We start from the raw sequence: 82,273 nt of genomic DNA, 5'->3' as shown, positions 1-82,273 counted from the left end.
CCGGATCGATGCCGGGAACGTCTCTGGTTTCGGTCATCGCGGCCTCCGTATGGTCCATCGCCCAAGTTTAGCAGCTAAGCGTGTTTTTTGCGACCGCAGAAACGGAATTGTCGCGAACTGTTGCGGGCGCCGGTCGAAGGCCCTTGTGGTCGGGGCGGACGCGCCGGCATCTTGATCGTCGACTGCGATCGGCTGGCCGTGAATGCAGGCAGTCGTCTATTCGCTAGGATCGTCGCTGGCCGAGGCGGGCGTGGTCTGACCGGTATATCGGGGCTGCCGCGCGGTGCTGGGCCGATCCGGCGGCGGCGCGCTTTTGTCCCGTTCGGACGGCCGGGTCGTCTGGTCCTTGTCTTCGGGCATGAAAGCCTCCTGCTTTCTACAGGGAACGTCGCCCGCAGGCGCAATGTTCCCGGCCGCGCAGGCGGGGGCCGTGTGCAGCCGTCGGCCCGGCGGTTTGCCCAGCGGCTGTCGATCTGGTCCTGCAGCGTGACCATGTCGTTCTTGACCGTGGTCCCGATATCGGATGCGTCCAGCGGATGCGGGGCCGAACAGAATAATCCGAAGCGTGCTGCGACATATGCAGCGTGGCGTTTTCAGTAGCCTGTGACCTGAGATGGGAGAGGCAGGCGATCACGCTCAGAGGCCGTCCGGCGTGCGCCCTCGATGACCAGCGAGACATCATTCGGTCCGACGACGAAACGGTATCCAAGCGCCCACAGATCGCTCCAGTTGCGCCCCGCCCCTATGATCGTGGCCAATGGCTTGCCGGCCTCGGCTACTATCGCTTCAATTCGCTTGATCAGCATTTGTGGGGCGGGTTCCAGCAACCGTTCCAGGTGATCGATGGAGCCAGCCAGATCATTCGGCCCGATGAACACCATATCCACCCCCTGCACCGAGGCGATCTCCGCAAGGTTTTCGACAGCTTCGATATGCTCGCATTGCAGGATCAACAGGAGTTCATCCGAGGCCTCCTGCCGTGCATATCCCTCCCGAGTGCCCCAACCAGAAGCACGGATAATCGGGGCGCAATAGCCGCGATTTCCGAGGCCCGGATAGCGCGCGGCGGCGGCAATTGATCGCGCCTGCGCGGCCGTGTTCACAAATGGCACAATCAACGAGCGGAAGCCGCGGTCGAGCACCTGCTTGAGGATCGTGTCCGATCCATCCGGGACGCGCAGCACCACCTCGCCGCCCGCGGCCTCGACGGCGCGCGCGATGGCGACCCATTCCTCGATGCCGCCACGGCCATGTTCGCCGTCGATAACCAGCACCTTCCAACCATGATGAACCATGATCTCGGCAATGTCGGGGCTGCCCAGTTGGACCCAGGCGGCGGCGATCTGCTCTCCCGCAAGGATGCGCTTCTTCAGGGGGTTCATGTTCTTTCCTTCAGATCGATAAATGTGCCGAGATCCGGGGGCTCTTGCTTGCTGAACCCTGTCTTGTGGGGTGCGTTTGCGCAAACTCTTGGCCTGCCGGGGTGGTTGGCCGTTGGATGTTTGCCAGCCCTGCGCAAGTGAGACGATACGCGTTTGTGCTCAATGCAACGGGTGTAGAGGCTGAATGAAGATCTGAAACCAACATCCGGATGCCGCAGGAAGACACGACAACGTTCCGATATTCTCGCTTTGAACATCACCCAAAGGACGATCAGGCCAGCATCTGCGTGTCGCCGCAAACCGATATTGCTTGCCCCGAAACCGAACTGCCCCTTCGACTGGCCAGATAGACAATCTGGTCTGCAATCTGACCGGGTTCGACATAATGACGGATCGAGGTGAACGAAAACGCCTGAGCCTCTACCTCAGCGACGCTCCGGCCCTGAGACTGCGCCTTGGCCTCCAGCACGCGGCGCTGGCGGTCTCCGGCGACAAGTCCCGGCAGGATGGCGTTGACGCGGATGTCGTCGGGGCCAAGCTCTATCGCAAGCGACTTGGTCAGGCCGATCACCCCCCATTTCGCGGCGGCATAGGGGGTGCGCAGGCGGAACCCCACGCGGCCCGCCACCGATGACAGGTTGATGATCGAGGCATTCGCGCTGTCGCGAAGCGCGTCCGTGCAGGCCGCGCAGGCGATGAACTGGCTGGTCAGGCAGATGTCGATGCATTGGTGCCAGGCGGTCAGGTCGATGTCTTCGACACGGGCCGTAGGCCCGGCGATGCCCGCATTGTTGACCAGGCAGTCAAGCCCGCCCAGATGCGCCATCGCCATGTCCAGAAAGCCGCGCAGCGCCGTGCTGTCGCCGACATCGACCTTTTGGCGGAACACGCCCTCCGGCAGGGTGGCCAGCGCGGCATCGTCGATGTCGCAGGTCGCGACGATCGCGCCTTCGTCCAGAAAGGCCTGGACGATGGCCCGGCCGATGCCACTGGCCCCTGCGGTGACGATGACCCGGTGTCCGCTCAAATCAAGATCCATGCATTCCCTCGCAGTTCGGTGTCAGTCGCGCAGTACGTCACGCGACAGGATGAATTCGGCGGCGGACCTTATGTCTGCCTCAAGCGCATGGGCCGCCGCGTCCGGTTCGCGCGCCACGATCGCCCGCACCAGATCGGCATGGTTGCTGACCGAGGCCGCGTTGCGCGACCGGCGCGACGCCTCGCCCAGGTCAAGGGTGATGACCGGCCCGGCCTTCAGCCACATCCCGGCAATCACGTCGCGCAGCACGGGCGAACCCGCGCTTTCATAGATGTGGAAATGCAGCGTCTTGTTGGCGCGCACGGCATCGCGGCTGTCGGGGCCTTCCAGCGACATGCAGAACGCGATCTCCAGCTGGCGCAACTGGTCAAGCTGGGGAACAGACATGCGCAGCGTGGCAAGGCGGACGGCCAGCATCTCGTTATGGATGCGGATCTCGGTCAGGTCGCGAAAGCCCGCGCGCGTCATCAGCGGAACCGCGACCGCGCGGTTGGGCCGGCTTTCCAGCGCCCCGGCGGCGACCAGCCGGCTGACCGCGTCGCGCACCGGCATGACCGAGACGCCAAGCTGGTCGGCCAGATCCCGCATCGACATGCGATCCGCCGGGCGCAACTGACCCGAAAGCAGCATTTCGGACAGGATGTCATGGACCTGACGGGCCAGCGAATCGGGCCGTTCGGGCAATGCGGAAATCGGGGGACCAGCAGGCATATGGCAGAACCTTTCTCCATCATGCTGCCAACTGTGATCTCAGTTTGCAAGTGGATGGCCCATTAAAAAATTGACAAATACTTTTCTGGCTTCAACTGTGATCTCAGATCGCAGTGATGGGGAGATCGCCTGCGACTGCCACCGAACAAAGGGAGGAGTGTTCGATGAGCCTATCTGGAATTGATCGCCGCAGATTTCTGCTGACCAGCGGCGCCCTTGCGGCTGGGGCGCTTGGCGCACCGTCGATCCTGCGGGCCCAGGACGGCCCCATTGTCCTGGGGCACCTGACGCCACGCACCGGCTTTCTGGGGCCCTTGGGGGAATATGCCGTCATGGCCGTCGATCTGGCGGTCGAGGAAATCAACGCGGCCGGCGGCATCGACGGACGCCAGTTGCAGATCCTCAAGGAAGATTCCGTCAACCCGCAGACCGCCTCGACCAAGGCGGAGCGCATGATCGAACGCGACAATGTCATGGCCATCGTGGGCGAGATCTCGTCCGCCTCAGCCCTGACCATCGCCCAGACCGCCGAGCGCGCGAAGCGGTTGTTCATCAATACCGGCGCCAATTCGGACACCCTGCGCGGCAGCGACTGCAAGCGTCACATGTTCCACGTCGAAACCCAGAACGTCATGTATGTGAACGCCGAAGGCCAGCACCTGCTGCAGAACGGGCTGGTCGAGGGCAAGCGCTGGTACCTGTTGAGCGCCGATTATGCCTTTGGCCATGACCTGTCCAAGGGCGCGCATGCCTTCCTTGGCCGTCACGGCGGCGAATTGGCGGGCGAAGACCTGATCCCGACGGATGCGACCGATTTCTCGTCCTTCATGCTGAAGATCCGGGACGCCAAGCCGGATCTTGTCGCATTGAACCTTGCCGGGACGCAGATCACCAGTTTCCTGAAGCAATACGGGGAATTCGGGCTGGAGTTTCCGCTGGGCGGCTTCGGCTTCGACACGGCTTCCGCCTGGGCCGCCGGGGCCGAGAATTTCCGAGGCACCTGGCCCTGCGTCTGGAACCACCAGATCCAGACCGAGAAATCCCGGGCCTTCGTCAAGGCATTCACCGCGAAATACGGCAAGCCGCCGGAAAACCAAGCCTGGGGCGATTACATGGCGATCCAGATCCTGGCCCAGGCGATCCGGGACACCAAGGGAACCGACCCGGCCGCGATCATCGACTATTTCGAGGATCCGGCTACCAAGTTCGACATGATGAAAACACGGGATGGCTATTTCCACCCCGAGAGCCACCAGCTTCTGCAAGAGATCTACGCGATCACCGCGCTGCCTTCGGGCGAGGCGGCGAACCAGTGGGACATCTTCACCACCTCGGGTCCGCTGCCCCAGCCGGACCAGCCGCTGGAAACGCTGATCGCTGATGCGGTGGGCGGCACCTGCAGCTTCTCCTCGTAACCATCAGGACGGGATGCGTGCGCCGGTTTGCGCGCGCGTCCCGCGACCAACCAAGGGGGGGAAACCGCATGAACATGTTCCTGTTCCTGTCGCAACTTCTGAACGGGCTGCTGGATGGCTTTTATTACCTGCTCATCGCCATCGGCCTGTCGCTGATCTTTTCGCTGGGGGGGATCGTCAACCTGGCGCATGGGGCGTTCTTTGCCATCGGCGCCTATCTTGCCATCGCGATCACGCCCTATACCGGCTTTTTCGGCGCGGTCATCATCGTGCCGCTGCTGGTGGCGGCACTGGGCGTCGTGACCGAGCGGCTGCTGTTCACCCGCTTCTACCGCGTCGATCCGCTTTATTCCCTGCTTCTGACCTTTGGTCTGGCGATGGTGATCGAACAGGCGCTTCGCTGGCATTTCGGCTCGGCCCCGCTGGCCTATAACATCCCCGGCGCGCTGCGCGGGCAGGTATTCCTGGGCGATTTCATCTATTCCCGCTATCGCATCTTCCTAATCGTCGTCGCCGTGCTGGCGGTGGGCGGGCTGTGGTTGTTGCTGAACCGCACGGCCTTTGGCCGGATCGTTCGCGCGGGCATCCAGAACCCCGATATTCTGGCGGCGATGGGTATCTCGCTGCGGCCTTACCTGTCGACGGTCGCGGGGATCGCGATCGGGCTGGCCGGGCTGGCGGGCGTCCTGATGGCGCCGATCGTCCCCGTCCATCCCGCCATGGGGGGCGAGGTCCTGACCGCGGCCTTTGTCGTCGTCGTCATCGGCGGGCTTGGCTCTTTCTGGGGCGTGGTGCTGGCGGCGCTGCTGGTCGGGCTGGTCAAGGGGCTGGTCATCGCGATTGGCCTGCCATCCTGGTCGCTGGCCGCGATCTACCTGCTGATGTTCGTCGTCCTGCTGCTGCGCCCGCGCGGCCTGATGGGAGAGCGCATTCTGCGCTTCGAGTGATTTCCTGATGTCCAGAAACACATTTCTTCACCCGCTTGCTGTCGCTGGCGTCGCGGCCGTCCTGTTGCCCTGGCTGATGAACTCCATCGGGCTGACCACGACCTCGGCGGCCGAACTTGTCATCTTCGCCATGGCCTGCATGGGGTTGAACCTGCTGGCGGGCTATACCGGCCTTGTCTCGTTCGGTCATGGCGCTTGGTTCGGCCTGGGCGCCTATGTCGCGGCGCTGGTCGCGCTGGCGATGCCCGGCCATGCCATCGTCCTGCCGCTGGTCGCCGCCGTGGTGCTGAGCGCGATCATCGCCGCGGGCTTCGGCTGGCTGCTGCTACGCCGTCGCGGGGTCTATTTCTCGCTGATGACGCTGGCGCTGTCGGCGCTGGGGTTCACCGTCGCCTTTCGCTGGACCAGCGTCACCGGCGGCGAGAACGGCCTTGGCGGGATCGAGCGTCCTGTCATCGCCGGGTTCGACCTGAACGACAGCATGAACTTCTATATCGTCACCGCCGTCCTGGCGCTTGGCGTCGCGGCGCTGATGTGGCGTTTCGTCAATTCGCCCCTTGGCCATGTGCTGGAGGCGATCCGCGAAAACGAAACCCGCGCCACCGCCCTTGGTTATCGCACCCGACGCTACAAGCTGGCGGCCTTTGTCGCCTCGGCCAGCGTCACGGCGCTGGCGGGGGCATTGCTGCTTTACAAGAACCGCATGACCTCGGCCGAGCCGATGTCGATCATCTTCTCGGGCGAGTTGCTGGCGATGACGGTGATCGGGGGGATGCGCGGCTTTCTGGGGCCGGCACTTGGCGCGGTTTTCTATGTCCTGTTCCGCGAATACCTGTCGATCTATACCGAGAACTGGCTGTTCTGGTTCGGGCTGGTGTTCATGGGCTTCGTCCTGTTCGCCCGCGACGGCCTGATCGGCATGGGCCGTCAGGTCATCCGGCGGCTGTTCCCGGGCCCCGATCTGGCCGCCGCCATGGCCGAGCGTCGGGTCGAGGCACTGCCCTTGCCCGAAATGCTGCGCGCGACCGGCCAGCCCGCCGGATCTGTGCTGAAGGCGCAGCAGATCACGAAAAGCTTCGGTGCCTTCAAGGCGGTGGACGGCGTCAGCATCGATGTGCGCGACCGCAGCCTTCACGCCCTGATCGGCCCGAACGGCGCGGGCAAGACCACGGCCTTCAACCTGCTCAGCGGCATCCTTGCCCCCAGCAGTGGCGAGGTGACATTGGCCGGCCAGCAGGTCGCGGGACTGTCGGCCGACCGGATCGCGCAAATGGGCATGGGCCGGTCCTTCCAGATCACCAGCCTGTTTCCCGACCTGACGGTTCAGGAAAACGTCCGGCTTGCGATCCAGGCGGGTGATCCCCTGCGCATGAACCCGTGGATCCCGGCCAAGGGCATCGCGCGCATCAATGACCAGGCACGAGAGATTCTGGCTTGGGTCGGCCTTGCCGGGATGGAGGGGGCCAAGGCGGGCTCGCTGTCCTATGGCGGGCAGCGGTTGCTGGACCTTGGCCTTGCGTTGGCCAATCATCCGCGGGTGCTGCTGGCCGACGAGCCGCTGGCGGGCCTGTCGGTGGCCGAGCGCGAGCGGGTCGGCAACCTGATCAAGCAAGTCTCGGCCGACATTCCGGTGCTGCTGGTCGAACATGACATCGACCGGGTCTTCAACCTGGCCGACCACGTCACGGTGATGAACGAAGGCAAGGTGCTGCTGGACGGCACCGTCGACGATGCCCGCACCTCGGACAAGGTGCGCGAGATCTATATCGGTTCGGGCACCGCCGAGGTCGCCGCCAGCGCCCATCAGGGCAAGGTCGGCGAAACCATCTGCGTCCTGGACAAGGTCAACGTCCATTACGGCAAAAGCCACATCCTGCACGACGTCGGCTTCGACATCCGCAAGGGCGAGATCCTGGCCCTGCTGGGACGGAACGGCGCCGGGAAATCGACGCTGCTGAAGTCGATGATCGGCATCGCCACGCCCAGTTCCGGGTCGATCCGGCTGGACGGCCAGCAACTGGCGGGCCTTGATCCCGCCACCATCGCGCGGGCGGGCATCGGCTATGTTCCCCAGGGCCGGGGTCTTTTCGCCGGAATGACTGTGCGCGAAAACCTGGAGCTGGGCCGCCTGAAACGTCGGACCGGCGCGGGCAGCCATTGGAGCGATGAGCAGATCCTTGAATTCTTCCCTCGTCTTGGCGAGCGGATGGAGACCGAGGCCGACCGCCTGTCGGGCGGCGAACAGCAGATGGCCGCCGTCGCCCGCGCGCTGTCCGGCGATACCCGCATCCTGCTGCTGGACGAACCCTTCGAGGGGCTGGCCCCCGCGGTGGTCGAGCAGCTTTTCCACAGTTTCGACAAGCTGCGGGACCAGCTGTCCATCGTGATCGTCGACCACAACCTTGATCTTGCGCTGGCCCTGTCCGACCGGACCGTGGCGCTGGAAATGGGCCGGGTGTTCCATGACGGACCGTCCCGCGCGCTGGCCGAGGATCTGGATCTGCGCCGCCAGGTGCTTTGGTTGTGAAGGGAGAATGCATGACCACAATCGCTATCATCGGTGCTGGCCTGATCGGCCGGTCATGGGCGCTGGTCTTTGCCCGTGCGGGCCTGCCCGTCCAGGTCTGGGACGCGAACCCGACCGTGCTCGACCGGCTGGCCGACGACATCGGCGCCATGATCCGCGACGCGGGCGGTGATGCGGGCATCGCGGCGCTGGTCACGCCTTGCGCCACGCTGGCCAAGGCGCTGGACGGCGCGGATTGGGTGCAGGAAAACGGCCCCGAGGATGCGGCGATCAAGCGCGCGCTGTTCGCCGATCTGGACCGGCTGGCCGCGCCGGGCACCATTCTTGCGTCATCCAGCTCGGCGCTGATGCCCTCGGTCTGGTCCGAGGGGCTGGCGGGCGCCGCGCGCTGCCTTGTCGCCCATCCCGTCAACCCGCCGCATCTGGTGCCCATCGTCGAACTTTGCCCCTCGGCCCAAACCGCGCCCGAGGTCATGGACCGGGCCGAGGCGCTGTTCCGGCAGGTCGGACAGGTTCCCGCCCGCCTGACGCGCGAAATCGACGGCTTTGTCCTGAACCGCTTGCAGGCGGTGCTGCTGGCGGAATCTCTAAGCCTGGTCGAACGCGGCGTGATCGATGTGCAGGGGCTGGACGACACCATCCGCCACGGGCTGGGCCGCCGCTGGGCCTTCATGGGGCCGCTGGAAACGATCCTGCTGAACGCGCCCGGCGGCGTGCCCGATTACGTCCGCCGTTATGGCCCGATGTTGGCGCGCCTGACCGACGATGCGGCGCGCGGCGAAGCCTTTACCGAAGCCGCGGGCCAGGTCGTCGCCGACGCCTTCCCCGACACCGAAATCCGCGCACGCCAGGATTGGCGCGACCGGGAACTGGCGGCACTGGATCGCCATCTGCGCAGCCGCAGCGAAAGGAAAGACTAATGGCCAAGCCTCGCAAGACGATCATCACCTGCGCCGTCACCGGCGCGATCCACACGCCCTCGATGTCGGAATACCTGCCGGTGACGGCGGCCGAGATCGCCGAGGCGGCCATCGGCGCAGCCGAGGCGGGCGCGGCCATCGTCCATCTTCACGCACGCGATCCCAAGGACGGGCGGCCCGACCAGACACCCGAGGCGTTCGAGCCCTTCCTGCGCGTCATCAAGCAGCGCAGCGACTGCGTCGTCAACATCACGACCGGCGGCGCGCCCACGATGACCATTCAGGAACGTATCCGCCCCGCCGCCACCTGGAAGCCCGAGGTCGCGTCCCTGAACATGGGCACCATGAATTTCGGCCTGTTCCCGATGCTGAACCGCTTTGACGCCAAACTTAAGCACCAATGGGAAAAGGACTATCTGGGCAACCGCGACATCGTCTTTCGCAATACCTTCGGCGATATCGAGCATATCCTGACCACGTTGGGTGCGAATGGCACCCGCTTCGAATTCGAATGCTATGACAGCGCCCATCTTTACAACCTGAAGCATTTCTTCGACGCGGGCATCGTCAAGGGTCCGCTGTTCATCCAGACGGTCTTTGGCCTGATGGGCGGGATTGGCGCTCACCCCGAGGATGTCATGCACATGAAGCGCACGGCGGACCGCCTGTTCGGCGACAATTACCGCTGGTCGGTGCTGGGCGCGGGCAAGAACCAGATGGCCATCGCCGCCATGGCCGCCGCGATGGGCGGGCATGTCCGCGTGGGCCTCGAGGATTCGCTGTGGAACGGCCCCGGCCGCCTGGCGCAGAGCAATGCCGAGCAGGTCGCCCGCGCGCGCCAGATCATCGAAGGACTGGGTCTGGAAATAGCCACGGCTGACGAGGCACGTGAGATTCTGGCGCTGAAAGGCCCGGAAACCGTTGCTTTCTGATAGGGGCAGATACGACCTCCGGTCCTGTCCGTTACCCACGGGCAGGGCATTTTTCGCGAGCGGTGCTTCAGTGTCTGCCTATCAAGACTTGCGACGCAATGACTGCTTTAGCGGCTCGCAGCGTGCAGGAGGATCAAGCGGCATGTATTTCGGCTTTAGCTCGCGCCTTCCGTTCTTAAACAGCCGAATTTGGCGTGTCCCCTTGGCGGGACCACGGGATCCTGAAAGCTGGTACCCTGATCGGGCCCTTGCTTGGAGAAGGCTCAGGACATCACGAGGTCCCTATCCCTATCGCACGGCCTGAGGAAGGAGTTGTTCGCGGGAGCGTCTCGAAAGGCGTTCCGCGCTCGGCTTCTAGCCTTGGCCTGGTTGCTCCAACGTGCTGACTTCGCGCGCGCAGCCTGACTCGACGAGTGCGTGCGCCATATGCTGAAGCAGTGGTACCGCCTCCTCTCCGGTCAACATCTGCGAGCTGACGAAAGCGCCGTTGACAAGCACGGCGAGCTGTCCGCCCAGCTCTTCCGGCTCCGTTGCTCCCAGGCGTTCGGCTAGAACAGTCAAGCGGCGGCGCAGTTCCGCTTTGTGATCGTGTGCGACCTTGCGCGCCGGATGATCGCTTTCCGGAAATTCAGCTGCGACATTGATCTGGGGGCAGCCGCGGTAATTGGGGCGGCCGACACGTTCGCCGATCCAGAAAAGATGTGCGTCCAGCTCGGCTGCTGGGTCCGAGGTGTGCATCTGCGCGACCTCGTCCCAAATATTCCAGAAATCCTTATCCTCGCGACTGAGGAAGGCGGCTACGAGATCATCCTTGGTGCGGAAATGGCGGTAGAGGCTGGTCTTGGCCACTCCGGCCTTGGCCACGACAAGATCGACACCGACCGCGCGCACGCTGCGTTCATAAAAAAGTTTCGAAGCTATCTCCAACACCCGTTCGCGCAAATCCGCGCCATTTTCTGCCATGTTTTTCATCGTGCTGACTGTCGTCTTTACCATCTGGTCACTTCCATTGAGCGCACTTTAACACGATCGCGCTTGACACGCTACAGACCTGTACGTAGCGTAATGATACAAACAGGTCTGTAGCGATGAGGGAAGAGATGAGCGGGCGCTTGGAGACCCAGACGGGGGATGTAATGAATGGTGGCGCGGCAAAGGCCGTGGCAATCTTTGGAGCAGGCGGTCATACGGGTCGTTTCGTGGTGGCGGAATTGAAGCGGCGAGGCATTACGCCTGTGGCCGTCGTTCGCAACAAAGCGAAGCTGGCGCAGGAGCGCGTCTTCGGTCCGGAGATTGATCTGCGCGAAGCCGCGATCGACGATGCCGCGTCGCTCAACATCGCCTTTGCCAATATGGCGGCGGTCATCAACTGCGCCGGCCCTTTCCTGGACACGGCCGCACCGGTTGCAGAAGCAGCCATTCGCGCTGGTGCCCATTATCTGGATGTGACCGCCGAGCAGCCGAGCGCGATGGCGACATTCGAGGCCTTCGATGAGGCTGCGGGCGCGGCAGGCGTTCTCGTTCTTCCGGCGATGGGGTTCTATGGCGGTCTCGGCGATCTTATGGTCTCTGCCGCCATGGACGACTGGGTGGATGTCGATGACATCCGCATCGGTATCGCCCTCGATAGCTGGCATCCGACCAGGGGCACAAGGATCACCGGGGCGCGCAACACGGCGCAGCGGCTGGTGGTGTCAAACGGCAGGCTGGCGCCGCTAGTGCCCGCTGCTGACGACTTGACGCTGAACTTTCCAGAACCATTTGGTCGCCAAGCCGTCGTCGCGTTGCCCTTTTCCGAAATCCCCGTCATCACACGTCATCTTCGGCCGAAGGAACTGCATTCATTCCTAAACCGAACGGCACTCAGCGATGTCCGCGCTGTAGATACGCCTACGCCGAAGGCTGCCGACGAGTCAGGCCGCTCGCCTCAGCGATTTGCGATCAACGCCGTGATCCGAAAGGGTCGCGAAACCCGCCGGATCACAGCAACGGGCCGGGACATTTATGCCTTTTCCGCGCCGCTTATCTGCGAGGCGGTCGTGCGGCTGCTGGACGGGAGAAGCCGGGGCAGTGGTGCGCAGGCGCCGGGCGCGGTTTTCGATGCAGGCGACTTCCTGAATGCCTTGAACGTGCGGATTCCAGACTTCCAAATGACCCGAAACTGAGAATCCAAGGACACCCCGTCCTTGAAAATACAGCAGGAGAATGCCGCGCGCTTTCTTGACCTCGACGTCGTTGGCCTCAATTTCGAGGGCCGCATCGTCCGGGAAAACGGTCCTCCGGACTGTTTTCTGATCCTGCCTCACCTTCAACAGCAAGCACCGGTCGGAATGCCTGAACGCGCATTGGCTCATGAGAGCGAAGTGTCAGCCGAAACGCGCCGCCCCGAGGGCCGCGACCACAGGCAGGGGCTGACCGGTCATCGCGCTGACAAGGATCCGGGCAGAGGCAGGACCGGCGGTAAAGCCCTGATGGCCGTGACCGAAGTGGAACCACAGGCCGGGGTGGCGCGGCGCCTCGCCGATCACCGGCAGCATGTCCGGCAGGCAGGGGCGATGCCCGAACCAGGGTTCGGCCTCGACCGGGTCGCCGAAATCGAACAATTCGCGGGCCGACGCCTCTGAGCGGCGGATCTGGCGCCAGTCGATTTCTGCGTCCAACCGGGTGAACTCGGCGCCGGTGCAAAGCCGCAATCCTTGGGTCATCGGTGCCATGAAGGTCGCGCGCTCGGCGTCATAAAGCGGATGCGTGGGGCCGCCTGCGGCGTCGAAATGCCGGTGGTAGCCGCGCTTTCGAAACAGCGGGATGCGGTAGCCAAGCCGCCCTGTCACTTGGGTCGACCAACTCCCCAGCGCCAGCACCACCCGTTCGGCGTCAACCCTGCCGACCTCGGTCGTCAGCCGCCAGCCGCTGCGGGTCTGCTCCAGCGATTGCGCGTCGCCATAAACGAAGTTGCCGCCACGGGCCTGAAACAGGCGGCCATAGGCTGCGGACAATCCGCCGGGACTGCGGCAGGTCCAGACATCGTGGAAATGGACCGCGCCCGGCAGGCTTTGTTTCAGCTCTGGCTCCAGCGCAGTCAGCTCTGCGCCGTCCAGACGCCGCGAGGCCACCCCCCATTGTCCGTTGAGGCGGCGGGCGTCCTTCCATGCTGCGTCCAGCCCCTTATCGGTCCGGAAGATGACATGATAGCCCCGCCGTTCGACAAGTTCCTCGGCCTTGGCGGCCGCGATCAGCGGGGCATGGTAAAGATCGGATTGCCCCACGATAGCGTGATAGTGCTGGCTTAGGCGCGCGTGGCTTTGCGGGCGCGAATTCCACCAATAGGACAGCAAGGGTCGAAGGTGCTCGGGCATCGCGCCAAAGTGCCAATTGACCTCGCCGCCGCGCCCGAGGGCGATGCCAAGCAGGCGGCGCGGTTCTCGGGGAAAGGCATAGGGCTCGACCGCCTCGGTCTGGATCGCGCCAGCATTGCCAAAGCTGGTCTCGCGGCCAATCCCCTTGCGATCCACCAGAACCACCGTGTCGCCGATGGCCTGCAAGGCAAGCGCCGTGGACACGCCCACCATGCCCGCACCCAATACGATTGTCGTTGTCATCCCTGATCCCGCCACCCTTGGAGAGAGTGCCTGCAAAGCCCCGGGCGCCGCGAAGTCCCCTTCGCGGCTGCCCCTTTCAACCGGCGCCCGACTGACCGGCTATTCGAGGTCAACCTTGTCGAAACGATGTGCGCCCAGCGGGTCCATCACATAGTTTTTCACCTTGGTGGACATCGGCAGGACGACACGGGAATTGGCCAGCGGCAGCACGGGTGCCTCGTCATGCACGATCTGCTGGATGCGTTCATACATCTCGGCGCGCTTGTCCTGTTGGGTCTCGGCGCGCGCGGATTTCAGCAGGTCCTGCACCTCGGCGTTACACCAATACGCGGTATTCCCAGAGCTTGAGGGGCAGTTCAGGAAAAAGCCCAGCAGGTTGTCGGGATCGGCACTGTCGCTTGATCCGCCCGACATCGCGAAGCCGTCACGATCCAGCGCGCGCACGCGTTTCAGATATTCGCCCCATTCATAGCTGACGATCTCGCCGGTGATGCCCACTTGCGCCAGATCGGCCTGGATCATCTCGGCCGCGCGCCGCCCGTTGGGCATGTAGGAGCGGCTGACCGGGATCGCCCAGATGTTCAGCTTCGCGTCCTTCACGCCCGCTGCTTCCAGCGCGGCCTTGGCAGCGGCCGGATCGTAGGGATAGGGCGCAAGCTGGTCGTTATATCCCCAGATCGTTGGCGGCAGCGGCGTTTCCGCAACCTGTCCCATGCCCTGATAGACCGCATCGACAAGAGCGGGGCGGTTGATCGCCATCGCCACCGCGCGCCGGACCTCGGGCCTGTCCCAGGGCGCAACCTGGGTGTTGAACGCCATGAAGGCGATGTTCAGCCCTGGCGCCTCCATGACATTAAGCGATTTGTCCGCCTTGAGCGCCGGAACCTCGGCGGGGGCGGGATAGGCAGCCATGAGGCATTCGCCGGCCTTGAGCCTGGTGATCCGCACGGTTGGGTCCTGGGTGATCGCAAAAACCAGATTGTCGATCGGCGGTTTGCCGTCCCACCAGTCGGCATTGGCCCGATAACGGATCGCCGCATCCTGCTGATAGGCGACAAAGGCAAAGGGCCCGGTGCCGACCGGCTTCTGATTCAGTTCGACCTGTTTCCCCGAGGCGCTCAGAGCGTCGGCATATTCCTTTGACAGGACCGCGCCAAAATTCAGCGCCATCGCCGCCAGGAACGAGGCATCCGGTGCGTTCAGCACGAATTTGACCGTCTGATCGTCGATCTTGACGATCTCCTTGATCGCGTCGGGCATCCCCATCGCGTCGAACATCTGCCAGCCAGAGGCCCCCGCATATTCCGCCCAGGGGCCGTCCTTGGACATCTGGCGCTCAAAGCTGAAGATCACGTCATCGGCGTTGAAATCGCGGGTCGGCGTGAAGTCCGGAGTGGTGTGGAACTTGACTCCCTTGCGCAGATGGAAGGTGTATTCACGGTTGTCGGCGGACACATCCCAACTTTCCGCCAGCGCCGGCTCAATGTCCGAGGTGCCGCGCTTGTAGCGGGTCAGCCCGTCATAGACCGTCTGCGCCGAGGCATCCCAGGTCGAGTTGGTCGAGTAAAGCGCGGGGTCGAAGCCTTCGGGCGCGCCTTCCGAGCAATAAATGAAATCCTTGGCCATGGCGCCCCCCGCGCCAAGCGCTATGGCGCAGGTCAAAGCAAACAAAGGCAGTTTCAGGCGCAGTGTCACGGTCATCTCCCTGATGTTCTTGCTGGTTGGTCAGGCCTGGTCCCGGCCCATCGTGCTGCGTTGACCACGCCCCGGCGCCCAGACCTGATCGGGAGGGGTCCATGCGGCCGAGTCGCGGATCAGCTGGGCGACCGCATGGGCCTGCGCGGTCAGGATGGCCGCGCCCTTCGCCGCCGTGGCGGGGCGTGGATCGCCCATGGTCCCCGTCACCGGACGCCGTTCCGAGAAGGAATAGAAACGGCTCGCGCCGCGCGGCAGATGCCAGTCGTCCTTCTGGTTGCCCAAGGCCGCGGCAAAGTTTTCGGGGCGCACGGCGTCCGGCATGATCTCAAGCATCAGAGAGGCCTCACCCTCGCAGGCGTGCCCCGCGCCCGGCGCCGTTTCCATGATGGATGCGACCTCATCGGGGGCCATGTCCCACGGCAGGCAGGCCACGATCGGCATGTCGTATTCCACCGCCAGCTCACGCACCGCGACCGCCAGCGGGTCGATATTGCCGCCATGGCCATTCACGATCAGAAGCCGCCCGAAGCCGCCCGAAACCAGCGAGCGCACAATGCAGCCAAGGACGGCGCGCAGGGTCGCATAATCCAGCGTGATGGTGCCACCGAAGGGCAGATGATGCTCGCTCATGCCCAGCCACAGGCCGGGCAGGACGACCACCGGCACCTCATCGGCGACAAGCCGCGCCGCCGCGATCGCCGCCGCTGAGGCGCTGGCGGTGTCGGTGATCACCGGCAGATGCGGGCCATGCTGTTCCAACGAGCCGATGGGCAGGATTGCCAGCGCCCCCGGCCTGGCCGCAATGGCGCGAATTTCCGGCGCGCGCAGCTTTTGCCATTCCACCTCAACAAGCATCGTGATTGCCTTTCCTTCGCATCGGCGGCTCTGCGCCAAAGTTGGTTTGATAGTTTTATTGCAAGTGTTAGTATGCGGAATATTTCTGTCAAGAACCGATGGCGTCTGCCTTCGCGCGGGCCGGCCGGAAGGATGGGGAAAAGGGGAAGGCGGGATGACCCGCAAGCAACGGCATCGGGGCGATCCGGAAACCAAGAATCCAGCCGCCCCCCAAGGTCCGGTCGAAAGCCGCATCCTTGCGGCGCTAAAGCGGGCAACGCCCACCGAATCCCTTATCGGCAAGCATATGCAGGCCAATCTTGGAACGCTTTCCTATGAAACGGCGGCGTCTCTGGCGAAGAAGCTGGGCGTCGGCGAAGCCTCGGTGGGGCGTTTTTGCCGGGTGCTAGGCTATCGGCATTTTCGCGAGCTCAAGGCCGCGCTGCGCGACGAGCTGGACCGCAAGACCCAAGACCGAGCCTTTCTTCTTGGAGACCGGCTGAAGGCTCTTCATCAGCAGATGCAATCCGGCCCCGCCGCGCGCAACATCGGCATGGAGCGCGAGATCGCGGCGGTGATGCGCAATTACGAGATCGCGCGCAGTCCCGAATTCGCCCGCGTCGCCCACCGCCTGTCCCATTGCGCCGAGGTTTTCATCACCGGCTTTCAGCCCGAGGAAGGTCACGCGGTCTACATGGCCAGACTGCTGCAATATCTGCGCCCGAGGGTCCGGCTGGTCGACAGCCGGTCCGGGCATTTCTCCGACGTGCTGCTTGATGCCCCGGACAATTCCTGCATCCTGATCATGGATATGCGGCGCTATTCGCGACTGACCAGGGAACTCGCTGAACGGGCGCGCGCGGCAGGACTGTCCGTGATCCTGCTGACCGACCAGCATTGCGACTGGGGGCGCGACAGTGTCGATGACGTGCTGGAGGTCGCCACCGACCTCAATCAGTTCATGGATTCCAGTTCCGGTTTCGTCAGCCTCAGCAGCCTGCTGATCAACGAAGTGTTCAACCTGCTCGGCCCGCAGGTCGTGGACCGGATGAAGCAGATGTCAGAGATCTATGCCGAAACTATCGGTCATATTCACCCCGATCATGACGAAATTGGTGAGCGACGCCGCTGAGGGGAAAATCGCAGGCGAGGTCGGTGAAATTCGACAAGAGCCTTAATGATGTGCCCGCCCCCGATGAGTTGCTACGCGGCGCACGAATGTCCGCTTCCTCAGCCTCGCCGCCAATGCCGTGCAGCATCGCCGTCATGCCCCTTTTCGCCCTCCGGGTGCTCGACAGGTGGTGGCCTGAATAGATGTGCGGCACCCGCAAATGGGCAGCTTCGTCTACCATGACGACGAGGGTTTCCACTGCATTGCAGTTCGAACGGCTGTTTCGAAAAAGCCGTGGTCCGGCATCTCAGAGGGGCGAGCGGCAGCAAAGGGCCGGCCTCGCTCGCTTCGGGGACCGCGCCATACCATCCGGTCAATGGCCGGTTGCTGGTTTGCAGCATGTTGCGCGGAGCCCATAGCCGTCAGTCGGCACCCGCTTCTGGACAGTGCGCATGTGTATAATATAGTGTATTTATAGCGAGTTTGCCCGCGGTGCTGCTGAACTGTATGGCAAGACCGAGCCCATTTGTTTCCGGAAAGCGCGCGTCTATGTTGGAGATCCGTATAGCACCAGCATTCCATGTTACGACCTGAAGCTCAGGCTTGCCTAATTAAACTTGACGGTCAAAAACCAGTTGGGCGAACTCATCAAGATTTCCTGGGACTGTGCGAGAGACACTGGCGACTTTATCGCCGCAAACGTGAACACCTATATCTTGATTATTAACGTGCCAAGAGGAAGGTAGTTCTGGCGAAAGCGGAACAAGCTCCCAACCTTGGGGAGCGGCCTGTCGCTTGGCTTCATCAAGTGAACTGCCCAACCGGAAGCCGCCCGGTAGGTCGGACCCCTGCGCTGATGCTTGGGCGCTACCAATACAAATCACAGTTGCAGCGATGGAGGCAAGCCGTCGCAAAGGCGGAAATGTCGGCATTCTTAAACAGATTCCTTCCTGTGATTATCGACTTAGCTCTACCAATCGGGCCCCTGCTCAACAGCAGCCTCGTCCGCATCGCACGGCCCGAGACGGCCGCACCCGTCTCTCAGAGCCCATTGGGCCAGTCGTGCGCCATGCGGGACATTGCGGTCATTGATGAGCACTCGCGTTCCGGTTTGGGTGTCGAGAAAATTCTTGAAGACTCAAATCTAGGAGCCGCCGTGCGCGCCGTTTTGTTGATGCTTTTTGCCTCTGCTGCACTCCCGACATTTGCAAACGACCAAGCTCCTTCACTTATGGGCTGTCTACCGTCGGATGGGGGCGCCTCCTATCGGTCCAGCAACTGCAGCCTCGACTATCAGCCGCCGCCCACCCTCAAACAGGATGTGAAAGTTTCTGCCTGCTCATTCCCGGGCGGGGAGAAGTCCGCGAGGGCGCATAATTTTGGCCTGATCGAATGCACTGTGAACAACGGTTCCAAAGAACCTATTGAGTCTGTGAAATATGGTATTCGCTACTTCATCGAAGGCGAGCAGACTGCATTGATCGAGGCGGGATTCGATGGTGCCCGCACCTTTAGCACTGCGAACATCTCCGGTAACCTAAGTCCGAACGAAACCCGCACTCTGACGTTTGTGGGACCAAAACTGCCTTCTGAAACGGGCAGCGCCCGCATTGTCCCGACAATCGAAGTGCTCGGCGCTCGCACTCCTGGCAGCTTTGCATTTCGATGACAAGGATCGTCAGCTGAGGGCTCTCAGAGATGGCCGCGGCCGTCTTGGGCCGCGCGACGCGGACAAAGCCACAGTTCGCACATCGTCGTCTTGCGGCTGCTCAAGGATCTGTGGAGGTTGCGGCGTGGAAGCTCTGTTGAGTGCACTCGGTGAATGCATCGCGAGGTGGTGAAGAACAGGAGCCTTCGCTATATGCTTATAACCTTAGTTTCGATTGTGGCCTTTGGCTGGGCCTACATCGAATGGGTTACCCGCTTTGGCAGATAGCGGTTCAACGTCATATGGCATTGTCACGCCGGGCTTATGCTGGCTCGCGGACCAGGCGGTCACTTAGCTGCTGTTGGTAAAATACGCCTGTTGTGGGGTCAGAAAGCGCTGATACGCTTGTGCTCAACGGCCACTTACTTGCGCGTCGATGCGGTCGTATCTGATCCCCGGCACCCCTTTAACGACAAACAACGAATTTCCGGGAAGCACATCCACACATTGTATCTCACCGTCCAAAAGGACATTTAGGTTAATTTTGCGGAGATCGCGGCGTTTAATGAGAGGCACGCAAGCCGCGTTCTCCTTTGGAATGGCGATCACGCTGTTTTCTTGCGCTTCTTCGCATTGCTCCGACCTTATTCCATGCAAGTCATATCCTACCAAGCAAATCTGCGTGTATTCTCTGAACCGCCGGTCGCTCAGAGGAATTCGGTTGCCATTGATGAGATCCTCCAATATGGAACCGTCGTTTTTAAATTCGGCGTGTGCCGAAGTTCCGTGCCAGATGGCAGCCGTACTCAAGAACATCAGAATCGGTTTGCGCATAAGCTCTCCTTCTATAGGCCTACAGCTCACCCCACCATGTATGAATAGCTAATGTCTGCAATGAGCTCCGAGCAACATGCTGCGGCAGAGCAACCGTCATGTTGGCGGCCTCTACAGTGCCACTGGCCACGACAGGTTTGGCCGGCCCTTTGCCGACGGTCGCATCCTGATAATGCCGCACGACAGCATTCCCCGAAGCAGCCGCTCGACACGTCCCGTAGCATTTTTGGCTGAGGAGCGTCTGCGATGCGGGCGAAGCGGTCATTGCCCCCGAAGTATGTTTCGCTACAGTTTGCACCATCGGCTCATTCCGACGGTGTGAACATGAAGGTTCTTGGCGGCATCGTGCTCACGTTCATTTCCGCCGGCGCACTTACTGCAGAGCCGGGTAGCGATCAATCACAGGATGTCGTTCGATGGTTTGATGCCTGTGCTGGGAACACGGCACAGAGCAGTGTGCTGGCCGCGGCGATGGATTCTGATTGCGCAGGCCTTGCTATCCGCTACTGCGAAATAGCGACTAAAGAAAATTCCGAGGATGAGTGTTTCGTAATGTTGAGGAGACGGCTTCAGCAAGAGGTCGAAGCCATATTGCCTAACCTCGCCGTCCTTGATCCGGGTGATCCGTTTGACAAAGCGCACCTTCGGATGCGTGTTGAGCGATTGAAAAATGACGAACCCCAATCATGTCCGAAAGATCTCTCCGCCGATGAATGTGCCGCCGTCTACGCGGCCGCCAACTGGATGTACGCTCGCGATCTCGACCGGAAGGACCGCTAAGGGTTCGAAATGACGGGCGACGCGAAGCGGACAAACCGGAGGCTCGCGGAGCTACGGCGACCGCCACGGAGCCGCAGTCTTGTCGGCAGCGAAGCGGTCATTCCCTACACCTGCTTGTTGCGTTATTTAGTAAAGAACTCAAAGGTGATGGCCCGGAGATCGAGGCGAGGCATGACATCCAGGCTCGTTGGATTGGTTGGGATGGTCTCCATGGTTATGCAAACGGCATGCACTTGGTATGACGACCAGCTTCGCTTCACTCAGACCTCAACGGATGGGAAAATAGCAGGTTATCTGTTGTGTTCTCCAGCGTCACTGACAGATCCCTTTATCTGCCACAGACGTGCGGCAGCGGCCTGCGCCGCGCTGGGTCAAGAGCTGCGGGATTTCCGAGGGGTCAAGTCTGGTGGTCCGACACAGCTTTACGACCAAGAGCTAGAAATGAACCTCTCCTATCGTATAACTCATATCGTCGAATGCGCACCAAACGTTGGGTAAGGGCTCAGTGCGTCGAGCGGCCGCACGACCCGCGGTGCTGGACCAAGTCAGCCTTCACAGATGTGCGGACAAATCTGCCGTTCGCCGCACCGCAGGCTAAGTCCCAACCCACAGCGGAATCGCCCCGAGGGGCGGAAAGCCGACCGCCGGTGGTACGGCATAGCAACCGCAGGAGAAGTGTGAGACCGGTCGCTAAGGCGGCGTGCGGCGGAAGTGGGAAGCTGTCTGTGGGTGGCGGCGTTGCGGCCGCAGCATTGGCCAAAGCAGCCACTCGACCCTGAGCGCGGCATTCTCGACATGACTGAGACAGATCAGGGCAAGCCAATGGCGCTTTCGGTATCCTTAACTGAGGCGCCAACGTGGATAGGTAACATCCAAGTCCACACCGATCAGTATGCTCTTCTCAGACCGTCCTCCACATGAGCGTGTCGCAGGACTAAGCATAAATTCACGAATACTTTCTGAGGCTTTGTAGCAAGTATATGCGTGGAGTATTCTTAGCTACTGTGAGACCCAGAATGACCGATCTGACCTTTCGAATGGCCCGCCAAGAGGATGCCGATCGCTGCTTTCAGATCGAGGTCGCGTCCTACGAAGGGGATGAGGCCGCGACCCTTGCAAAAATCAGATTGCGCATTTCCCAACATCCTGAAGGGTTTCTGATCCTCGAGGCCGATGGCGAAATTGCGGGTTTTATCAACAGCGGCTGCGCGTTTGATGTCGTCATGTCGGATGAGGCGTTCAAGGAGTTGGTCGGCCACGATGCGGAAGCGCCCAATGTCGTCATCATGTCGGTGGTCGTCGATCCGCAGTATCAAGGCAGGGGTTATGCCAAGATACTCATGCAGGAATTCACTGCCCGGATGCGTGCAATGGGCAAGCAGACGATCCATCTGATGTGCAAGGATCAGCATGTCGGGCTGTATGAGAAGTTGGGATATACCTATGTCCAACCGTCGGCCAGCGACCATGGTGGCATGGCTTGGCATGAAATGGTCGCGGATCTATAGGACCCCGCCAGACGATCCGGGCGGTTGAAATTCCGCCCGGAAATTTATGTTTTCGTTTAGAAAATCGTGACCTGCGTGCCGACCTGCGCCACCGCGTAAAGCTGCGCGATATGTTCGTTGTAAAGCCCATAGCAACCGCTGGAGGATTTGCGGCCGATCTTGCGCGTGTCATGGGTGCCATGGATCAGATAGGCGGGCCAGGACAGGTACAGCGCATAGACCCCCAGCGGATTGTCCGGGCTGCCGCCTGCGACGCTTTGCGGGAGGGTCGGGTCGCGCTGGCGCATGCTGGGGGTCGGCGTCCAGGAGGGGTGTTGCGCCTTGCGGACGATCTCGGTCCGTCCGCGCTTGGTCAATTCCTCGGAAACGGGGATCGAACAGGGGAAAAGCAGATAGGTGCTTTCATCCCCGGACCAGAAATGCAGCGCGCGCGAGGTGACATCGGCCAGGATCACGCCCTTGCCAAGGCTGGGATAGAACTCGCTCCAATGCCGGGTCCGGAAGGACGAAAGGTTGCGCCGCGTGTCCTGCGTCGGGTCGATCTGATAGACACCCACATCGGGTGCCTGCCCGGCGCTGGCCGTGCCGTGGACGAGCTGCCCGGTCGTCGGATCGACGGTCTGCGCCGATGCAAGGCGCGGCAGGGCAAATCCCGCCATCAGCATCCCGCCCAGAAAGGCGCGTCTGCTTGCGCCGGTGTCGGGGCGATTGTCATTGCGGGATCGGCGCGGGCCGTGCTGGACATGCTGGTCCATTGTGAATTGCTCCAGTCGTTCGGGGCGAAATGCCTTGGCGGCCCAGATGTCCGACGCGGCTTAAGCCCAGCTTAAGGCGCGGGGTCCAATCGTCCCCCCGGACGACCAAAAGGAGCAGACATGGCATCCCGCAGCACCGAAACACATGATCGTCGGAACTTCCTGCGGATCGGGCTGGCCACCGGCATCGTCGCGATGGCCGGATTGCCCGCGACCGCGCAAGACAATGAAATGCCCGCGCCGCTACGGCGGGCTTTGGAGCAGGAGCAACTGGGCGCCGTGCTGGGCAACCCGACGGGCGATATCACCCTGACCGAGTTCTTCGATTATAACTGCCCACATTGCCGCAGCATGGTTGGCGACCTGCACCGGGTGATCGCGGATGACCCGAACCTTCGCGTCGTGCTGCGGGAATGGCCGGTCTTCGGGGCAGGATCGCTTTACTGCGCGCGTGCGTCACTGGCGTCGTTGCGACAGGACCGGTTCTGGCAGTTCCACACCGCGCTTCTGGGCATCAAGGGCGATGCGGATGACAAAAGCGCGATCCGCATCGCCGCCCAGGTCGGTCTGGATATTCCGCGATTGCGCGCCGACATGGAGGATATCGCGATCGCCCGGCAGGTAGAACATTCCTGGCTGCTGGCCGAGCAGATGGGCCTTGTCGGTACCCCCAGCCTGATCGTCGGCAATCTTGGCGGGTTCGGCAGGCAGTCGCGCAACGAGATGCGCGACATGATCGCCGAGGCCCGCCGGGGCCGCAGCTAGCGCAGATCCTCGATCCCCGACAGCAGGCGGGCGCGGGAAATCTCTCCCATATGTCCCGCGCGCAGCTTGCCGTCGCGGTCTATGAACAGCGTCGCGGGCAGACCCATCGTCTGGAAATGCGCCATCATCTGCATCCCCGGATCCTGAAGCGCCGAGATCGCGATGCCTTCCTGTGCCAGATAGCGGCGGATTGCCCCGGGTCCTTCGCCCTGATTGACGAACAGGATCGGCACTTGGGTTTCCTGCTGCGCCACTTCGGCCATCATCGGCATCTCGCGGCGGCAAGGCGCACACCAGCTGGCCCAAAGGTTGATGACAATCGGCTTGCCCTGCCAGTCGGAGGCGGGAACCGCGCTTCCGTCCAACCGCGTCAGCGCCATTGCGGCGGGCAGGCCCATATCCCCACCCCGTGCCAGTTGATGCACGGTGTTCCACGTTATTGCGGCGTAGGCGAGCGTGGCCAATGCGGGCAGCCAAAGCCGCTGGCTGCGCCGCAGATGCCAAAGGGTGGCCAGCGCCCCGCCTGCCGCCGCGCCGAAGCCGTCGAACCCGCCCTGCCAGAAGGCAAGGATTGTCCATGGCGCGCCGGCAAAGCCGGGCCAGTTCGACGCGACAAAGACGATCCTGCCCAGCAGCGCCGCCGCGACCAGTGCAGACAAAAGCCAGGTGTTCAGCGCCGCCCCCACTCGGCGCGCCAGCAATCCGGCGACCAGCATCGCGACAAGGATTGCCGCAAGCACCGGCGCGCGTTCTGCGGAAAAGACCAGCGGCCCCACTGACAGCCCACCCATCAGCCGCCGACCTTGGCGCGGTTCGCCGCATGGACCAGTTGGGCGGCGTTGACACTGCCGACCAACCGGCTCCCCTCGGGCTCGCGGCCATTGGCGTCCAGAAAGATCATCGTCGGCGGACCCGCCGCGCCCAGTTTGCGCATCAGCGCCTGCCGTTGATCGTCCCCGTCCGATACATCGGCCTTGAGCAGCCGCATCCCTTGCAGCGCCTTGGCCACGCCTGGGTCTGGCAGGACGCTCCGCTCGATCCCCTTGCAGGCCACGCACCAGTCGGCGGTGACATAGATCAGGCTGGGCTGGTCTGCGCCGCCAAGCTTTCGTTGCAGCTGGTCCGCGTCAAGGATCGCGTCAAAGGCGAGGGCAGGGGCGTCGGCCCTTGCGCTGGTTGCGACCAGCGGCGACAGGGGGCGCAGCGGCTCGGTCGCGCCAAGGGCGGCGCCGATGCCCATGACCGCACCGCCCATCAAGGCGACCACGCCCGCGGCGCGGCCCAGTTGCCGCGCATTCGTGGCTGGGGGCGCGCGGTCCAGCGCACCCAGAAACACGCCGCAACCAACCAGCAGCACCGCCCAAAGCAGCAGAACCAGCGGCCCCGGCAGCAGCCGTCCTGCCAGCCAGATCGCCATGGCCAGAAAGACCACTCCGAAGAACTGCCGCGCGTGCTGCATCCACGCGCCGGCACGCGGCAGGATGCGCGCGCCAAAGGTTCCCGCCACGAACAGCGGTGCGCCTTGCCCCAGACCCAATGCGATCAGCGCGACTGCACCCAAGGCCGCGTCTCCGGTCTGGGCGATATAAAGCAGTGCCCCGGCCAGCGGCGCGGTCACGCAAGGCCCGACGATCAGCGCCGAGGTAAATCCCAGCGTTGCCGCGCCTGCAACCGACCCGCGTCGGCCCGTTCCGCCCGACAGGCGGGCGGTCATCGCGGCGGGCAGCTGCATCTGGAACAGACCAAAGCTGGACAGGGCCAGCACCACGAACAGCAAGGCGACGGCACCGATGGCCCAGGCCGATTGCAGCACCATCTGCAGGTTCTGGCCCGACCAGCCCGCCACCGCGCCCATCGCGCCAAAGGCCGCGGCCATCGCCAGCACATAGGTGCCCGACAGCAGCGCGCCGCGCGCCGGCGTCAGCGCTTCACCCTGCCGGGCCAGCATCGCGGCAAGAATGGGGATCATCGGGAACACGCAGGGTGTCAGCGCAAGTGCCAGCCCGAAGCCGAAGAACGCCAGCAGCACCAGCGCCGTGCCGCCCCGCTGCGCCAGCCCTGAAACCAGCCCGTCCTGCGCCGAAAGCTGCAAGGGTTCGGCGATATCTGGCGGGGGTTGCGTCAGCACAGGCAGATCCAGATCGCTGGTGACGGGGGCATAGCAGATGCCGTCCTCCTGACAGCCCTGCCATGTCACCTGCACCCTGCCGCCCGCCTGTGGCAGGACCGCCGAGGCCGCATCGTAATAGACCTCGACCGTGCCGAAATTCGGATCTTCCTTGATCACGCCCGCAGGCGTTTCAACTGTCAGCGCGCGCCCGTCGGCATCGCTTGCCGCGATCTGGTCGCGATAAAGGTAATAGCCCGGCGCGATCTGCCAGTCGATTTCGGCGCGCCCGTCCCTGACCAGGCGCAGTTCGATCCTGAAGGCGTCGCGCGGGTCCATCGGGCGGCTGCCCCGGTCCGAAAAGCTGAATTCCTGCGCGCTGGCCAGCCCAAGCGGACCAACCAGCGCAAAATGAATTGCCAGAAATGCGATGCGAAAAAACAGTTTGGTCATCTCAAATTCCCGAAAGCCCTCAGCTTTCGGCCAGCGTGGCGCGTCCGCGCGACACCAGCCCGCGCAATTGCGACAGAGACTGCTTGCCGAACAGCCCCTCGTCGCCCGCGATAAAGGTGGGGGTGCCGGTCAGGCCCATGTGGTCGGCCAGCAGCATCGACTGGTCGATATGCGACAGCACCTCGGACGATTCCATGTCGGCATGCAGCCGTTCCATGTCCAGCCCGACCTGCTTGGCGACCGCCGTGGCCGAGGCCTGATCCGCCTTGCCGTCGATCGCCATCAATGCGGTATGGAACTGCCAGTATTTCCCCTGCTTCAGCGCCGCGAGCGAGGCCTTGCTGGAAAAGACCGAGCCCTCGCCGAAGACCGGCCATTCGTGGAAAACCACCCGCAGCGTTTTGTCCTGCGCGATCAATGCGTGCACGTCCTTGACCGAAGTCCGGCAATACGGGCAGTTGTAATCAAAGAACTCGGTCAAGGTGATATCGCCCTTCGGGTTGCCAAGGACAGGAGTGTTCGGTGCGTGCTCCAGCGCCTTGCGCAAGTCCTCGGGCATGGGATTGTCGCGGGCAATAGCGGGCAGCGCGCCCGTGGCAAAGGCCCCCGCCACCAGCAGCCCACCCCTGATAAGATTGCGTCTTCCGATCGGCTGCATGTCCGGATCCTTCCATTTGTCGCCAAGAGCGCACCGGAATTTGTCCGGCGCGGCGTGGTCGGTTTCGCGCGTCTGCCTTAAGCCAGCCTTAAGGTGGGCCGGTTATGCGCCCACCGTCAGGGTCACGGGAAAGTCCGATGCGTGTTTTGATTGTCGAAGATGACGACATCCTTCGGGATGGTCTTGGCGTCGGCTTGCGGCTGGCGGGGTTTTCGCCCGATGCCGTGGAAACCTGTGCCGATGCGGCGGCGGCGCTGAGGGCGGGCGATTTCCAGGTGATGGTGCTGGACCTGATGCTGCCTGACGGGTCGGGTCTTGACCTGCTGCGACGTTGGCGGGCCGATGGTGTTTCGATGCCCGTTCTGGTCCTGACCGCCCGCGACCGGCTGGAGGAGCGGGTCGCGGGCCTTGATGCCGGGGCGGACGATTATCTGGGCAAACCGTTTGAGCTTGAGGAACTGGCCGCAAGGCTGCGCGCCCTTCTGCGCCGCAACCATGGCCGGGCCGAAAGCGTGTTGCAATGGAACGGGCTGTTGCTGGACCCGGCCCGGATGCGCGGCACGCGCGGCACCGAGGAGATCACTTTTTCCAATCGCGAGTTCACCATCCTGCATGCGCTGATGGAACGCCCCGGCGCCGTCATGGCCAAGGCCGCGCTGGAGGAACGGCTTTACGGCTGGCAAGAGGATGTCGAAAGCAACACGGTCGAGGTGCATGTCCACAAGCTGCGCAGCAAGCTTGGTCCCGACTTCATCACGACGGTGCGCGGGGCGGGTTACCGGCTTGCCGACGAAAAGGTGACGACATGAGATCGATCCGCACCCGCCTGTTCGCAATCCTGTTGGCGGCGACCGGGCTGGTCTGGCTGTCCGCAGTGATCTGGATTCAGTATTCGACGGAAACGCAGGTCGGGCAGGTGCTGGACCGGCGGCTTGAGGAATCGGCCCGCATGGTCGCCTCGCTGATCGGGCGCAATCAGGGCGTCGTCACGCCGCATACGGCGGATATGGTCGACCATGCCCCGGCGCTGGACGGGCAGCATGACTATGCCCGCCAGTTGATCTGTCAGGTCTGGGGCTTTGACGGCAAGCTGCGCAGCGCCTCGCAGGGGGCACCGCAGGGGCAGCTTGCCGATGGCGGCTCGGGCTTCAGCGAGCGCGCGGTCAACGGCGAGGTCTGGCGGGTCTACAGCCATGTCGACGAAGACCTTGGCATCCGCGTCATGGTGGGAGATTCCCTGCGGGTGCGCGACATGCTGGTCAATGATGTCGCACTGGGCGTGATCGCGCCCGCGGTTCTGATCCTGCCCATTCTTGCGCTGCTGATCTGGTGGGCGGTCGCGCGTGGTCTGCGCCCGGTCGAACAGCTAGCCGCCACGCTGGCGCAGCGTCCGGCGACCGATCTTGGCGCGCTGGACGAAACCCATGTGCCGACGGAATTGCGCACGATGACCAGCGCTCTGAACGGTCTGTTCCGCCGCGTCGATCAGGCGCGCGACCGCGAACGCAACTTTACCGCCTTTGCCGCGCATGAGCTGAAGACGCCGCTGGCCGGGCTGAAGACACAGGCGCAGATTGCTGCCATCGCGCCCGATGACGCGACGCGGGACAAGGCGCTGGGGCAGATCGCGGCGGCGGTGAACCGCAGCGACCGGCTGGTCGGCCAGTTGCTGGCGATGACCGCAGCGGAAAGCGCCACGCTTGCCGAGCTTCCGGCGCAGGATGGCGCGCAGGTTCTGGCCGACGTGGCCGAGGCGATGGCCCCGCTGGCGGCCTCGCGCGGGGTGCGTCTTTCCGTCCGGTCCGAGGCCGGGCCCTGGCGCACCGATCAGGTCGCCCTGCTGTCCGCGGCGCTGCGGAACCTGCTGGAAAACGCGATCCTCGCCTCGCCGCCCGATGCCGAGGTCGAGGTGGCGTTGCGACTGGACGGCGCGCGGATCGTGTTCGAGGTGCTGGATCGTGGCCGTGGCATCGCCGAGACCGACCGCCCGCATGTGACCGACCGCTTTTATCGGGGCGCCGCCAGCCCTTCGGGCGAAGGCAGCGGGCTGGGCCTGGCCATCGTCGCCGCCGCGGTTGAGCGCATGGCGGGCGAGTTGACCCTGACCGCGCGCAAGGGTGGTGGCGAGCGGGCCGAACTGTCGTTTCCGGCGGCCTAGCCCGCTACCTCGAACCGGATCGCGACCCCGTAGGCATCGCTTTCGTCGATCATCACGCGCTGCGCACCCGTCTGAGGTCGAGCCCCTTGATCGCGCAGGAGGTCGGACAGGCGCGTCAGATCGGGCACCGTGACTCGATAGGACGAAACCAAGCCGGACCGACTGCTGAAACCACCTCCAACCGACCGCTTTCACGCAGCGCGAAGCCGACCATATCCTGCGCGGAATGCGGTGCCGCCGACCGCATCTGGATCAACCCGTTCTCTGTTCCCAAAGTATGGCGGTTGCGGGGACCGACTTGAAAACCCAAGCGCCGATAAAACTCCGCCGGTGGCTCATGGTCGTGGACCGCGAGCACCAGATGGTCGATGCGCCTTTGGGTCATGGCTGCGCGGAGACGCCGCGCGGTATGAAGCTTCGACAGCGCCCCCGACAGATAGCCCGCCTTGGGCGTGCTGGTTTCACTTCCGGCGAACAACAGGCGCTCGGACCATGGGCCGTCGACCCATAACTCCTGCGGCGCGGGATGGCCGCCCGCCACACGATGCGGACCGAGATCAAGGAACTGCACCGTGCGCTTGGCGCGACCATCGTCTATGTCACCCATGACCAGACCGAGGCACTGTCCCTGGCCGACCGGATCGTGGTGATGAGGGGCGGGTATCTGCGCCGGCTTCCTCGGCCAGCCGGGGATCAATTTCATCGCGGCGAAACAGCTGCCCGACACACGTGATCTTGTCGGCCTGACGATCGGTTTGCGCCCGGGGGTGCTGACAGTCCACGCGGACCGACCGGAGCGCGCGGCGATCGACCTGCAACGCGCATATTGGGGGACTTCCGGGTGTGACGCTGATCGCGAAGGTCCAAGCATAGGCTTTCTCGGGGGCGCTGAGGTGCGAATGCAACGACCTTCACGCCGCACAGAAACCGGTTCGCAGATTCAGGCTCGGATAGGGCGCAGGATGGCCTATTGCGGCCGCTCAGCGCTAGTTCTTGACGTGACGCCGCCTTCCGCAAACCAGCCGCGCTTTCCCTGCTGCGATGGTCTGGAGGCGATCACTTCTGGGCGTGAAACCCTGCCCGGACCGCGGCGAGCCCGCCCATCGCATAGCGAAACAGATGCTCGACAAGATCATCCTGCGAGGTGGCGCGCATCTGTTCCGCGACCGGCGTCCCGCTGCGTCCCAGCAGCATGAAGGCCACGCAAGGGGCGGCGATGCAGGGCAGGCAGCGCAGCAAATCCGGGGTCTGCTGCGGGATCGCGGTGATCTCGGCAAGGATCGGCAGGATGGCCTGCAGCTTGGGCAGCACCTCCCGGGATTGCAGAACCTGAAGATGCGGGCTTGGCGCAACGATCTCGCGCCCCAGCACGATCATCGGCCATTCCGCCGGATTGGCGCGCCCACCCAGAAGAAAGCGGATCAACTCCTTCAGCTTTCCCTCGGCGGGCCCATCACCCGCGACGATCTGTTCGATATCCTGCAGATCGGCAATCCGGCGATGCGCCTCGATAAGGACCGCCTGGTAGAGGCCTGCGCGATCGCGGAAATGGTAGTTGATCGAGGCAAGGTCGACCTCGGCCTCGGCCGCGATGTCCTTGTTCGTCGTATCGGCAAAACCCGAGGCCGCGAAACGCTCGCCGGCGACGGCCAGGATGCGCGCCCGCGTCGCTTCGCCATCACTGCGCCCGATGCGACGTCTCGTGGTCTGTGCCTTGGTCATCTTGAACGGGTCCTGATTGGAACAAGAATTTTTCTGCGGTGCGAACCTTTCAACACATGTCCGCGTGACGCAGGAAGCGGAAACTCTAATCTGGATTTACATTAAATGCAATTTAGACTAAGCATTCTACCGAAGCCATGGTTCGCCGGATCACGCTCATGAAGAAGATTTTGCCGATCATCCTTGTCATTGCCCTCGCTGCTGGCGCCCTGTTCTGGTGGCAGAGCCGTGGGGCGGACGCATCTGGCGACCTTGCGCTTTACGGTAATGTCGATATCCGGCAGGTCGCGCTGGCCTTCGATGGCAGCGGCAGGATCACCGAACTGGCGGTCGAGGAAGGCGATCCGGTCAAGGCGGGTGACGTGATCGGTCGCCTCGATACGCGCTCGCTGGAACTGCAGGCCAAGGCGCAGGAAGCGGTCGTCGAGGCCGAGCGGCAGGCGCTTCTGGAACTGAAGGCGGGATCGCGCCCCGAGGAGATTGCTCAGGCGCGGGCCAAGGTCGCCTCGACCAGAGCGACGGCGGAACTTGCCACCCTGCAGCGTGATCGCGCGGCACGGCTGGTGACCTCGCGCACGGCGAGCCAGCAGGATCTGGACCGCGCGGAAGCCGAAGCCCAGGCGGCTAGCGCCATGGTCGATCAGGATGTCGCGGCGCTGGACCTGATCCTTGCCGGGGCGAGACCCGAGGCCATTGCCTCGGCTCAGGCGCAGTTGCAATCGGCCGAGGCGCAGCTGGAACTCTTGCGGCACGAGATCAGCCTTGGCGAATTGCGCGCCCCTGCCGATGCGGTCATCCGCTCGCGCCTGCGCGAACCAGGTGACATGGCGACAGCGCAATCGCCGGTCTATGCGCTGGCGCTGACCGACCCGAAATGGATCCGCGTCTATGTGCGCGAGGCCGATCTCGGCCGCATTCGTCCGGGTATGGCCGCGCGGGTCCAGACCGACAGTTTTCCGGGCCAGCCGATCGCGGGGCAGGTCGGCTATATCTCCTCGGTCGCCGAGTTCACCCCCAAGGCCGTGCAGACCGAGGAACTGCGAACCAGCCTCGTCTATGAGGTCCATGTCACCGTCACGGACGAGGAGAACAGGCTGCGCCTTGGCCAGCCGGTGACGGTCACTCTGATAGAAGAGGCGGCAAAGTGACGGCCCCGTCCGTCGAGGCCGTGGGGCTGCGAAAGGTCTTTCCCGAACCCGACCGGGGCGCTGTCACCGCGATCGACAATCTGTCCCTGACCGTGAGGCCGGGCGAACTGACTGCGCTGGTGGGGCCGGATGGCGCGGGCAAGACCACCCTGATGCGCATGTTTGCGGGCCTGTTGCGACCGGATCAGGGCAGGTTGCAGGTCCTTGGCATCGATGTCGCGCGGGCCCCGCAGCAGGTGCAGGACCGGATCAGCTACATGCCGCAACGCTTTGGTCTTTATGAAGATCTGAGCGTGCAGGAAAATCTTGATCTTTACGCGGATCTGCATGGCGTGCCGCAGGATCGGCGCAAGGAACGCTTCGCTCGGATGCTGGCAATGACCGATCTGGCGCAGTTCACCGAACGTCCCGCGGGCAAGCTTTCAGGCGGGATGAAACAAAAGCTGGGGCTGGCCTGCACTCTGGTGCGCTCGCCAGATTTGCTGCTGCTCGACGAGCCCAGCGTTGGCGTTGATCCGCTGTCGCGCCGGGATCTGTGGAAGATCGTGCAGGCGTTGGTCGAGGACGAGGGGCTCAGCGTGATCGTCAGCACCTCCTATATGGACGAGGCCGAGCGTTGCGCGCGGGTCCATGTCATGCAGGAGGGCCGGATACTGGCCGAGGGCACGCCCGCCACGCTGCTGGAACGTGCGCGCGGCCTGACCTTCGTCGCGACCCCGCCTGCGGGCAGGCCCGCGCGCGAGCTGCAGGCCCGGCTGATCGACGCACCCGATGCCATCATCGACGCGGTTCCGCAGGGGGGCAACGTCCGCTTCATCCGCAAACCCGATGCCGATCCGTCTCGACTGGCCGAACTGCTGGAGAATGGGCCAAGTGCGGCCCGCCCCGAGGAGTTGGAAGACAGCTTCATGATCCTGCTGCGCGAGCAGGATCATGAAATAACACCCGTCACGGCGGAAGCCGGGCCGGATCATCCCTCCACCAACGGCAAGCCGGTCATTCTTGTCCGTGACCTGGTGCGCAAGTTCGGTGATTTCACTGCCGTTGCCAGCACCTCCTTTGAGGTCGGGCGAGGAGAGATATTCGGGCTTCTTGGTCCGAACGGGGCAGGCAAGACGACCACCTTCCGCATGCTTTGCGGACTTCTGCCCGCCACAAGCGGTCAGCTTGAAGTCGCAGGCCGCAACCTGCGCGTCGCGCGCGCGCAGGCTCGGGCGCGGATCGGCTATGTCTCACAGAAATTCGCGCTCTACGGCAATCTGTCGGTGCGACAGAACCTCGAATTCTTTGGCGGGGCCTACGGGCTGGGCGGCAGGCTCTTGCGCGAACGCATCTCCGATGCCCTCGAACAGTTCGACCTTGACCCGGCGGCGCAAAGCGGGCTTCTGCCCGCGGGCTACAAGCAGCGGCTCGCCATGGCGACCGGGCTGCTGCACCGCCCCGAGATCCTGTTTCTGGACGAGCCGACCAGCGGCATCGACCCCCTTGCCCGCCGCGCCTTCTGGCGACGGATCACGGCGCTTGCCAGGGGCGGCACGACCATCATCATCACCACGCACTTCATGGAAGAGGCCGAGTATTGCGACCGCATCGCCATTCAGGATGCGGGCGAGATGCTGGCCATCGGGACCCCGCAACAGGTCCGCGAAATGGCGGGAAAGGCCGGGGCCACGGACATGAACAGCGCCTTCATCGCGATCGTCGAGGACGCGCGGGCCCGGCGCGAAAGGCAAGTGGCATGAGCGGCGCGGGGACGCGCCTGCTTGCCCTGACCCGCAAGGAAGTCCGGCAGATGCTGCGCGACCGCAGCAACCTGATCGTGGGCCTCGCACTGCCGGTCGTGCTGATCCTGCTTTTCGGGTTTGGCCTGTCCTTTGACGTAACCGACGCCCGCGTCGCCGTGGTGATGGAGGACAGTTCCGCCGCCACCCTGAACGCGGTGGCGGGGCTTGCAGGATCGGATTACCTCAGCCCGATCTGGACCCATTCCATGCCCGAGGCCGAGGCCCTGATCCGCGCCGGGCGGGCCGACGCCATTCTGCGCGTGCCTGCCGAATTCACCCGCGACCTGCTGCATGGTCAGGGAAACCTGCAATTGATCCTGAACGGGGTGGATTCAAATACCGCCCAGGCCATCGAGAGCTATGCCACCGGTGCGATCCATACCGCGCTTGCGCATATTGCCGACCAGCAGGGCGATCCCTTCACCACATCGGCCAGCGTCACGCTGGTTCAGCGAACATGGTTCAACGAGGCGAATGACAGCACGTGGTTCCTCGTCCCTGGCCTGATCGTGCTGGTGATGACGCTGATCGGGGCCTTCCTGACCTCGCTGCTGATCGCCCGCGAATGGGAGCGGGGGACGCTGGAATCCCTTTTCGTCACCCCGGCGCGGCCGATCGAGATGGTGCTCTCGAAGCTCGTCCCCTTTCTCGTGATCGGGGTAATCGACCTGACCATGTGCCTGGTCGCCGCGAAATTCGTCTTTGGCGTGCCGATGCGCGGCTCGCTTTGGATCATCATCCTGTCTTCGCTGCTTTACTTGCTGGTCTCGCTGGCGCTGGGGCTGGTGATCTCGGGGGTGACCAGGAACCAGTTCGCCGCCAGCCAGCTGGCGCTTCTGGCAAGCTTCATGCCCGCGCTGATGCTCTCGGGTTTCGTTTTCGATCTGCGAAACGTGCCGGTCGTCATTCAGCTCGTCAGCAATGTGTTGCCCGCCACGCATTTCATGGGGCTGATCAAGACCCTGTTCATGGCGGGGGATTACTGGCCGCAGATATTGCGCGCCAACCTGACGCTGGCGGCCTATGCGCTGGTGTTGATCGGGATCGCCACGCGCACGCTCGCCAAGAAACTGGACTGAGACCATGCAGGCCGTGATGCTTTACATTGCCCAGACCCTCGCACTGATCCGCAAGGAGCTTCTGGCGCTTCTGAAAGACCCGTCCAGCCGCGCCCTGCTTTTTGCACCCGCGCTGATGCAGGCGCTGCTGTTCGGTTATGGCGCGACCTATGACCTGACCCATGCCCCCTTCGCCGTTCTGGACCTGAGCCGGGGCGCCGCCTCGACCGAGATCACCGCCCGCATCGAGGGCACCGGCGTCTTCAAGCGCATTGCGACGCTGGAGAGTTCTGCCCAGATCCCGGAACAGATCGACAGTGGCAAGGCGCTGCTGGTCGTGACCTTCCCGCGCGATTTCGAGAACCGCCTTTCTGCCGGGACCGAGTCCGCGATGCAGGTGATCCTTGACGGGCGCAACTCGGCGACGTCGGGTGCGGCGGCCGGACAGGTCGCCGCAATCGTTGCTGCCTACAACCAGTCGCTGGGAGGAAATTCGCCCGTCACCATCACCCGCCGCGCCTGGTTCAATCCGAATTTCGAGTCCCGCTGGAACCTGATGCCGGCGATGATCGCCTCGCTCAGCATGTTGCAGACGCTGATGATCGCGGCACTCTCGGTCGCGCGCGAGCGCGAGCAGGGGACCTTCGATCAGTTGCTGGTCACGCCGCTGACCCCTTCGCAGATCCTGATCGGCAAGGCCCTGCCAGCGATCTTCGTCGGGCTGGTGCAGTCGACGATCATCTTCCTGATCATCCTCCTGTGGTTCCGGATCCCGATGGCAGGATCGGTCTGGCTGCTTTACGTCGGGCTTCTGGTCTTTACCACGGCGGCGGTCGGGATCGGACTTTCGATTTCCGCCGTGTCGCTGACCATGCAGCAGGCGATGCTTTACACCTTCATGCTGGTCATGCCGCTGATGCTGCTTTCGGGCCTGCTGACCCCGGTCAGGAACATGCCGCATGTCCTGCAGCTTGCCACCTATGTGAACCCGCTGCGCTTCGGCATCGACATCGTGCGCCGGGTCTATCTGGAAGGCGCGACATTTGCCGATGTCGCGCCAAGTTTCCTGCCGCTGCTTGCCGTCGCGACCGTGACCCTGCCTCTGGCGGCCTGGCTGTTTCGACACAGATTGAGCTGATCTCAGCCCACCCACCGATCGCGGAAGCACAGGTGGGTAGCGCCAGGATCAATCGCTCTGCCGCTCCACACAGTCAGTACTCATCGTGCAGGCGCACCCAGCTCATGGTGTCGGTCTCGTTGCGCCCCTTTGGGGTCAGGTCGAGCCAGTTGAAAGCACCGATCTGCAGCTCGTTGCCGCGATGATAGGTCGAATAAGTGTGGAAGATGTCACCGGTTTCGTCCTTGGCAAAGATGCTCGTCCCGAACATGTCCGGACTGTTCCGGATGACCGTCCCGTAATTGTAGATGGCGCGGCCGGCTTCGCGATCCTCGGGCGTGAAGGATACCGCGAAATCGAAGTTGAAACTGTTGCGCGCAGAGGACAGCCAGGGAAAGGTCCACCCCAACCGCGTCTTGACGGCCTGGATCTGCTCGACAGGGACCCGCGAGATTGCGGCGAATGACAGATCGGCCTGCTCGAAATGCTGCCGCGCTGCGTCGATGTGATCGGCAATGAAGGAACAGCCCGAGCAGATATGGTCCGATCCCGGTGTCAGCATGAAATGGTAAACGGCCAGTTGGCTGCGCCCCTCGAACAGGTCGCCAAGCGATTTCTCGCCGTTTGGTCCGTCGAAGATATAGGTCTTGTCGAGCCGGACCCAGGGAAGCTGGCGCCGCTGCGCCCGCAACGCGTCCAGTTCGTGGGTCATGGCGCGCTCGCGGGCCAGCAGGGACTTGCGGGCGTCGAGCCATTCTTCGCGCGATACGATTGAAGGTGTCATGGGTTATTCTCCGTGAAGCTGGGATTGCGAGGGGAGCCCGCCGAGCGGGCAATCAGCCGCAACCAGGGCGGCAGGTGAAAAATGATCATCAAGAGATACATCCCGGTCATGCCACTCATCGGCGAGGCGCCGGGCGCCGAGAGACAGAGACTTCCTCCGTCCTGCGCAGTCATTGCCGCCATGATCGCAAAGATCGGCGACGCGGTCAGGGACAGCCATCCGGCGTAATCCTTCGCCATTGTCATGTCTCGCCTCCTCTCTGATGTTGATGGAGCACCACGACCCTACGGCCGGTTGTGGGCCGCGGGTGAGTAACAAACATGGCGGGATTGCGATGGATCCGGTGATTACAGCTGCTGCGCACGCCCTTGCCCGGGGCGACGCACTGGGGACCCTGAAGCGCGTGGCCCTGCGGGACGACCCGCATGCCCGAGCGCTGCGGGGGATTGCCATGGCGCAGCTGGGCGATTTGCCGCGTGCCCGTGAACTGCTGCGCGACGCCGCCCGCGACTTCGGTTCCGGCTCGGCACTGATGGTCGCCAAATGCAATCTGGCATTTGCCGAAATCTCACTGGTGCTGCGCGACCTGAGCGGGTTGATGGACCTGTTGCAGACAACGGGAAGCATTCTCGAAAGGCACGGCGACCGATCCAACCTTGCCCACGCGACCTACCTGCAAGCGCGACTGGCTTTGCTTCTCGGTCGATTGGGTCAGGCCGAAGACCTTCTGTCCTCGATCGATCCCGCAATGATGCCGAGCGTATCGCGACCGGGCTATTGGCTTGTCGCGGTCGGCATCGCGATGCGGCGGGTCGAGGCTGGCAAGGCCCGTCTCGCCCTGCATGAGGCGGCCCATGCCGCGCAGGCTGCATCAGTTCCGGCATTGCTGGCCGAGGTGGAAACCGCCCGGCAGGCCGCCCTGGCACCGGCGGTCCGGCTGATCGCGGAAGGAAAGGATCGCAGCCTCAGCCTTGCCGAGTTGGAAAAGATCCTGGCCTCGGAAAAACTGGTGGTCGATGCGTGCCGAAGCCTGCTGCGTCAGGGGCCGGATATCATAGATCTGCGCGGTCGGCCGGTCCTCTTCGGGTTGCTCCGCAATCTGGCCGAGGCCTGGCCGAACGACGTCCCGCGCGAACATCTGTTGCAGCGCGTCTTTCGGGCCCGGCAGGCGGACGACTCGCACCGGGCCCGCCTGCGGGTCGAGATTGCCAGGCTGCGCAAGGTGCTCGGCCCACTCGCTGGGGTGGGGGCGACGCGCCTGGGCTATGCGCTGAAGCCGAAAAAAGGCACCCCGGTGGTCCTTGCACCCCCGGTTCAGGGGCCGCACGCTGATATTCTGGCCCTTCTTGCCGATGGCGAGGCGTGGAGCAGTTCGGGCCTCGCCCTTGCGCTGGATGTCAGTCCACGGACGGTACAACGCATGCTTGATGCGCTGCGCCGGTCCGGTAAGGTCGAATGGTTCGGCCACGGCAGGTCGCGGCGCTGGACATTCGCGGGGGTCCCGGGTTTCCCGACAGGATTGTTGCTCCCGGTGAACTCCATTGGAGAGTAGGAAGGCAGCATGAAGCACCAAGCCGAGATCCTATGTGAGTACGGTCCCTTTCCCCGGACCGATGCAATCCACGGGGTCAGCTTCGACGGCCGCAGCGTCTGGGTCGCGACCGGCGATCATTTGCTCGCCATCGACCCCGAGAGCGGCGAACCGGGACAGATGCTCGATATACTCGCCGATGCCGGGACGGCCTTCGACGGGCGGCATCTGTATCAGATCGCGCAATCCCTGATCCGAAAGATCGACCCTGCGGATGGCAGGGTGGTGGCGACGATCCCGGCGCCCGGAGGCGAGCGGGCCTCAGGTCTGGCCTGGTCAGAGGGCTCGCTTTGGGTCGGGCAATATGACGGGCGGGCGATCATCCAGATCGACGCCGAGACAGGCGAGGTCCAGCGCGAGATCCGCTCAAACCGTTTTGTCACCGGGGTCAGCTGGGTCGACGGCGAGCTTTGGCACGGCACATGGGAAAATGGGCAAAGCGAGTTGCGCCACATCGATCCAATCAGCGGTGTCGTGCTGGACAGCCTGGAGATGCCCGCGGGAAAGATCATCTCGGGTCTCGAATCCGATGGTGGCGAAAGGTTCTTCTGCGGTGGTGGGGACAGCGGCAGGTTGCGTGTCGTCCGGCGACCAAGGGCTGCGAAATAGCCGCTGGCTCTAGGGGCGCGATCGGGACGAAGGAAGCCGCGCAACTACAAGATAGGCTGCCTTGAAACGGAAGGCAGCCGACCTCGTCATGTGGCTGCGATCAGGGCATGACCGGAGGCTGATAATCCAGCGTGCCGGCAAGCGCCCACAAAAGGAACAGCACCACCGGCGTGTGGGTCAGGAACTGCGCAAAGGTAAACCCGACAAGATCTCGCGCCTTCAGATGCATGATGCCCAGCAATGGCAGCATCCAGAAGGGATTGATCAGGTTGGGCAGCGCCTCGGCCGCGTTATAGATCTGGACCACCCAGCCCAGATGGATCTGCAGGTTGTTGGCCGCCTCCATGACATAGGGCGCCTCGATCAGCCACTTGCCGCCACCCGAGGGCACGAAGAATCCCAGCACGGCCGAATAGATCCCGGTCAGGAAGGCGAAACTGTCATGCGAGGCAATGCTGACCACGAAATCGGATAGGTGGTGGGTCAGCGTGTGCCCGTCGGGACCGGCTGCCGCTGTCAGGATGCTTGCGATTGCACCGTAAAGCGGGAACTGGATCAGGACCCCGGCCGCGACGGGCACCGCCTTGTAAACGGCATTGAGGAAGTTCCGCGGGGTCCAGTGCAACAGCATCCCGAGCAGGATGAAAATCAGGTTGAAGGTGTTCAGGCCGGAGATGGCGACAAGCACCGGTTTGGTGGTGAATTCATGCCAGACCCAGCCCAACCCCAACGCAACCAGCGCCAGGGTCAGCGCGGGGCTGAACTCCAGCCATTCGCCAGGGCGTTCGCGCCGGGGCAGGGGGTCGGCCGTAATGTTCAGCTCGATGCCGAGATCCTCTGCACTTCGGGCGCGCCCCGGCGCGGGGGCGGTCCAATAGGCCACCAAGGTCGAAAGCGTGACCAGGACCAGCGTGATGAGCACGCTTTGCCACAGGAAGATGGTCTGACTGAAGGGAATGACGCCGGTGATCGGCATCAGGCTGGCGGGGATGCTGGCCGGATTGGCCTGCAACTGGGCGGCCGAAGAACTGATCCCCAGCGCCCAGGTCGCACCCATGCCCAGATAGGCAGCTGCCCCCGCTGCGCGATAATCCATCGCCAGATTCCGCCGCCGGGCCAGTTCCTTGGCCAGCAGCGCCGCAAAAACAAGGCTCAGCGCCCAATGCAGCAATGAAACCATGACGCTGATGAAGGCGACATAGGCAACGGCACCCCGCCCGGTCCGCGGCAGCCGGGCGGCGGCAGTGACAAGACGGGTCATCGGGGGAGAGCTCGCGACGACATAGCCGGTGATCGCCACCATCGCCATCTGCATCGTAAAGGGGATCAGGCTCCAGAAACCTTCTCCGAAAGCGACCGAGACCTGATGCGGCGATGCGCCGATTGCCATTGCCCCCAGCGCCACGACCACAAGGGTCAGGGCAACGAAGACGTAGGCGTCCGGATACCACTTCTCGCACCACGCCGTGACGCGCAGGGCAAGGCGCTCCAGAAAGGGGATGCTGTCTTCGGCTGCGGGGCCCGACCCCGCGAGCAGGCCTGTGCCCGCCCGGTTCTCCGTGGACATGGATATTGCTCCTGTTGGTGGGTTGTTCTGTTGTTTTGGGTCTTCGAGAGCGGTCGCCCCGATGGGGCGCCCGCATGGTCGGTCCGCTGCTTCAGGAAGGATCGCGCGGAACGCCAGTCCTGAGGTCGACGGTTTGCTCCAGCAGCCGCGCCACCCCCAGCAATTCGGCATCCGCGCGTGGCCGGGCCATCAATTGCAAGCCGACCGGGCGGCCATCCGAGGTCAGTCCGACCGGGACCGAGATGCAGGGGCATCCGGTCAGAGTCAGAACAAAGGTCAGATACATCCAGTCGATATAGGATTGCAGGGGTTGGCCCGCGATCTCGGTCGGGAAGCGCTGCGCCACCGGGAAAGGCGCAACGGCGACGGTCGGGCAGGCAAGGATGTCGTGTTCACCAAAGAACGCAGCCAGCCGCAGGAAAATCTGGCCCCGCTGGCGTTCGGCCTTCGCCACATCTGCCCCGGACTGATGCAGGCCCTTCTCGATGTTCCAGATGATCTCGGGACAGATGCGGGCGCGGTGCTCGTCCAGCAGCGGCCCCCGCACGGCGGCGATCAGGTTGGCGCGCAGGGTCTGGAACGCGTCGATCCCGCCCGAGAAATCCGGGCAGCCATCGTCGACAACAGCGCCGGCATCGGCAAGGCGCAGCACCGCGGCCTGACAAATCGCGGCGACCTCTGGATCGACCCGTCCCAGCCCGAGATTCGGGGAAAAACCGATGCGACCCGGCCGGCCGGGCTGCCGCACCGCTTCAACATGGGATCGCGCGGGTGCGGAATAGGACAGCGGGTCGCGCGGATCGAACCCCGCTTGCGCATCAAGCATCAGGGCCACATCCTCGACACAGCGACCCATGGGACCCTCGACCCACAGCGGATCAAAGGGGGCCACGGATTCCGGGCGCGGAACCCTCCCCGCACTGGGCCGCATGCCGACGACCCCGCAGAAGCTTGCGGGAATGCGGAGACTGCCGCCAAGGTCGTTCCCCGTCGCGAGCCAGATCATTCCGGAGGCGAGCGCGGCTGCCGATCCTCCGGACGATCCGCCCGCAGTCAGATCAGTGTTCCACGGATTGCGGGTCGCCCCGAACACCGTGTTGAAGGTGTTCGCGCCGGCGAATTCGGGCACGTTCGACTTGGCGATGGCGATTGCGCCATGCGCCTGCAGGTTCGCCACCGTCAGGTCGGAACGCGCCGCCACGTTCTGCGCATAGATGGGTGAGCCATAGGTCGTGGGCAGCCCCGCCAGGTCGTTGTAGTCCTTTACCGCGATCGGCAATCCCGCCAGCCAGCCGGGACGATCATCCTGTTCGGCCGATGGCGGTGGCAAGGCACGCGCTTCGTCCCGCGCCTGCTCCAGCCGGCGTATCGGCAATGCGTTGACGACAGGGTCCACCGCCTCGATGCGGGCGATGGCGGCATCGACCAGTTCCAGCGACGAAACCTCGCGACGTTTGAGCAGGTCCACGGCCTGCGATGCGGTCAGGCTGCAAAGGCCGTGGGCTGTGGGACCGGGCTGGGTGGCGGTGGCGAGTTTTGCGGGGCTTTGCTGCAAGGGATCCTCCTGACATGCTTGGAGTTGAGGCACGCTGCGCGATGCGCCGCGGCACTTGGGCAAAGCCTAGGCCCCACCAACGGGCGGGGAGAAATCGTATCTGCTGATGAACTCTATAAGCTCGCGTGCTGAACTGTATTCTGTCATGGCCTGCAACACCTTAGCCCCGAGGACCGGATGGATATTCGCCAACTCCGCACCTTTGTTACCGTGGCGCGACTGTCTAGCGTCACCAAGGCGGCCGAGGCCCTGCACATCACCCAGCCTGCCGTCAGTGGACAGCTCAAGTCGCTGGAGGAAGAACTGCAGGTCAAGCTGCTGTCACGCACCACATCCTCGGTCACGCTGACCCAATCCGGCGAGGCGCTTCTGTCGCGGGCCGAACAGGCGATCGAGGCATTCGGGGCCTTCGTGCATCAGGCGCGAGCCTTGCGTGGCCAGGTCGACGGGCAACTGCGCATCGGTGTCGTGATGCTGGATCCGGCGGCACTGCGTCTGGGAGAATTGCTGCATGGCGTGGTCCAGCGGCACCCTGCGTTGCGGATTGACGTGCAGGTCGGGCGCACCAGTTGGTTGCTGGACGCCCTGCGCAGCGCAGAAATCGACGGCGCCATTCTGGTAAGCCAGACCCGGCCGCCGGGCACCAAGATGCTGGTGCTGGATGAAATGGTGTTCCGGCTGGTCATTCCGGCGCGTTGGGATCAGGAATTCGACGGCAGGTCTCTGTCTCAGTTGGCGGAAGTGCCATGGATCCGTGTAGCCCCCCGCAGCGGCCATCAGGAAATCATGCAGGATATTCTGAAGGACTCCACCATCCGTCCCATCGAGACGGTCGAAGCCGACCATGAGCAACTGATGCGTGCACTGGTCGCTGCTGGTGTCGGCGTCGGCGTGCTGCGCGAAGAGCTGGCTCTGGAAGCCCGAGCCGCGGGCGAAGTGAAGTTTTTCGGCGATCGCGTGGCGACCACTCGACTGGCTTTTGTCTATGCCGAAGATCGTGCCGACGATCAGGCAATCCGGGCCATTTTGGGGGAGCTTTCCGACATCTGGGGCCTGAAATCTGCTGTGGACTGAGCCACCGGCAAATTGTTGGCGGAGGGCTGGCCCAGGGCCACCGGGTGCTGACCTTCGTGCGGGCAGCGGACAGAACGGATGGTCGCCCGATTTACCGATGACGAACTGGCCTGCACCGTGATCTTCCGAGGGAATCTGGCTCGATCAAGCGGCGTGCCGGAATGCCTTGAGAGTCGGTTTCCGTAACTCGGCCTGAGATATCCTCAACGACCAGCGTGCTTCAGGGCAGCTGGATTGGCAGGGGCGCCTTTGGGCGCCCCCCGCCTGCATAAGGTGCGCGCCTTAGAACTTGTAGGCGACCTTTGCCGTGATGGTACGGCCTTCGCCATAGGCGCAATACGAGAATCCGCAGGCACCGACATAGACCTCGTCGGTCAGGTTGGTGACATTGATCGAGGTCTCGATACTGTTCCAGGTGTAGCTGCCGCCCAGATCGACCAGCGTCACGTCGTCAAGCTCGGCGCTGTTCGTCGCGTCCTTGAAACGCGAGCCGATATAGCGGATGCCGCCGCCGGCGCGCAAACCGTTGCCGAAGTCGCGGTCCACCCAAAGGCTGGCCAGATGATTCGGCGCGTCGGGCAGTTCCTTGCCGTTCACCGGATCGCCGTCCGGAGCCATCTGCTCGGTCTTGTTGTAGGCATAGCCGCCGCGCAGCTTCCAGCCCTCGGCGATTTCGGCCGTCGCCTCCAGCTCGATCCCTTGCGAGCGGACCTCTCCGATCTGGCGGATGCCACTGCCGGGGCCGTCGGGCCGCTGGACGGCGCGGTTCACGTTGGTCTGGCGCAGGTCATAGACCGCCAGCGTGATCAGGCCCTCGAAGGATTGCGGCTGATACTTGACGCCAGCTTCCCATTGCTTGCCTTCGGTCGGGCGCAGCACGTTGTTGTCGAGATCGACACCGGCCTGCGGATCGAACGAGGTCGAATAGGTGATATAGGGGACCGCGCCGTTGTCAAAGACATAGGCCAGACCGGCGCGGCCGGTGACCTTGTTTTCCTTGTACTCCGAGACGGTGCCATAGCGTTCGCCCGTCTGCTCGACCCAATCGTAGCGCAGGCCAAACGAGCCGCGCCAGTTGCCGTATTCGATTTCGTCCTGCGCATAGATGCCCGCCTGACGCAGCAAAGACGGTCCCGCGTTCGGGGGGCCGTAGGGCGTCCGCGCGTCGATGTAGTAATCGGGATCCTGCCAGTCGAGATCGGCGGCCGTGAAAAACTGGCTGCTTTCATGGGCATCATATTTGCGGACGTCCATGCCGAAGAGCAGCTTGTGCGTCGCCTGGCCGGTCACGACCTCGCCGTTCAGGCGGGTGTCGATGCTGACTGTGTCGCTGTTCTCCAGCTGCTCGCTCGAACCGCGGCTGAAGGTGGTCGGGCCTGTTACCGCGGAGGCATAGGTGGTGCGATAATCCCAGTCGAGACTTTCGTAGCGAAAGCCCTGATTCAGCGTCCAGCCATTGTCGAATTCGTGGCTGATCTCGACACCGAAGCTATAGGCTTTGCGGTTGCTGTCGTCCCAATCCTTCTGCCCGGTATAAAGTTCGCGCAGATATTCGTCATGGCCGGTGCCGGTCAGCGCAAAGGGCACGCCCGTCGGCGGCATTGGCGCATCCTTGGTATAGGTGGCCAGGAAGTCGATCGTGGTCGCATCGTCCGGGGTCCAGCGCACGGCACCCGCCAGATAGCCGCCCTTGTCGGTCAGGTCCTCGATCTGCGTTTGGTCATCGCGACCGATGCCGGTGATGCGCCACGCCAGATCGGCGCTTGGCGCACGGTTCACGTCGAAGAACAGCTGGCTGCTGTTGTTGCTGTCGTAGCCGACGCCGACTTCGCCAAAGTCATAGGACTGGGCGCGTTTCTGAACCATGTTGATGACGCCAAGGGGCGAACCCGCGCCATAGAGCGAGGATGACGGCCCGCGCAGCACTTCGATCTGCTGGATGCCGTAGATTTCCTGCCCGATCGCACCGAAATAGCGACCCTGACGCAGACCGTTGACGTATTGCGCGTCTTCGGCCCTGAAGCCCCGGACATAAGGAGTGTCGAAGCGGGGATCCTTGCCAAACGGCTCTGCCAGAACACCCGCAGTATAGCCTAGCGCCTGCCCGAGATTCTCAGCGCCCTGGTCGCGGATCTGCTGATTGGTCACGACTGAGATCGACTGCTGCGTTTCGGCGATCGGGACATCGGATTTGGTTGCAATCTGGCTGTAGGTCGCGACGTAACCATCAGCGGCAGCTTGGGTATCCGTGGTCGCGGTAAGGACGACCGCGTCAAGAGTAACGACCGGTTCCGATTGAGATACCTGCGCGTCCTGAGCAACCGACAGGTTTGCCGACAACGCCAATACGCTCGTGCTGGCGAGCGCCCGCAAACAATAATTCACCGACATCGGTCCTTCTCCTAAATTAGGGAAAAGTTCCTGAGTAAAACACTAGTTTTTGTCAAGCTGGTAAGGACAGTAAACGGGCGCCGCGTGGCAAATGCGATACAACTGCGCTTGCGCATCGGCGTCGCCCATCTTCGCAGCCAGATTCTCAGCAGTGTCCAGCGTCAGTGGATTTTTGTGCACGCATCTGCGGATGGGACAAAACAAACTTTTTCGCCCCGGCAACGTGAAGTAACAGACAAAAAAATCGGAATTTTGGAAAGCCTTGGGGAGGGCGATCCTTGCAGAACTGGACGCTCAAGGACGAGATCAGAGAGTATTGGTCTTCTCGCGCACCGACCTTTGACCTCTCGCCGGGTCACGAGATTTTCTCTGATGACGAGCGGGCAGCGTGGCACACGCTCATTCACAAACATCTGGGACGAGGAGAGGGCCGCAAGGCGCTTGACCTTGCAAGCGGTACCGGGGTCATTTCACGCCTTCTTTCGGAGATGGGCTATGATGTGACCGGCATCGATTTCGCCGGACCAATGCTTGAACGCGCCCGCCAAAAGGCCCAGGACTTGGCCTTGCCGATCCGGTTTCTTGAAGCGGATGCGGAGCGCACGATGATGCCCGAAAAAGCATTCGATGCGATCATGACGCGGCATCTCGTCTGGACCTTGCCGGATCCGGCCTTGGCGTTTGCCGACTGGTTCCGCGTTCTGAAACAGGGCGGGCGGCTGCTGATCGTGGACGTGGACAGCTCGGCGCGCGGGGCACGATCCGTTGCCCTGCGTCGGATGGCCGCGCTGCTGCGCCGGATCAAACCTTCCGCGGCCCTGCCAGGACGAGACCGGACCATCCACGACGCCATCGTCAGCAGGGTGCATTTTTCCGAAGGGGCGCGTGCAGAGGAAATTCGCGATCTCTTGATTGGGACCGGTTTTGTCGACGTGGTCATTGATCGTGACCACGCGGCCATTCGCAAGGCGCAAGCCGCGCATATGCCATTTGTCCAACGCATAGAAAGAGCAAGCCAGGACCGCTATGCGATCCGCGCAAGCAAGCCATGAAACATTGACCTGACGAGCCGTCCGCAAGCCGGCGGCAGATGGAGGAATGGATGACCTTGCGCACACTGCTGCGGGAACGACCTGCGGCGCTGATGAAAAGCCTGGCCGCGTGATCGGGATCGCAGCCCTGTCCTGGGGACAGGGCGCTGCCGCAGAGACAATCACCGTGACCGACCTTGCCGGACGAACGGTCGAGGTTCCGCATGGCGCGAAAAAGGTCATTCTTGGTGAAGGCCGGATGTTCTAGAGGCCGTGCTTCACGACGCCGCGACCGGCCGCGTCTATGGCGTGGAGATAGACATCGCGCGCACAGATCGCACGACACTCATCGTGGACGCGTATCTGGGGTGAGAGGGTCTGGGCCGCGGCCCCGCCGCGCCAAGCCGCTCCTTGTCGCCAACAACGTGCCAGACTATCCGGGGCGCATTCTTCGGATTGTGGCCGATGTTCCGAATACGGCGATTTCGAAGCAGGGGCTGTGAAAGGACACCTGGCCCTTTCTACTTCCCGCCAGAACCCGGCAGGTTCAGCCAATAGCGCGTATGCCTGCGCTCGCCTGACCGGGTCATTGCGCCCATCTCCACAAGGTTTTGCAGATCCCGCGTGGTGGTAGCACGCGATGTGCTGGTGATTGCGATGAAATTCTCGGCGCTTAGCCCCCCTTTGAACCCGGCAGGACCTTCGCGGAACATCCGTTCGACAACCTTGGCCTGACGTGGATTCAAGCGGTCGCGATAAACGTCGTAGAACCTGGCCTTGGCGATGAAGAAGGCGACACGCTCCAGCGTCACCTTCTGGGCACTGATGACGGTTTCGCCGAACCAAAGCAGCCAGTCGGTGACGTCAAGCGTCTTCTGGTTTGTTTCAAGGCGATCGTAATAGCGCTTGCGGTCGCGCTCGATCGTGTAGGCGAGGGCGATCAGGCTGGGCTGACCGATGTTCTGGGCCAGGGATTTCTCGGCCAGCGCGCGCCCGAGGCGGCCATTGCCGTCCTCGAAAGGGTGGATGCTCTCGAACCACAGATGGCCCAATGCCGCACGTGTCAATGCGGGCAAAGGCGTGGCGCTGTCGGGTGCGGTTCGGTTGAACCAGTCAACGAAGATCTTCATTTCCCCCGGCACCTGAGCGGATGGCGGCGCTTCGAAATGCACGGTTGGACGTTCGGCCCGTCCAGACACGATCTGCATCGCATCGTCGTGCCGGCGGTAGGCGCCAATCGTCTCAAGACCCCGATCATGGGACAGGAGCATGCGGTGCCAGCGGCAAAGGGTGTCCCGAGAGATGGGAGCGTCAAAGTCTGAATAGACATCGGCCATCATTTCGGCGATGCCCTGTTCGCGAGGCCTTGTTGGCGCGCCGTCGGTGGCCAGGCCGAACTGTCGCCGCAACGAGGACTGGACGCTGGAACGATCCAGCACCTCGCCTTCGATCGCGCTTGAGCGCATCGCCTCCTCGCTCAGAAGCTCGATGCGCAGCTGGTCGCGGTCCTCGCCCGATACATGGCGGACCGCACCAAGGATCTCGCCCGACGACAGCAGGAACCGTCGTTCAAGCGGCTCGATGGCGCTTCTGTCATAGCGGAATGTTGGCCAGTCGGCGTGCGTCCAGTTCCAATGCATGAGTTATAGACACCTTTCCTATAACTCAAAATAGCAACTTAACTTGATCTATGGAACGATGATCTATGCCTCAGCAGTGCTCAAAATCCGAAAGGAACTGGCTGATCGGGGCGTTAGACCTTGCCTTCCGGTTCCAGGATTGGCGGTGGACAATGGGTGATCCAGGCGCTGGGGTCGAAGTCGCCCAAGCGGCGATGGCAGTCGCATGGGATGACAGTTGGACGAACATGGTGCAACCTGCCCGGGACCGCCGATCCTTGGCATTGCAGGCCTGAAGGCGCGCGTTTTTGCACATTGCGCCTTGTTTTGTCCGGAATCCGCATCCCGCTCAAACTGACCTTTATCTGACGTTCAAGCCGCAACAAAGACTGGAGCGCCCGCATGAGTGCCATGATCGACTTCCTGAACCTGATCTTCTGGAACTACATCCTGATCTATGGCTTGCTTGCGGTCGGGCTGTATTTCACCATCCGGCTCGGCTTTCTCCAGTTCCGCCATTTCCCGGAACTGTTCCGCTGCGTCATTGGCTCTGGCAGTACGGACGAGAATGGCATCACGCCGCTTCAGGCGCTGACGGTCAGTCTGGCTTCGCGCGTCGGCACCGGCAATATCGCCGGGGTCGCGGTGGCGATCTATCTGGGCGGAGCCGGTGCGGTCTTCTGGATGTGGATGGTGGCGCTGGTCGGCATGGCGACGGCTTATTCCGAAAGCGCGCTCGCGCAGCTTTACAAGGTTCATGGCGAAGGCGGCATGTATCGCGGCGGGCCCGCCTATTACATCTCAAAGGGGCTGGGCCTGCGCTGGCTGGGCACGGTTTTTGCCGTCGCGCTGATCTTGGCGTTCGGGTTGGTCTTCAACTCGGTCCAGGCGAATTCCATCGCCGAGGCGGTCAATGGCGCGTTCGGGATTCCGAAATGGGTGGTCGGGCTGGCCACGGCGGCACTCACGGCCGCGATCATCTTCGGCGGCATCCCTCAGGTCGCCCGTGTGGCGGAAATCGTGGTGCCTTTCATGGCGGGCACTTATCTTCTGACGGCAATAATCGTCGTTCTGATGAACCTGACCGCCGTGCCCGGCGCGCTGTGGGAAATCATCGGCGGCGCCTTTGGGCTGACCGAGGCGGCAGGCGGCGTCGCGGGTTCGATCACGGCGGCGGCGATGAACGGCATCAAGCGCGGCCTTTTCTCGAACGAGGCCGGGATGGGCTCGGCTCCGAACATCGCGGCGGTCGCGACCCCCGACCCGCATCACCCATCCAGCCAAGGTTTCGTGCAGGCGCTGGGGGTGTTCATCGACACCATTCTGGTCTGCACGGCGACCGCGGTCATGATCATCCTGTCGGGCGTGATGGAGCCGGGCAGCGGCGTGACGGGCACCGTGCTGACCCAGAACGCGCTGGTGCATCACTTCGGTTATGCGGGTGGCGTCTTCGTGGCGGTGGCGATCTTCTTCTTCGCCTTCACCTCCATCATCGGCAACTATGCCTATGCGGAAAACGCCTTTTCCTATTTGGGGTTCGGTAGCAAGGCGGGGCTGACGGTGCTGCGCATCGCGGCCGTGGCGATGGTGATCTGGGGCGCGATCCAAAGCGTAGCCACGGTCTTCAACCTGGCGGACGCCTCGATGGGGCTAATGGCCACGATCAACCTGGTTGCCATCGTCGCACTTTCCGGCACGGTCGCCAAGTTGACGCGCGACTTCCTTGCACAAAGAAAGGCCGGCAAGATGCCGACCTTCCACTTGTCTCAGCATCCCGACATTGCGAAAGGGGTCGATCCCGAGATCTGGCGCTGATCATGTGAAGCCGACATCCGGTTCGGCACCACAGTGGATCATGATCTGATGCTGACCGCCGATCATCAGATCGCGTCGGGCTGGCCAAAGGCAGTTCGTCCGCTGCCTGATCCAGCCGACGGGGCAATGGGGATCGTCCCCATTTGTTGCGCTGCCTTGGCAAAGGGTTGTTTCGCGGCCAGAACCGTGAGACTTGCAGGTTCCAGGCCTGAACCGATCGAGCCCGCAATGCCCGGCATCCGCTACAACTCACCGCTGCTTCGGCGCTCGCGCGCTTTGATCACACGTCGAAGGCATTGGCGCGCGCGTGCGGTCTTCTGGCTTGGCGCGCTGACGGTTGGCCTTGTCAGCACGGCCTTTGCCAAGCTGGCCGATCTTGCAGGCGAGACGTTCCGGAATGTTTCGGCACAGGGCACATCGCCCTGGCTGATCCTGGTTCTGCCTTTGGCCTTTTGTTTTTCGGCATGGGTGGCTCAGAAGTATTTCCCCGGCGCACAGGGCAGTGGCATTCCCCAGGCCATGGCCGCACGAGAGCTTGAGGGGGACGACCGGGGCCTGTACCTCACCCTCAGGATCGCCGCCGGCAAGATCCTGCTGACTCTTTGGGGGCTGCTGTTCGGCGCTTCCATCGGGCGTGAGGGTCCGACCGTCCAGATCGGCGCGGCCATCATGCTTGCCAGCGCGCATCTGGGAAAGCTTCAGCACGCAAGGGGATTGATCCTCGCAGGCTCTGCTGCGGGCATTGCAGCGGCGTTCAACACGCCTTTGGCGGGCATCGTGTTCGCCATCGAGGAAATGGGCCGCAGCTATCAGGCACGGACCAACGGCGTCGTCCTGTCGACGGTGGTGATCGCGGGGATTTCCGCCTTGGCCATTTCGGGCAGCTATACCTATTTCGGTACGCCGAAGGTGGTGCCCGACTTTCCGCGGGACTGGTGGCTGGTCGGTGTCGTTGGCCTGCTGGGCGGGGTGTTGGGTGCCGGGTTCAGCAAATCGGCCCTGTGGCTGACGCGGCGCATTCGCAGATGGAAACCTGCGCGCGGCGTATGGAAACTGGTGGTGGTGGCCGGTGGCGCGGGACTTGCGGTCGCGGTATTGGGCCTGCTGAGCAACGGCGCCACCTTCGGGACCAGCTATGCCGAAGCGCGCAGCGCCGTCGAGGGGCAACCGCTGGCTCCGGGCTTCTTCCTTGCAAAGCTGCTGGCCACGCTGGCATCAACCGTTTCGGGAATACCCGGAGGGTTGTTCGCACCGTCTCTTTCGGTCGGGGCCGGCATGGGTCATGTGGTGGGCAGCCTGTTTGGTTCGTCGCTGGGCCTGGCTGCGGTCCTGGGCATGGCCAGTTATTTCGCCGGGGTTGTGCAATCGCCGATGACCGCCTTCGTCATCGTGATGGAGATGACGGCCACACAGGGTCATGCCCTGCCGGTCATGACCGCGGCCATGCTGGGCTATGGCGTGTCGCGGCTGCTGTCGCCCGAGCCCCTTTATCACGGGCTTGCCCGCCTTTGGCTGGCGGATGCCCTGCGGCTGCGCCGGATGCGCGCGGCCGACAGCGCGCATGGCGGTCCCCAGGTCTGACCCGTCTGCGCCGCTGAAGGACCAAGTCATTGCCGTTCGCGAGTTCATCCTGCGCTGCGGCCCGGCCCGCAATGGCGACGTTGCTTTTGCGCGAAACGCGTGCGGAAGAACGCCCAAGGTTATCGCCCGAATGGTGCCTTATCCACTTGGCAAAGGTTGTTTTGTGCAAAGACCTCGGGCTACGCTCACCCTGCGATTGTGAAAAAACAGGGGGTAAGCACATGAAATTCAGGTCATTGGTTCCAGCATTTGCCATTGCGGCCCTTGTGGGCCACGCGGCCGCCGCGCAAGAAATGTCGTTCTTCCGTATCGGAACCGGCGGCACGGCGGGCACCTATTACCCGATCGGCGGGCTGATCGCGAACTCGATCTCGAACGCTGCGGGATCGCGCCCCTGCGAGGATGGCGGTTCCTGCGGTGTGCCCGGTCTGGTCGCGACGGCGGTGGCCTCGAACGGGTCGGTGGGCAACGTCAACGCCATCAAGGGCGGCGCAATGGAGGCCGGGTTCAGCCAATCTGACGTGGCCTATTGGGCGCAGACCGGCACCGGGCTGTGGGACGGACAGCCCGCGGTGGAAAAATTGCGCCTGATTGCGAACCTCTATCCCGAAAGCATCCATCTTGTGGCGCGTGCCGATGCTGGCATCGCGTCGGTGACGGATCTGAAGGGCAAGAAAGTGTCGCTGGACGAGCCGGGGTCGGGAACGCTTGTTGACGCAAAGATCATCCTTGAAGCCTTTGGTTTGTCCGAAGCCGACATCTCGCCGGAATATCTGAAGCCGGATCAGGCAGCGGACAGGATGCGGGACGGCGCGATGGATGCGTTCTTCTTTGTCGGCGGATATCCGGCAGGGGCCATCGCGGAACTGGCCAGCCAGCATGATGTCGCACTGGTGCCGATCATGGGACCGGAAGTGGACAAGCTTCGCGAGACCTATACCTTCTTTGCAAGCGACACGGTTCCGGCCGGAACCTATGAGGGGCAGGATGCCGATGTGACGACGATTTCGGTGGGCGCGCAGCTGGTCACCAGCGCCGACCAGCCCGAAGAGCTGATCCACGGCATCACGCAGGCGCTTTACAACGAGAACACCCAGAAGCTGTTTGCCGTCGGCCATGCCAAGGGCAAGCTGATCACCCTGGACAACGCCACCCAGGGGGCGGGCATCCCCTTCCATCCGGGTGCCGAGCGTTTCTACAAGGAAGCCGGCAAGATCCAGTGACCCCATTGGCAACCTGACGACAGGACGCGGGCGGAGTTTCGGTCCGCGTCCCCGGACCTCGGCCAGATGCGCAGGAAACAACCATGACCGATAATCCACGCCAGCTTTCCGATGACGAGCTTCGCGCGCTCGAAGAGGAATACGACCCCGAGGCGCGCTTTCGCACCGTGACCCGGCCCGTCGCGATCCTGTCCGGCGTGATCCTTTTCCTGCTGTCGGTCTATCACTTCTACACCGCAGGCTTTGGCATTCCGCGCGCGACGACCCATCGCGGATTGCACATGGGCGTCTCGCTGTTCATCGTCTATCTCAGCTTTTCTTCGCGCGCGGGCAACCGCCACAAGACCGACGGTTTCGCAATCTATGGCGTGCCCGTCACGGATTGGGTGTTGGCCATCGGCGGGGCGGTCAGCGCCTTCTATGTGCCTTGGATCTATGACCAGCTGGCTTTCCGCGTCGGCAACCCGCTTCCCATCGATATCGTGATGGGAACCGTGCTTTTGCTGGCACTGCTGGAAGCGGTGCGCCGGTCGATGGGCTGGCCCTTGCCGGTCATCGCGCTTTTGTTCATCGCCTATGCCTATTTCGGGCGGTCCATGCCAGGGATTCTGGTCCATCCGGGGGCCGATTGGGCGACGATCATCAACCACCTGTACCTGACCTCGCAAGGGATATACGGCACGGCGCTTGGCGTGATCGCGACCTATGTGTTCCACTTCGTCCTGTTCGGTGTGATGGCGCAGAAGATCGGCCTGGGCCAGTTGTTCATCGACCTGGCGACGGCGCTGACCGGACGTTTCGCCGGAGGCCCGGCGAAAGTGTCGGTGGTGTCCTCTGCGATGCTGGGCACCATCTCGGGTTCGTCCATCGCCAACACCGTCACAACCGGCGCCCTGACCATCCCCGCGATGATCAGGATCGGGTTCAAACGCCATTTCGCCGCCGCGGTCGAGGCCGCTTCCTCGACAGGGGGGCAGATCACGCCTCCGGTCATGGGGGCGGTTGCCTTCCTGATGGTCGAGTATCTTGGCATTCCGCTTCGCACCATCCTGATCGCCGCGATCGTTCCGGCATTCATGCACTTCTTCGGCGTGCTGGTTCAGGTGCATTTGGAGGCGAAGCGCCTGGGAATCCGCGGATTGCGACGCGAGGAATTGCCCAAGGCGGGCACCGTCCTGCGCGAGGGGTGGCTGTCGGTCTTGCCGCTTGTCCTGCTGGTCTGGATGTTGATGTCGGGTCGCACGCCATTCCTTTCCGCCTTCTGGGCGATCACGGCCTGCATGTTCGTCTATCTTGTCCAGCGAGTCATGGCGGCAGGCCTGACAGGTGGCATCCGGGAAACCGCGGAAGGCATTTATGAAGGTTTCGTCGCCGGGGCCCGGCAGTCATTGGCTGTAACGGCCGCGGCCGCTCTGGTCGGGGTGGTGATCGGGATTGTCACTTTGACCGGGATCGGGTTCAAGATCGCCTTCATGGTCACAAGCCTGGCGCAGGGCTGGGCGATTTCGTTCCACGGCCTCCTTGCTGTCCTGCCGTTCGAAATCTTCAGCGTCCAGACCCTGACATTGCTGTTCACACTTCTGATGACGGCGGTGGTCTGCGTCCTGATGGGGTGCGGAGTGCCGACGACCGCAAATTACATCATCATGGTCGCCGTGGCCGCGCCGGTCCTTGGAATGATGAATGTCGAGCCGCTGGTCGCGCATTTCTTCGTCTTCTACTTTGGCGTTCTGGCCGATGTGACCCCGCCAGTCGCGCTGGCCGCCTATGCGGGCGCGGGAATTGCCGGCGCCAATGGTTTCAAGGCCGGAAACACAGCGTTCCGGCTGTCTATGGGCAAGGCGCTGGTGCCCTTCGTCTTTGTCTTTTCGCCCTCGCTTCTGTTGGTGACGCAAGGATTCACGCTGCCCGATTTCCTGCTGGCCTTTGCCGGATCGGTTCTGGGAATCGTGGCCCTGTCGGCCGCGATCACGAACTGGCTGATGAAGCCCCTGACCCTGCCTGAGCGGGTTTTTCTGCCGATTTCTTCGCTGCTGATGATCGCGCCCGAACTCATCTCGACCCTCATCGGGGCGGCGGTGCTGGGGGTGATCGCGCTCAGGCAATATCTGGCGGTGAATTCGGATCCAAAGCCGGTGCACGGGCGGTGATTCCACGCCACTGACAGCGCCTGCGGTTTGACCGGCGCGGCTTTTGAAAGCGGGTCAACCATCGCGTGGATCGGCGTCATCGGTGGCGTTTCTTTTTCTCGCCTCGCCTCATTCCGCAAGCTAGGATGGAAGGCGGATGCGGCTGCGTGATCCGCAACGTCTGGATACAGCTCAGTAATGGAGTGTTGACCAAGATGTCCGAGCCGCCCGGCAATCCGGTCTCAGCCGATGGCATTCCCGCCCCGGAAGGGGCGACCCAGATCATCTCGACCGGCTATGAAATCGGTCAGGACAATATCAATTACCGACGCCGCTTCGTGTTCGAGCTGGACATCCACAACGTCGTCTTCAGCGTCTCGGCAATCGGCGTGGTTGCCTTCACGCTGTTGACCCTGATGTTCCAGAACACGCTTGACCCCCTTTTCGAAGGACTGCGCGATTTCATGACCTCCAGGCTCGACTGGTTCTTCATGATCACGGCGAATATCTTCGTGCTGCTTTGCCTAGCGCTGGTCATTCTGCCGCTGGGGCGCATCCGTCTGGGCGGGCCGGATGCGACGCCGGATTACAGCTATCTGTCCTGGTTCTCGATGCTGTTCGCGGCCGGCATGGGCATCGGCCTGATGTTCTATGGCGTGGCCGAGCCGATGGGCAACTACACCGCGGCCTTCGGCGGACCGGTCTTCGGACCCGACGGCATCCGCACCGACTGGGCGCCGCTGGACGGCGCTTCCGGCAACGCCGAAGGTGCACGGCGTCTTGCCATGGCCGCGACGATCTTTCACTGGGCGCTGCACCCTTGGGCGATCTACGCCATCGTGGCGCTCTCGCTTGCTTTGTTCGCGTTCAACAAACGATTGCCGCTGACCCTGCGCTCGGTCTTCTACCCGATTTTCGGAGAGCGGGTATGGGGCTGGCCGGGCCATATCATCGACATTCTCGCGGTCTTTGCGACGATCTTCGGACTTTCCACGTCGCTGGGCTTCGGGGCGCAGCAGGCAAGTGCCGGGCTGCATTTCCTGTTCGATCTGCCCGACACGACGGGTGCGATGATTTTCCTGATCATCGTCATTACCGGCATTGCCACCGCATCCGTTGTCGCGGGCATGGACAAGGGGGTGAAGCTTCTGTCCGAGATCAACATGGGGTTGGCCGTCCTGCTGCTGCTTTTCGTCGTCGCGGTCGGGCCGACGACGCAGATCGTCACCGGCTTTTTCAAGAACCTGCTGGCCTATGCGGAATACCTACCGGCCCTGTCGAACCCCTTCGGGCGGGATGACGACAATTTTCGCCATGGCTGGACCGCATTTTATTGGGCCTGGTGGATCAGCTGGTCGCCCTTTGTCGGCATGTTCATCGCGCGCGTCAGCCGGGGCCGGACCGTGCGCGAATTCCTGATTGCCGTTCTGCTGATCCCGTCGATCGTCTCGACCATCTGGATGACGACCTTTGGCGGTACCGCGATCAGCCAGGTCGTCAAACAGGGGCTGACATCGGTGCAGGACGCGGCGCTTGAACTGAAGCTGTTCGAGATGCTGGCCCATCTGCCGATCACCGAGATCACCTCGCTGATCGGGATCGTGCTGGTGATCGTGTTCTTCGTCACTTCCTCGGATTCGGGATCGTTGGTGATCGACACGATCAGCGCGGGGGGCAAGCTGAACGCGCCCATCCCCCAACGGGTCTTCTGGGCCACGTTCGAGGGGCTGGTCGCCATCGCGCTGCTGCTGGGCGGCGGATTGACCGCGCTTCAGGCCATGGCCGTGTCCACCGGCTTTCCCTTCGCCATCGTCCTGCTTGTGGCCTGTGTCGCACTGGTCAAGGGCCTGATGGCAGAGCCGCGATAGTCGCTTGCCGGACCATGGGCCGATTGCAGTTCGCCCGTGCCCCGGGCCGATCTGGTCTGATGCCGTCGCCGGAGATCGACCTGGCAGATGGGCGCCTTACCTCGGCGCCGTGGTTCATGCCCACTCCCCTGAGACCGCCTTGCACCTCCAGAGGGGGATGATAGCCCGCAGGACGTCGCTCTTGATCTCGCCGTGGTTATCGGCAGGCTGCCAAGTCAGCCCGACCAGCACGGGCAGCCTATCCAAGGAGCCACCATGACTGCCCGCACACCCGATCCCGTCCTTCTTGCCCGGCTTGCCGATGTCGCGGTGCGGGTCGGCCTCAATCTGCAGCCGGGCCAGGATCTGGTCCTGACCGCGCCGGTCGAGGCGCTGCCCCTGGTCCGCGAGATCGCTGCGAGCGCCTATCGTGCGGGGGCCGGTCTCGTGACGCCGCTTTTCTCGGATGATGACATTGCCCGCGCCCGTTTCCGGCATGGTCAGGATGCAAGCTTCGAGCGCGCTCCGGACTGGCTTTACCGCGGCATGGCGCAGGCTTTCGAGGGCGGCGCGGCGCGCATGGCGATCGCCGGCGCCGATCCGATGGCGCTTGCCGCCGAAGATCCGGCCAAGGTCTCGCGCGCCAACAAGGCCAATTCGCTGGCCTACAGGCCCGCGCTTGAGAAGATCACGAATTTCGCCATCAACTGGACCATTGCCGCCTATCCGACGGTCGGCTGGGCCCGGCAGGTCTTTCCCGACCTGCCCGAAGATGAGGCCGTGCTGAAGCTGGCCGAGGCGATCTTCGCGGCCTCGCGCGTGACGAATGACGATCCGGTCGCGGCCTGGACAGAGCATAACGCGGCCTTGCGGGCGCGCTCGGCCTGGCTGAACGACGAACACTTCGACGCGCTGCATTTCACCGGGCCGGGCACCGACCTGACGGTCGGGCTGGCCGATGGCCATGAATGGCATGGCGGCGCCTCGGTCGCGCAGAACGGCGTCACCTGCAACCCGAATATCCCGACCGAAGAGGTCTTCACCACGCCGCATGCCCATCGCGTCAGTGGCACCGTGCGGGCAACCAAGCCCTTGTCCTATAACGGCGCGCTGATCGAGGATATCGAGATGCGCTTCGAGAACGGCCGCGCCGTCGAGGCGCGTTCCAGCAAGGGCGAGACCGTGCTTCTCAACATGATCGACAGTGACGAGGGCGGCCGCCGTCTGGGAGAGGTCGCGCTGGTCCCCTATAGCTCGCCGATCTCGCAGACCGGGCTGCTGTTCTACAACACTCTGTTCGATGAGAACGCGGCCTGCCATATCGCGATGGGGCAATGCTATTCCAAGTGCTTCCTTGAGGGCGCCTCGCTTTCGCCCGAGCAGATCGCGGCGCAAGGCGGCAACAGTTCGATGATCCATGTCGACTGGATGATCGGCGGGCCGGATACCGATATCGACGGCATCCGCGCCGATGGCACCCGCGTGCCGGTCTTCCGCAAGGGCGAATGGGCGCGGTGACGCGCCCGGCACGAGACAGCGGCCCGACCGAGATCACCAGGTTGTCGCGACAGCGTTCAACAAACGAACGGCCCAAAGGCGACGGTCGAACCTGCCCGACGCCGCCGGGCAGCAGTCGCACTGTGCAAATCTGGGTGCCAGATACTCTCCGCCTCGGATCGGGGCGACACCGATCTGTCGGACTTCACAGATGCGGCCTTGAATGATCTGGATGATTGGCAGTGAGGGGCGGCGATCTTGTGACGGTCGCCCTTCAGGGGGATTACGGCAAGCGTGTCCGTCGCTGATCATCCAGGCGGATCAATTCGATAATCTCGGATCGATGGTGATCCTGCCGCTTACCTCAATTCTGATCGACGACCGCTCCTCCGCCCGACGGTAGAGCCATCGCCGACAACAGGCTTCGCGCACCGCCCCAGACATGCTGGACAGGCCCATGACAGTGGGCCGCGTGGCCGGTCCCTGGCCGCCATTCAAATTTCGCCGATGCTGCGCGCGGCTTTTGCCTGCTCCATGTCATCGCCGTGCGCGACGACTCTCGCCTGGCAGCCGCAAGACGACATCGCAGATCGGGACCCCACGCGTCGCTGTGAGAAACAGTCCGCGGCCAGGCTGCATTTCTAACTCAAGCTGATTTGCCGCCATCTTTGCCGGATCATCGTTCGTGCCTGAGCGATAGGGGCCAGATATGAGTATCAGCATTCTCCTTTTGTCCTTTGAAGCTCTGCTATCATCAGGTGCTGGATCAGAATGATCGTCTTGGCGTCACGGATGTAACCGTTTTCGATCATCTTCGCCGCATCGGTGAGCGGGACTTCGAGCACCTCGATATCCTCGCCCTCCGCGTATGAGCCTCCACCTTCCGTCTTTCTGTCATGGGCGCGATATGTGCCAGTGAAGAACGCAAGATACTCGGTGACCGATCCGGGGCTCATGTAGATGTCAAAAAGGTGGGTCAGCGCGTCGATATGATATCCCGTTTCCTCGATCAGTTCGGCGCGCATCCGCACTTCGGCATTTTCCCCATCAAGCAGTCCGGCAGGTGTTTCGACAAGCGAAGTGTGCCCGCCGTTCAAGAACACCGGCAGGCGGAACTGGCGGGTCAATAGGATGCATCCGCTGTCCGGGTTGTGCAGCAGGCAGGTCGCGCCGTTTCCGCGGTCGTAGGCTTCCCGCGTTTGCTGCTGCCATGCTCCGTTTCTGCGCCGGAGTTCGTAGCGATACTTGGTCAGAGTTCCCCAGTCACTCGACAAGACCTCCGCAGAAATCGGCCGAAAGTTCTCGTGCTCAGTCATGCACCTTGCTCCATCTTTGCGGGAGGACTATCGTGCAAAAACGTGCAGAGTCAAGAAATGTCGTGCAATGCTAAACCATGAACGAAAAACCCGCTTGCTTTCGATCCTTTCCGATGCAGGCAGCATCGTGGCCAAAGATGCCAGTCGGGAACTGGAGGTTTCAGAGGACACGATAAGGCGCGATCTGCGCGAACTGGCGAGGGATGGCCGCCTGAAGCGCGTGCATGGTGGCGCAGTGCCGGTGGCTGAAGCAAATGCCCCGTTCGCAGCAAGGATCGGAATCGCCCCACCGGAAAAAATCGCCATCGGAAAGCGGGCGGCGGCCATGGTTGAGCCCGGCCAGGTGGTCTTTGTCGATGGCGGGACGACCGCGCTGCAACTCGCGCGAAGCCTGCCCGCGCAATTGAGCGCAACAATCATCACCCATAGCCCAAACGTGGCGATGGAACTGCTCAATCACAGTAATCTCGACGTCGAGATCGTCGGCGGCAGGCTTCTTCGACATTCTGTGGTGACAAGCGGAGCGGCTACGATAGCTTGGCTGGATCGATATCGCCCCGACATCTGCTTCATTGGCGCGACCGGCCTCCATCCAGATCAGGGCATCACTACCGGTGTCAGCGAAGAGGCGGAGGTAAAGCGCGCCATCATCGCGAAATCGGGTTCCGCGATCATCCTGGCATCTTCGGAAAAGTTCGGCGCGGTCTCGTCATTCAAAATCGGTGACTGGCGAGATGTGGATGGATTGATTGTTGCCGGAGAAGCCAGGCCGAGAGCTTTGGAACTGTTCGGTCATCTTGAGTGCGAGATCCATTCCGACGAGAATGCGTGACCGCCGGCGGGCTCGTGAACGGGATCCGCAGCATGACCAATTTCCATCCATCGGCACAAAAATAATGCTCGCGATGCTTGTCCACATATGTCCGGGCAGCCGGGTGCGAAGAAGGCATCCGCAACGGAGTCGTCACTGAAATGCCAGCCATCTGCCCGAAACCAGAGCCGTTCTATTCGGTCCAGATCCGTTTGGACGCCATCCGGTATCAGCACATTACGATAGCGGTGCGAAGGTTCATGGCACCCCGCTGGTTCCGCGAGAACGGTGCGGTCCCGGTCCGGGGGCCCGATCTCTCGCGGGACATGATCGACCGGGCACGGGCCGGAACTGACGATGCCGCCATCGATTATCGCATTGCCGATCTCGACACACTCGAACTGCGGGAAGCAGCCTTCAATCTGGCCTATAGTGCGTTGATCTTCAATTATGTCTGCAATTTCCGAGTGGCTGATGGGGGGGGCGACGTACTTTGCACTGATGCCCGGCGGCGATCTCGTCTTCACCATCGAACACCCGATCTTGATGGCTGCAACACTTGTCTGGATGCCTGCTGGATCGAGAGGTCCGATACCGAAGCAATCCGCTGAGCGGTCGTGAACCACAACGGGTCCTCCGGGAAACGGTCCCAACTTGCTTAATGCCGGAACCGTTCAACCGCAGCGAGCAGGTCTATTTGGCAGTCACGGCTGTCGATAGTCCGCCGTCTTCCTCAATTGCATCGTTAACGGATGGATCCTGAAAGGGTTTGTCTGGCCGGATGAGAAGCGCGGTTGCAGCACCAATGAGCAGCAAAATCAGGGATGCTGCAAAGGGAAGATCCCAGCGGCCTGTCAGGTCGATAATAAGCCCAAAGACGATGGGCGAAACCATTCCCGCCAAGCCAAAGCCGAAGTTCATGAAGCCGCTGGCCGTGCCGGAGTATTGCGGCGCGATATCCATCGGGGTCGCCCAGATGGGTGCCACGATAAGCTCGGCAAAAAAGAAGGCCGCGCTGAGAGCGATCGCGACGGTCATGAGATCGGTCGAAAAAACGACCGGCAACATGCAAAGAAACGCTCCGATAAAGCCCAGAATGATTACGCTGATCCGTGCGAGCGTGACCCGGCCCGTCCTGCGCAGAATGCCATCGCTCAGCCAGCCTCCCGCAAGATCGCCCACAACCCCGGCAAAGAAGACGCCCGCTGCAAAGATCGCGGATTTCTTCAGATCAAGATCGTGTTGATGCAGGAAATAGGACGGGATCCAGTTCAGGAACAACCACAACGTCCATCCATAGCAGAAGTCCGTCACGGTCACCGGCAACATCCGTCGCAAAAGCGGCCCCCACGGCAGCCTCTTTTGCTTGGCCGCGACGCTGGGCGGGGGCAGGGCATCAAGTTCCGGTTGCGTGATGCCCGGGTGATCGCGCGGATCGTCTCGGAAGTACCACCACCACAGCACTACCCAGGCAAAGCTGACCGTGCCGACGATGATGAAGGAATCGCGCCAGGAAAAGGCGACGATCAGAAAGGCGATCAGCGGGGGCGTGGCGGCGTTGCCGAAGCGCGCGAAAGCATGCGTGATGCCTTGGGCAAAGCCGCGCTTTTCCGCGGGCATCCAACTGGACAAGGCGCGCGTCGCGGTCGGGAACGCAGACCCTTCGCCGATGCCCAGCAGAACGCGGGCGATCACCAGCGAGACTGCGCCTTCGACGAATCCTATCATGATGGTCGCAGCCGACCAGATCGTGCCGCAGATCAACAGCGTCTTGCGTGGCCCCATCAGGTCGCCAAGTCGGCCGCCAAAAATCTGGAACAACGCATAGGGATAGGCAAAGGCGGCAAAAGCCAGTCCCAGTTCGAAATTGCTCAGCCCGAGTTCTTCCTGCATCGCTGGGGCTGCGGTGCTGATGTTCACGCGATCTATATAGGTCACCAGATACATCAGGCAGATCACGAACAGAATCCTGTCCGTGGTTCTAACTCTCGTCAGTCTTAGCATATCTCCTCCCTGGACCATGCCCGACATTGTGATTGAGCCCTTTGATCCCGCCCTGGAGTTGCGCCTTGTCCTCCTCCGACATGGGCGCAATCGGGCTGGCTTGTTCTCAGCCTGTTCGGTGGCTTTCTCCTTTCGGCGTTGAGGTCGTCATTTCGGCCAGCTTCAGCCGCTGGATCTTCCCAGAGGGGCCCTTGGGCAGTTCGGACATCAGGTGGATGTGGTCAGGCGTCTTGAACCTGCCGACCCGCATTTCGCAAAGCTGCATCAGTTCATTGGGATCGGGGTCCGATCCTTCATGCAGCACCACTGCCGCCTCGATGGTTTCACCGTAGCGCGGACAGGGGCGGGCAAAGGCGGCGGCTTCGACCACCGCCGGGTGGGCGTAGAGCGCCTCGTCTATTTCGCGCGGAGAAATATTCTCACCGCCCTTGATGATGATTTCCTTTGAACGGCCAGTGACGAAGACAAAGCCCTCAGCGTCCTGGCGCCCCAGGTCGCCCGTGCGTAGCCATCCGTCAGGGGTGATCGCTGCTTCGGTCGCTGCCGGATCGTCCAGATAGCCGCGCATCACGTTTGCGCCGCGCACGGCAATCTCGCCTGCGGTGCCGTGCGGCAGGATTTGCAGATCGGGAGACAGGATCACCACCTCGTTGCCGATCGGCCGTCCAGGCGATCCGACCTTCCGCTTGCCATGTCGCGGCAGCGGATTTGACAGAATTTGGGCGGCAGTTTCTGTCAGGCCCATCGTTTCGATGATCGGGATACCAAAGCGCGCCTCGAAGGCAGAATGCACCTCTGGGGACAATGCCGCCGAGGCCGAGCGCCCGAACCGCATGGCGTCGCGACAAGTGGCTGAGGGTTCCGCTGCGCCATGCAGCAGATGCGAAATGATCGTGGGAACCACTGAGAACCACGTCGCGCCATGGGTTTGGCAACGTTGCCAGAACTGGCTGGCCGAGAACCGCTCACAGACAATGGCTGATCCGCCCGACAGCAGCGGGGCGAGGATCGTCACGCAAAGCCCATTAATGTGATAGATCGGCAGCACACACATGGCGCGATCCTGCGGCGTCAAGGAATGGGCCAGGGCGGTGTTCCATCCACCCGCCAAAAGGCTGGCGTGACTATGCAGCACGCCCTTGGGTCGTCCCGTGGTGCCCGAGGTGTACATCAGAAGCGCATCGTCATCGCTGTGCACCCTATCAAGGGCGCGGCGTTGCGCGGATGCGGGCCAGTCGAAATCCGCACCCAATTCGACCACCACTGGGGCGGCATCGCGCCCCTTCAATGCCTCGTCCAAAAGCATGCGCTGGCGATGATCACAAAGCAGGATACGTGCGCGGGAATGGGTGATGGCGTGGCCGATCGCCTCGGCCCCAGCGGCCAGGTTGATCGGTGTGGCGCGAAATCCGCCATAAAGCGCGCCCATCAGGGCCAGGACGGCTTCACGTCCGTTCGGGATCATGATGGCGATACTTTCGCCGCGCAGCGCGCCCATGCCAGCAAGACGCTCTGCGATCATGGCGGCCTGATCTCGCAGTTCTGCCCATGATATCGTCGTGTCCGTATCCGGGAAAACATGGCTGATATTGTCGCCCCGCGTGTCGGCCAATGCGTCGATCCAGTCACGCACGGTGCCTGCCGGAGGATGTCGGATATCGAATATCACCGCCCCACCTCCTGCCAATAGCTGTCGAATATCTGGGCCAAGCTGGGTTCGCGGGCGGGAATGGGGCGCACGATCCGCGTGCGTTGCATGAAATGGCGCCAGTGCAGGTTGGCATCGATCGAGTTGCCCCCCCAACTGCCGCAGCCCATTGACAGCGAGAACGGCAGGCCATTTTCGAAAGAGCCGCCGGTTGCAAAACAATGTGCCTGATTGACGATCACCCGGCACACCGGCAAGTCACGCGCCAATGCCATTGCGCGCTCTGGCTGGGCGGTGTGCAGGCCGATGGAATGCCCCGCGCCCTGATGGGTCAGAATACGCTGTGCGATCTGCATGGCATCGTCGAAATCACGGGCGCGATACAATGCAGCGACCCGGCTAAGTTTTTCGCCCGACAGGGGATGCTCAGGCCCGATGCCCCGCGTTTCAACGGCGATGACGCGGGTAGCGGCGGGAACCTTGTCACTCAGGCCCAGCCGCTGGATCAGCAAATCTGCATCCGTCGCGATGATGTCGCGGTTAAGATGACCGCGCTGCCACAGGCGGTCCACGATCTGATTCTGACCTGCTTCGGGGATGATCGCACCACCCTGCGCCACGAATTCCTTTGCGAAGTCGCCATATGCGGCATCCATCACGATCAGCGCGTTCTCGGACGAGCAGGAGGTGGCATTGTCGAAGGTTTTCGATGCAATGATCTTTGCCACGGCATCTGACGGGTCGGCGGTTTCATCGACGATCACAGCGACATTTCCGGCGCCGACCCCGATTGCAGGCGTGCCGCTTTCATAGGCGCGCCGGACGTTGTCCTGACTGCCGGTGACGACTGCCAAGTCGGCCAGTTCCAGCATGCGCTGCGTCTTGTCCTTGCTGCCGCGGCCGGGCAGCATTTGCACCAGATCGCGGCTTTCGCCGAGCTTGTCGAATTCCGCGTGGATGAAGCCAAGCAACATCTCACAGCACTCAACCCCCTTTGGTGAGGGCGACAACACGATCGCATTTCCGCATTTCAGCGCGTTTATGATGTTGTTGGCGGGCGTCGCCACTGGATTGGTCGAAGGCACGACGGCCCCGATCACGCCGATTGGGCGGGCCAGCTCGATGATGCCGGTTTGCGGATCGTCGGACAGCACTCCATGGGTCGCGGCATCCTGCAGATCACGCAGCAGCCCAAGCGTCTTGCGATGATTCTTGGTGATCTTGTCGGCCACGTTCCCAAGGCCCGTCGTGCGCACGGCCAGTTCGGCCAAGGCTCGATTACGCTCGGGCTGCATGACGGCCCACCCGGCGGCCAGGGCGGCACGATCATAGCGTGACTGACTGCCCCCCCGTTCATATTCGGCCTGAGCTGCACGAGCGCGCGCAAGCATGGCATCGACCGAAACCAGTTCGTCCGAAATATTCATCTGGGTCATGATCTCTGGGTCCTGTGCCGCATGACGGCCAGGGGTTTCTATTTACGGGCCGCGCGGAATGCGTGCAGCAGAGTTCCTGTGAGACGCGGTTTCCTCCGACCGCATTCCAACAAGGTTAGGTCATGAAAATATGGTTGCAAATGTTTTCATAAAAAAACATCATAGCGTAATATTAAGATGGAAAACCAATTGTCTAAGCCAGATATCGTTTTCGTTGCAAAACTTGCAGGCGTTTCGGCTGCGACGGTTTCCCGTGTGATCAACCATCCCGATCAGGTGCGTCCGGGCACCCGGCGCAAGGTTGAACTGGCAATCGAGAAGTCGGGATATATCCGCAATCGCGCGGCATCGGCGATGCATGGCAAGCGCAGCGCCACGATCGGCGTGATAATTCCCACACTTGCCAATACGATCTTTGCCGAGGTGATTCAGGCCTTCAACGAGACAGTCAGCGCGCAGGGCTATACGCTGCTGCTGGCATCGCATGGCTATGACCTTGAGGTGGAATACAAGCTGGCGCGGAAGCTGCTGGAACACCGGGTAGATGCTTTGGTGCTGGTTGGATTGGACCACCATTCGGGCGTTTTCCGCCTGATCGGTGAGCAGCCGGTGCCCTGTCTTGCAATCTGGAACCATGCAGTCGACGCAGCCATGCCCTGCATCGGCGTAGACAATCGCGAGGCGGGGCGGATCGCGGCCGAACACCTGATCGCACTTGGTCATCAGGATGTTGCGCTGATATTTCCCGAAACGATTGAGAATGATCGTGCACGCGACCGCATGATGGCGGCACTGGATGCGTTTCGCGCTTCCGGGGCCGAAATTGGTACGGGTCGGCAGATACGCGTGCCCTATAGCGTGGCCCAGGCGAAATCTGCCTGTATCTCGATATTAAACCGCCCGGACCGGCCATCGGCCCTGTTATGTTGTAATGACGTGATCGCTCAGGGCGCTGTCTATGCGGCGGCCCGTCTGGGTATCCGTGTGCCGGCAGAACTGTCGATCATCGGAATTGGGGATTTTGTCGGCTCTGCGCAGATGGAGCCCGCGCTGACATCTGTTCGCATTCCCGCGCAATCTATCGGTATTTCTGCGGGACAGGAAATCCTGCGGGTCATAGAAACCGGCGAACATGCTGCCATCAGGTCCAGCCGGATAGATCTTGAGCTCGTCATGCGCGGCAGCACAGGCATCTCTCAGCAGCTGCGCCAGGGCTAGGGAGAGCGCCTCAGGCAAGCTGTCGGATTCGTGCCCCGTGGGGGCGCAGCCTTCGCCGCGGGACAGACATATCTGGCTGCGAAGTGAGGCTGGAAATCAGGATGCAATTTCCCGTCGTCGGAATGCCGAGGACAAGCACAAGGCTGATCTCCGCCACCATGATCAGCACCACGAAGACATTCCCGCCCGAGACGAATTCGACGAACTCGGTCATCATCAGGCCAGGGTCGGTCAGGGCGATGGTGCCTGCGACGATGCCAGCCGTGGCGGTGGCGACACCGATCCCGGTCATGTTGCTTGCGCCAAGCGCCAGACCGTTCCACAGGGCGATCAGCCCAGTTTTCGACCCGGCGCCTACATTCGCACCGCAGAACGACCCAGCTGGACAGGGGAGTGGGGCAGCACTCTCGGCCACTGGCAAGGCGAGGGTGGCGGGCTTCGGCCGCGACTAAGCTGAAATGAAGCAAAGCCTACTTTCTCAATCGTGTGGGTGGCGTCATTTCTTGCATGAGCATCATGCCCCTATGCACTGTGCCCCGCCATTTCAGCACCCACATCGAACATTGGATCCCGATGCCGGTTCGCAAACGGGCAAGTCGCGGGCATGGGCTGGCCAATATCTCGACAGGAACCGAAATGACGCAAATCACCTGGAAATGTGCATCCGGACAAAGCATCACCATCAATGTCACGGCGGGCCAAAGCCTGATGGAAGCCGCCCGTGACCACGATGTCGACGGCATTTTCGGCGATTGTGGCGGCAATCTTGCATGCGCGACCTGCCATGTCATCGTGCCGCCGGAATGGGTCGAACTGACGGGCAAGCCGGACGCAATGGAAGAAGACATGCTGGATATCGTTGAAACCGGACGGACGCCGACAAGCCGCCTCAGCTGCCAGATCGTTGCCACCCATGAAATGGACGGAATGGTTCTTGAGGTGCCGGGCGCGTGACAGGCGTCCCGCGATCTAGTCAGCCTGGATCTGCCCCACCAGCTTGCTGCGCTGCGTCCCGATCCATGATTTCGCGCTTTCGATTAAGGTCTTGTGCAGCCGGCTGCGTTCAACTCCCCTCGTCATGAGCAATCCAAGCTTCATTGGGCGCTGTTGTCCGGCCAAGGGCACGAATTTCATTGGATTGCCGTCTGGCGCCACATCGTGCATCGGCCTGACATTCACGATGGAATAGCCAAAGCCGTTCGCGACAAGGCTGCGCATTACGGCGACATCACGGGTCCGCTCGACGACATTGGCGCGCAAGTTCTCATTCGCAAAGAACGACAGGAAATAGTCCGCGCTGAGCGGCAGATCCAGAAGCACCATCGGGAAGGGTGCCAGTTCCTGTACCGACACTTTCGGAAGATGGGCCAATGGGTGCCCTTCGCCCAATGCCACCAGCGGCGGCAATTCGATCATCGGCGTGAAATGCAGATCCTTGGGCAGGTCGAGATCATAGGTCAAAGCAAGGTCAATCTTGGCCTGACGTAGCAGGCTGAAAAGCTCGGCCTGATCGGATTCGATCTGCGAAATCCGGACTTCGGGATATTGCTCGACGAAACTGCGGCGCAGTCCCGGCAGGACAACTTGCGCGAATGTGCTGAGACAGCCGATCGCCAACGGGCCCCTCACCCTTCCCGACAGATCACCTGCAAGGTCGCGCAATGCGCCCGCCTGCCGCAGAACGGTCTGGGCATGATCCAACAGCTTGCGCCCTGCCAAAGTCGGGGTCAGCCCTTGTGCGTGATGCCGCACAAACAATTTTACCCCCAGTTCATCCTCAAGCTGGGAGATGCCGGCTGAGATGGAGGGAGATGAGACATTCACCTGTTGAGACGCCGCGGCGATGCTGCCAGTTTCGCCCACGGCGACAAAATATTCCAGTTGCCGCAGTGTATAGCGAAGGGGCATCGTCCATCCCGGTCCTGAGGCGATTGATGGCCTCGAAAATGATACACGGCGGACACACTCCGCCGCGAATGCCAGCCTGTCGCGGTACAATGAAATTGTAAATGATCCGCGGCCGCCGCGCTGCAACACCGAAGCCAAGCGCGTCTGAGGGAGCTGGGTTCAGCCAAGGCTTTCAAGCACACGATCAAGCATCCGGTCGCAGGCAGCCAACTGAGCGATTTCAAGATACTCGTCCGGTTTGTGGCCTTGCCCCTCCATATCGCCTGGCCCACATACGATTGTCGGAATCCCGATCCCCGCGAAGTATCCGGCTTCGGTGCCGTAAGCGACCTTGATCGGCCCCGGATTCCCGCTGAACGCTGCGATCCGATGAACGATCGGATCGTCCTTGTAGACGGCGAAGCCCGGATAGGCATTGATCGTCTCGATGAAGATATTCGCCTCGGGGCAGACTTCCCGATATGGCACAAGCACAGGCGCGATCTCGGCAGCCAGCCGCGCGATGAAGTCGGTCGGATCGTCTCCGCCGATATGACGCAGCTCGAACTCCACGGTCGCAACATCCGGGACGATATTCAGGGCCGCGCCGCCCTGCATCCGCCCCGCGTGAATGGTCGAATAGGGTATGTCATAGGCATCGTCCTGCCCCGCGCTTGCTGCGTAGGCTTCCTGAATGCGGCGCAGGCAAGCGATCAGGTCCGACGCAAGATGCAGTGCATTCGCATATTTCGGGGCCAGCGAGGAATGGCCCGCCTTACCGCGGCAGGTGGCGCGAAAGGCCATCTTGCCTTTGTGGCCGATGGCGGGACGCATGCCCGTCGGCTCTCCGACGATGCACAGATCGGGATTCCAGCCCAAAGCCTGATAGCCGGGCATCATCTCGCGGATGCCGGTGCAGCCGACCTCTTCGTCATACGAGATGCAAAGCATCAGGGGCTGTCCCAGGTTTGCGCCTCGCGCACGTCCAGCCAGCGCCAGCATGGAGGCGAGGAAACCCTTCATGTCCGTGGTACCGCGGCCGTACAGCCTGTCGCCGTCTTCTGTCAGCGTAAATTCGGGTCGGGTCCAGTTCTGGCTTTTCACCGGCACCACGTCGCTGTGTGCGGACAGCATGATACCGCCTTGCCCAGAGCCCAGCCGGGCCAGCAAGCCGGCCTTGGGTTCGGTCGGACTGGGAAGTCGATGGATCTGAAAACCGCACAGGCGCAAATGATCTTCTACGAAATCGATCAGCGCCAGATTGCTTTCGGCGCTGACGGTCGGAAATGCGATCAGGCGATCCAGCAGCTCCAGTGTATGGTCATAGGGCTTGGTCATGGCCTCCTGCCGGGCTGGGATTTTCCGATCCTTATCTTTCCCTATCCTTTGGCAGAGTAAAAAGAGCTTCTTCCATGTTGTTGCTGCGGAAAAGCCTAAGCACCGGGTTTAGGACAAGCCTAACCGTTGCTCTTTGATTTCGTAATTTTCGCGTTGGGGAGGCACGGCTAGCTTTTCCAATTGACAGGGCTGCGGTCTGAACGCGCCCCATCAATCCGGAAGAGGATGCTGAAATGTCAGTGGAGAAGATCGATACGCTCGTGATCGGCGCCGGTCAGGCGGGCGTTGCGATGAGCGAGCATCTGGGGAACGCCGGGGTGCCCCATCTGGTCCTTGAAAAGGATCGCATTGCCGAACGCTGGCGCAGCGGGCGCTGGGACTCGCTTGTGGCGAATGGACCGGCATGGCATGACCGCTTTCCCGGTCTGGAGTTTTCCGACGACCCGGACGCATTCATCGGCAAGGACCAGGTCGCCGATTACTTCGAAGCCTATGCCAGAAAGATAGACGCCCCCATCCGCTGTGGCGTCGAGGTCAGCGAGGTCCGGCGAAACACCGGACGTCCCGGCTTTACCGTGACCACCTCGCAGGGTGTCATCGAGGCCGCGCGCATCGTCGCCGCCACCGGCCCGTTCCAGAAACCCGTTATCCCCCCCGTTGTCCCGAGAGAGACCGACATCCTCCAGATACATTCCGCGCAATATCGCAACCCGCGGCAATTGCCCGAAGGTGGCGTTCTGATCGTCGGTGCCGGATCGTCGGGTGTCCAGATCGCAGACGAGCTCATGCGTGCAGGTCGCAAGGTCTATCTTTCGGTCGGTCCCCACGACCGCCCCCCGCGTGCATATCGCGGTCGGGATTTCTGCTGGTGGCTGGGCGTTCTGGGAAGATGGGACATGTCGGCCCCGAAGCCCGGCACCGAGCATGTCACCATCGCGGTCAGCGGCGCTCGGGGTGGCGAGACAATCGACTTCCGTCGACTGGCCCAGCAGGGCATGACGCTGCTTGGCATGACACATAGCTGGGACAATGGCACGCTGTCCTTTGCCGATGATCTGGCCCGCAATCTTGACGATGGCGATGCCAGCTATCTTTCGCTTCTTGACGAGGCGGATGTGTTCGCCACGCAAAACGGTCTGGACCTGCCGGAGGAGCCGGAGGCGAGGCTGCGCGTTACCGATGCCTTCTGCATCACGCATCCGATCCGCGCCTTGGAACTGGGCAAGGAAGGGATAGGAACGATCATCTGGGCGACCGGATTCTCGGTCGATTACAGCTGGATCAAGGTCGACGGTTTTGACGACAGAGGAAGACCGATCCATCACCGCGGCGTCTCGGTCGTGCCCGGTATCTATTTTCTGGGCCTGCCCTGGCAATCGCGCCGCGGCTCCAGCTTCATTTGGGGGGTATGGCATGACGCAAAGCACGTCGCCGAACAGATCGGAATTCAGCGCAAATACATGGATTACCACCGCCACGCATCCCGCGTGACCGAAAGCGTCTGAACCGCACGTCGCCTTCTGCGCCCAAATCACCCTGTATCACGGAGAATGGACATGGCCCATCATCGCATTCGCAAGTTCAACACCAAGGAAACCTATCCCGAGCAGAGGCTCGACAATGATCTGTGCCAAGCTGTCGTCACCGAGGGCGGAAGGATCGTCTGGTTGCGCGGCCAATGCCCGCAGAACCTGGATGACGCGAAGAATATCGACAGTCACGATCCGGTCGATCAGACACACAAGGTCATGCAGAATATCAGGCAACTGATCGAGGAAGCCGGCGGCAGCATGGAACATCTCGTCAAGGTCGTCGTCTATATTACCGACGTGCGCCACCGCGAGGCCGTCTATCGCACCATGGGCGAATATCTGAAGGGTGTTCACCCGGTCTCGACCGGGCTTGTGGTCCAGGCACTCGCACGTCCCGAGTGGCTGGTCGAAATCGACGGCACCGCCGTCATTCCGGACTGACGCCATGACCTTTTCTATTGTCGCCCGCTGCGCCGAGACGGGGATGCTCGGCCTGGCAATTTCGTCCTCTTCCCCCGCAGTCGCAGCGCGCTGCTCTTATGCCCGTGCGGGGATAGGTGCGGTCGCAACGCAGAATGTGACCGATCCCCGCTTGGGTCCATTGGGGCTGGACCTGATGGAGAATGGCCTCAGCGCCGCCGAGGCTGTCGCCGAATTGCGTCGCACCGCTAGGTTCATCGAATATCGGCAGGTGCTGGCAGTCGATCGAAATGGTCTGACAGCCATTCATTCCGGTCCGAATTCCTTGGGGATCTGGACCCAGGCACAGGCTGAGAACGTCGCGTCGGGCGGCAACATGTTGGCCAATGACGGTGTGCCTCAGGCAATAGTCGATGGTTTTCTGTCCGCAGGCGGCCATATCGCCGACCGCCTGATTGCCGCCATGCGTGCGGGCATTGCTGTCGGGGGCGAAGCCGGCCCCGTCCACTCGGCAGGGATAAAGATCGTCGACAAGGTCTCGTGGCCCGTGGTCGATCTGCGCTGCGACTGGACCGAGGACTGCCCGATCGAAGCCATCGCCAGCCTATGGGATCTCTACAAGCCGCAGCTTGGCGCCTATGTCCAACGCGCGCTGGATCCGCGCGAAGCCCCGTCTTATGGCGTGCCGGGCGATGAATGACGATCCTTCCATGTCACCGGCATGCGGAACCGGTTCCGCAACATATCCAGAAAGTTGAGGAATCCATGTGGCACGTCGTCATAATCGGGGCCGGTCAAGCGGGCGCGGCATGCGCAGTGAAACTGCGCGCGCTCAAATTCGATGGCGAGATCACGTTAATCGGCGACGAGCCTTCGCCGCCCTATCAGCGCCCGCCCTTGTCCAAGGCCTATCTTTTGGGCGACATTGAGCAGGAACGGCTGTGGCTGCGCTCGGCCGATTTCTGGTCAGAACACCGTATAAACCTGAGGCTGGATCAGCCGGTTCTCGCAATCGACACCGGCGCAAGGCGCGTGCGCTTTGGCGACGCCGATCTGGCCTATGACGAGCTGGTATTGGCGACCGGGGCTGTCCCGCGCCGCTTGCCTGCAGCAGTCGGGGGCAATCTGGAAGGCGTCTTTACGGTCCGCACCTTGTCGGATGTCGACCGGATGCGTGCCGAGTTCGTCGCTGGCCGGAGGCTTGTGATCATCGGCGGCGGCTATATAGGCCTGGAGGCCGCCGCCGTCGGGCGCAAGCTTGGGCTGAGTGTCACGGTCGTCGAAATGGCCCCACGGATCCTTCAGCGGGTGGCGGCTTCGGAAACCGCAGACTACTTCCGCAGGTTGCATCGCGACAATGACGTGCAAATCCTTGAGGGGACCGGCGTGGATCGGCTCCTTGGCGAAACGCGCGTTCTGGCGGTGAAGCTGAGCGACGGTCGTGAGTTGCCTGCAGACTTCGTGATTGCGGGTATCGGCATAACTCCCTGCGATGCGCTTGCATCTGCAGCGGGCATTATGATCGAAGACGGTATCCGCACGAATGCGCGGGGACGAACCTCGGCTGAAAATGTATGGGCCGCCGGGGATTGCGCGTCTTTCCCGCTGGACGGACGGCAGGTTCGGCTTGAATCCGTCGGGAACGCCATCGATCAGGCGGAGCTGGTGGCGGCCAATATCACGGGTGCGGAAAAGGACTATGTGCCACGGCCGTGGTTCTGGTCCGATCAATATGATTGCAAGCTGCAGATCGCCGGACTGAACTCGGGCTATGATCGCACCGTGGTCAGGGCCGGGCAGGGGGTGCCGACCAGCATCTGGTACTACGCGTCCGACCGATTGCTGGCCGTTGACGCAATGAACGACCCGAAGGCCTTCATGGTCGGCAAGCGGCTGATCGAGTCCGGTCGAACCGTCGATCCCGACATTCTGGCCGACATGGCCACCGACCTGAAATCCCTCATGCGATAGGCCGTCACCTCGCCTTCGGTCGAACCGCAGACTCGAAATAGCTGCGCGCGTGTTCGGCAAAGCGGCGGGCGACGAGGCCCCGGTGAACTCCCTCCCGCGATGCAAGAACCACGCGAAGGGGTCGCACATCGTTTTCGATCGCCAATGTCCTGACCTCGCGCCCGTCATAGGTCCGTGATGATGGCGGGCGCATCACGAGGAAGGTGAAACCAAATCCGGCCGCGACCGCGCTGCGCACGGCTTCCAATGACGACGAGACATAGGATATCCGTGGAGTCATGCCGTTTTCCGACAGCAGCTCCTCGAAATAATGCCTGCTGCCCGGACCGTCCAGCATCACATATGGCTCATCCGCCAGTTCGGACAGTCTGACTGAAGTACGCTCGGCCAGGGGATGTCCAGCCGATACGACCACCATCGGGGGCAGGGACGCCAACTCGAGCAGGTTCAACCCCGCGGTGTCCGCACCCCGGTCATAGGTGAGCGCGAAATCCAGGGAGCCTTCCCGCACCGCCTCGGCGAGTTCCAGCAGCGACATTTCCCGTGGCGTAATGGTCAGCGCGGGCTCTGCCTCGGCGAAACTGCGGATCAGGTCGGCGGCGAAAAAAGGGGTGAGGGTCCAGAACACGCCCAATCGAATTTCGCCTGCCAGCTCGGCAGCCAATGCCGCCGCCTCGCGCTCGACCTGAAGAGCCTGATGCTCCAGCCGCACGACATGTTCAAGGAATGCACGGCCCTGGACTGTCAGGGTCAGGCCGCGGGCGTGATGGCGATCAAACAGGATCAGGCCAGTCACGGCCTCCAGCTTTTCAAGCGCCTGAGCGATGGAAGGCTGGGAAATGTTCAAGACTCGCGCGGCTTGTGCGATGCCGCCTTGCTCCGCCACTGCCCGGAAATAGGCACATTGTCGCAAAGTAAAGCGAACCATATTTTTACGACCTTATCATAGGATATATGAATTTTTACCTTCTTAAAAAAAAGGTCAAGCTCTCCTTATCCGCTTCGCCCAAAACCTTCGGGCCGAAGTGAAACCTGACAACAACAATAAGGAGGTCAGCCATGTCGCCAGCTCAACCCATTGACGAATTGCTCGCAGCTGCCAGCCGCCCGCTGGAAAATGCCCGTGCAATGCCGCCATCCGTCTATACCAGCACAGACTTCCTTCAGCGTGAGCTGGAAGCGATCTTCTCGAAAGAATGGGTCTGCGTCGGTCGCGCCAGCAGTTTGCCGAATGTGGGTGACTACATGACCTACGACTTGGCTGGACAGCCGGTTGTCGTGCTGCGCGACAAGGATCAACAGATCCGCGCCTTTTCGAACGTCTGCCTGCATCGCATGTCCACGATCGTCGAAGGCAGCGGCAACAAGCGGGTTCTCGTCTGCCCTTATCATGCCTGGACCTATGGACTTGACGGACAACTGCGCGGTGCGCCGTTCATGACCGAGACAACCGGCTTTTGCAAAGAGAGCTATCGCCTGCCACAGATCCGTTGCGAGGAATGGCTTGGCTGGATCTATATCACGCTGGACGAGTCTCGGCCGAGTGTCGCGCAAGAACTGCGCGAGGTCGAGGAGATGATCGCCCAGTACGAGGTGCAGAATTACGTCGAATGCTTCCGCGAAACCCATGTCTGGGATACGAACTGGAAGGTGCTGGCCGAGAATTTCATGGAAAGCTATCATCTGCCGGTCTGCCATGCGGCAACGGTCGGCGGGCATTCGAAGCTGGAAGAGATGGACTGTCCGCCGGGCCTGCGGAACTTCAACTATCACTGGATCACCAAGGAAGCCTCGCTTGCGATCGGCAATGCGCATCCGGACAATACCCGTCTGGAAGGACGCTGGCGCAAGACGACGGCTCTGCTGACCCTCTATCCCAGCCACCTTATCACGCTGACCCCCGGCTATTTCTGGTATCTTTCCTTGCATCCGAAGGGGACCGGACAGGTGGCGATGGTGTTCGGCGGCGGACTGTCTCCCGAGTTCATGGGTGATACGCGCGCGGAAGAATATGTCTCGTCGCTGAAGACTTTGCTGGATGAGGTGAACCTCGAAGATCGCGGCTGCACCGAGAAGGTTTTCCGAGGCCTGAATGCCGATGCGGCGCAACCGGGCCATCTGTCCTATCTGGAACGTCCGATCTATGACTTCATGCAATACATCGCCGAACGCACGGCCGGGTTCGAGCGCTCTTTCGCGTTGGCGGCGGAGTAGTCGAATGGCTGTAGAAAACCTTGCCAAGATCAATGCGATGAACGACACGCTGCGCGAAATCGCAGCCCTGCCCGAGCATGAGGCCCAGTGCTTGCCCGGCCGCTTCTATACCGACCCCGACTATTTCCGCTACGAGGTCGAAACCTTCCTGTCCAGGGAATGGCACGCGCTCGGTCGGGCCGATGAAATTCCCAAGCCCGGAGATTATTTCGTGACGCAACTCTTTGACGAGCCGCTGCTCGTCGTGCGGGGTGATGACGAGGAGGTGCGGATATTGTCCAACCTTTGCCGCCACCGGGGCATGCCTCTGGTCGAGGGGGTGGGATCGACCCGGCGTTTCGTCTGCGCGTATCACGCCTGGACCTATGGGGGGAACGGGCAGCTGATTAACGCGCCGCGGATGAGGGACAAGGGCGTCACGGAAAAGAATTGCAGCCTGCCCACATTCCGTTGTGAAATCTGGAATGGCTTCATCTATGTCAATCTCGATGACGATGCCGCGCCCCTTGCACCCCGGCTTGGCCAACTTGAGAACATGCTGGGGAATTATGATCCGTCTCGGATGCGGATCGTGCGCAGTTTCGAGGAGGACTGGCACACGAACTGGAAATGCCTAGTCGAGAACTTCATGGAGGCCTATCACCTTTCGGTCGTCCATCCGGAAACGCTGCATCCCTATACGCCGACCGGGCTTAGCCGGAAATCGATGTCGGATGACAGCTTCACCTCTTACTGCGCCAATTATCCCGAAACTGCCGCATCAAGGGGGGCGGGTGCGCCCGGCCTGACGGATGATGAGCGAAAGCGCTCGACGCTGTTCAATCTTTTCCCGACTCAGATCGCCAGTCAGGCGGCCACGCTGCTGGTGTCGTTTTCCATCAAGCCGTTGGCTGTCGATCGCATCCGCGTCCGGTGGACGATGTCGACCTATGGTGACGAACTGACGCAGGACGAGCTTGAAGAGCGGATCGCCCTTTGGCACGAGGTCAATCGCGAAGACCGCGAAAAGCTGGAAAAGATGCAGCGGGCGCTCGCATCGCGACATGCCCCGTCGGGTCAACTGGCGCCGCGCGATTATGAAGGCACGATCTGGGACTTCTACCGCTATCTGGGCCGACAGATCCCATCAGTCGAATCCCCGCTGCGCGCGGTATCAGGCGGCTGACATCGCGTTCGGCTGAAGACGTTCACAGCCGGCAATTTCGCATTCTGCCTGAAGCAAGGGCCTTCCCGGAAATCGAGCAGACGAATTTCCGGGGAGGTGTTTTCAGTGCCCATAAAGGTCGCAGCCGGAAAGCTGGCGCCTGCGCGGATCGGTCTGTTTTCAAAGCATCGCTCAAGATTAGCATCGCCCTAATCAGAGTTGCGGAAAACGTTAATTTACCCAATGAAACGCTGCTTCAATGATGGTTCAGCACTTCTCCAATCCAGCGCGTCCGGTGCAAGCGCTCACAGGCGGATAACCGGAATGACGGCGATACGCCAAAAGCCGGATCGTCGCGAAAACCATACAGGGAGCCAGACTTGAGGACAGCTACCGCAGCCCGGATCAGTCCGGAAAACGAGGTCGCAAGGGATACGTTCGTCTCGTTCGATCGAGTTCAGAAGAGCTATGACGGTGAAACGCTGGTCGTCAAGGATCTGAACCTGACCATCGCAAAGGGCGAGTTCCTGACCATGCTCGGGCCGTCAGGCTCGGGCAAGACGACCTGCCTGATGATGCTGGCAGGTTTCGAGACGGCGACCTCGGGCGAGATACGGCTTGCGGGCAGGCCGATCAATTCCGTCCCACCCCACAAACGTGGGATCGGCATGGTGTTTCAGAACTACGCGCTTTTTCCCCATATGACCGTTGGTGAGAACCTGGCTTTTCCGCTGAAGGTGCGGGGATTGGACAGGGCCGCGCGCGAGGCGAAGATCATGCGCGCGCTGGACATGGTTCAAATGGGCAACCTGGTAAATCGCCGCCCGGCGCAGATGTCGGGGGGCCAGCAGCAGCGGATCGCGCTGGCCCGCGCACTCGTCTTCGATCCCCAGCTCGTATTGATGGACGAACCGCTTGGGGCTCTGGACAAGCAATTGCGCGAACACATGCAGTTCGAGATCAAGCGCCTGCACGAGCAGCTTGGGATCACCGTGGTGTATGTGACGCATGACCAGGGCGAGGCCCTGACCATGTCGGATCGCGTCGCCGTCTTCAACGACGGGCGCATCCAGCAACTTGCGCCGCCGGCCGAGCTTTATGAACGTCCCGGCAACAGCTTCGTCGCCCAGTTCATCGGCGAGAACAACAAGCTGCCCGGACGCATCGAGACGCTTGGCGGGTCTGTGGCAACCGTCCTCCTTGCAACCGGCGAACTGATCGACGCCACGCCCGTCAATGTCCGCTCTGCGGGACAAGAGACACTGGTCTCGATCCGGCCCGAGCGGGTCGAGTTCAAGCCCGAGATGATGCCGGTGGACGCGCATCGGATTGGCGCCGAAGTGCTGGACGTGATCTATATGGGCGACGTGCTGCGCATCCGGATGAAGGTCGCCGGCTCGGATGATTTCGTCATGAAATGCCGGAACACCCTGGGTCAACGCCGTTTCACGCCCGGCGAGCGGATCGATATCGGCTGGCACTCCGAGGATGCTCGCGCGCTCGATCCTCTCTGAAATACACCCCCCCGCGATAACCATGACCGCAAAGGTCAGACAAACATCCACCTGGGAGAAGATATGATGAAGAAATTCCTGATGCTTACAAGCGCCTTCTCGATTCTGGCCTGTGCCGCACATGCCGACATAACCGTCGTCAGCTGGGGTGGCGCTTATGAAAAAAGCCAGGTTGAGGCCTATAACAAGCCGTTCATGGCCGAAACCGGGATCCGCATCACGATGACCTCGGCAGACAATCCCGCCGGCCCTATCAAGTCAATGGTTGAATCGGGAAACGTCACGGTCGATGTCGCGGATCTTGAATATACCGATGCGCTGCGTCTTTGCGATGAGGGCCTGCTCGAAGAGATCGATCCCGCCAGCCTGCCGGCGGCGCCCGATGGCACCCCCGCGACCGAGGATTTCTTGGATGGCGCACTGACCGATTGCGCAGTTGCCTCGATGGTGTTCTCGACAGTCTACGGTTTCGACACCAGTAAGTTCGCCGATCAAAAGCCGAGCACGATTGCGGATTTCTTCGATCTCGAAAAATTCCCCGGCAAGCGTGGCATGCGCAAAAACCCGAAGGCAAACCTTGAGATTGCCCTGATGGCGGATGGCGTTCCGCCGCAAGAGGTCTATGCCACGCTCGAGACGCCCGAAGGACTGGACCGAGCCTTTGCGATGCTCGACAAGATCAAACCCCAAACGGTCTGGTGGGAGGCCGGCGCGCAGCCTCCGCAACTTCTGGCCGATGGAGAGGTCGCGATGACCACCGCCTATAATGGCCGGCTGTTCAGCGCCGTCGTCACCGAAAGCAAGCCCTTTGAAGTCGTGTGGGACGGTCAGGTCTACGAATACGAGCTTTTCGGCATTCCCAAGGGCGCACCAAACAAGGACAAGGCGTTGGAATACATCAAGTTTGCCACCGGAACCCAGCGGCTAGCCGATCAGACGAAATGGATCAGCTATGGTCCGGCCCGCAAATCGTCGCTGCCCTTGGTCGGCCTGTTCGAGGATGGCAAGACCGAGATGGCCAAGAACATGCCCACCGCGGAAGCCAATCTCCAGCATGCTTTGCGGTCTTCCGTGGAATTCTGGGTCGACCGCGATGTGGAGATCAGCGAGCGGTTCAACACCTGGCTGACCAACTGATCCAACGCAGTCGTCCGGAAATCTGAAGGATCTCGCTTTCATTGTCCGATGAAGGGGCGGCGTTCGCTTTCGGGCCGCCCCTATCTTCTACACCGGAGAAATGTTCATGGCAGATGTCTCTGCGAACCTTGGGGTCGCGAATGTGACCGCGTCTCAATCCCGCCTTTTCACGACAGATGGCCGCTCGCTCAAAACTGCGCTGGCCGCCGCTCAGGTCCGGGCCAAGCGCCGTGCGTTGCTGCTGGTGTTGCCACTTCTGCTTTTCCTCGTGATCAGCTTCGTGATGCCAATCGCACAGATGCTGCTGCGTTCAGTCCATAATGATGCGTTTTCGGCGAACATGCCGGTGCTGTCAGCATGGTTCAATGAAAACCCGAACAGCGCGCCCGACGAGGCCGCGTATGCAGCGCTGGTTTCGGACCTGCGGCACGCGCGCGCAGACAAGACTGCCGGACTGATCGGCACGCGCGTGAATTACGACCTAGCAGGTTCGCGGTCGTTGTTTACCGCCGCAGCCCGCAAAGCCGAAGGTCTGAAGCCGCCCTATCGCGAGGCGGTAATCGACCTGAGCGCGGATTGGGGCGATTCTGCGTTATGGCAGGCTATGCGCTCGGCATCCTCGGCCTATACGACGAGCTTCTTCCTGGCCGCATTGGACCTGACACGCGACACGAATGGCAAGGTTGTTCGGGTCGAAGAAGGCCGCAGAATCTATGTGTCCCATTTCGTGAAGACATTTACATTCTCTGCGGTCATCACCGCGATCTGCCTGCTGCTGGCTTATCCGGTCGCGCATATGCTGGCGACCTTGCCCTTGGGCAAGTCCAACCTGCTGATGATCCTTGTGCTTCTCCCGTTCTGGACCTCGCTCCTGGTCAGGACGACAAGCTGGATGGTGCTGCTGCAGGAACAGGGCGTGGTCAACAACGCGCTCGTCGCCTCAGGGGTTGTCGACCCCACCAACCGTCTCGCGATGATGTACAACCAGACCGGGACGGTGATCGCGATGGTGCATATCCTGCTGCCCTTCATGATCCTGCCGCTATACGCGGTCATGCGCCCGATCAAGCCTCATTACACGCGGGCCGCGCGAAGCCTGGGTGCAAGTAGCTGGACCGCGTTTCGCCAGGTATATTTGCCGCAGACGTTGCCGGGCATCGGGGCGGGTACGCTGCTCGTCTTCATCCTGGCGGTCGGGTATTACATCACGCCCGCACTGGTCGGCGGTGCAAGCGGCCAGATGATCTCGAACTTCATCGCCTATCACATGCAAGGTAGCCTGAACTGGTCCATGGCCGCTGCGCTGGCCGCGATCCTGCTGGCGGCGGTCCTGCTGCTTTACTGGCTCTATGACCGCCTCATCGGCATCGACAACATCAAGCTGGGATAAGCCCATGTCGCTTCCAATCTACGCCACGCCACTTGAAAAGACGTGGCACCTTGTCCGTCGGACCATGTGCTGCCTCGTCTTTCTGTTCCTGATTGCGCCGGTCCTGATCGTGATACCACTCAGCTTCAATGCGGAGCCGTATTTCACCTTCACACAGAAAATGCTGTCGCTTGATCCTACCGGCTTCTCGATGCGCTGGTATGATGCCTTGCTGACGACCGGGATGCACGCACCTGACGCCGCACGCGGCCTCTCATGGTGGAGCGATCTCTGGCAGAATGCCCAATGGATCGCCGCGGCCAAGAATTCGATCATCGTGGGTTTCTTCTCGACGCTGTTGGCCACCGCGCTCGGCACCCTGGCGGCGCTCGGTCTCAGCCGGCCAGAGATGCCCGCGCGCCGCATCATCATGGCGATCCTGATTTCGCCGATGATCGTCCCTGTCATTATCACTGCGACAGGCCTGTTCTTCTTCTACTCGTCCATCCGCATTCAGGACTGGGGTGTTCCTTACCTCGGCATTATCCTCGCACATGCAATTCTGGGTATTCCCTTTGTCATCATCACGGTAACGGCAACGCTTGCCGGCTTCGACCATTCATTGACGCGTGCTGCGGCCTCGATGGGCGCCACCCCTTGGGTAAGCTTTCGCAGCATTACGTTGCCGCTGATCCTTCCCGGAATGATTTCAGGCGCGCTCTTCGCGTTTGTCACTTCGTTCGACGAAGTCGTCGTCGTCATGTTCATCGCAAGTCCCGACGAGCAGACCATTCCTCGGCAAATGTGGAATGGCATCCGGGAAAGTATCAGCCCGGCAATTCTGTCGGTCGCAACAATCCTTGTGATCGTTTCGGTCCTGCTGCTGACGGCAGTCGAACTGCTTCGTCGGCGTAGCGAAAGGTTGCAGTCGGGCGTTCGCTAGGGCGGGGACTGCGCCCTGATCCTTTCCATCCCAAATGGCCCCCAAACGGCATCCACAGCAAAGAACAAGGGCTCGCGGTGCAGGCATGGGGGACTTTGGTGAGATTTTCCGTGAAGGTGATGCTTCTGCCGTTGGATTTTTCCACCTACCGCCAACGCTGAATACGCTGCAAAAACGTTTGACACCGGAACGAAACATGAAGTTATTGCTTGTGTTGATTTTTTTCCATTCAGTATGAGAGTATTCCATGGCTATTATCCCCGGCACGAGTGGCAACGATAGTCTGCAGGGCGGTGCCGACAGCGATACCATTTACGGCGGAGCGGGAAACGACACCCTGATCGGCGGGTCCGGAAATGACTCGCTCTACGGTGAATCCGGCAACGACATCTTCGACATCACGGCCAGCGATTTCGGGACCGACCGGTTCTTTGGCGGGGACGGCGCG

Annotated in this window: 73 protein-coding genes; 44 read left to right on the top strand and 29 right to left on the bottom strand. The window is 62.1% G+C overall.

The window, feature by feature from the left end:
- Positions 1-216 precede the first annotated feature (216 nt).
- From RM190_RS20115 to RM190_RS20100, 4 genes are all read right to left on the bottom strand, one after another.
- Entirely contained in the window at positions 217-360 is a 144-nt protein-coding gene (locus RM190_RS20115; protein WP_311761262.1) for a hypothetical protein, read from the bottom strand.
- 233 nt (positions 361-593) lie between these two features.
- A complete protein-coding gene (locus tag RM190_RS20110) occupies positions 594-1,382 on the bottom strand; it encodes an HpcH/HpaI aldolase family protein (RefSeq protein ID WP_311761261.1) in 789 nt (262 codons plus the stop codon).
- Positions 1,383-1,653: 271 nt separating this feature from the next.
- On the bottom strand, positions 1,654-2,421 hold the full coding sequence (locus tag RM190_RS20105) for an SDR family oxidoreductase (protein ID WP_311761260.1): 768 nt from the start codon (positions 2,419-2,421) through the stop codon (positions 1,654-1,656).
- A 21-nt stretch (positions 2,422-2,442) separates the two neighbouring features.
- Complete coding sequence (locus RM190_RS20100; RefSeq protein ID WP_311761259.1) at positions 2,443-3,132, bottom strand: GntR family transcriptional regulator; 690 nt, start codon at positions 3,130-3,132, stop codon at positions 2,443-2,445.
- A gap of 164 nt (positions 3,133-3,296) precedes the next feature.
- Between RM190_RS20100 and RM190_RS20095 the strand changes: the two genes are divergently transcribed.
- The 5 genes from RM190_RS20095 (at position 3,297) to RM190_RS20075 (ending at position 9,873) form a co-directional block, all read left to right on the top strand.
- The gene (locus RM190_RS20095; protein ID WP_311761258.1) at positions 3,297-4,547 is read left to right on the top strand and encodes an ABC transporter substrate-binding protein; all 1,251 of its coding nucleotides are present in this window, start codon (positions 3,297-3,299) and stop codon (positions 4,545-4,547) included.
- A 68-nt stretch (positions 4,548-4,615) separates the two neighbouring features.
- Positions 4,616-5,494, top strand: a complete 879-nt coding sequence (locus RM190_RS20090; RefSeq protein ID WP_311761257.1) for a branched-chain amino acid ABC transporter permease — start codon at positions 4,616-4,618, stop codon at positions 5,492-5,494.
- Between the two features lie 7 nt (positions 5,495-5,501).
- The gene (locus RM190_RS20085) at positions 5,502-8,021 is read left to right on the top strand and encodes a branched-chain amino acid ABC transporter ATP-binding protein/permease (RefSeq protein WP_311761256.1); all 2,520 of its coding nucleotides are present in this window, start codon (positions 5,502-5,504) and stop codon (positions 8,019-8,021) included.
- Between the two features lie 11 nt (positions 8,022-8,032).
- Positions 8,033-8,941, top strand: coding sequence for a 3-hydroxyacyl-CoA dehydrogenase (locus RM190_RS20080; RefSeq protein WP_311761255.1), 909 nt, complete (start codon positions 8,033-8,035; stop codon positions 8,939-8,941).
- Positions 8,941-9,873, top strand: a complete 933-nt coding sequence (locus RM190_RS20075; protein ID WP_311761254.1) for a BKACE family enzyme — start codon at positions 8,941-8,943, stop codon at positions 9,871-9,873. Before RM190_RS20080 ends, RM190_RS20075 begins: the two co-directional genes overlap by 1 nt.
- Before the next feature lie 354 nt (positions 9,874-10,227).
- Here RM190_RS20075 and RM190_RS20070 read toward each other — a convergent pair whose 3' ends face one another.
- Positions 10,228-10,869, bottom strand: a complete 642-nt coding sequence (locus RM190_RS20070) for a TetR/AcrR family transcriptional regulator (RefSeq protein ID WP_311761253.1) — start codon at positions 10,867-10,869, stop codon at positions 10,228-10,230.
- Positions 10,870-10,973: 104 nt separating this feature from the next.
- Here RM190_RS20070 and RM190_RS20065 point away from each other — a divergent pair, with 104 nt between their 5' ends.
- Positions 10,974-12,038 (top strand): saccharopine dehydrogenase family protein, encoded by a 1,065-nt coding sequence (locus RM190_RS20065; protein WP_311761252.1) that lies wholly within the window; start codon positions 10,974-10,976, stop codon positions 12,036-12,038.
- A 201-nt stretch (positions 12,039-12,239) separates the two neighbouring features.
- Here RM190_RS20065 and RM190_RS20060 read toward each other — a convergent pair whose 3' ends face one another.
- The 3 genes from RM190_RS20060 to RM190_RS20050 form a co-directional block, all read right to left on the bottom strand.
- A complete protein-coding gene (locus RM190_RS20060; RefSeq protein WP_311761251.1) occupies positions 12,240-13,472 on the bottom strand; it encodes an NAD(P)/FAD-dependent oxidoreductase in 1,233 nt (410 codons plus the stop codon).
- A gap of 99 nt (positions 13,473-13,571) precedes the next feature.
- Positions 13,572-15,173: an ABC transporter substrate-binding protein gene (locus tag RM190_RS20055; RefSeq protein ID WP_311761250.1), complete on the bottom strand. Its 1,602-nt coding sequence runs from the start codon at positions 15,171-15,173 to the stop codon at positions 13,572-13,574.
- A gap of 24 nt (positions 15,174-15,197) precedes the next feature.
- The gene (locus RM190_RS20050) at positions 15,198-16,025 is read right to left on the bottom strand and encodes a creatininase family protein (RefSeq protein ID WP_311761249.1); all 828 of its coding nucleotides are present in this window, start codon (positions 16,023-16,025) and stop codon (positions 15,198-15,200) included.
- Here RM190_RS20050 and RM190_RS20045 point away from each other — a divergent pair.
- The gene (locus RM190_RS20045; protein ID WP_311761248.1) at positions 15,973-17,136 is read left to right on the top strand and encodes a MurR/RpiR family transcriptional regulator; all 1,164 of its coding nucleotides are present in this window, start codon (positions 15,973-15,975) and stop codon (positions 17,134-17,136) included. The two genes, RM190_RS20050 and RM190_RS20045, sit on opposite strands and share 53 nt — an antisense overlap.
- A 1,048-nt stretch (positions 17,137-18,184) precedes the next feature.
- The gene (locus tag RM190_RS20040; RefSeq protein WP_311761247.1) at positions 18,185-18,784 is read left to right on the top strand and encodes a hypothetical protein; all 600 of its coding nucleotides are present in this window, start codon (positions 18,185-18,187) and stop codon (positions 18,782-18,784) included.
- Between the two features lie 390 nt (positions 18,785-19,174).
- Here RM190_RS20040 and RM190_RS20035 read toward each other — a convergent pair whose 3' ends face one another.
- Positions 19,175-19,597: a hypothetical protein gene (locus RM190_RS20035; protein WP_311761246.1), complete on the bottom strand. Its 423-nt coding sequence runs from the start codon at positions 19,595-19,597 to the stop codon at positions 19,175-19,177.
- A 324-nt stretch (positions 19,598-19,921) separates the two neighbouring features.
- On the opposite strand from RM190_RS20035, the gene RM190_RS20030 reads away from it, so the two are divergent.
- Positions 19,922-20,377: a hypothetical protein gene (locus tag RM190_RS20030; RefSeq protein WP_311761245.1), complete on the top strand. Its 456-nt coding sequence runs from the start codon at positions 19,922-19,924 to the stop codon at positions 20,375-20,377.
- Positions 20,378-21,393: 1,016 nt separating this feature from the next.
- On the top strand, positions 21,394-21,885 hold the full coding sequence (locus RM190_RS20025) for a GNAT family N-acetyltransferase (protein ID WP_311761244.1): 492 nt from the start codon (positions 21,394-21,396) through the stop codon (positions 21,883-21,885).
- Between the two features lie 56 nt (positions 21,886-21,941).
- Here the strand turns inward: RM190_RS20025 and RM190_RS20020 are convergent, their stop codons facing one another.
- A complete protein-coding gene (locus RM190_RS20020; RefSeq protein ID WP_390908752.1) occupies positions 21,942-22,550 on the bottom strand; it encodes a L,D-transpeptidase in 609 nt (202 codons plus the stop codon).
- A 210-nt stretch (positions 22,551-22,760) separates the two neighbouring features.
- Here RM190_RS20020 and RM190_RS20015 point away from each other — a divergent pair, with 210 nt between their 5' ends.
- Positions 22,761-23,405, top strand: a complete 645-nt coding sequence (locus RM190_RS20015) for a DsbA family protein (RefSeq protein ID WP_311761242.1) — start codon at positions 22,761-22,763, stop codon at positions 23,403-23,405.
- On the opposite strand, the gene RM190_RS20010 is transcribed toward RM190_RS20015, so the two are convergent.
- The 3 genes from RM190_RS20010 to RM190_RS20000 are packed head-to-tail and all read right to left on the bottom strand — an operon-like array spanning position 23,402 to position 26,623.
- The gene (locus RM190_RS20010) at positions 23,402-24,196 is read right to left on the bottom strand and encodes a TlpA family protein disulfide reductase (protein ID WP_311761241.1); all 795 of its coding nucleotides are present in this window, start codon (positions 24,194-24,196) and stop codon (positions 23,402-23,404) included. The two genes, RM190_RS20015 and RM190_RS20010, sit on opposite strands and share 4 nt — an antisense overlap.
- Positions 24,196-25,965: a protein-disulfide reductase DsbD gene (dsbD, locus tag RM190_RS20005; protein WP_311761240.1), complete on the bottom strand. Its 1,770-nt coding sequence runs from the start codon at positions 25,963-25,965 to the stop codon at positions 24,196-24,198. The genes RM190_RS20010 and dsbD overlap by 1 nt, the downstream gene beginning before the upstream one ends.
- Before the next feature lie 19 nt (positions 25,966-25,984).
- On the bottom strand, positions 25,985-26,623 hold the full coding sequence (locus RM190_RS20000; protein WP_311761239.1) for a DsbA family protein: 639 nt from the start codon (positions 26,621-26,623) through the stop codon (positions 25,985-25,987).
- A 137-nt stretch (positions 26,624-26,760) separates the two neighbouring features.
- Here RM190_RS20000 and RM190_RS19995 point away from each other — a divergent pair, with 137 nt between their 5' ends.
- A complete protein-coding gene (locus tag RM190_RS19995) occupies positions 26,761-27,432 on the top strand; it encodes a response regulator (protein ID WP_311761238.1) in 672 nt (223 codons plus the stop codon).
- Positions 27,429-28,781: an ATP-binding protein gene (locus tag RM190_RS19990; protein ID WP_311761237.1), complete on the top strand. Its 1,353-nt coding sequence runs from the start codon at positions 27,429-27,431 to the stop codon at positions 28,779-28,781. Before RM190_RS19995 ends, RM190_RS19990 begins: the two co-directional genes overlap by 4 nt.
- Before the next feature lie 115 nt (positions 28,782-28,896).
- Here the strand turns inward: RM190_RS19990 and RM190_RS19985 are convergent, their stop codons facing one another.
- The gene (locus RM190_RS19985) at positions 28,897-29,484 is read right to left on the bottom strand and encodes a VOC family protein (protein ID WP_311761236.1); all 588 of its coding nucleotides are present in this window, start codon (positions 29,482-29,484) and stop codon (positions 28,897-28,899) included.
- A 353-nt stretch (positions 29,485-29,837) separates the two neighbouring features.
- A complete protein-coding gene (locus RM190_RS19980) occupies positions 29,838-30,503 on the bottom strand; it encodes a TetR/AcrR family transcriptional regulator (protein WP_311761235.1) in 666 nt (221 codons plus the stop codon).
- Between the two features lie 158 nt (positions 30,504-30,661).
- Here RM190_RS19980 and RM190_RS19975 point away from each other — a divergent pair, with 158 nt between their 5' ends.
- Genes RM190_RS19975 through RM190_RS19960 form a run of 4 tightly spaced genes read left to right on the top strand, consistent with a single transcriptional unit; the run spans position 30,662 to position 35,631 of the window.
- Entirely contained in the window at positions 30,662-31,651 is a 990-nt protein-coding gene (locus RM190_RS19975; protein WP_311761234.1) for an HlyD family efflux transporter periplasmic adaptor subunit, read from the top strand.
- Positions 31,648-33,393: an ATP-binding cassette domain-containing protein gene (locus tag RM190_RS19970; protein ID WP_311761233.1), complete on the top strand. Its 1,746-nt coding sequence runs from the start codon at positions 31,648-31,650 to the stop codon at positions 33,391-33,393. The genes RM190_RS19975 and RM190_RS19970 overlap by 4 nt, the downstream gene beginning before the upstream one ends.
- Positions 33,390-34,514: an ABC transporter permease gene (locus RM190_RS19965; RefSeq protein WP_311761232.1), complete on the top strand. Its 1,125-nt coding sequence runs from the start codon at positions 33,390-33,392 to the stop codon at positions 34,512-34,514. The genes RM190_RS19970 and RM190_RS19965 overlap by 4 nt, the downstream gene beginning before the upstream one ends.
- Before the next feature lie 4 nt (positions 34,515-34,518).
- Entirely contained in the window at positions 34,519-35,631 is a 1,113-nt protein-coding gene (locus tag RM190_RS19960; RefSeq protein ID WP_311761231.1) for an ABC transporter permease, read from the top strand.
- A 73-nt stretch (positions 35,632-35,704) separates the two neighbouring features.
- On the opposite strand, the gene RM190_RS19955 is transcribed toward RM190_RS19960, so the two are convergent.
- Both RM190_RS19955 and RM190_RS19950 read right to left on the bottom strand, forming a co-directional pair.
- Entirely contained in the window at positions 35,705-36,394 is a 690-nt protein-coding gene (locus RM190_RS19955) for a DUF899 domain-containing protein (protein WP_311761230.1), read from the bottom strand.
- On the bottom strand, positions 36,391-36,639 hold the full coding sequence (locus tag RM190_RS19950; protein WP_311761229.1) for a hypothetical protein: 249 nt from the start codon (positions 36,637-36,639) through the stop codon (positions 36,391-36,393). Before RM190_RS19950 ends, RM190_RS19955 begins: the two co-directional genes overlap by 4 nt.
- 89 nt (positions 36,640-36,728) lie before the next feature.
- Between RM190_RS19950 and RM190_RS19945 the strand changes: the two genes are divergently transcribed.
- Together RM190_RS19945 and RM190_RS19940 are read left to right on the top strand one after the other, a co-directional pair.
- Positions 36,729-37,946, top strand: a complete 1,218-nt coding sequence (locus tag RM190_RS19945) for an HTH domain-containing protein (protein WP_311761228.1) — start codon at positions 36,729-36,731, stop codon at positions 37,944-37,946.
- A gap of 9 nt (positions 37,947-37,955) precedes the next feature.
- A complete protein-coding gene (locus tag RM190_RS19940; protein ID WP_311761227.1) occupies positions 37,956-38,594 on the top strand; it encodes a Vgb family protein in 639 nt (212 codons plus the stop codon).
- 100 nt (positions 38,595-38,694) lie between these two features.
- Here the strand turns inward: RM190_RS19940 and RM190_RS19935 are convergent, their stop codons facing one another.
- Together RM190_RS19935 and RM190_RS19930 are read right to left on the bottom strand one after the other, a co-directional pair.
- A complete protein-coding gene (locus tag RM190_RS19935; protein WP_311761226.1) occupies positions 38,695-40,161 on the bottom strand; it encodes a short-chain fatty acid transporter in 1,467 nt (488 codons plus the stop codon).
- Positions 40,162-40,252: 91 nt separating this feature from the next.
- Positions 40,253-41,716 (bottom strand): amidase, encoded by a 1,464-nt coding sequence (locus RM190_RS19930; RefSeq protein WP_311761225.1) that lies wholly within the window; start codon positions 41,714-41,716, stop codon positions 40,253-40,255.
- Positions 41,717-41,893: 177 nt separating this feature from the next.
- Here RM190_RS19930 and RM190_RS19925 point away from each other — a divergent pair, with 177 nt between their 5' ends.
- Positions 41,894-42,790 carry a LysR family transcriptional regulator gene (locus RM190_RS19925; RefSeq protein ID WP_311761224.1) on the top strand — a complete coding sequence of 299 codons (897 nt, stop codon included), beginning with the start codon at positions 41,894-41,896 and terminating at the stop codon, positions 42,788-42,790.
- Between the two features lie 282 nt (positions 42,791-43,072).
- Here the strand turns inward: RM190_RS19925 and RM190_RS19920 are convergent, their stop codons facing one another.
- Positions 43,073-45,181 (bottom strand): TonB-dependent siderophore receptor, encoded by a 2,109-nt coding sequence (locus tag RM190_RS19920; protein ID WP_311761223.1) that lies wholly within the window; start codon positions 45,179-45,181, stop codon positions 43,073-43,075.
- Between the two features lie 278 nt (positions 45,182-45,459).
- Between RM190_RS19920 and RM190_RS19915 the strand changes: the two genes are divergently transcribed.
- Both RM190_RS19915 and RM190_RS19910 read left to right on the top strand, forming a co-directional pair.
- Complete coding sequence (locus tag RM190_RS19915) at positions 45,460-46,233, top strand: class I SAM-dependent methyltransferase (protein WP_311761222.1); 774 nt, start codon at positions 45,460-45,462, stop codon at positions 46,231-46,233.
- 46 nt (positions 46,234-46,279) lie between these two features.
- Positions 46,280-46,480 (top strand): hypothetical protein, encoded by a 201-nt coding sequence (locus tag RM190_RS19910; RefSeq protein WP_311761221.1) that lies wholly within the window; start codon positions 46,280-46,282, stop codon positions 46,478-46,480.
- Positions 46,481-46,733: 253 nt separating this feature from the next.
- Here the strand turns inward: RM190_RS19910 and RM190_RS19905 are convergent, their stop codons facing one another.
- Entirely contained in the window at positions 46,734-47,852 is a 1,119-nt protein-coding gene (locus RM190_RS19905) for a Fic family protein (protein WP_311761220.1), read from the bottom strand.
- A gap of 381 nt (positions 47,853-48,233) precedes the next feature.
- Here RM190_RS19905 and RM190_RS19900 point away from each other — a divergent pair, with 381 nt between their 5' ends.
- The 6 genes from RM190_RS19900 to RM190_RS19875 all read left to right on the top strand — a co-directional run bounded on the left by RM190_RS19900 (position 48,234) and on the right by RM190_RS19875 (position 57,944).
- The gene (locus tag RM190_RS19900) at positions 48,234-49,646 is read left to right on the top strand and encodes an alanine/glycine:cation symporter family protein (protein ID WP_311761219.1); all 1,413 of its coding nucleotides are present in this window, start codon (positions 48,234-48,236) and stop codon (positions 49,644-49,646) included.
- A 276-nt stretch (positions 49,647-49,922) separates the two neighbouring features.
- Positions 49,923-51,227, top strand: coding sequence for a chloride channel protein (locus tag RM190_RS19895; RefSeq protein WP_311761218.1), 1,305 nt, complete (start codon positions 49,923-49,925; stop codon positions 51,225-51,227).
- A gap of 221 nt (positions 51,228-51,448) precedes the next feature.
- Positions 51,449-52,450, top strand: a complete 1,002-nt coding sequence (locus RM190_RS19890) for a TAXI family TRAP transporter solute-binding subunit (RefSeq protein WP_311761217.1) — start codon at positions 51,449-51,451, stop codon at positions 52,448-52,450.
- Between the two features lie 83 nt (positions 52,451-52,533).
- A complete protein-coding gene (locus RM190_RS19885) occupies positions 52,534-54,600 on the top strand; it encodes a TRAP transporter permease (protein WP_311761216.1) in 2,067 nt (688 codons plus the stop codon).
- 194 nt (positions 54,601-54,794) lie between these two features.
- On the top strand, positions 54,795-56,447 hold the full coding sequence (locus RM190_RS19880; RefSeq protein ID WP_311761215.1) for a BCCT family transporter: 1,653 nt from the start codon (positions 54,795-54,797) through the stop codon (positions 56,445-56,447).
- 255 nt (positions 56,448-56,702) lie between these two features.
- Complete coding sequence (locus tag RM190_RS19875; RefSeq protein ID WP_311761214.1) at positions 56,703-57,944, top strand: aminopeptidase; 1,242 nt, start codon at positions 56,703-56,705, stop codon at positions 57,942-57,944.
- Between the two features lie 695 nt (positions 57,945-58,639).
- Here RM190_RS19875 and RM190_RS19870 read toward each other — a convergent pair.
- On the bottom strand, positions 58,640-59,239 hold the full coding sequence (locus RM190_RS19870; RefSeq protein WP_311761213.1) for an NUDIX domain-containing protein: 600 nt from the start codon (positions 59,237-59,239) through the stop codon (positions 58,640-58,642).
- Positions 59,240-59,333: 94 nt separating this feature from the next.
- Between RM190_RS19870 and RM190_RS19865 the strand changes: the two genes are divergently transcribed.
- Together RM190_RS19865 and RM190_RS19860 are read left to right on the top strand one after the other, a co-directional pair.
- Positions 59,334-60,071 (top strand): DeoR/GlpR family DNA-binding transcription regulator, encoded by a 738-nt coding sequence (locus RM190_RS19865; protein ID WP_311761212.1) that lies wholly within the window; start codon positions 59,334-59,336, stop codon positions 60,069-60,071.
- Positions 60,072-60,148: 77 nt separating this feature from the next.
- On the top strand, positions 60,149-60,661 hold the full coding sequence (locus tag RM190_RS19860; RefSeq protein ID WP_311761211.1) for a methyltransferase domain-containing protein: 513 nt from the start codon (positions 60,149-60,151) through the stop codon (positions 60,659-60,661).
- An 82-nt stretch (positions 60,662-60,743) separates the two neighbouring features.
- Here RM190_RS19860 and RM190_RS19855 read toward each other — a convergent pair whose 3' ends face one another.
- The 3 genes from RM190_RS19855 to sauS all read right to left on the bottom strand — a co-directional run bounded on the left by RM190_RS19855 (position 60,744) and on the right by sauS (position 65,129).
- Positions 60,744-62,054 carry an MFS transporter gene (locus RM190_RS19855; protein ID WP_311761210.1) on the bottom strand — a complete coding sequence of 437 codons (1,311 nt, stop codon included), beginning with the start codon at positions 62,052-62,054 and terminating at the stop codon, positions 60,744-60,746.
- Between the two features lie 106 nt (positions 62,055-62,160).
- Entirely contained in the window at positions 62,161-63,723 is a 1,563-nt protein-coding gene (locus RM190_RS19850; protein ID WP_311761209.1) for an AMP-binding protein, read from the bottom strand.
- The gene (sauS, locus tag RM190_RS19845) at positions 63,720-65,129 is read right to left on the bottom strand and encodes an acylating sulfoacetaldehyde dehydrogenase (protein ID WP_311761264.1); all 1,410 of its coding nucleotides are present in this window, start codon (positions 65,127-65,129) and stop codon (positions 63,720-63,722) included. The genes RM190_RS19850 and sauS overlap by 4 nt, the downstream gene beginning before the upstream one ends.
- 186 nt (positions 65,130-65,315) lie before the next feature.
- Between sauS and RM190_RS19840 the strand changes: the two genes are divergently transcribed.
- Positions 65,316-66,356 (top strand): LacI family DNA-binding transcriptional regulator, encoded by a 1,041-nt coding sequence (locus RM190_RS19840; RefSeq protein WP_311761208.1) that lies wholly within the window; start codon positions 65,316-65,318, stop codon positions 66,354-66,356.
- 10 nt (positions 66,357-66,366) lie between these two features.
- Here RM190_RS19840 and RM190_RS19835 read toward each other — a convergent pair whose 3' ends face one another.
- A complete protein-coding gene (locus RM190_RS19835; protein WP_311761207.1) occupies positions 66,367-66,648 on the bottom strand; it encodes a hypothetical protein in 282 nt (93 codons plus the stop codon).
- 344 nt (positions 66,649-66,992) lie between these two features.
- Here RM190_RS19835 and RM190_RS19830 point away from each other — a divergent pair, with 344 nt between their 5' ends.
- Positions 66,993-67,310 (top strand): 2Fe-2S iron-sulfur cluster-binding protein, encoded by a 318-nt coding sequence (locus RM190_RS19830; RefSeq protein ID WP_311761206.1) that lies wholly within the window; start codon positions 66,993-66,995, stop codon positions 67,308-67,310.
- A gap of 15 nt (positions 67,311-67,325) precedes the next feature.
- Here the strand turns inward: RM190_RS19830 and RM190_RS19825 are convergent, their stop codons facing one another.
- Together RM190_RS19825 and argE are read right to left on the bottom strand one after the other, a co-directional pair.
- Positions 67,326-68,393, bottom strand: coding sequence for a LysR substrate-binding domain-containing protein (locus RM190_RS19825; protein WP_311761263.1), 1,068 nt, complete (start codon positions 68,391-68,393; stop codon positions 67,326-67,328).
- Between the two features lie 30 nt (positions 68,394-68,423).
- On the bottom strand, positions 68,424-69,581 hold the full coding sequence (gene argE / locus RM190_RS19820) for an acetylornithine deacetylase (RefSeq protein ID WP_311761205.1): 1,158 nt from the start codon (positions 69,579-69,581) through the stop codon (positions 68,424-68,426).
- Between the two features lie 233 nt (positions 69,582-69,814).
- Between argE and RM190_RS19815 the strand changes: the two genes are divergently transcribed.
- From RM190_RS19815 to RM190_RS19800, 4 genes are all read left to right on the top strand, one after another.
- Complete coding sequence (locus tag RM190_RS19815; protein WP_311761204.1) at positions 69,815-71,086, top strand: flavin-containing monooxygenase; 1,272 nt, start codon at positions 69,815-69,817, stop codon at positions 71,084-71,086.
- Between the two features lie 51 nt (positions 71,087-71,137).
- Positions 71,138-71,554 carry a RidA family protein gene (locus RM190_RS19810; RefSeq protein ID WP_311761203.1) on the top strand — a complete coding sequence of 139 codons (417 nt, stop codon included), beginning with the start codon at positions 71,138-71,140 and terminating at the stop codon, positions 71,552-71,554.
- Positions 71,555-71,558: 4 nt separating this feature from the next.
- Positions 71,559-72,233 carry a DUF1028 domain-containing protein gene (locus tag RM190_RS19805; protein ID WP_311761202.1) on the top strand — a complete coding sequence of 225 codons (675 nt, stop codon included), beginning with the start codon at positions 71,559-71,561 and terminating at the stop codon, positions 72,231-72,233.
- Positions 72,234-72,298: 65 nt separating this feature from the next.
- Positions 72,299-73,504, top strand: coding sequence for an NAD(P)/FAD-dependent oxidoreductase (locus tag RM190_RS19800; protein WP_311761201.1), 1,206 nt, complete (start codon positions 72,299-72,301; stop codon positions 73,502-73,504).
- A gap of 4 nt (positions 73,505-73,508) precedes the next feature.
- Here the strand turns inward: RM190_RS19800 and RM190_RS19795 are convergent, their stop codons facing one another.
- Positions 73,509-74,432, bottom strand: a complete 924-nt coding sequence (locus RM190_RS19795; protein ID WP_311761200.1) for a LysR family transcriptional regulator — start codon at positions 74,430-74,432, stop codon at positions 73,509-73,511.
- 131 nt (positions 74,433-74,563) lie between these two features.
- Between RM190_RS19795 and RM190_RS19790 the strand changes: the two genes are divergently transcribed.
- The 8 genes from RM190_RS19790 to RM190_RS19755 form a co-directional block, all read left to right on the top strand.
- A complete protein-coding gene (locus RM190_RS19790; protein ID WP_311761199.1) occupies positions 74,564-75,718 on the top strand; it encodes an aromatic ring-hydroxylating oxygenase subunit alpha in 1,155 nt (384 codons plus the stop codon).
- Between the two features lie 4 nt (positions 75,719-75,722).
- Entirely contained in the window at positions 75,723-76,883 is a 1,161-nt protein-coding gene (locus RM190_RS19785; protein WP_311761198.1) for an aromatic ring-hydroxylating oxygenase subunit alpha, read from the top strand.
- 359 nt (positions 76,884-77,242) lie between these two features.
- Positions 77,243-78,376 carry an ABC transporter ATP-binding protein gene (locus RM190_RS19780; RefSeq protein WP_311761197.1) on the top strand — a complete coding sequence of 378 codons (1,134 nt, stop codon included), beginning with the start codon at positions 77,243-77,245 and terminating at the stop codon, positions 78,374-78,376.
- Between the two features lie 66 nt (positions 78,377-78,442).
- On the top strand, positions 78,443-79,513 hold the full coding sequence (locus RM190_RS19775) for an ABC transporter substrate-binding protein (protein ID WP_311761196.1): 1,071 nt from the start codon (positions 78,443-78,445) through the stop codon (positions 79,511-79,513).
- Positions 79,514-79,619: 106 nt separating this feature from the next.
- The gene (locus RM190_RS19770) at positions 79,620-80,903 is read left to right on the top strand and encodes an ABC transporter permease (RefSeq protein WP_311761195.1); all 1,284 of its coding nucleotides are present in this window, start codon (positions 79,620-79,622) and stop codon (positions 80,901-80,903) included.
- Positions 80,904-80,907: 4 nt separating this feature from the next.
- The gene (locus tag RM190_RS19765) at positions 80,908-81,825 is read left to right on the top strand and encodes an ABC transporter permease (RefSeq protein ID WP_311761194.1); all 918 of its coding nucleotides are present in this window, start codon (positions 80,908-80,910) and stop codon (positions 81,823-81,825) included.
- Between the two features lie 34 nt (positions 81,826-81,859).
- Positions 81,860-82,063, top strand: coding sequence for a hypothetical protein (locus tag RM190_RS19760; RefSeq protein WP_311761193.1), 204 nt, complete (start codon positions 81,860-81,862; stop codon positions 82,061-82,063).
- Between the two features lie 9 nt (positions 82,064-82,072).
- Positions 82,073-82,273: calcium-binding protein (locus RM190_RS19755; protein WP_390908727.1), on the top strand; the 201-nt coding region annotated here is incomplete at its 3' end.

It is taken from the genome of Paracoccus broussonetiae (genome assembly GCF_031854425.1).
Classification (GTDB): Bacteria; Pseudomonadota; Alphaproteobacteria; order Rhodobacterales; family Rhodobacteraceae; genus Paracoccus; species Paracoccus broussonetiae.
Note: the sequence above shows the minus strand (reverse complement) of the source record. Positions and strands in the feature narration are given on the sequence as shown.

What these genes read in the sequence shown, in the direction of transcription:
- RM190_RS20010 (WP_311761241.1), bottom strand. Translation starts at nt 24,196, where the DNA reads ATGGGTGGGCTGTCAGTGGGGCCGCTGGTCTTTTCCGCAGAACGCGCG.
- RM190_RS20060 (WP_311761251.1), bottom strand. Translation starts at nt 13,472, where the DNA reads ATGACAACGACAATCGTATTGGGTGCGGGCATGGTGGGCGTGTCCACG.
- RM190_RS19870 (WP_311761213.1), bottom strand. Translation starts at nt 59,239, where the DNA reads ATGACTGAGCACGAGAACTTTCGGCCGATTTCTGCGGAGGTCTTGTCG.
- RM190_RS19950 (WP_311761229.1), bottom strand. Translation starts at nt 36,639, where the DNA reads ATGACAATGGCGAAGGATTACGCCGGATGGCTGTCCCTGACCGCGTCG.
- RM190_RS20100 (WP_311761259.1), bottom strand. Translation starts at nt 3,132, where the DNA reads ATGCCTGCTGGTCCCCCGATTTCCGCATTGCCCGAACGGCCCGATTCG.
- RM190_RS19905 (WP_311761220.1), bottom strand. Translation starts at nt 47,852, where the DNA reads ATGCATTGGAACTGGACGCACGCCGACTGGCCAACATTCCGCTATGAC.
- RM190_RS20030 (WP_311761245.1), top strand. Translation starts at nt 19,922, where the DNA reads ATGAAGGTTCTTGGCGGCATCGTGCTCACGTTCATTTCCGCCGGCGCA.
- RM190_RS20025 (WP_311761244.1), top strand. Translation starts at nt 21,394, where the DNA reads ATGACCGATCTGACCTTTCGAATGGCCCGCCAAGAGGATGCCGATCGC.
- RM190_RS19910 (WP_311761221.1), top strand. Translation starts at nt 46,280, where the DNA reads ATGGATGACCTTGCGCACACTGCTGCGGGAACGACCTGCGGCGCTGAT.
- RM190_RS20035 (WP_311761246.1), bottom strand. Translation starts at nt 19,597, where the DNA reads ATGCGCAAACCGATTCTGATGTTCTTGAGTACGGCTGCCATCTGGCAC.
- RM190_RS19770 (WP_311761195.1), top strand. Translation starts at nt 79,620, where the DNA reads ATGGCAGATGTCTCTGCGAACCTTGGGGTCGCGAATGTGACCGCGTCT.
- RM190_RS19960 (WP_311761231.1), top strand. Translation starts at nt 34,519, where the DNA reads ATGCAGGCCGTGATGCTTTACATTGCCCAGACCCTCGCACTGATCCGC.
- argE (WP_311761205.1), bottom strand. Translation starts at nt 69,581, where the DNA reads ATGACCAAGCCCTATGACCATACACTGGAGCTGCTGGATCGCCTGATC.
- RM190_RS20000 (WP_311761239.1), bottom strand. Translation starts at nt 26,623, where the DNA reads ATGCAGCCGATCGGAAGACGCAATCTTATCAGGGGTGGGCTGCTGGTG.
- RM190_RS19900 (WP_311761219.1), top strand. Translation starts at nt 48,234, where the DNA reads ATGAGTGCCATGATCGACTTCCTGAACCTGATCTTCTGGAACTACATC.
- RM190_RS20110 (WP_311761261.1), bottom strand. Translation starts at nt 1,382, where the DNA reads ATGAACCCCCTGAAGAAGCGCATCCTTGCGGGAGAGCAGATCGCCGCC.
- RM190_RS19945 (WP_311761228.1), top strand. Translation starts at nt 36,729, where the DNA reads ATGGATCCGGTGATTACAGCTGCTGCGCACGCCCTTGCCCGGGGCGAC.
- RM190_RS20080 (WP_311761255.1), top strand. Translation starts at nt 8,033, where the DNA reads ATGACCACAATCGCTATCATCGGTGCTGGCCTGATCGGCCGGTCATGG.
- RM190_RS20095 (WP_311761258.1), top strand. Translation starts at nt 3,297, where the DNA reads ATGAGCCTATCTGGAATTGATCGCCGCAGATTTCTGCTGACCAGCGGC.
- RM190_RS19890 (WP_311761217.1), top strand. Translation starts at nt 51,449, where the DNA reads ATGAAATTCAGGTCATTGGTTCCAGCATTTGCCATTGCGGCCCTTGTG.
- RM190_RS19925 (WP_311761224.1), top strand. Translation starts at nt 41,894, where the DNA reads ATGGATATTCGCCAACTCCGCACCTTTGTTACCGTGGCGCGACTGTCT.
- RM190_RS20015 (WP_311761242.1), top strand. Translation starts at nt 22,761, where the DNA reads ATGGCATCCCGCAGCACCGAAACACATGATCGTCGGAACTTCCTGCGG.
- RM190_RS19975 (WP_311761234.1), top strand. Translation starts at nt 30,662, where the DNA reads ATGAAGAAGATTTTGCCGATCATCCTTGTCATTGCCCTCGCTGCTGGC.
- RM190_RS19815 (WP_311761204.1), top strand. Translation starts at nt 69,815, where the DNA reads ATGTCAGTGGAGAAGATCGATACGCTCGTGATCGGCGCCGGTCAGGCG.
- RM190_RS20045 (WP_311761248.1), top strand. Translation starts at nt 15,973, where the DNA reads ATGGCGCGAATTTCCGGCGCGCGCAGCTTTTGCCATTCCACCTCAACA.
- RM190_RS19795 (WP_311761200.1), bottom strand. Translation starts at nt 74,432, where the DNA reads ATGGTTCGCTTTACTTTGCGACAATGTGCCTATTTCCGGGCAGTGGCG.
- RM190_RS20020 (WP_390908752.1), bottom strand. Translation starts at nt 22,550, where the DNA reads ATGCTGATGGCGGGATTTGCCCTGCCGCGCCTTGCATCGGCGCAGACC.
- RM190_RS19805 (WP_311761202.1), top strand. Translation starts at nt 71,559, where the DNA reads ATGACCTTTTCTATTGTCGCCCGCTGCGCCGAGACGGGGATGCTCGGC.
- RM190_RS20090 (WP_311761257.1), top strand. Translation starts at nt 4,616, where the DNA reads ATGAACATGTTCCTGTTCCTGTCGCAACTTCTGAACGGGCTGCTGGAT.
- RM190_RS19875 (WP_311761214.1), top strand. Translation starts at nt 56,703, where the DNA reads ATGACTGCCCGCACACCCGATCCCGTCCTTCTTGCCCGGCTTGCCGAT.
- RM190_RS19810 (WP_311761203.1), top strand. Translation starts at nt 71,138, where the DNA reads ATGGCCCATCATCGCATTCGCAAGTTCAACACCAAGGAAACCTATCCC.
- RM190_RS20070 (WP_311761253.1), bottom strand. Translation starts at nt 10,869, where the DNA reads ATGGTAAAGACGACAGTCAGCACGATGAAAAACATGGCAGAAAATGGC.
- RM190_RS19840 (WP_311761208.1), top strand. Translation starts at nt 65,316, where the DNA reads ATGGAAAACCAATTGTCTAAGCCAGATATCGTTTTCGTTGCAAAACTT.
- RM190_RS20105 (WP_311761260.1), bottom strand. Translation starts at nt 2,421, where the DNA reads ATGGATCTTGATTTGAGCGGACACCGGGTCATCGTCACCGCAGGGGCC.
- RM190_RS19760 (WP_311761193.1), top strand. Translation starts at nt 81,860, where the DNA reads ATGGCCCCCAAACGGCATCCACAGCAAAGAACAAGGGCTCGCGGTGCA.
- RM190_RS19920 (WP_311761223.1), bottom strand. Translation starts at nt 45,181, where the DNA reads ATGTCGGTGAATTATTGTTTGCGGGCGCTCGCCAGCACGAGCGTATTG.
- RM190_RS20115 (WP_311761262.1), bottom strand. Translation starts at nt 360, where the DNA reads ATGCCCGAAGACAAGGACCAGACGACCCGGCCGTCCGAACGGGACAAA.
- RM190_RS19985 (WP_311761236.1), bottom strand. Translation starts at nt 29,484, where the DNA reads ATGAAATTGATCCCCGGCTGGCCGAGGAAGCCGGCGCAGATACCCGCC.
- RM190_RS19980 (WP_311761235.1), bottom strand. Translation starts at nt 30,503, where the DNA reads ATGACCAAGGCACAGACCACGAGACGTCGCATCGGGCGCAGTGATGGC.
- RM190_RS20075 (WP_311761254.1), top strand. Translation starts at nt 8,941, where the DNA reads ATGGCCAAGCCTCGCAAGACGATCATCACCTGCGCCGTCACCGGCGCG.
- RM190_RS20040 (WP_311761247.1), top strand. Translation starts at nt 18,185, where the DNA reads ATGCGGGACATTGCGGTCATTGATGAGCACTCGCGTTCCGGTTTGGGT.
- RM190_RS19990 (WP_311761237.1), top strand. Translation starts at nt 27,429, where the DNA reads ATGAGATCGATCCGCACCCGCCTGTTCGCAATCCTGTTGGCGGCGACC.
- RM190_RS19775 (WP_311761196.1), top strand. Translation starts at nt 78,443, where the DNA reads ATGAAGAAATTCCTGATGCTTACAAGCGCCTTCTCGATTCTGGCCTGT.
- RM190_RS19935 (WP_311761226.1), bottom strand. Translation starts at nt 40,161, where the DNA reads ATGTCCACGGAGAACCGGGCGGGCACAGGCCTGCTCGCGGGGTCGGGC.
- RM190_RS19785 (WP_311761198.1), top strand. Translation starts at nt 75,723, where the DNA reads ATGGCTGTAGAAAACCTTGCCAAGATCAATGCGATGAACGACACGCTG.
- RM190_RS19880 (WP_311761215.1), top strand. Translation starts at nt 54,795, where the DNA reads ATGTCCGAGCCGCCCGGCAATCCGGTCTCAGCCGATGGCATTCCCGCC.
- RM190_RS19885 (WP_311761216.1), top strand. Translation starts at nt 52,534, where the DNA reads ATGACCGATAATCCACGCCAGCTTTCCGATGACGAGCTTCGCGCGCTC.
- sauS (WP_311761264.1), bottom strand. Translation starts at nt 65,129, where the DNA reads ATGAATATTTCGGACGAACTGGTTTCGGTCGATGCCATGCTTGCGCGC.
- RM190_RS19940 (WP_311761227.1), top strand. Translation starts at nt 37,956, where the DNA reads ATGAAGCACCAAGCCGAGATCCTATGTGAGTACGGTCCCTTTCCCCGG.
- RM190_RS20050 (WP_311761249.1), bottom strand. Translation starts at nt 16,025, where the DNA reads ATGCTTGTTGAGGTGGAATGGCAAAAGCTGCGCGCGCCGGAAATTCGC.
- RM190_RS19830 (WP_311761206.1), top strand. Translation starts at nt 66,993, where the DNA reads ATGACGCAAATCACCTGGAAATGTGCATCCGGACAAAGCATCACCATC.
- RM190_RS19965 (WP_311761232.1), top strand. Translation starts at nt 33,390, where the DNA reads ATGAGCGGCGCGGGGACGCGCCTGCTTGCCCTGACCCGCAAGGAAGTC.
- RM190_RS19835 (WP_311761207.1), bottom strand. Translation starts at nt 66,648, where the DNA reads ATGACCGGGATCGGTGTCGCCACCGCCACGGCTGGCATCGTCGCAGGC.
- RM190_RS19790 (WP_311761199.1), top strand. Translation starts at nt 74,564, where the DNA reads ATGTCGCCAGCTCAACCCATTGACGAATTGCTCGCAGCTGCCAGCCGC.
- RM190_RS19995 (WP_311761238.1), top strand. Translation starts at nt 26,761, where the DNA reads ATGCGTGTTTTGATTGTCGAAGATGACGACATCCTTCGGGATGGTCTT.
- RM190_RS20065 (WP_311761252.1), top strand. Translation starts at nt 10,974, where the DNA reads ATGAGCGGGCGCTTGGAGACCCAGACGGGGGATGTAATGAATGGTGGC.
- RM190_RS19955 (WP_311761230.1), bottom strand. Translation starts at nt 36,394, where the DNA reads ATGACACCTTCAATCGTATCGCGCGAAGAATGGCTCGACGCCCGCAAG.
- RM190_RS19765 (WP_311761194.1), top strand. Translation starts at nt 80,908, where the DNA reads ATGTCGCTTCCAATCTACGCCACGCCACTTGAAAAGACGTGGCACCTT.
- RM190_RS20085 (WP_311761256.1), top strand. Translation starts at nt 5,502, where the DNA reads ATGTCCAGAAACACATTTCTTCACCCGCTTGCTGTCGCTGGCGTCGCG.
- dsbD (WP_311761240.1), bottom strand. Translation starts at nt 25,965, where the DNA reads ATGACCAAACTGTTTTTTCGCATCGCATTTCTGGCAATTCATTTTGCG.
- RM190_RS20055 (WP_311761250.1), bottom strand. Translation starts at nt 15,173, where the DNA reads ATGACCGTGACACTGCGCCTGAAACTGCCTTTGTTTGCTTTGACCTGC.
- RM190_RS19800 (WP_311761201.1), top strand. Translation starts at nt 72,299, where the DNA reads ATGTGGCACGTCGTCATAATCGGGGCCGGTCAAGCGGGCGCGGCATGC.
- RM190_RS19855 (WP_311761210.1), bottom strand. Translation starts at nt 62,054, where the DNA reads ATGCTAAGACTGACGAGAGTTAGAACCACGGACAGGATTCTGTTCGTG.